The following is a 103,751-nucleotide window of genomic DNA, read 5'->3' as shown; positions in this document are numbered from 1 at the left end:
GCGCACCGGAGTCGAGCGCCTCCGCGCAGTCGAGTACTTCGTCGCCTCCCTTCGAGCCGTACGTCAGCGCCACGACCGCCTCGGACACGGACTCCGCCGGCTCGCCGTCGACGCCTTCGCCTCCCCGACATGCAGCCTCATCTGCCGACGACGCCTCAAGAAGACCCACCCACGATCCCGTGACGAGCTGCACGGGACCGTGGAATCGATCCGATACCGGGTGATCCCGTGGTGCCAGCTGCGTTCCCGACTAACGCAGGTGCCGCCCCGCACCACAGACGACGCGACCAAGGTGGACATCCACAAGGTGGTTCCCCGACATCGCCCTCAGCCGGCAGCCCAGCGCGACGACCAGGCCCGCAGGGGCCCCGCCGAACAGAGCACGGCCGAACACGACGAACCATCGCCCGCCGACACTCCCGACCTCAGGAACCCGGCCTCAAGGGCCCGGCACCGATGTCACTCCGACCGCCGGACGCGGTCGAGGGCGTCGCGGAGTTGGGCGCGGCCGGTGATGCCGAGCTTGGGGAAGATCTTGTGCAGGTGGAAGCCGATGGTGCGGTGGGAGAGGTAGAGCCGAGTACCGATGTCCCGGTTCGTCAGGCCTTCCGCTGCCAGTTCGGCGATCTGCACCTCCTGCGGCGTCAGGTCGGCCAGGGCGTCGTGAACGGCGGGAGGTGCCACGGCCACGCCCGCCGCGCGGAGTTCCGCGGCGGTGCGCTCGGCCCAGGGGCATGCGTCCAGCCGTTCGAAGATGTCGAGGGCGGTGTCGAGGAGGGGGCGTGCTTCGGCGGTGCGTCGGCGGCGCCGTAGCCACTCGGCGAAGTCGAGGTGGGCGAGGGCGCGTTCGAAGGGCCAACGCGTGCCGGCCTGGTCGCCGATCGCCGCACGGAAACGGGGCTCCGCGTCGTCGGATTCGCTCAGCAGTGCCGAGGCGCGGTGCACGATCGCAGCCAGACGGGCGGAGCGATGCTGCTCCAGGTTCCTCTCGGCGGCGTGGAGCACGGCGCGGGCGTCGTCCGCTTGTCCGGCCCGGACGGCCGCGGCCGCGAGATCGCCGAGGCAGTAGAGGGAGGCGTGGTAGTGGACGGGTGCCGGGCGGGTGTCCTGGGTGAAGGCGCGGCGGAGTTGGGCGTACGCCGTCTCGTGGTCGCCCTCCGCGAGGGCGGCCAGGGCGAGCGCGTGACGGTGACGCACGTAGAGACTGCGGGACTTGCGCAGGTCCCTGCCGCGGACGGCGTCGTCCGCCTGCGCCCGCGCGCCCGCGCTGTCCCCGCGAGCGGCGCGCAGGGTGGCCTGGAGGAGGGGCGATCCCACCATGACGTTGTCCGCGCCCGCCTCCGTCGCCATCCAGAGGGCCTCTTCGGCGGCGGCCTGCGCCGCGCTCCAGGCTCCGCTCTCGAAGTGCGCCAGGGCCAGGGCCTGCGCGACGGTGCAGTTGGCGCCGGCCGTGGCGGCCCGGCGCAGTTGGTTCATGGCCTGGTCGAGCAGGCGTACGGCCTCGTCGGTCTCGTCCAGGATCCAGGCCGCACCGCCGAGTGAGACCAAGCCGGTCAGGGAGCCGTCCGGCAGGGTGTCGACGGCGTGGTGCAGGCTTTTCAGGGTCTGCTGCCGGTCCGTGAACGGTCGGCCGGCCGCCTGCGGCCAGACGCGGTCGGTCTCGTCCGGCTGCCGCGCGATGAGTCCGTTGATCCGCTGGATGTCGTGCCGGTAGCGGGGGTCGCCCGAGTTGTACGCCGGGGTGGCCGCGGTGCTCAGGGCGCTCAGGGCCAGGGCCGGCGCAGGGGCCGCCATGGATTCGGCGACGGGGAGCAGGAAGGCCAGGGAGTCGTCGTGCCGCAGGGTGACAGCCAGGGACCAGCCGGCCCGCAGGGAGGCTTCGGCGAGGAGCTGGGGGGTCGTCCGTGAGGCCGTCGACGCGACCCGCGATCTCCCCCACCCATTGCGGGTGCCCCGCGTACATGGCCGACGTGGCCGCGGCGAGGAGGCGGCGGGCGCGCTCCTGCGGATCGGGGGTGAGGTCGGCGGCGCGTTCGAGGGCGGTTGCCGCGGCCGCGTGGCCGCCGCGGTGCTGGAGGCGTTCCGCGCTCTCGGCCAGGGCGCGGGCGACGTCTTCGTCCGGGCCGAGCGCTGCCGCGGCGAGGTGCCAGGCACGGCGTTCGGGTTCGTGCGCGAGGGCGGTGGCGAGGGCGAGATGGGCCTCGCGGCGTTCGGCGAAGGAGGCGGCCTGATACACGGCGGAGCGGACCAGGGGGTGGCGGAGTCTTGCCCCGCCGGCGTCGACGCGCACCAGGCCCGCCTGCTCGGCGGGTTCCCAGACTTCTGGTCCGCCCGCGTCCGGGACGTCCGAGAGCTGTGCGGTGCCCGCGGCCGCCACCAGGAGCAGGGCGCGTCGGGTCGCGGGTGGCAGCGTGGGCAGGTCGGCGGCGAACAGGTGCTCAAGGCGGGCGGTGAGCGGGAGCGAACCGAACGGGTCGAGGTCGCCGGCGTCCGGATTCCTGGTGAAGGCCCGCGCGAGTTCGATGAGGGCGAGTGGGTTCCCGGACGCCTGATCGAGGATCTGTGCCCGGACCCGGCCCCGTGGCGGCTGCGGCTGCCGGTCCAGCAGGAGCCCGGCCGATGCCCGGTCCAGCGGACCGGCCGTCAGATGCGGGAAGTCACGGTCGAAGCGCACGGGCACCGCTTCGTCGCGTGCCGCGAGCAGGAGGACGGCGGGTTCCCCGTCGAGCCGCCGGGCGACGAAGGCGAGTACGTCCAGCGAGCCGACGTCCAGCCACTGTGCGTCGTCGACGGCGATCAGCAGCGGACGCTCCGCCGCCGTGTCCGAGAGCAGCGTCAGCACCGCGGTTCTGATCAACAGAGGTTCGGGGGCCGGTGACGCGTCGGCCTGGTCGATGCCGAACGCGTGGCGCAGGGCGTCGCGCTGGCGCACGGGAAGCCGGTCGACGCCGCTGAGCACGGGACGCAGCAGCTGATGCACCCCGGCGAAGCCGAGGTCCTGCTCGCCCTCGCAGCCCCGTACCCGCAGCACGCGTCGGCCGCGGTCGGCGGCCTGCGTGGCGGCCCGGTCGACCAGGGTGCTCTTTCCCGCCCCCGGCTCGCCGGTCAGCACCAGCACCTTGGGGCCGTCGCCGTCGACCGCTTCGACCAGCCGCGTGATCCGTGACATCTCACGATCCCTGCCGAGGATCGCCGGGCCGTGTTCCCGCTCGGCACCGAAGTCACCGACGTCCATCAAGTTCTGTATCTCCCCACCGCTCACGTCCCATCCTGCCAGGCCGGCCGCGCATGACTGGTCACATGACAGAAGCGCTGCTCGTCGCACCCCTGACAGCATCCGGTCTCCGGGGGTGCACAGTGATCGGGAGTACGGCAGTGGGTGGAGAAGCGGACGTCGACCGGATCCTGTGGGGCGTGGACGGTCCGCGGTCCCTGCTGGTGCTGGGGGACGCCGGCACCGGCAAGACCCGGCTGCTCCGGATCGCCGGCGAGCAGGCCCAGAAGCGGAGGGCCCGCGTCCTGTCGGCGCGTGCCTGCTCGTCGGAGGCGCAGCAGCCGTACGCCTGTCTGCACCAGCTTCTCCTGCCCGTGCGGGACGAGCTTGACGCTCTGCCGGCTCGCCAGCAGCGGGCACTGCGCGCTCTCTTCGCGCCGGTGGACAACGTGCCGCCGGAGGGCATGGCCCTGCCCACCGCGGTCCTGACCCTGTTGGCCCAGCTCGCGCGGACGGGTCCGGTCCTGCTGAGCGTCGACGACCTCCAGGACTGCGACCGCGCCTCCCTGGCCGTCCTGTCCTTCGTGGCACGACGACTCACCGACGCGTCCGTCATCGTGCTCTTCTCGGCACACGGCGCGGCTCCCCCTCCAGGCGTCCCCTCGGACCTCGCCGTACTGTGTCTCGGTCCCCTGTCCCCGCGGGCGGCGGCCCGGCTGCTGGACGCGCAGCCCGGTGCGCCCACCGGCCGGGCCAGGCTGGAGCTGCTGCGGCAGGCGGAGGGCAATCCGCTGGCGATCATCGAGCTCAGTCGTGCCGAGGCGGGGACCCTGGGTATCCAGCAGATGTTCGCGGCGCGGCTGGACGTGCTTCCGGAAGAGACACGGCACGCCCTGCTGTACGCGGCGGCCGGCGGGCCGCGGGAGGAACTGGGCACCGTCATGGCCGCGTTGGGCTCCGACGACTTGAGGGTGTGGGCTCCGGCGGAGGCGGCCGGACTGATCACCGTCGCCGAGGGGCGAGTGACCTTCGGCAACCCGCTGACGCGCGTGGCCGCCTACCACCGGCAGCCCGCGCAGCTGCGCCGGCGGGCCCACCGGGATCTGGCGGCCGTATCCGCCCATGGCCCCTCGCACCTGGCCACGGCCGCCGTGGGTCCGGACGAGTCCGTGGCCGCGGCCCTGGAAGGCGCTTCCGAGCGGGGTGACCGCTTCAGTGCGGCCCACGCGCTGGAGCAGGCCGCGCTCCTCAGCCCCCGCGACCACGACCGCGCCCGCCATCTCGCTGCTGCGCTCACCGCCGCGAGCGCTCTCGGAGATCCGGTCTGGGTGCGCGACCTGTACGCGGCACTGGGCCGGGTGAACGGGGACCGGGAACCGACGGCCGCCGCCACCTGCGCCATGGCGGGGGCGTTGTCGTTGCTGTCGTTCCAGCGAGAGGCGTTCGATCTCCTGCTGGAGGCGGCGCGGCGCACGCCTGAGAACGATGCCGAAGAGGCCCTCGCCCTGGCGACCGTCGCGACGGGCATCGCCCGCCAGTCCGGACTCCCCCAGCACTGGTGGCAGTTGGGTTCCTTTCTCGGCCCGCCGTCCGCGGACGGCGGGCCGCACACCGACGTGCTCACCTCCCTGACGGTCCTCGCCTCGGCCACGACCGGTCTGAGCCCGTCGGCCCGACTGCTCACGACGGCCTCGCTCGCCCATCACACCGACGAGTCGGACCTGTGCGCGGAGCAGTTCCGCCAGGCGGGCGAGCTCTTGCGCGCGCAAGGTGCCCTGGGCCCGCTCGCCTGGACCGTCGCGGCCCAGGTGGACACGCTCCTGGGTCTCGGACGCTGGGACGAGGCCGAGTCCCTGATCGAGGAGGGGCTCTCGTACGCCGCCGTCCATCGGTGGACCCGCGTCGAGATGGATCTCGAAGCCCTGGGTACGACCCTGCGCGCGCTGCGCGGCGAGAGCGTGCCGGGCGCTCGGTTCACCGGCCCGGACCGGCTCTCCGTCAGCCTGGACGAGAACCGTGCCACGCACGCGCGGATGCTCCGGGCCCGCGGTCTGACGGCCATGGTCCTCGGGGACGGGGACGGCGCCTTCCGGCACCTGCGGACGCTGTTCGCCGACGACGGCGATCCTCTCGACCCCTTCCTCTCGCCCCGCTGCATCGCCGAACTGTCCGCAGCCGCCCATCGCACGGGCCGGCGGCGGGAGGCGGCGCACGTCCTCACGCGGGTCCGGCGGAGCCAGGGTGCCCGGCCGACGACCCGGATGACACTGCTCATGCACCACGCGGCGGCCCTGGTCGACGAGAACGCGGACCCCGAGCACCACTTCCAGCTGGCCGTGGTCAATCCGGAGGCTGCCCGCTGGCCCCTGGAGCGGGGCCGGGCCCGCCTGGACTACGCGATCTGGCTGCGTAGACGCAGGAGGCCGCTGGAGGCCCGCGCCCAGCTGACCGTCGTACTGGAAGCGGCCACCCGGCTCGGCGCCCGGCACCTCGCCGAGTCGGCCCGCGGCGAGCTGCGCGCGAGCGGGGTGGCCGAGGCTCCCACCTCAACGGAACCGCTGGTCGAACTGACCGCCCAGCAACGGCAGATCGTACGGCTGGCCGCGGACGGCCTGTCCAACCGCGAGATCGGCGAACAACTGTTCCTGTCGCCGCGTACCGTGGGCTCGCACCTCTACAACGTCTATCCCAAACTCGGCATCAGCAGCCGCCACCAGCTGCGCGATCTCCTCGCGTGCAAGAAGTGACGGGGCGAGAGACGGCTATCGTATGAAACCGGACAGGCGGCCCCCCTCTTCCCTGACGCTCGATCCGTTGGTGCAGCGCCTGGTCGAGGCGTCCTCGGCGCCGCCCTTTCTGCACGAGCTGTCGCCGGCCGCCGGCCGGCAGGCCCTGGCGGAGTCCCAGATCCACCGGGTCGAGGACTTCGCGGTGGACGCGTCCTTCCAGGTATCACCCGTTGGCCCGTCCGGGCTGACGGGCTTCTGGATCTTCCGGCCGCGCGGAGTACGGGAGCCGCTTCCCGTCCTGTTCTACGTTCACGGCGGCCGCTGGATGCTGGGAGACGCGCAGACCCACGCCCGGCTCATCAGCGAGCTCGTGCTCGGCGCGGGAGTGGTCGCCCTGGTACCCGAGTACAGCCGCGCCCCCGAGGCCCGCTATCCCGTGGCCGTCGAGGAGTGCTACGCCCTCATGGTCTGGGCCCTCGGCCACGCGGCCGAACTGGAGGCGGACACCAGTCGGCTGGCGGTGGCCGGGGACTGCGCCGGCGCCACCCTGGCCATCGCGCTCACCATGCTGGCGAAGTCGCGCGGCGGCCCGAGGATCCATGCCCAGCTGCTGTACTACCCGATCACCGACGCACGCTGCGCCAGCGCCTCCCAGCGGCAGTTCGCCGAGGGTTATCTGCTCACCCGGGAGGCTCTGCGCGGCTACTGGCGGCACTACAGCGACGATCCCCGGGACCTGGCCGAGCCGACCGCGTCCCCGTTGCGGGCCGGCCCGGCGGAGCTGGCGGAGCTGCCGACAGCCCTGCTGATCACGGCGGAGGCCGATGTGACACGGGACGAGGGCGAGCAGTACGCGGACCGGCTGCGCCTGGCCGGGGTCGCGGTGACGTCGACCCGGTTCCTGGGCACGGTCCACGACTTCGTCTCGCTGGCCGCCTTGCGTGACAGTCCGCCGACGCGGGCGGCCGTGCGGCAGGGCGTCGCCTTTCTGCGCGGCCTGCTGCATGGCGAGGACCAGTCGAGCGACTGATGCGTCCGCCCCCTGGCCGACGGCACGCTGGCGGGTATGTCAGCCCTCTGCGATTCCTTCACAGGAAACGACGCCACTCCGAGGCGACCAGGCCGGGTGTTCTCCACGAGTTCCGTACCGATCGGCGAAAGTCTGGAGTTCTGGCATGACGCCGTGCTCGCCACGCTGGTGGGGATGGACATCGCCACGGAGAGCGGGACGTACGACGCCACGATGCGTACGGACCGGCTCGGCGAACTCCAGATCACCACGGTCGACTGCGATCCCGGAGAGGTCCACCGGACCCCGCGCTTCGTCGCCCGCGGCGACGGCGGGCAGGTGCTCGTCGCCGTACAGGGCACCGGCACGGCCCAGGTCGAACAGGACGGCCGGTACACGGAACTCCACCCCGGTGACGTCGCGTTCTTCGAGACCGTCCGCCCGTTCCGCACGCGGTTTCCACGGCGGTTCCAGCTGAAGATCTTCGCCGTACCGCGGTGTCTCCTCGGCCAGCCGGATGCTGCCCTGGGACGGATCACGGCGCGGGCCCTGTGTCCGGTGGGCGGGCTCGCCGCCCTGCTCTCACCCTTCATGTCGCGTCTCGCGGACACGTCCGAGTCCTACTCCGGGCCGGTCGCCGAGCGGCTGGCCGAGAGCGCCGTGGGCCTGCTGGCGGCAACCGCGGCGCACCAACTGGGCGAGGAGCCGGCCGACCTGCCCGGCGCCGACCGGGTCCTCCTGCTGCGCATCCAGAGGTTCATCCGCTGGCACCTGGCGGAACCGGGCCTCACACCCGCGGTCATCGCCCGATCCCATGGCATCTCGGCGCGGTATCTGCACCGGCTGTTCGAGCAGGAGGGCACGACGGTCGGCCGCTGGATTCAACGGCTCCGGCTCCAGGAATGCCGCAGGGAACTGACCGGCGCCACAAGCGTGGGCAGCGTCGCCCGGCGCTGGGGATTCAGCGGCACCGCGCACTTCGGACGGGCTTTCCGCCGGGAGCACGGCGCCTCCCCGACCGACTGGCTGCGGGACAAACGGGCCCGGCGCATCGTGGAGGAGGACAGGTGCCGGGCCACCTGACCGCCCTGGACGAGCCGGCGTCGTACCAGCAGGCTCTGTCGATGGCCTACGGCGATCTCGACGTGGTCGCTCGTTCGGACCCGGAGTCCTGGCGGGGCTCCCTCCAGGTGCTGCGACTGGGCACGCTCCGGGTCGCGACCGAGCACTCCGACGCCGTGAGGGTCGTCCGGACTGTGCGGAGCGCGGCGGCCGACGGCCACGACCACGTGTTCGCCCGCATGCAACTCGACGGCCCGGCCCGGCTGTTCCAGGACGGCCGCTCCGCGGACCTTCACCCTGGCGTCCTGGCCTTCCACGACGCGAGCCGACCGTTCAGCCTCGTCCTGCCGGAGCACCAGCGGGCGCGGGTCCTGATGGTTCCGCGCCCGCTGCTGAGGCTGGACGAGGCGGAGATACGCCGGGTCACCGCGAAGGTCATCGGCGATACGCCCGAGGGACCGGCCGCGTTCCTGCTCCCGCTCGTGTCCGGCCTGGCCCAGGAGATCGGCGCGTGCGCACCTGCCGCCCGCGAGGAGCTCGCCCGCGCCGTCGCCGACCTCCTCTCCACCTTGGCCGCGGACCGGCTGGCCACCACGGCCCCGGCCGGTGCGCAGGGGGCCACACTGTTCGACCGCGTCAAGGCCACCATCGAGACCCGCCTCGGCGAGCCCGAACTCTCCCCCCAAGCCCTCGCCGACACTCACGGCGTCTCCTTGCGCTACCTGCACAAGCTCTTCCACGAACACGACACCACGGTCGGCGGATGGATACGCCGGCGCCGGCTCGAATCGTGCAGAGCCGAACTCGCCCGTCCCACAGCGGCCGACCGGACCATCGCCGCTGTGGCCGCCCGGTGGGGTTTCGTCAGCCCCGCCCACTTCAGCCATGCCTTCCGCACGGCGTACGGCATGTCCCCGGCTCAGTACCGCGGGCAGCGGCCGGACGGCTGACGAGCCTTCGACAGCCTCCTGTGGAGGGAACAGCCGTGAATTCCGCGGCAGTTCGCGTCCGACAGCGCACGGCGTCCCCCTCCAGGCGCACTGCCGGGTCAGTTCCTGTGCACTGCCGGGCCGGCTCCGGTGCGCTGACGCGCAATGTCCACCGGTCCCGCGGCTCTAACGTCCTGACCGAGGTCCCCGCAGATCTCATCCGAAACCGAGGAGGAGCACATGTCCGACGCCGTCGAACCGGTCCAGCCGGTGCTGGAACCGGCGGCAGCCGCCTTCGCGGAGGCGACCGCCAACCCGCCCTACCTGTTCGACCTGACGCCCGCGGAGGGCCGCAAGGCCGTCGACGAGGTGCAGTCCGGGGAGATCGCCAAGCCCGCCGTCGACGAGGAATGGATCACCGTCTCCGGCGGCCCGACCGGCAGCGTCCGGGCCCGGATCGTGAAGCCCACGGGTGCCTCCGGACCCCTGCCGGTGATCATCTACATCCACGGCGCGGGCTGGGTGTTCGGCAACGCCCACACCCACGACCGGCTCGTGCGCGAACTCGCCGCGGGCGCGAACGCCGCCGTGGTCTTCCCCGAGTACGACCTCTCCCCCGAGGCCCGCTACCCGGTCGCCATCGAACAGAACTACGCCGTCGCCCAGTGGGTCGTCCAGGAGGGCGCTACCAAGGACCTCGACCCCACCCGCATCGCCGTGGCCGGCGACTCCGTGGGCGGCAACATGACCGCCGCGCTGACCCTGATGGCCAAGGAGCGCGGCGACGTCCCGCTCCTCCAGCAGGTGCTGTTCTACCCGGTCACCGACGCCGCCTTCGACACCGGCTCCTACCACCAGTTCGCCACCGGCTACTTCCTGCGCCGCGACGGCATGCAGTGGTTCTGGGACCAGTACACGACCGACGAGGCCGAGCGCGCCCAGATCACCGCGTCCCCACTGCGCGCCACGACCGAGCAGCTCACCGGCCTGCCCCCGGCCCTCGTCATCACCGGCGAGGCCGACGTGCTGCGCGACGAGGGCGAGGCCTACGCCAACAAGCTCCGCCAGGCCCAAGTCCCCGTCACCGCCGTCCGCTTCCAGGGGATCATCCACGACTTCGTGATGCTCAACGCCCTGCGCGAGACCCACGCCGCCGAGGCCGCCATCACACTGGCCCTCGACACCCTCCGCACCGCGCTCCACAGTCGCTGAGACACCCAGAAAGAGAGCCCCCCGTGCCCACTACCCCCACCGTCCTCCTCGTGCACGGCGCCTTCGCGGACGCCGGCAGCTGGTCCGGTGTCATCGCGGAGCTGCAGAGCCACGGCATCGCCACGCTCGCGCCGTCCAACCCGCTGCGTGGCCTGGCGTCGGACGCCGCGTACATCGCGTCAGTGGCGTCCCAGATCGACGGCCCGGTCGTCCTCGTCGGCCACTCCTACGGCGGTGCGCTGATCACCGTCGCCGGCACCACGGAGAACGTGGTCGGTCTGGTCTACGTGGCGGCCTACGCCCTCGAAGAAGGCGAGAGCCTCGGCGAGTTGCAGGGTCGCTTCCCGCTCTCGTCGCTCGTCAGCAACCTCAAGCAGTGGACGTACCCGGTACCGGGCGGCGAGCCGGGCGTCGAGGTCACCATCGCGGAGGACGCCTTCCCGTCGGTGTTCGCCGCCGACGTGCCCGCGGACGTCACCAAGGTCCTCGCGGCGGCCCAACGCCCCCTGGCCGCCGCGGCGTTCGAGGAGACCGCCGCCGCGGCCGCGTGGAAGACGAAGCCGGCCTGGGCGCTCGTCGCCGGGGCGGACGAGGCGATCAACCCCGAGGTCGAACGCTTCGGCGCGAAGCGGGCCGGGGCCACCGTCGTCGAACTCGAAGGCGCCTCGCACGCCGTGGCGGTCTCCCGGCCCAAGGAGGTCGCCGACCTGATCCGTGCCGCGGTGCACGCGACGAGCTGACCCGGCGCGGGGCGGCGCGGCCGGACATCCGTATGGTGTCCGGCCGCGCCGTTCCTCACTCCCGGGTAACTCGTGACCGTCTTCGAACGCATCTTGCCCAGAGCAGGAATGACGCGAGTGTGACCGCCGCTGCGTGGCAGGGCGCGGTCTTGTCGTATCGGGCCGCGATGCCGCGGAACCCCTTGAGCCGGTTGAAGCAGCGCTCAACAATGTTGCGTTGGCGGTAGACCCAGCAGTCGAACGCCGGTAGTCACGCTCCGCGGCGGCCGCGGTTGTGCCGGTGTCGCTGCTGAACGGTCTTTTCGGGATGGTGTGCCCGATGCCGCGTCGGCGCAGGCAGGCGCGGAAGCCTCGGAGCTGTAAGTCAGGGGCCGGGCGAGACGTCCGGACTGTATGCAGCACCTGGGAGTGCTTCGGCAAGAGGGACGCGTGCACGGCCTCGGCCGGATCCCGAACAGCCGTCCGGCCGCGGCCGGACGGCACTGGCGCTCGCCTTGCTCACCGCCTCACTCGGGGCTCATTGGAGAGCCGCCATCTTGAAGCCGCTGGTCACAGGGCTGGCGTGACAACACCATCGGAGCCCGCCACCAGATCACCACCGACCCAGCGCCTCTGCGGATGATCCGCAGCAACCGCCTGCCCGGCACCGGTGTGATCCGTCAGAAATCCTGAAGGTTGGTTCTGCTCGGTTTTCTGGCTGTCGGTTCCGACTTTGGTGAGTTGGTCGGCGAGGGTGCTGAGGATCCCGTCGGCGGTCTTGGTCCAGGTGAAGGTCCAGCGCCTGGATCCGGGATTTCTCGTCCACGCGGAGCACGACCGCTTTCTCGGGCGGGTGGTGGCACAGGCCCACCACGTCGACGCCCTTGGCGACGAACTGCAGATCGGTGGACAGCTTGAAGGAGTCCGGCAGGTGCGGCTTGAGGTCGAACCGCTTCCAGATCCGGCCGATGGCCGACTGCGACAGGCCGGTACGCTGGGCCATCGAAGCCCGTGACCAGTGCGTGTCCCGCCCCGGCCCGAGCGGGGCTCGTCGTGCGGGCCGTCAAGGCGTTTGGCGATGAACCGGGCCCGCCACCGGTCCACGGTCGACCTGTCGATACCGACGTCGGCCGCGGCCTGCTGGTTCGTCCCACCCTCCGCGCAGCGCAGCACGATCTTCGCCCGTAACGCGAGGAACTGGGCGGTCTTCGCCTGCCGCGCCCACTGCGTCAGCTGCCTGCGCTCGGCATCGTCCAGGACCGGGTCGGCCTTCGGCCGGCCGAGCCAGCCGGCGTCCTCAAGCCCGGCCATCCGCTCCTCGGCGAACGCCCGCCGCCACTTGCCCACCGTCCTGGCCTGAACACCAACGACCCGCGCCCCAGCAGCGTTTGACATACCGTCAGCACGCTCGGCCTCGGACAGTGTGATCTCCACAGCAGAAGGCCCCGGATGCGAGATGCCAAAAGGGCAGTAACCAACCTTCAGGACTTCTGGCGCATCTCACCAGGAACGCGTCGGCGCCCGTACGGCACGCCACCGTCGCGACCACTACGGACGGCGACTGCGGGAGGAGATCCTCGTAAGAACCCATGACGGGTAGTTCGCGGCATCAGACGACACCCTGGCCAAATCCGTCTGAAATTTCGGCCTCACAGATGGATGCGGTTGTCGAAACGTCCTGACAAACCGATTGACATCATCCACGGCCGGTTCCATAGTTACGAGCTACTAGAGCGCGCTAATGACGCGCTCTAGTAGCTCGCATCACGAGCAGTCGCAAGCAGTCGCACCCATGACCGCTGCCCCTGCATGCAGCCTCACCCACGCAAGACAACTTGTCGGCCACCAGCCCGACTCGCCTGGCGCGAAAGCGTCTTCACCACCTTCAGGAGCCCCCCTACGCCGCTCCTCCGATCACCCCCTGAATCACCCCCCTCCCATTCGCGCTCCAGCGCGCACGAACCCCAACAAGCACAGTGAGGTGCAAGGGACATGCACGGACACCGCAGAGCCGCCACCCTGACCGCCACCGTCCTGGTCGGCGCCCTGTTCGCCGCGGGCTGCTCCAGCAGCTCCGGCGGCAAGAAGTCCACGGAAGAAGGGGGCGCCGCGTCCGCGGGCAAGGCCACCACCACCCCTCGGATGACCGTGGCGATGGTCACCCACGCCGCCCCCGGCGACACGTTCTGGGACCTGGTCCGCAAGGGCGCCCAGGCCGCCGCCGCCAAGGACAACGTCAGGCTCGTCTACTCCAGCGACCCCAGCGCCGCCAACCAGGCCAACCTCGTGCAGAACGCGATCGACCAGAAGGTCGACGGCATCGCGCTCACCGCGGCCAAGCCGGACGCCATGAAGGACGTGGTGGCCAAGGCGAAGTCGGCCGGCATCCCCGTGGTCGGCTTCAACTCCGGTGTGAGCGACTGGAAGAAGCTCGGCATGCTGGAGTACTTCGGCCAGGACGAGAACATCGCCGGCCAGGCCTTCGGCCGGCGCCTGAACCAACTCGGCGCCAAGCACGCCCTCTGCGTCGTCCAGGAACAGGGCCAGGTCGCCCTGGAAGCCCGCTGCGCCGGCTTGAAGAAGGGCTTCAGCGGCAAGACCGACATCCTCTACGTCAACGGCACCGACATGCCGTCCGTGAAGTCGACGATCACCGCGAAACTCAGCCAGGACACCTCGATCGACCAGGTCGTCACCCTGGGCGCCCCGATCGCGCTGACGGCGATCCAGTCGCTGTCCGACTCCGGCAGCAAGGCCAAGGTCGCGACCTTCGACCTCAACCAGCAGCTGGTGAAGGCCGTCCAGAACGGGTCCGTGGAGTTCGCGGTCGACCAACAGCCGTATCTCCAGGGCTACTTGGCGGTCGACTCACTGTGGCTCTACAAGACCAACGGCAACTTCAGCGGCGGGGGCACCGCGCCGGTGCTGACCGGGCCGGCCTTCATCACCAAGGACAACGTGGAGGCCGTAGCCAAGTTCGCCGCGGACGGGACGCGGTAACCCCTTCCCCCCGCTCGCCCCGGAACCGTACACCCCTCTCTCAGGCCGGCGATTCCGGGGCCGGCCCGCTACTCCCCCGGACCACCAGCTTCGGGTCCAACACCGCCTCCCGGGGCTCCAGTTCGGGCTTCTCCAGCCGCTCCACCGCGAAGCGCACCGCGTACTCCGCCATGAGCCCCGCGTCCTGACGCACGGTCGTCAGGCCGATCGGCATCAGGTGGGAGAGATGGCTGTCGTCGTAGCCGACGACGGACAGATCGCGCGGCACCTCGACGCCCGCCCTGGTCAGGGTCATCAACAGGCCCATCGCACAACGGTCGTTGCCCGCGAGGACCGCGGTCGGCAGGGCCTGTCCTCGGTCCCGTTCCGCGAGGAGGGTGCGGCCGGTCTCGATGCCCGACCGCTCGGTGTGATCACCGGGGACGACCCGCACCTCGGACTCCAGCCCGTGGCGGCGCATCGCCGCCCGATAGGCCCGGCGCCGCTCGACCGAGCCGGGGCCGCTGCCACCGTCGATGTGCACGATCCGGCGGTGCCCCGACTCGACGAGGTGGTCCATGGCCTGCCGAACACCCTTGCCCTCGGCCGTGTGCACGAAGTCGACATGGGCGTGCGGAACCCGGCGGCTGACCGAGACGGCGACCGTACGGCGCCCGAGTTCGTCGAGGAAGGAGGGTTCCGCGAACGAGCCGAGCAGGATCAACGCCTCGCAGCGGTGACTGAGCAGCGCCTCCACGGCCTTCTCCTCGCTGCGGCTCTGCGTGGCGCCGGACAGCAGAACCTCGTAGCCGAGGCGTTCGGCCTCGGGGTAGATGCCCTCGATGAGATCCGTGTGGAAGGGCTGCTGCACGGCGAACATCACGCCGAGCGTGCGGCTGTGACCACGGGCGAGCAGCCTGGCCGCACTGTCGGGGCGGTAGCCGATCTCGTCGGCGACCCGCAGGACCCGTTGCCGGGTCTCCTCGCTGGCCCCCGGCTGGTTGCGGAAGATGATCGAGACGAGCGCCCTGGAGACACCGGCCTTCTCGGCGACATCCGCCATCGTGGGCCGCTGCTTGCCCGATGCATCCACCTGTGAACCCACCCTTCGACGTGGCCCACCTTAGCCAGCGATCTCGAAATCTCCCGGCGACAGGCTATTGACATGACATTTGGACCAGGGTCATCGTACTCGTACTAGAGCGCGCTAGTAGAGCGCGACAGCACACACCGCGAAACTCCCGATCTCGGGTGAAGGGACATGTCATGGCAACGGCGCCAGGCCCGCTCCGCACCATCGCCGGCAACCTCTGCCTGGGCTCCGCCCCCGACTCCTGGGGCATCTGGTTCCCCGAGGACGAGCACCAGGTGCCGTACACCCGCTTCCTCGATGAGCTGGCCACGGCCGGCTACCAGTGGCTTGAGCTCGGCCCGTACGGCTACCTCCCCACCGCCCCGCAGCGGCTGAAGGAGGAGCTGGACGCCCGTGGGCTCCAGGTCTCCGGCGGCACCGCCTTCGGCGCCCTGCACCGCCCGGAGGCGTGGGACGAGATGCTCGCCCATGTCCGGCAGGTCGCCGCGCTGACCGCGGCCGCCGGCGCGCACCACCTCGTCCTCATCCCGCCCATGTACCGGGACGAGAAGACCGGCGCGTTCACCGAGTCGCCCGAGCTGACCGCCGAGCAATGGGCGGGCTTCGGCCGATCCGCGGACCGGCTCGGCAGGCTGCTGCTCGACGAGTACGACGTACGGCTCGTCCTCCATCCACACGCGGACAGCCACATCCAGACCCAGCCGGAGATCGAACGGCTGCTCAACGAGTCGGACTCCCGCTACACCAACCTCTGCCTGGACACCGGGCACGTGGCCTACGGCGGCGGCGACAACCTCGACCTGATCCGCCGCTTCGGCGAGCGCGTGGGCTACGTCCACATCAAGCAGATGGATCCCGAGGTGCTGGCCCAAGTCGCCGCGGAGGACCTCTCGTTCGGCGAAGCGGTCAAGCGCGGGGTGTGCGTGTCGCCGCCGGCCGGTGTGCCGAACCCGGCCGACGTGGTGGCCGAACTCGCCCGCCTGGACGCCGAGTTGTTCGTCATCGTCGAGCAGGACCTGTACCCGTGCGCTCCCGAGGTGCCGCTGCCCATCGCGGTCGACACCCGTGAGCACCTGGCCGGTTGCGGACTGACGGGCACCCGGCGCCCGAACCTCGACCGGTAGGGGGGCCGCCATGGACGTCAGGGACGACGCGACACAGGTCACCACCACCGCACCCGCCGAAGCCACCCCGCGCACGGTCTCCCGCCGGCTGCGGCTCATCACCGTCATCGCCACCTTCGGCGGACTCCTCTTCGGCTACGACACCGGCGTCATCAACGGCGCCCTGCCCTACATGACCGACGACCTGGGCCTGACCCCCTTCACCGAGGGCATGGTCACCAGCTCGCTGCTGCTCGGCGCGGCGGTAGGCGCGGTCTCCGGCGGACGGTTCTCGGACGCGCGCGGACGGCGCCGCACGATCCTCGTCCTCGCGGTGGTGTTCTTCGTCGGCGCACTCGGCTGTACGCTCGCGCCGAACACCGCCGTCATGGTGGTGGCCCGCTTCGTGCTCGGCCTCGCGGTCGGCGGCGCCTCGGTGACCGTGCCGGTCTATCTGGCCGAGATCTCGCCCGCAGAGCGGCGCGGCGCACTGGTCACCCGCAATGAACTCATGATTGTCAGCGGTCAGTTGCTGGCCTTCACCTCCAACGCGGTCATCGCGCGGGTGGGCGGTGAGTCCGGCGGGGTGTGGCGCTACATGCTCGTGCTCGCCACGATCCCGGCCGTCGTGCTCTGGTTCGGCATGCTGGTCATGCCGGAGAGCCCACGCTGGCTGGCCTCCAAGACCCGCTTCGGCGAAGCCCTCGAAGTGCTCAAGCAGGTCCGGTCCCAACAGCGGGCCGAGGCCGAACTCGCCGAGGTCTCCGCGCTCGCCGTCAAGGAGGACCAGGCGAAGCTCGGCGGCTGGCAGGACATGAAGTCCACGCCGTGGCTGCGCAAGCTCATGTTCGTCGGCTTCGGCATCGCGATCGTGCAGCAGATCACCGGCGTCAACACGATCATGTACTACGGCACCCAGATCCTCACCGCCGCCGGCTTCACCGCCGACAGCGCCCTGACCGCGAACATCGCCAACGGTGTCATCTCGGTATTGGCCACCTTCGTCGGCATCTGGCTGCTCGGCCGCGTCAACCGCCGCCCGATGCTGATGACCGGTCAGATCGGCACGACAGCAGCCCTGTTGCTGATCGGAGTCTTCTCCCTCCTGCTGCCCTCGGGTGACGGCCGGGCCTTCGCCGTGCTCGCCATGACGGTCACCTTCCTCGCCTTCCAGCAGGGGGCGATCTCGCCGGTGACCTGGCTGATGCTGTCGGAGATCTTCCCGATGCGGATGCGCGGATTCGGGATGGGTGTCGCGGCCGTGGTGCTGTGGCTGACCAACTTCGCGATCGGGCTGGTCTTCCCGTCCCTGGTCTCCGCCATCGGGGTCTCCAACACCTTCTTCCTCTTCGTGGTGGCGGGCGTCTTCTCGTTCACCTTCGTCAAGCTCTACGTCCCCGAGACCAAGGGCCGCACCCTCGAAACCCTCGAAGCCGAACTCCGGGCGCGCTTCTCCTGACCTCGTCTGCATAAGGAATGACCATGACCGTACGTGTAGGAGTCATCGGCGCCGGCTGGATCGGCAAGGAACACATCCAGCGCCTCACCCACACCGTCACCGGCGCCCGCGTCACCGCGGTCACCGACATCGACGCCGCCCGTGCCGAGGAGGCGGCGGCGCCGGTCGGTGCGCGGGTGCTGCCCGACGGCGCCGCCGTAATCGCGGCGGACGACGTGGACGCCGTGCTCGTGACGTCCTGGGGTCCGACCCACGCCGAGCACGTGCTGACCGCGATAGCCGCCGGGAAGCCGGTGTTCTGCGAGAAGCCGCTGGCCACGACCGCCGAGGACTGCCTGCGGATCATCGAGGCCGAGACGGCGCACGGCCGCCGCCTGGTCCAGGTCGGCTTCATGCGCCGCTACGACGCCGGCTACCGGCAGATGAGGCAGGTCATCGACTCCGGCCGCATCGGCGAGCCGCTGATCGTGCACTGCGCGCACCGCAACCCGACCGTCCCGGAGTCGTACACGTCCGACATGGCCGCCCTGGACACGGCGGTGCACGAGGTGGACGTACTGCGCTGGCTGCTCGACGACGAGATCGTCTCCACCCAGGTGCTCACCCCGCGCGCCACGAGCAGGCGGTTCGCCCACCTCAAGGACCCGCAGATCATGCTCTTCGAGACCGCCAAGGGCGTCCGCATCGACCTGGAGGTCTTCGTCAACTGCCAGTACGGCTACGACATCCAGTGCGAGGCGGTGGGCGAGGAAGGGCTCGTCCGGTTGCCCGATCCGGCCGCCGTCGGCGTGCGCACCGCGGGACAGCACAGCACGGAGGTGCTCACCGACTGGGTGGGCCGCTTCGCGGACGCCTTCAACATGGAGTTCCGCGAGTGGATCGCCGGGATCGCCACCGGCAACGAGCCCACCGGGCCCTCGTCCTGGGACGGCTACGCGGCCACCGTCATCACCAGCGCGACCGTCGAGGCCCTGGAGTCGGGCCACGTCGTCGCCACCGACCTCAAGCCCCGACCCGCCTTCTACGGAGGTGCCGCGTGAAGATCGCCCTCGACCCGTACATGTTCCGCGCCCTGCCCATCGACGACATGGTGCGCACGGTCGCCGAACTCGGCTACGAGTACATCGAGTTGTCGCCCCGCGACGACTTCATGCCATTCTTCCTGCACCCGCGTGCGGACGACGAGCGCGTGGCGGAGCTGAAGAACTCCCTGCGCACGCACGGGGTGAAGCTGTCCTCCGTACTCCCGCTGTACAAGTGGTCCTCGCCCGACGAGACCGAGCGACAGACCGCCGTACGGTACTGGAAGCGGATGATCGAGATCACCGCCGAGCTCGAATGTCCGCTGATGAACTCGGAGTTCAACGGCCGCCCCGAGCGCGCCGCCGAGAGCGAGGCCGCCTTCTGGCGCTCGCTGGAGGAACTGCTGCCGGTCTTCGAGCGGGAGGGCATCGCCCTCAACCTGGAGGCACACCCGGACGACTTCTGCGAGGAGAACACCCCCGCCGTCGACCTCGTCCGCGCCATCAACAAGCCCTGGGTGAACTACCTCTACTGCGCCCCGCACTCCTTCCACCTCTCGGGCTCCGACCCGACGGCGGACATCGCCGCGATGATGCGCTACGCCGGCGACAAGCTCCAGCACGTCCACATCGCCGACTCCTTCAACCACAAGGGGTCCAGCGGTCTGCGCTACATCCTCAACCCGCCCGGCACCCCCGCCCGCATCCACCAGCACCTCGACATCGACCAGGGCGAGGTCGACTGGGACGCCTTCTTCGGCACCCTGCGCGAGCTGAACTTCGACGGCGTGGCCACCGCCTGCGTCTTCGCCTGGGAGGAACGGGCGCGCGACTCCTCGGCGTTCATGCTCGACCGCATCAGCAAGGAACTGGCCGGGTGAACGACCGCCTCTTCGGGACGACATGACCGCACGGGAAGGCGGGTGACCATCAGCTTGCGGACGCCGTAGTTGGTGCCGGCGAAGTCCATCGGGACCTCTTCCAGCGGGGTGGCGAGCCGCAGGTTCGGGAAGCGCGCGAGTTCAGTGATGAGGGAGATCCTGCGCGCGGGTGGGGCGGCTTCTCGACGAGTGGGGCGGCGTGGAGAAGCTCACCATGCGAGCCATGGCACGCGAGGTGGGCGTGGCAGCCCCCAGCATCTGTCTGCACTTCTCCGACAAGGCGGAACTCGTCTGGCCAGCATTGGCCGACAAGTACGAGGACCTCGCGGCACGCATGCGCGCAGCCGACGCGGAAACGGCCGCCGACGGAGCCGACGCCCGGGAGCGACTGCGCGCCCAGGGGCACGCCTGCTGCCTCTTCGCCCGCGAATACCCCGGTCACTGCCGGCTGATGTACGAGGTGCGTCAGCCGCCCGTCCCGACGGCCCGCCTCCACCTGCACCCGTCCCGGCACGTCTCGCTCTCCCTGCGCGAGGCGTTCGCCCGGTGCCGGGAGGCCGGCTACCAGCTGTCGAGTGCCGAGCAGGCACGAGAACCCGTGGAGCCCCTGGCCGACGGCCTCGTCGACACGCTGATCCCGGCGGAGCCCGCAGACGAACCGCAACCGCCGGCGGCCGACACCGAAGCGGCACCACGGATCCGGACGATCCTCTCGGGCCAAGGCGATACGGCATCGGCGGAAGCCAGTTGACGAACCATCAACGACAGATGGCACGGGAGTCCGGGCGGCGCGCCCCGTCGGCCGAGCCGATGGCATCGTCCTTGACGCCGAAGGCGTCCTTCGAAGTCCGCCCACCAAGTCGAGGCATCGGCACGGCCGTTGACGCCCACCGCATCATGCGGACGTACGGCGGTCAGTCCTCCGCGGAGCCGGTGGCGAGTCCGCCCCGCCAGTGACACTGGAGCAGGAGGAATGCCGCGACCAGGGGAGGATCGAGAAGAGGGCGTGGGCGCCGCCCAACCCGCCTGCCTGCGCCTGCCATGGGGCGAGTCCGCTGGTCACGGGGTATACAGCTTCGGGTTGTTGAGCATGATGAGCGGTTCGGCGCGGACTCACCGCAACGAGCGGCGCTCGTGGGGGCGAGTCGCTGAGGATCTGGTGGTGCCGGATGCGGATACGGCGTACGCCGCTGCGCTCCTCGGCCTTGGTGCGGGCGCCGAGCCGGTTGGGCTCGGTGACGGGGTGACCCGTTGGGCCTCCCGCTTGGCGAGGAGCGCGGCCCGCTTGACCTCCAGGTACGCGCGAAGCCCCGGCCGGGGGTCGGGGGCCGTGTCGAGCAACGGCTCCTGTTCTTCCGGGCTTTTACCGTTCTTGCGGGCTGCGGTCGTCGTGGCGGTGGTCATCCCGGAGACTTCCTGCGGTCGGAGGGGCTGGTGTTGAAGATCGGGGTGTGGTGGCGGTCCGACGCAGCCGCGACAGCACGAGGGCCACGGCGAGCAGGCCCGCGCAGACGCAGGAGGCTAGCGCGTACGCGGTCCTCGGTGAGCCGGTGGCCGAGTGCAGATAGACGGCCGAGACTGCGCTGAGGCAGACGGCCGCCGCGATCCGCTGGGCCATCTGCAGAATGCCGCCGCCCACTCCGGCGGCCTCCGCCGGGGCGTGCTGGAGGACCTGGGTCTGGTTGGGTGAGACCGCGAGCCCACCGGCCACGCCGGACAGCAACTGCGTGGCGGCGAACGCGACCGGCAGCCCCGCGGCCGGTACGAAGAGCGCGGCCACCGCCCCGGCCAGGGCGGCGGCGATGCCCAGGCTCAGACCGACGGTCACCGTGCGAAGCCCGACGCGTCTCATCAGCCGCCAGGCGAGGGCCGAGGAGACGCCCATCGCGATGGCGGAGGGGAGCGAGATCGCCGCCGTGAGAAGGGCGGAGAGCCCCAGTCCGTCCTGGAGGAAGACGGTGAGGACGAGGGACGCCGCGAGCGAGGACCCGAACTGGGCCATGGCGACGGCCGTACCCAGCATGTACGGCTTCGACGTGGCGAGCGCCGGATGGACCAGTGGCGCGCGTCCCGTCCGTGCCCGTACCCGCTGGTGCACGATGAAGGCGCAGGCCAGGGCGCACACACCAGCCACCCACGCACCTGCCTCTCCCCCGCTGTCCGGTGTGCGAATGAACGGCACCATCAGCGTCAGCGTGCAGCCGCAGGCCAGAGCGAGGCCCAGGACGTCCAGCCGGGAGTCACGGGCGGTGCGCCGGGGCGGTGGCAGCCAGCGGGCCGCGAGGGTCAGGGTCACCACCGCGCAGGGTGCGCTCAGCAGAAGGCAGTACCGCCAGCCGATCTCGGGGCCGAGCCCGGCGACCAGCACACCGCCGAGCGGCGGGCCGAGTGCCGCGGCGACGCCACCCGTCACCGCGTACATCCCGAGCGCCCGGCCGCGGTCGAGCCCCTGGAAGACGTCCTGAAGGGTGCCGATCACCTGGGAGTTGACGAGTCCCGCCGCGGCGCCCTGCACCAGCCGCGCGCCGATCACGGTGCCCGGACCGCCGCCGGTCGCGGCCGTCACCCCCGCCAGGAGGAAGACGGCCATGCCGGCGATGAAGAGCCGCTTGCGGCCGTGCAGGTCGCCGAGACTGCCGCCGGGTACGAGGGCCAGTCCGAAGGCCAGTGAGTAACCGGCCACGATCCACTGGATGTCCGCCGCGCCGGCCCCGAGCGAGTGCCGCATGCTCGGGACGGCGATGTTCAGAACTGCCTGGTCCAGCAAGGTGGTTGCCCCTGCGGCCATGCACACCAGCAGGACGCGCCGGGCGGCGCGGTCTTCTCCCGGGAGCATTCAGGCGCGCCGCTCCGTGACACCGGCGTCCGGCTCCACGGCGAGGACCTTGCGGTAGACGCGCTCGCCGTCGCCGTAGTCGTCGACGGCGTAGTGCCAGGTCGCCCGGTTGTCCCAGAGGACGAAGTCGCCGGGCTTCCAGCCGAAGCGGATCGTGTAGTTCGGTGAGGAGGCGTGCCGGAGCAGATGGTCGAGAAGCACCTTGCTCTCCGCCGGGGTGACTCCGGTGAGCTGCTTCGCCGAGCTGCTGATGAAGAGGCCCTTGCGGCCGGTGACGGGGTGAGTGAGGACGACCGGGTGCTCGACGGGTTCGCCGGGAGCGTTCTTCCTGCTGCCCTGCGCGTAGTTCTCCGCGTTGCCGTCGTAGAGGGCGCCGACCGACTCCAGCAGCGCTTTGAACGGCTGTGACAGGTCGTCGTACGCGGCTTGGAGGTCCGCCCACAGGGTGTGGCCGCCCAACTCCGGCACCACCTCGTAGGTCAGGGACTCGATCGCGAACACCGGGTCGCGCCACAACCCGCCGATGTGCCAGGTACTGGCCTTGCCGGTCTGCTTCACGTTGTACGGGTAGACCAGCGGGTTGTCCGGGTGCTTCACGGCGGTCGGGTGGTCGAAGGGCCGCGCGAAGATGCCGACGGCGGTCACCTGCTGATCGGGCGTCAGGTGCTGGCCGCGGAACACGAGGACCTTGTGCTCCCGGAAGGCCTGGCGCAGCTCCTCAGCGGTGGTCTCGTCGACGGGCACGGTCAGATCGACGCCGACGACTTCGGCGCCGAAGCGGGGCCCTGCCCTGAGGATGTCGATGGGGGCGACGGTGGTCATGACGTTCTCCTTCTTCTACGGCGGGTGCGGGTGCGGGGTCAGGAGCGCCGCCCTGCGGCCGGGGCAGTCCGAGGTGGTCGCGGAGCGTGGTGCCGACGTACTCGGTGCGCGGCGGCGGCAGACCCGGACACGGCGGTGCGCGCGCCAACGGCCGTACGGGGACGGTCGGTTGACGACAGAGCGGTGGGATACGCCGAGAGCGGACGGGGTGGAGAAAAGGCGAGATCGCGGTCGTTACACGAAGGTCAACGACAGATCTGGTCGAACTGGTCGGCGCGGCGGCTCACCCAGAACGGGTCGAGCAGCACCGTGTGTGCCTGGCCAGTGGTCTCCATGAGCGGATCAAAGCACACGCTCCCAGGTGCGTCCATCAGGCATCCCGACGGGTGAGACGGCGGCCGGGACAACGGAACGGCCGGGCACCGCTGCGGGGCCATCATGGCCGCCCTCACACCACACTCACCGGGTGCCGCACCACCGCGTCGAACAGATAGCCCTGGGTGTTGGGCACGGCGACGTCCGGCTGGGTACGGCCGGCCGTGTCGGTGGCACGGGCCAACAGGTGGGTGGCACCGGGCGCTTCGGGCTGCCAGTTCAGGGACCACCGGGTCCAGGTGTCGGCGCGGGGCCGGTCGTGCAGACGGGCGGGCCGCCAGTTCGTGCCGCCGTCGGTGCTGACGTCGACCCGGGCGACGGCGCCCGCGCCCGACCACGACCGACCGTGCAGCACGTGCCCCTCGCCCGCCGTGAAAATGGCCCCGCTCGCCAGCTCGAAGGCGCTCTTCGTGACCTGCCGGGTGATCGGCGCGCTGCCGCCCTCCGGGTAGGCGGAGCCGAACAGCCGGTAGAAGGTGGTGTTCCAGGGCGAGTAGAGCGGCTGCGCGGACACCTCGATGTCGCCGACCCACTTGACCGACGCGATCCCCACCCAGGACGGCACCAGCACGCGCACCGGATATCCGTGGTCGTACGGAAGGGGTTCGCCGTTCATCTCGTAGGCGAGGATCACGTCGTCCAGCGCCTTGCCCAGAGGCAGTGGGCGGCGTACATGGCCCAGGCTCTCGCCGCCGCTGACGTACTCGGCGTCGAGACCACGCGGCTGCACGTCCACGGCGTTCCGGGACAGCCCGGCTCTGCGCAGTACGTCGGCGAGGCGCACCCCGCGCCAGCGTGCGACGCCGACCGCCCCCAGGGTCCATGCGGTGCCGGTGACCGTCTCGCCCTGCTGTGTCGTGTAGTAGGAGCGGCCGTTCCCGGCGCATTCCACGAAGGCGGTTCGGGTGACGGCCGGCAGCGCTCGCAGATCGTCGTACCCGAACTCGACCGGACGGTCCTCGCCGGGGCTGCCGCGCAGTCCGCTCCCCCACAGCCGCAGCCGCCAGTCGTCGGCCTCCAGGACGGGGGTGGCGGTGTGGTTGCGCACGAAGAACAGCTCGTTGGGGGTGTGGTGGCCGATTCCGCGCAGCGCCTCCCAGCGAGTCTCGGCGTTGGTGCCGCGCTCGACGAACCACTCGGGCGGCAGCGGCTTGACGATCCCGGCGACGGCGGCGCGGGCGGGCCGGGTGCCACCCAGTGCGGTCCCGGCGGCGGTGGCGGCGAGCAGGGTGAGCAACCGCCGACGGGTGACCCCGTCGGCCCTGGCCTCACCGGCCAGCCACTGGCGCAGCCTGCGGCGGTCGTAGTCGGTTTCGTGGCGGTGACCGGGAGGAGTTTCGGGTGCAGGCATAGCGTGTCCTCGTCATCTCTGAGCGAAGAGTTCGGGGCGGCACGGAAGTTCGCGAGAAGTGCCGACGGGCGCCCAACCGGCTTTTCCGGCACGGTTGTTGGCACAGGGGCAAAAAAGGTGCGCGATCAGCCGGTCGTCCGACACAGCGCGGCGGCCACCCGGACGAGGTCCACGGCGCGGCGGCGGGTCAGCGGCTGCGACAACGGCATGGCGAGATGCAAGCAGGCCGAATGGACGGTGTCAACGAGGCCTTGGAGTCAGCGCGGCAGGGCACCCCGGCGGTCGAACGTCCGCCGCGTGTCGGGGAGTTGCCGCTCCGGCCTCCAGAGGGGCAAGCCCTCGTGCCGTTGACGTGCGCGAATCACCCACGCTTGCATCACCGCATGCCGCGCCAGCCCTTGATCCGCCGCCGCAGCGTCGCCCCGGTACGCGTCGCAGCCGCGCCCTGTTGCGCCGCCGCCCACTGACCAACCGTCAGGCCAGGCGCCCAACGCCTCGCGTCTCAGGCCGAGTTCCTCACCCCACCACCACGGGTGCGTGCGACCGGATTCGACGAGAACGGCGGACCCGAGGTCCTGCGCACCATCGAGGTGCCGACCCCGCAGGCCGGCCCCGGAGAGGTCCTGCTCCGGGTGACCTACGCGGGGGTGCACTTGGAGGCCTCCGGCCATGTTGCCGCGCTCGGCGAGGACGTCGGCGCACTCGCCGTCGGGGACCCGGTCGCCGTGACCTGCCCGACGGCGGTGGCTACGCCGAGTACGTGGTCGCCCCGGCCCGCTTCACGTTCCCGCTGCGCACCCCGTCGGGCGAGATCGATCTGCCGACCGCCGGCGGGTCCGCACTCGTCCTGCCCACGGCCTACGGCGTCCTTGTCGGAGCGGCCCGGCTGTTGCCCGGCGACAGCGTGCTGATCCAGGCGGCGGCAGGCGGCGTGGGCTGCGTCGACAAGGCCGAGTACGCCAAGCGTTTTGGATACGGCGCGGCCGGCGGGCGAGGCGTGGACGTGGTTCTCGACCCCGTGGGCGGCCACACCCGCCTCACCGGTCTGGACCTACCGGCCACAGCGTCGGTGACGTCTCCCGGCGCACCCCCGACCTCCTGCGGGCCCACGCTCTGGCGGCCCCAGAACTCGTCGCCTTCGGAAGCGTGCACGGGGAAGACCCTGCCGGCCGTACGAGGGGAGGAGTGATCGGCCGCTGACGCTACAGACGCCCGGCCAGGAACGGCAGCACCACCTCGGCCACCTCCTCCGGCACCTCTTCGGCCAGGTCGTGGCCGGCGCTGAAGACATGACCGGTGACGTCGTGGGCGAAGAGCCGCATCTGAGTCTCGTTCCGGTCGCCGATGAACGCGTCGCCGCCGAGCGCCAGGACCGGGATGTCCAGCCTCTTCCGTGCTGCCTGCCGGTTCTGTTCGGCGTCGACGAGCATCGCGCGGTAGATCGCCAGCATCGCGCGGATACCACCGGGCATCGAGTAGCAGCGCACGTATTCGTCGACGGCTTCGGGGGCGGCCGTGTCGGGGTGGCTGCGTTCGAACTTCAGCATGTAGGTGATGAGTTCACGTTCGTGCCCGGCGATCAGCATCTCGGGTACGTCAGGCTGGAAGTAGAACCCCAGATGCCACAGATGCATGCCGCCGGAGACGTTCTCCGGTGTGAGCGCCGTGTGGTCCTCGAAGCCGAATCCCGGGAACAACGCCTCGGCGAACACCAGGGCGTTGACGTGATCGCGGTGCCGGGCGGCGAGCTGGTAGCCGATCACCGCTCCCCAGTCCTCCCCCATCACGCCGTAGGACTCGTGCCCGAGGTGGCTCATCAGCGCGGCGATGTCGTCGCTCATCGTCGCGGAGTCGTATCCGTCCGCGGGACGGGCGGAGTCGCCGAGGCCGCGGAGGTCGGGCGCGACGACCGTGTACCGGGCCGTCAGCCTGGGGACGAGGTGCCGCCAGTGATAGCTCGTCTTGGGTACGCCGTGCAGGAGTACCACTGCCGGGCCGGACCCGGCGGTGCGGTAGTGCAGGCTCGTTCCGTTGACGGTGGCACGCCCTGTACGGACCGGGTCTCCGTGATGGTCGAACATCAATTCCTCGCGGTCTCGGGGTCGGGCAGGTCGACGACGATGAGGCCCGGTCGGTCGCTGTCGGCGGCTGCCGGAGGGGCGTGTCGGCCGGCGGTTCGCAGGGCGACGTTCTCCGGGTAGAGGCGACCGAGCAGTGCCAGCGCCACCAGGCCGTCCTGAGCGGTGGCGTCCACGGTGACCTCGCCGGCCTCCGTCCACACCAGCCCGGGTGCGCGCAACACGTCCCACAGGTCGGCGGTCCGGGCTTCGCCGGCCGGTGCGGCCTCTGGGGCAGGGGCTTGTCGGGCGAAGCGGTGACCGCGCAGGGCCTGGCCGAGGTCGACGCGGGCGACGGTGCCGTCGTGGGTCACTTCGATGTGAGCGGTGCGTGTCCCGTCGACTGCCGGCCCGGTGACGATACGGCCCGTAGCCGGCCGTGATGTTCCGGTGGCGGGCGGGAGTTGATCGACGAGCGTGCGGGGTGCGGCGTAGTAGTCCGCCACTTCGGCGACGTACGTGGTCGTGTCACCAGCCGCAGGACCGGAAGCGGGGCGCCAGGTCAGCAGGTACCGGGGGGCGGTGAGGGGCGATCCGTCGACGACCGCGGGCAGGACGGTGCCGCCGCCGTGGTCGAACCCGTAGCCATCCGGACCCGAGGTGCCGGTGACGACGTGCCGGGCGAAGTCCACGATGCCGGTGTGCCGGATCCGGCGGACCAGGAGTTCGGTGAGGAAGGCGTCGCGGGCCGGCTCGGTGTGCCGTAGCCCGGTCGGGGTGACCAGGAGCGGGACGTCCCGCCAGTTGGTGAAGGGCAGCAGGGCGTCGCGCAACAGGACCATCTGATGCAGCCACTCGTTGTAGAGCTGCATCGCGACGGGCCCGCCGCGACGGCCCATGAGCAGGTCGGCCGCGGGGTGGGTGAGCACGTGGCCGTAGCAGTGGCTGCGCACGACCAGGGGGCCGGCGGGCAACGGCATCCGGTGGGTGAGCAGGCGGCACAGCGCTTCGGCCGCCCATGCGGCGATCTCCCGGCCCACCGCCTCGGCCTGCGCCGCCAGTTCGCGGATCGCCGGGGCGGGGTCCGCGCCGAGGGGCAGCGGCAGGGAGGTCTCGCGGGTGCCGAGGCCGAGTGTCGCGTGGATCTGGGCCTCCAGCACCTCGCTGTCGACGCTCTCCAGGGCGTCGACGACCCCTTGTAGCAACGGCTCGGTACCGGCGAGGAATTGACGGGCCGTCATGGTGCCGGCCTCGGGGAAGGTGTTCCATCGGGCGCCGCCGAGGGCGGGCGTGGTCGGGGTCTGTGAGGGAGGCATGGAATCTCCGGCCTGGTCGAGGACAATGGCTTTTCTGGATCGTTCGTTACGGATTGCGGGCATGCGGAAAGCAGCCGCGAGCACGCGGAATCAGTCGAGGACCGACAGGGCAACCTCCACGAGGGGTTCGAGGGCACGGACGTCCTGCGTGAGCTTGGCGGAGACGAGCAGCCCGTTGAGGAAGGTGACGAGGAAGGCGGCCAGGGCCTGCGGGTCACGCCCTGTCGAGATCTCGCCCCGTTCCACCGCCGCGCTCAGCACCTGCACGAGCGCCTCCCGGCCGGCCTCCTGCATGTCGCGGACCGTGCGCCGGGTCGCCGGGTCCTCCGGCAGGCGCTCGCAGACGGCGTTGACCGCCAGGCAGCCCCGGCCGCCGTGCTCGACCGCGATGCGGACCCGCTCCACGAGCATCCCGCGGATCGCGGAGCGGGCGTCCGCTCCCTCGTCGAGGCTCCGCAGGGCGTCCGCAGCGAGCGTGGTGCGGTAGTGCTCCAGCGCGGCCCGGTACAGGCCGTCCTTGTCGCCGAACGCCGCGTACAGGGACCCCTGGCCGATGCCGAGGTGGCCGGTCAGGTCGCGTACCGAGGTGGCCTCGTAGCCGCGCGTCCAGAAGAGGTCCATCGCGCGGCTCACCGCTGCCTCGGTGTCGAATTCCCGGGTCCTTGCCATGAGCCGACACTAACCTATCCGGATCGATCGCTCAAGAAAGCGTCGCGAACCGGGGTTCTGCTCCGCTCACGGTTCAGGACCGTACGGTCGAGGCGTCGCGGGCGGGCAGTTCGAGGCCGAGGTTCTCGCGCAGCGTGAGGACGCGTTCTGCTCCGCTCACGGTTCACGACCGGACGGTCGAGGCGTCGCGGGCGGGCAGTTCGCGGCCGAGGTTCTCGCGCAGCGTGAGGACGGTGTAGTCGGCGGCCTGCGGCCACCTAGCCCCCGGGCAAGGCGAGTTGGGACCAGCTCTTCACGTCCCGAAGGCGTAGCCTCAGGACGTCTTCTCGTTCCTCTGGCGGACACCTGTATGGCTGTCACTGAGCCCCCGATCTCCCTCATGGAGATCGGGGGCTCTTTCGTGCGTTCAGCTTCCGGGCTCACCGGAGGTCCTCATCCCGTGCAAGTTTGCGCAAGGCGGTGTGCTGGACGGGTGACTTGGAGCAAGCTCGTAGAGACAGTTCGCACACGAACTCCGTGGAGGGGATCATGACGCTGCACAAGCTGGGCAAGGACCCGGACAGCCCAGAGGGCAAGTCCCCCACCGTCTATTACGACGACGCGACAGACAACTACCTGTTGCAGGGATGGAAGGTGCTGGACGACGACCGCCTCGGACAGATGGACATCCCCGAGCATGAGACCGTGATCGAATTCCCGAAGCGCATGATGCAGTTCTTCCCGGAGGTCAACGGCAGTGGCGGAACCGGCACCGACTCTTGAGGATCGTCTCCGCGCCTGCACCCGCACCGCCGTGCACCTGGAGATGCGGGACGGGTACATGCGATCCGATCCCCGCTTCGTGGCCTGGCAGGCCGGAGTCCGGGACGACTTGGCCGTGGCCGGTTCGTGGCTGACCCTGATCTCGGACGTCACCTCGCGAGGCGTTCTCGTACGACGGGCACGCATCGTGTCAGAGCCCGTGAGCGACTACGTCAGGTTTGAGCACCACCTAACCGGTGCCAACGTCGCTGCGGGCGAGGAGGTCCGCTGGCTGCCCCGGCGGAGGGCATCGGATCTGGCGTTGCCGGGGAACGACTTCTGGCTCTTCGACGACGAAGTTGCCGTCTTCCACCACTTCGACGGGGACGGAGAACTGGCCCCCGACGACGAGGAAGTACGTACGGACGGCGCGGCCGTGAAGCTGTGTGCAGAAGCGTTCGCCGCTGTGTGGGCGCGCGCAATCGCCCACGGCGATTACAAGGTCGCCTGAGGGCGAGCACAAGGACAGTGGCGTCCCCGTCCTCCAGCATCCAGGAAGCACGTCGTGCGCTTGGCCAGCGTCTCCGTGAGATCCGGAAGGACTCGGGGCTCACCGGCAGAGAGCTGGCCAAGCGCGCCGGCTGGCACGAGTCGAAGACCTCGCGCCTGGAGCACGGCAGAACGCCTCCCTCCGATGGGGACATCCGCGCGTGGACGCTGATCTGCGGGGCGACCGATCAGGCGCCGGACCTCATCTCCACCGCGCGGGGCATCGACGGGCAGTACGTCGAATGGCGCCGCATGGAACAGGCCGGGCTCAAGCGCGCGCAGGAGTCGGTGCGTCCCCTGTTCGATCGCACGCGCCGCTTTCGTACCTACCAGTCGTGGGTGATTCCCGGCCTGCTCCAGACAAGCGCCTACACACGTGCGGTGCTCAGCACAGTCAGCGAACTCCGGGACGTGCCGGACGACATCGACGAGGCCGTGGCGGTGCGGATGGACCGTCAGCGGATCCTTCATTCAGGCAACCACCGCTTCGCCATGCTGATCGAGGAGTGGGTACTCCGTACGGTCATCGGTGACGCGGAGACCACGGCTGGGCAACTGGGGCACCTCATTGCCGTCGCCTCACTGCCGTCGGTAAGTCTGGGGATCATCCCGCTGGGTCTGCCTCGCGGCGTCGGGTGGCCTGTCGAGTCCTTCACCATGTACGACGAAGCACAGGTGAATGTGGAGCTTGTGTCGGCCCATCTGACCGTGACGCAGCCACGGGAGATCGAGGAGTACGCACGGGCCTTCAGCGAACTGGCCGCAATCGCGGTGTGCGGCGCTCCCGCGAGGTCCCTCATCACCGCTGCCATCAACGCGCTCGGGTGAATCCGTGCAAGTCCGCGCAAGCTCGTTGAGCCGTTCACTGACGCCTCCCTACGGTCAACAGGCATCGCCATGCGTTGGCGCGCAAGCACTAACAGCGACAGCGCGGAGGTGACGCCCAGCTCGACCTACACCGACCGAGGTCCTGATGCCTGTGAGCAGCGTCGTACGCCCTATGGGGCACCCCGGATACTCCGAGACCCTCCCTGCCCTGGAGGAGAGCGCCGATGCAGCCCGCAACCTCGTCAGGATCGCGCTGGCCACCTGGCATCTCGATGAGCTGACGGACTCCGGGATCCTCCTGGTCACCGAGCTGGTGGCCAACGCGGTCAAGCACACGAACACGCGGAGCATCCGAGTCATCGTCTCCAGACCGAGTGAGCGCTTCGTACGGATCGGCGTGACCGACAAGGCCCGCGTGATGCCAGAAATGACCAAGCCCGGTGACGACCTCCTCACCAGCGGCCGGGGGCTCCTCCTGATCGACGCCCTGGCCGACCGCTGGGGGACGGACATGTACCGCTGGGGCAAGCAGGTCTGGGCCGAGCTGCACTGTGAGCCGGTCGCATGACCGAGGAGAGGCCTCGGGTGGGAATCGGTGATCAGGTGTGGGACGACGACGCGGGCAGAGAGGGCATCGTCACCGACATGCAGGGCGGGACGTACGTCATCGGCCCCGTCTACATGTGGGCGGCCACCTGGACGGCCGCCAGTGACGAGAAGCTGAAGGTCGTCCTCTCCCGCGAGGAAAGCCTCAAGCGGAAGCGGGAGCAGGGTTGGTGACCCACTCCCTGGAGACCCTCATGGGGTAGAGGCCGACTGATCCAGACGGCTCCCCCTACCCGTGAGGAGAAAGGCCCCGGTCGCCTCGCAGCGGCCGGGGCCTCTTCGCCGTCTCAGCCCTCCTCGTCCCGCGTGAAGAGGACCTCAGGCTCCCCAATCCAGCGGTACGACCAGTCCAGCTCGGCCGTGATCTTCTTGATGCTTCCCTCGGGGAGCTGCCCTGTGGCCGCCGCCAGGGCCGCTTCGACGGCTACCCTGTAGGCCGCCCTGACCTGAGCCTCACCCACCGTGGAGTTGGCGGTCTGGAGGTCAAAGTCGAGCGTGATCGTCAAGTGCTTCGGCACGGGATCCTGCGCCATGGTCCCTCCCCTTGATGACGTACAGGATCGTCAGTATCGGTTCGGCACGCGATCAACGCCATCGAACGGCCAGAAACCCCCAAGTAGATGTCCTCTAAGAAAAGTGTGGTGCGGACCGGGAGCAGAGCCGCGATGCGGACCGGCCTGAAGGGCGATGTCCTCAGCGTGACTCCCCTGGGTCCTGGCGTCGGCACCGGACGGTGCCGCGGCGTGCGGCGCGCAGGCGCTCGTCTCGTGTCCGGCGCCTGTCGGGGTAAACGCCCGGTCCCCCGACGCCGCACGGCGCTGCAAGCCCTCCGTGTGCGGACCTTCGGCGCCGACGGTGTCAGGAACCGGCGGGGGCATCGCTCATGGGGACGTCGAGGCCGATGAGTTCGCCGACCAGGACGCCGAACCGTAGGTCGAGCCCGTCGGCGAGGCGGTCGCGCACCTCCGTCAACCCGCGGATACGGGCGTCGAGTTCGGCCAGCCGCCGGATGGCCACCTGCGGGACGACGCATGTGTCCGCGTAGGGCCCCGTGCGTACCTGTGCCGCCTTCGGGCGGTCGGGCAGCGCGTCGAGGATGTCGATCAGGCGACGCACATCACCGATGGTGAGGCCGGAGTCCAACAGCTCGCGGACGGCGTGGAGTCGGCGTACGTCCTCCTCGCCGTACTCCCGCTGTCCCGACGCCGTACGCCGTGCCGTGACCAGGCCACGCTGTTCGTAGTAGCGCAGGGTGCGGGTGGTGACGCCCAGGGCTGCCGCCGCGTCGCCGATGCGCATTCCGTCCTCCAGGAGTCGGGTGGCCGGCGACTACAACTCCACGACCACCGTGCCGATGTGGTGTCCTTCGAGCAGTTCGATCAGGGCGCGGGGTGCCTGGTCGATTCCGGACAGGCGAGTGTGCGGGACGGTGACCGAGCCCTCTCGCAGCCAACGGCCGAACGTCTCCGGGTATTCCGCCAGCGCGTCCCGGTGGCGCGCGCCGCTGATGCCACGGAGCTGGATCCCCCGCACGATCAGGGAGTAGGTGTCGATCTCGACGGGCGCCGTGGCCTGGCCCGACACCTGTGCGGAGAGCGCTCCGATCAGCCCCACCCGCGCACCGGGGCGGGCCAGGGCCAGCGCTGCCTGCAACTGCTCCCCGCCGACGTTGTCCACGACCGCGTCGATGCCGTCCGGGGCGGCTTTGCGCAGCTGTTCCTCGATCGGTTCGGCTCCCCGCAGCACGACCGCGTCGTAACCCAGTGTCTCGACCAGATAGTCGGCCTTGGGCTGTGAGCTGGTGCTGCCGATGACCCGCCCGGCCCCGCGCAGCCGGGCGAACTGCCCGGCCAGGGTGCCGAGTCCGCCCGCCGCGCCGGAGACGAACACCGTGTCTCCGTCGCGTACTTCGGCTCCCCGGACGACGCCGATCCAGGCGGCCGGCCCCTGCGAGAGGTACGCCACCGGGTCCGGCAGAACCGTCAGGTCGACGAGTTGTACCGCGTCGGCCTCCACCACGGCGTACTCGCGGAACCCCGCCCGGTGCGACACCAGATCACCGGGGCGCAGGCCCCCTCCCCCGGGAGCCGTCACCACCTCGCCGACGGCCGGAGCCGACAACGGCCCGCCGACCTGGAACGACGGCATCGGCAGCCCGGCCTGTTCGCCCATCAGGGTGCGCAGTGACGCCGCGACGCTCATCAGGCGGTTGCGGACCAGCACTTGTCCGGGTCCGGGTTCCGGGACGGGGACCTCCGCCACGGTGAAGTGGGCGGTTTCCAGGGCGCCTTGGGGACGGGAGGCGAGACGGACCTCGCGATGCGTGGCAGGGATGTTCGACGGTGACATCTGCGGGCTCCTGACGGGTTGCCGGAGCGCCGCACGGTTTGTACGGCGCCCACCGACGTTAAAAGGTGACGCGCACGTCAAGGTCAAGCCGGAGCGGAGCGTCCGGACGATGCCGCCTGCCTGCCGGCACCTGCCATTGACGTAGGACGAAGTCGCTCCGTACGATCACGACCGGCATCGAGTGTCAGCGTCAAGCCCTGGCTTGCTGACCGGCAACCCTCCGACGCGGTGGGGTGCTCCAGGTGAAAGCCCGGCAGGATCACCGAGGATCTCTGCAAGCGCGAGGCCCTGTGGCCGGGGCCGGAAATGTGGAGGACCGTCGTGCGACACAGCAGTGAACCGCGTGTCTCCATCGTTTCCCTGACTGCCGCGACAGTGTTCTCCCGGTTCTCGCGCCGACGCCACATCGACCTGCAGCGCTTCACCAGCTGTCTGTGTCCCGCCTGACCGCCTTGACCACGTCCGTCTGACGTCCGTCGCGGCCCGTAGGCGTTCTCCCGCAGCCTCTCGCGGACCTGCTCGTGTTCACGGACATGTTCCGCAACCGCCGCGTCCCTTCCCCTGACCCCCGAACTGCACTGCCCGTCATCGGCGTTGCGCCGACCGGAGCGGCACGCCCGCGCGCAGCCGTGATCCGCCGGGCACCACCTGCGTAGTGACACGAGTAGGAGCACCCTCCGTGAGAGCACATCCGCACATCCGACCCACTCGATGGGCGGCGCTGGCCGCCCTCCTGACCACCAGCGTCCTGTTGACCGCATGCGGGTCCGGTGACAGCGGCTCGGACGGCGGCAGCGGCCCGGCCAAGTCCGGTGGCACCCTGACCTTCGCGGTGGGCTCCGACGCCGGCTGCGTGGATCCGCAGCAGGTGGCCAGCAACGACACCATCTACTCGGTACGTCAGGTCGTGGACTCCCTCACCGACCAGGACCCCGCGACCGGCAAGATCGTGCCCTGGCTGGCCAAGAGCTGGGACATCAGCGCCGACGCGACGACGTTCACCTTCCACCTGCGATCAGGTGTCACGTTCAGCGACGGGTCCAAGCTGACCGCCCAGGTGGTCAAGGACAACTTCGACGCGGTGCCGAACCTCGGCGCGCTGGGCACCCTCACCGAGGGCTATCTGAGCGGCGTCAAGAGCACCACTGTGGTGGACCCGCTCACCGTCAAGGTGACCTTCCAACAGCCCAACGCCCAGTTCCTGCAGGCGACTTCGACGCACTCACTGGGCATCGAGTCCTCGGCCAGCGCGAAGAAGACCCCGCAGCAGAAGTGCAGCCAGGGAGTGGTCGGCTCCGGGCCCTTCGTGCTCAAGCAGTACGTGCAGAACCAGTCGATCACGCTCACCAGGCGCACCGGGTACGCCTGGGGTTCCTCGCTGTGGCACAAGCGCGGCGAGGCCTACCTGGACAAGGTGGTCTTCAAGATCGTGCCCGAGGCGGGGGTACGGACCGGCAGCCTCCAGTCCGGGCAGGTGGACGCGATCAGCAGCGTCGGCAAGGCCAACGAGGCAGCCCTCAAGGGCGGCCAGGTCACCCTTCAGCGACGGGCCAACCCCGGCGTGGTGTTCGGCCTGGCACTCAACAACTCACGGCCGGCCCTGAAGGACGCGCGGGTGCGCCAGGCCATCGGGTTCGCCATCGACCGGGGGCAGATCGCCGACACCGTGTTCCCGACCGGGACCCAGCCCGCGACCAGCGTCCTCGCGCACACCACACCCGATTACACGAACCTCTCCTCGGACCTGACGACCGACGCGGCCAAGGCGAAGTCCCTTCTGGACGCGGCCGGCTGGAAGACCGGAAGCGACGGCATCCGTACCAAGGACGGCAAGAAGCTGAGCCTGACCGTCGACTGGATCCCCAACTCGGCCACCAACCAGCCCGCGCTGGAGCTCGTCCAGCAGCAACTCAAGGCCGTCGGCGTCGGCCTGACGCTCAAGCAGCTCCAGGTCACTCAGCTCGCCCCGACACTCCAGTCGGGTGACTTCGACGCGGCGTGGAGCAACGTGACCCGGGCCGACCCGGACATCCTGCGCAGCTCCTTCTCCACCAAGCTGGCGAACTTCTACCGCCTCCCTGCGGGCTCGCTGGACACCCCGCTGTCCCAGCAGGCGGCCACCACGGACGCCACGAAGCGCAAGCAACTGGTCGAGCAGGCCCAGCAGTTGCTCGTGCAGAACGCCTACTACGTACCGGTGGTGGAACTCCAGACCCAGATCGGCGTGGCGAAGAAGGTGCACGGCCTGAACTTCGACGCCTCCAGCCGGATCCAGCTCCACGACACCTGGATCGGCTGACGCATGCGCCGCTACGCGATCAAGCGGCTCGCCCAGGCCGTCGGGGTGCTGTGGGCGGCCTACACCGTGTCCTTCCTGGTCCTCGACTTCCTGCCCGGCGATCCGGTCACGGCCATGGCCGGTGCCGGAATGGATTCCGGGCAGGTCGACCCGGCCCAACTCGCCGCGCTGCGGCACGAGTACGGCTTCGACAAGCCGATCCTGGTGCAGTACGCCGACTACCTCGGCAAGGCGGTCCGCGGAGACTTCGGCGACGCGGTCTCCACCGGCCGGCCGGTGACCTCGACACTGGCCGACGCGCTGCCCCAGACACTCCAGTTGACCGGTGCCGCGCTGCTCCTCGCGGTGGTCGTCGGCGGCGGTCTGGCGGTGCTGGCGACGTACACCTCGCTGCGGTGGCTGCGCCAACTGCTGCTGTCCTTGCCGCCCTTGGGGGTGTCGGTACCGACGTTCTGGACCGGTCTGCTGCTCGTCGAGATGTTCTCCTTCCGGTTGCACTGGTTCCCGGCCTTCGGCAACGACGGGCTGCGGGGGCTGGTCCTGCCGGCCGTGACACTGGCGATTCCGACCGGTGCGCAGGTCGCCCAAGTGCTGGCCAAGAGCCTCCTCACGGCACTGGACCAGGCCTATGTGGAGACCGCGCGCGCCAAGGGCGCCGGCCGATGGCGGGTGCATCTGCGGCACGCGCTGCGCAATGCGTCGCTGCCCGCGCTCACGGTCGTGGGCCTGCTGGTCGGGCAGTTGATCGCCGGTTCGGTGGTCGTCGAGACCGTGTTCTCGCGCGACGGCCTCGGCCGGGTGACGGCCGCCGCGGTCACGGCCCAGGACATCCCGCTCGTCCAGGGGGTGGTCGTGTTCGGGGCGCTGATCTTCGTGGTGACGAACCTGGTCGTCGACCTCGTCTATCCGCTGCTGGACCCGCGGATCGTGGTGGCTTCGGGCCGGAAGGCGGGACTCGCATGAGCCAGGAACTGATCGCCGACGCCACCGGCGCCGCGCTCGGCCTCCCGGCGAGGCCGGTCGAGCCGGGAGGCGGTCCCGGACCGGGGCGCCGTGTCGACCTGCGGCGCGTCGGAAGGTTCCTGGTGCGCCGCCCGGGCCTGCTGCTGTCGGTCCTGATCGTCGTCCTGGTGGTGCTGGCCTCCTTCTGGCCGGACCTGTTCACCTCGAAGGACCCGCTGCAGGGGGTGCCGTCGGAGAACTTCCGCGGCCCCAGCGGCGCGCACTGGTTCGGCACCGATGAACTGGGACGCGATGTGTTCTCCCGTGTGGTCCACGGCGCGCAGCTCTCCCTGAAGGCAACACTGATCGCGGTCGCGGTCGCCTTCGTGGTGGGCAGTCTGATCGGTCTGATCGCCGGGTTCGTCGGACGCTGGGCCGACGACGTGCTGATGCGCTTCGTCGACGTACTGCTGTCGATCCCGGCATTGTTCCTGTCCCTCGCACTGGTCACCGCGCTGGGCTACGGCACCGTGAAGGTGGCGGTCGCGGTCGGGACCGCCAGCGTCGCGAGCTTCGCGCGGGTGACCCGGGCGGAGGTGCTGCGGGTACGGCAGGCGGTCTTCGTCGAGGCATCGCGCTCGTGCGGATCCCGCTGGTACTCGGTCCTGGGCCGCCATGTCCTGCCCAACGCGGCGGGCCCGGTGATCGTCCTGGCCACCCTCGACTTCGGCTCCTCGATCCTCGCCGTGTCGGCCCTGAGCTTCCTCGGCTACGGCGCCCCGCCGCCGGCTCCGGAGTGGGGCACGCTGATCTCCGACGGCCGCAACTACCTCGCCAACGCCTGGTGGTTGACCGCGCTGCCCGGACTGGCCATCGCCGCGACGGTGCTGGCCACCAACCGCATCGCACGGGCGCTGGACGGCGAATGGTCCAGGCAGCGATGAGCGGCGAACCGACGAACACACCAGGAACGGATGGGGACTTGAGCACGACACCGAGCACCGAACCGGCCCACCCCGAGCAAGGGGCCGCGCTGGAGATACGCGGCCTGTCGGTGTCGTACCGCACCCGTGGCGGCATCGTGCGGGCGGTGCGGGACGTCGACCTCGATGTGCGGCCGGGCGAAGTGACCGCGGTGGTGGGCGAGTCCGGGTCCGGCAAGAGCACCACGGCTCATGCCATCACCCGGCTCCTGGCGCCGAACGCCGCCATCGACGGCGGCACGATCCGCTTCGGCCGGCACGACCTCATCGCGCTGTCCGAGGCGGAGCTGCGCACCGTGCGCGGCGCACAGATCGGCCTGGTCCCGCAGGACCCTTCGGTGTCGCTCAACCCCGTCAAGCGCATCGGCGAGCAGGTCGCCGAGGTCCTGCGCATCCACGGTCTCGCGACCCGCCGCTCCGCGCCGTCGGAGGCGATCGGCATCCTGGACCGGGCGGGCCTGCCCGACGCGGCCACCCGAGCCCGGCAGTACCCGCACGAACTCTCCGGCGGAATGCGGCAACGCGCCCTGATCGCCATCGCCATCGCGGCGAACCCGAAGCTGATCATCGCGGACGAGCCGACCAGCGCCCTCGACGTCACCGTGCAACGCGTCATCCTCGACCATCTGCAGGGCCTCACCGAGGAGTCGGGCACGGCGATCCTGTTGGTGACCCACGATCTCGGAGTCGCCTCCGACCGGGCACAGCGCCTGGTCGTGATGTCGCAGGGGCGGGTCGTGGAGGCCGGTCCGACCCGTGACGTCCTCGCCGATCCCCAACACGCGTACACCCGAGAGCTGTTGGCGAGCGCGCCGAGCCTGGCCACCGCCCGCGCGAGTTTCCCGGCCACAGCGCCCGCGGCCACCGGGGGGACCCCACTGGTCGAACTCCGCAACGCGGTCAAGGAGTTCAGACTCCCCCGCGCGGACGGCGGGTCCCGCACCCTGCGCGCGGTGGACGACGTCAGCCTCACCCTGCACCGCGGCCGGACCCTGGCCCTGGTCGGCGAGTCCGGTTCGGGGAAGTCCACCACGGCCCGGCTGGTACTCCGCCTGACCGACGCGACCGACGGAGACATCCTGTTCGACGGCACCGACGTCACGACCGCCCGGGGCGCGCGGGCCCGCCAACTGCGCCGCCGGGCCCAGCTCGTCTACCAGAACCCGTACGCCTCGCTCGACCCCCGCTTCTCCATCCGCGAGGTGATCACCGAACCGCTGCGCGCGTTCAAGGTCGGCGACCGCGCCTCCCGACTCGATCGCGCCCGCGACCTGCTCGACCGGGTCGCGCTGCCCGCCGCGACGCTGGAGCGCCGTCCGGCGGAGCTGTCCGGCGGTCAGCGCCAGCGCGTGGCGATCGCCCGCGCTCTCGCGCTCTCGCCGGACCTGGTCGTCTGCGACGAGCCGGTGTCCGCGCTCGACGTCTCCGTCCAGGCCCAGGTCCTGGACCTGCTGGCCGAGTTGCAGGCCGACACAGGCGTGGCGTACCTGTTCATCTCGCACGACCTGGCCGTCGTACGCCAGATCGCGCATCAGGTGGCCGTCATGCGGTCGGGCCGCATCGTCGAGACGGGCGCCCCCGAGGAACTCTTCACACACCCCCGCCACGACTACACCCGCGAGCTGCTCGCGGCGATCCCCGGCGGCCGGGACGACCACGACCTGAGGACGCGGACCGCATGACCATCACCTCCCTGGCCTTCCTCACCCCGGGCAACTTCTCCGACGACGACCCTTACACCGGCCTGGAGGAGACCCTCCAACTCTTCGAGTGCGGCGAGCGGTCGGGCTACGACGGCGCCTGGATCCGGCAACGCCACCTCGAACACGGCGTCGGTTCGGCCGCGGTGTTCCTCGCCGCGGCCGGACAGCGCACCGAGCGCGTCGAGTTGGGCACCGCGGTCATCCCGATCGGCTACGAGAGCCCGTTCCGCCTGGCCGAGGACCTGGCGCTGGCCGACGTGCTCTCCCGCGGCCGGCTCCAGATCGGCTTCTCCACCGGCATGCCGCACGCCGAACTCCTGGGCGACCTGGTGTACGACGGCGACTGGCGCGCCTTCGACCTGTCCTACGGCCGGGTCGCCCGCGTCGTCGACAACCTGCGCGGCGACTACCTCGGCGGCCCGGACACGGTGATCCAGTCACCGGGCAACACCCAGCGGCCACGTCTGCAACCGCACAACCCCGGTCTGGTGGACCGCATGTGGTACGGCGGCGGGAGCCTGCGTTCGGCCCGCTGGGCCGGTGAGAACGGCCTCAACCTGCTGTCCGGCAACATCGTCACCGGTGAGGACACCGACGACTTCACCACGGCCCAGTCCAACCTCCTCGCCGCATACCGGCGGATCCAGTCGACCGCCCGCGTCGCGGTGGGCCGTGTGATCGTGCCCTTCGACAGCGCGCACCGGGCCACCCGCACCCGCTACCGGGAGTACGCCGCGAGCCGCCATGCCCGCACCCTGGCCCCCCAGGGCCCGAGACGGACCCTTTTCGCTCCGGACGTGGTCGGCACGGCGGAGCAGATCCTGGAGCAACTGGCGGCGGACCCGGTGGTGTCGGCGGTGTCGGAACTGCGTCTTGAGCTGCCGTACGAGTTCAGGCGGGAGGAGTACGAGCAGATCCTGCACGACGTACGCCATCTGGTCGCACCCGAACTGGGCTGGCGTCCCGCACAGGTGGAGGCCGCGCGGTGAGCCCGGTACGGCTGGAGGTGCGTGCCCGGGTGCCGTTGGCGGACGGTCATCGCTTCGCCGAGGGCGGGGCGTACGAAGTACTCACCGCCACGGCTCACTACACCGTGGACCCCGAGGCACCCGCCCACCGCTCGATCGCCGACGTGGACCTCGCACCGCGCGACAGCGACGGCGCGGTCCGGTTCAGCGGGGACGTCGAGATCCTGCGGCCGGTCGACGGCGGACGCCGACGGCTGTTCTTCGACTGGGGCAACCGGGGCAACAAACGGGCCGTCCAGTACTTCTGCGACGCCCCGCACACGAACCGTCCCCGGACGCTCGCCGACGTCGGCAACGGCTATCTGCTGCGTCGCGGCTACACGATCGTCTTCGGTGCCTGGCAAGGTGATCTGCTGCCCGGTGACGGACGGCTGCTGCTCGACCTGCCCGTGGCGACACGGGGCTCGGAACCCGTACGGGGCCTGACCGCGGCCGAGTTCATCGTGGACGAGCCCGTCCGGTCGCTGCCGCTCTCCCGCTGGGCGAACACCAGATCCTCCCCCGTCAGCGCGCGCGGAGTGCACACCGCACGGCTCACCCGGCGACGGTACCCGCACAGCGAGCCGGAGGAACTGCCCCGCGAGACCTGGCAGTTCGCCCGCCTCCAGGGCGGCGGGAGCGATCTGAGAGGGAGCTCCGTCGCCGTCGTCCCGAGCCGGCACGACCTCCTCCTCGACGACGGGTTCCGGCCCGGCTGGATCTACGAACTCACCTACGAGGCCGAGGAACCACTCGTCCTCGGCCTGGGCCTCGCCGCGGTCCGCGATCTGGTCGGCCATCTCCGCCACGACCCGGCACAGCCGGTCGGCGCGATCGACTACGCCTACGGCTGGGGCCGCTCACAGACCGGTCGGGCCATCCGTGACTTCATCCACCTGGGTTTCAACGAGGACACCGAAGGACGGCCGGTGTTCGACGGTCTGCTGCCGCATGTCTCCGGCGCCGGCCGGCTGGTCGCCGAGCGGTTCACCAACCTGACGGTGCCGGGCGGCCAGCAGTACGAGGACCACCTCAGCGCGGCCGACGCCTTTCCGTTCGCCTATGCCGAGACCGTGGACCATCTCACCGGCAGGCGTGACGCGATCATGAAACGCGCGAGCGACCCCAAGGTGCTGCACACACAGACCTCGACGGAGTACTGGCAGCGCCGGGGCTCCCTGACGCACACCACGACGGACGGCCGGGACCTGGGATTCCCGCCGAACGTGCGCGGCTACCTCTGGTCGTCCAGCCAGCACGTGGCCGATCCGACGGCCGGGGCGCCCACGAAGGGGATCTGCAACCACCTGGGGAACGTGGTCGCCACCTCCGCGCTGTTCCGTGCCGTCCTGGACACGCTGGACGCGTGGGTGAGCGAGGGCGTGGAGCCGCCTCCGAGCGCGGTGCCCACCGTCGCCGACGGCACTCTGGTGACGATGGAGGAGTGGTCCCGGCAGTTCCCATCGGTGCCCTCGGCGCTACGGCCGTACCGGCCCAACGAGCTGTACGCGGTGGACCGTTCGACCGTCCCGCCGGTCGCCGACCGCTCGCGCCGCTACACGGTGCTGGTCCCGGCCGTGGATGCCGACGGCAACGAGATCGCGGGTGTACGGGCGCCGATGGTGTCCGTTCCGCTCGGTAGCCACACCGGCTGGAACACCCGTGCCCCCGGCCAAGGACACGGCGCTCTGCACGAGTTCAGCGGCTCCACGTTCCCGTTCGCCGCCACCGAGGACGAGCGCCTGATCACCGGCGATCCGCGCCCCAGCGTGGCGAAACGCTACGGCGACGCGGCCGGCTACATAGCCCGGATCAGAGCCGCTGCCGAGGAACTCGCGGCACGGCGGCTGCTGCTCGACGAGGACGTGGAACGCGCGGTGCGCGCGGCCACGGACTGGTCGGCGCCCCGCCACCACGTCGAGTTGCCCTGACACCGCGGTCAGGGCGACTCCGAGGCGGGGCTACGACGTCGCGACGGGACCGACGGGGGTGTCTCCGCGCAGCGTGATGCGGTGCATGACGCTGCGCTGGTCGCCGTAGTCGCGGTTGGCGTAGGGCGAGGTGCCGCGGTTGTCCCACAGGGCGACGTCGCCCGGCTGCCAGCGGTGGCGAGAGCGAAGGACACGTCCGCCGGACGTGGAACGGCACGGAGCTGACGGAAGGCGTCGGCTCCGCGCCGGCACGATTCGACGAACAAGCGGGAAACCAGGCGGAAGAACGCCGAATGCCTCGGGGACGGACGCGCAGGACACGGTCCGAGACGATCTCGGACGGGTGGGGCGTCTCAGAGGCAGCGGGTCAGAGACAACAACACCAAGCCGTGCGACGGCACAGGTCGACCACCAGACGGCGCGACAGGGCTTCGTGAATCATGGGGGTGGTTCTACAGCAGTTCGAGGGCTGCGCACCAGGTGTGTCCACGCTGTGGAACGACCGTGCCGGCCACACCGTTGGATGTTCACGAAGGTGCAATGAAAGCGCGTTTCCGGCCCGGTACAGCCGGGAACGCGCCTCCGACGGGCCGGTGACCGGTGTGGGCAACCGCTCGGCGCGAGTGCCGGGGCGCGGGGACGCACCTGTCCAGACTGGGTGAGCCGAGCGAGCCGGTCGCGTTCTACGAGCGGATCCCGTCGTACGTCCGGGTCGTCACACCCTCCCGTGAGCAACATGCGCGGAATGGCCTCGTCGATCAGGGCCGAGGTGGAGCGCGCGCTGTCGTGGTGGGAGCTGCCGTCGAAGGGCCGTGCCTCGTCCCACGCGCCGGTCAGGGTGCGCCGTAGCGCCGTGACCACGGACTGCTCGCGCACCCGCACGTCGAACCTGGCCGCCTCCGGCAACAGCACCCGGAGGAGTTCGGAGCGCGTGCCGGCGCACCGCAGCCATCTTCCGCGGTCCAGGTCCGCGGGTTCTTCCCAGGGGTCCTGGGTGGGAAGGGGGAACAGGATCTCCCGCTTCGCCTCGACCGTGATCGTGGTGAGGATCCCCCGGGCGGCCCTCGGGTCCTCGATGCGTTGCACGTGCGGATGCTGGGGCTCACCCGCGAAGTTCTCCTGGTACAGCGGCAGCAGACTGTGCATCTGCTGCCGCAGCCGCTCCAGTTCGTGCTGCCGCTGGCGCAGCGCCTGGTCCTGCTCGACCAGCAGTTTGAGGGAGGTAGACATCGGATGCAGGAGTCGCAGCCGTACAGGCGCGAGCGGACCGCAGGACCCTGCTCAAACCGTCTGGCCGAGGTCTGACCACAGCTCCCGCTCCGCATCCGTCAGCGGGATGTGGGCGGCGAGGCACTCCGGGTGGCCGTACGGCGGTCCGCCGTGCGGCTCCGGTGTCTTTTCGCGGGCCGGGAGCTCGGGCAGCGGGAGTCCCCCCAGGCAGCAGCCGACCGCAAGCAGACCCGGTGTCCACCGGGCGAACGCGTCGGCCCATCGGCGTCGGCGGCTCACCGCAGCGGAGCCGTCGGCCACAGCGGTTCGGTCGCTCGGTGCTCGGCCTCGCGCAGGACGCGCAGCACGTTGCGGCCGGTCAGTGCCTCCAGGTCGGACCGGGACCAGCCGCGGTCGGCGAGTTCGCGCAGCAGCACTGGGTAGCCGGAGACGTCGGCGAGCCCGGTGGGCTGGTGGTCGACGCCGTCGTAGTCGCCACCGAGGCCGATGTGGTCCCGGCCCGCCACCTCACGGGCGTGCTCGACATGGTCGGCGACCTGGGCCACCGTCACCTCGGGCCGGGGGTGTTCCTCGGTCCAGCGCCGCAGCCGGTCGTCGGCGGATGCTGCGAAACCGGCCGCGAGTTCCTTGGCGACCTGGGCCGGGTCCTCGCCCGGCCGTGGTGCGCGCGGCCAGGTCCAGGGGTGCGAGGGCAGCCCGAGGCGTTCCCGCTCGGCCTGCAACTCCTGTGCCCACTCCGCGACTTCGGCCGAGATGAAGTACGGGACGAAGGTGAGCTGGATGACACCGCCGTTGTCCCGCAGCAACTCCAGGACGGGGTCGGCGACATTGCGCGGGTGGTCGTTGAGGGCGCGTGCGGAGGAGTGGCTGAACAGCACCGGGGAGGTCGATGCGGCGAGCGCCGCGCGCTGGGTGGAGTCGGCGACATGGGAGAGGTCCACGAGCACGCCGGTGCGGTTGAGTTCGGCGACGATCGCGCGGCCCGTGTCGTTCAGGCCGCCGACGCCGGGCTCGTCGGTGGCCGAGTCCGCCCAGGTGGTGTTGTCGTTGTGGGTGAGGGTCACATACCGGACGCCGAGCCGGGCGTAGGACCGCAGGACGCCCGGGGACTCGGCGAGGCTGTGGCCGCCCTCGATGCCGAGCAGGGAGGCGATCCGTCCGTCGGCGAGCGAACGCTCGACGTCGGCCGCGGTGTAGGCGATCCGCAGGGTGTCCGGGTAGCGGGCGACGAGCCGGTACACGGCGTCGATCTGCTCCAGCGTGGCCACCACGGCCTCGGGTTCGGGGAGTTGGGACGAGACGTACACCGACCAGAACTGCGCGCCGACCCCTCCGGCGCGCAGCCGGGGCAGGTCGGTGTGGAGGTCGGGGCGCCCGTCGTCCAGCCCGTCGACGCTGTAGCCGGATCGGGCTCGCAGCGCCAGCGGGAGGTCGTTGTGGCCGTCGATGACGGGGGTGCTGCTCAGTACCTCGTCGACGAGGTCCGCCACGGTGTCGCTCATGCGCGTGCCACTCCTTCGTCCAGCGCCTCGGAGGCATCGACGGTCCGGCCCCTGCGGCGGCTCTGCCGTACCGGGTCGGCGACGGGCAGGGAGGCGACCAGCCGCCGTGTGTAGTCGTCCTGTGGACTGCCCAGCACCGCGGCCGTGGAACCGGACGCGGCGATCCGGCCGCGGTGCAGCACGACGACACGGTCGGCGACCTGCTCGACCACCGCGAGGTCGTGGCTGATGAACAGGGCCGCGAAGCCCAACTCCCGTTGCAGTTCGGTGAAGAGGTCGAGCACCTTCGCCTGGACGGAGACGTCGAGGGCGGAGGTCGGCTCGTCCGCGACGATCAGTGGGGGCCGCAGGGCGAGCGCCCGGGCCAGCGCCGCGCGCTGCCGTTGGCCGCCGCTGAGTTCGTGCGGATAGCGGTCGCCGTAACTGCTGGGCAGATGAACGGAGTTCAGGAGCGCCTCGACCTCGGCGCGGATCGCGGCGGCCCCGAGTTCGCGCCGGTGGACGGTCAGTGGTTCCGCGACGCTGTCGGCGATGGTGAGGAGCGGGTTGAAACTGGACGCGGGGTCCTGGAAGACGTAGCCGATGTGGCCGGCCCGGCCGCGGGTGCGGCGGCGGGCCGTCAACGGCTCGCCGAACACAGTGAGTTCACCGCCGGTGACGGCCGTCAGACCGGCGACCGCGCGGCCGATGGTGGTCTTGCCGCTGCCGCTCTCCCCCACCAGCCCGAGCACCTCGCCCGGGCGGATCTCGAAGCTCACGCCGTCGACCGCGCGGAAGCCCTTCCTTCCCAGTCGTCCGGTGTAGTCCACGACCAGCCCGGCGGCCCGTACGACGGGTTGCTCGTCGCCCGTCGCGGAGGTCTGCGTCCGGCTCCGCTCCCCGAAGACCGGTACGGCGGCGAGCAGTTCGCGGGTGTACGGGTGGACGGGCGCGGCGAACAGGTCGCGGACCGGGGCCTGTTCGACGATCTCGCCCTCGCTCATCACGGCCACCCGGTCCGCGAGGTCGGCGACGACGCCCATGTTGTGGGTGATGAGGAGGACGGCGGTGCCGAAGTCGGTGCGGCAGCGGTGCAGGAGTTCGAGGATCTCCGCCTGCACGGTGACGTCGAGGGCCGTGGTGGGCTCGTCGGCCACGATGAGCCGGGTGCCGAGGGCGAGGGCCATGGCGATGACGGCGCGTTGCTTCTGGCCGCCGGACAGTTGGTGGGGGTAGTGGTTCACGCGGGTGGCGGGGTCGGGGATGCCGACCTTGTCGAGCCATTCGACGGCCAGGGCCCGGCGTTCGGCCTTGCTGCCGCCGTGGCCGTGGGCGCGCAGGCCTTCGGTGAGCTGCCAGCCGATGGTGAAGACCGGGTTGAGTGCGGTGGACGGTTCCTGGAAGACCATCGCGGCGTGCGTGCCGCGCAGGGCGCGCAGCCGGGCAGGAGACGCGGTGAGGACGTCCTCGGCGGGGTCGGCGGTGCCGTCGCCCAGGAGGACCCGGCCGCGGGCGGTCGCGGTGGCGGGGAGCAGACCCAGGACCGACTTGGCCGTGACGGTCTTGCCGCTGCCGCTCTCTCCGACGAGGGCCAGTACCTCGCCCGGTGCGACGGACAGGCTCACGCCGTTCACCGCGGGGGCGGCGCCGGCGTCCGTGGCGAAGGTGACGTGCAGGTCCTCGATGCGCAGGAGGTCAGTCATCGTCCGCGCCTCCGTCCGTTCCGGTGGCGGTCGCCTTCGCGGCCGTGCCGCCGCGTCGCCGCAGTCGCGGGTCCGCGAGGTCGGTGAGGCTCTCGCCGAGCAGAGTCGTGCCGAGCACGGTGAGCACGATGGCCAGGCCGGGCGGGATCGCGGTCCACCACAGCCCCGAAGTGACGTCCGCCACCGAGCGGTTGAGGTCGTAACCCCACTCGGACGCCGAGTTGGGTTCGATGCCGAAGCCGAGGAAACCGAGCCCGGCGAGGGTGAGGATGGCCTCGGAGGCGTTGATGGTGAAGATCAGGGGGAGCGTGCGGACGGAGTTGCGCAGCACGTGCCGGAACATGATCCGCCAGGTGCCGGTGCCGATCACCCGGGCCGCGTCGACGAAGGGCTCGGCCTTCACGCGGGTCACTTCGGCCCGTACGACACGGAAGTACTGCGGTACGAACGCCACGGCGACCGAACAGGCCGCCGCGCCGAGACCGCCGACGAGGCTCGACTGTCCGCCGCTGATCACGATCGACATGACGATGGCGAGCAGCAGCGGCGGAAACGCGTAGAGCGCGTCGGCCAGCCCCACCAGCAGCCGGTCGAGGCGCCCGCCGAGATAGCCGGAGGCCAGCCCCAGTACGGTGCCGGGGATCACCGAGAGCAGCAGCGCGGCGAGGATGATCTCCAGCGCGGTCCTGGCGCCCCACACCGTACGGGAGAGCACGTCGTACCCGGCGATGGTGGTGCCCAGCGGATGGGCGCCGCTGGGGTGTTGCTGCGAGCCGAACAGCCTTCCCCCGTCCTGGAGTTGTGCGTATCCGTAGGGGGCGAGCAGCGGTCCGAGGAGGGCGGTGAGGACGAACAGCACCGTGAGTACGGCGCCGGTGAGCAGCATGGCGCGCTGTATCGAACCGCCGGTGTGAAGTCGTGCGCGCATGCGGTCGGACAGCAAGGTGGGCCGCCGCACGAGGAGTTGGGCCACGGCTCAGTACCTCACTCGGGGATCGATGAGGGCCGCGACCACGTCGACGAGGAAGTTCGTCACCGCCACGACGACGGCGAACAGGGCCACGATGCCCTGCACCGCCGGGAAGTCACGGACCGTCAGATAGTGGGCGAGTTCGTAGCCGAGGCCCTTCCACTCGAAGGTGGTCTCCGTCAGCACCGCTCCGCCGAGCAGTCCGGCGACCTGGAGTCCCAGGACGGTGACGACGGGGATCAGGGCGGGCCGGGTGGCGTGCCGGGTGACCAGGCGGAAGGGCGCGACGCCTCGGGAGCGGGCGGCCTCGACGTAGTCGGCGCCGAGGGTGCCGATCAGGTTCGTGCGGACCAGCCGCAGGAGGATGCCGGCGACGAGCAGCCCCAGTGCCACGCCGGGCAGTACGGCGTGTTTCAGCACGTCGGTGACGGCTGCTCCGTCGCCGCTGCGGAGGGCGTCGACGAGGTAGAAGCCGGTGGTGCTGGTCTGGTTCTGGAGGAAGAGCTGGACGTCGGTGCTCGCCCGTCCGGAGGCGGGCAGCCAGCCGAGTTGGATGGCGAACACCAGCTTCAGCAGTAGCCCCACGAAGAACACGGGGGTGGCGTAGGTGAGGACGGCGAAGAGCCGCAGTGCCGCGTCGGGCGCGCGGTCGCGGTACGAGGCCGCCACCATGCCCAGCGGTACACCGACGGCGAGGGCCACGAGGAGGGCGTAGCAGGCGAGTTCGACGGTGGCGGCGCCGTAGGTGCCCAGGACATGGGTGACCGGTTCGTTGTCGGTGACGGTGCGGCCGAAGTCGCCGGTCGCCAGGGATTTCAGATAGTCGAGGTACTGGGTGAGCAACGGCCGGTCGTAGCCCGCCTGATGGAGTTTCGCCTGGAGCTGGTCCGGGGTGAGCCGGTCGCCGAACGCGGCGCTGATCGGGTCGCCGGTGGCACGCATCAGGAAGAACACCAGGCTGACCAGGATGAACACGGTGGGGATGATGAGGAGGAAGCGGACCACCAGGTAGCGGGCGAGTCCGTACCCGGCGGCGCCGTCGGCGGGGGTGCCGACGACGCCCGGGGTCGTCTCCTGGGTCAGGGCGCTCACTTCTTCGACAGTCCCGCCCAGCGGAAGGTGTACGCGCTGGTCAGCGCGTCCGGCACACCGCTGACATCGGTACGGGTGACGATCGCGGTGGACCCCTGGAGCAGGGGCAGCAGCGGCACCTGCGCGGCGGCCTTGTCCTGCGCCTGCTTGAGGAGTTCGGCGCGCTTGGCCGCGTCGGTCTCGGTCTCCTCCTTCTGGATCAGCGCCCGTACGGCGGGGTCGTCGTAGCCGTTGGCGACCCAGCTGTTGGCGGAGTAGAAGGGCGAGAGGTAGTTGTCGGCGTCCAAGTAGTCGGCGTACCAACCGAGTTGGTAGAGCGGGTAGAGGTGCTTGACGCGGTCCTTGCCGTACTGGGTCCACTCGGTGGACTGGAGGTTCACCTTGAACAGGCCGGTGGCTTCGAGCTGGGTCTTGACGAGCGCGTACTCGTCGGCCGAGGACGAGCCGTAATGGTCGCTGTTGTACTGCAGGTTGAGGGTGACGGGGGTGGTCACCTTCGCCGCCTTCAGCCGTGCGGCGGCCGCTGCCTTGTCGGGGCCGCCTTTCTTGTCGCCGTAGAGCGACTTGAAGGAGTCGGTGGCGCCGGTGAGTCCGTCGGGCACCGAGCTGTACAACGGCTGGTAGCTGTTCTTGTAGACCTGCTGGGCGAGTTGGGCCCGGTCGACGGAGTCGGCCACGGCCTGACGGACGGCGAGCGCCTTGGTCTTGTCGGCGTCCTTGGTCTTGGTGCCGTAGGGCTGGGTCTGGAAGTCGAAGACGATGTAGCGGATGCCGTTGCCGGAACCGGTGTGGACCTTGATGTCCTTCTTCTTGGCCAGGTCGTCGAGGTCGGCGGTGGTGAGTGTGCGGTAGACGGCGTCGACGGTGCCCTGCTGGACGTCGAGCTTCAGGTTGCTGGCGTCGGTGTAGTACTTGAGCTGGATGTTCTTGGTCTTCGGGGTGCCCAACTGGCCGCCGTAGGCGCTGTTTTCGGTGAAGGAGACCAGCGAGTTCTTGTCGTAGCCCGTGACGCCGTACGGGCCGTTCCAGGGCTTGGCCGTGACGATGGCCTTGTCGTCGAGGATCTTGTCCGCGGGGAAGGTCTGTTCGTCGACGATGTAGCCGGCCGCCGTGGACAACACCTGCGGAAACAGGGTGTCGTCGGCGGACTTGAGGGTGAAGACGACCGTGGTCGGTGACGGGGCGGCGACCGAGGCGAGGTTGTACAGGAGGGACGAGGGGCCGTTCTCGTCGGCGATCTTCAGTGTGCGGTCGAAGCTGAACTTGACGTCGGAGGAGGTGAGTCGGTGGCCGTTCGCGAACTTCAGGCCCTTCCTCAGCGTCACCGTGTATTGCTTGGGACCCGTCAGCTCGATGCCGGTGGCGAGGTCCGGGGAGACCTCCGTGGCGCCGTTCTTCACGCTGAGGAGGGTCGCGTAGACCTCGCTCTCGATGGTGCCGGAGCCCGCGTCCCAGGCGCCCGCCGGGTCGAGGCTGGTCACCTGGTCGGTGGTGCCGACGGTGATCGTCGGACCGTCGGAGCCGGTGGACGTCTTGCTGCTGGTGCAGCCGGTGAGGGCGACCAAGAACGCCGTGCCGAGGGACAGGGCGCCGAGGGGTCGAAGCGGTCTGACGGTGCTGGAGTGTGCCATGGCTGGTCTCTGTCTCCGCATGGTGGGTGCGCGAAAGGGGTGCGGCAGGCAGGACATGCCGGGCGCGCGCTGTCGCGTGAAGGGGGAGGGTGAAGGTGAGAGTGCTGCGCGAGGAGCGGGTCAGCTGTGACAGAGACAGCTGGAGACCAGCAGCAGATCCACATGACGCCGGGAGCACAGCACGAGGCCGGTTGCCACGTCGTCCTCCTAGGGGTGTCGCCGGCAACTGAGGCCGGTGGGAACGCACTTGCAGAACAGGAACATCCGCCGAGCCGTCACCTGGGGCACCCCACTGCGTCGAGGGTTGCCGTCCGGCCAGCCAGGGCTTGATCACCGGAACTCGTAGCTCGCGCTCACCGTAGATCGACTGCTCTGCCTGCGTCAAGACGTCCCCGGGCCTCGCACCGGTGCGAGGGGAAAGCGCTCACCGCCGCGGCAGGAGCCGGAGTCGATCGAGGTGGTGGAGAAGGGAGTTGAGCGATTCCCGCGGTCCCTGTCCGGCGGTGTCGAGGGTGATGTGGTCACGGTTCCAGGGTTCGTAGTCGCGGCGGCGGACCTGCTGCCAGTCCGGAAGCGGCAGATCGGGAATGTCGACCGACCGGGAGGTCACCCGGTGCCGATGCTCGGCCGGATCCGAGCAGATCACTTCAACCTCCACGACCGGGATGCCCGCCCGGGCTCCCGCGTCGCGCCAGCTGTCGCGGGTGACGGCCAGCGGGTTGACCGACTCCGCGATCACGGTGAGACCCTGCCGGAGGTGTTCCTCGGCCAGGGCGTACCCGACGACGTATCCGGCCGGCCCGACAGGGTGCTGGGCCTGGCCGGAGCGGACGAGTGCCTGCTCGATGGTGTCGACGCGCAGGTGCACCGCCCCGACGTGTGCGGCCAGGAGCCGGGACAGCGTGGTCTTCCCAGTGCCGGGGAGCCCGCCGATGACGATGAGGACGGCGTTCGGCAGCACGCGGATCAGCGCAGCCGGGGCAGGAGTTGGTCGCCGACGCGGATGATTTCCTGTTTGTAGGGGGTGTCGGAGAGGACGAAGTGAGTGATGCCGAGCTTGCGGTAGTTGTCGAGCGCCGTGGCCAGGTCGGCGGCGGAGCCGACCAGCCAGGTCGTCGCCGCTCCCCCGCCGCCGAACCTGCCCGGCGTGGTGTACAGGCAGGTGTCGAGCACCTCACCGCCGGCAGCGAGGTCGTAGAGCCGCTGTTGTCCGACGGCCGTCTTCCGGTTGCCCGTCCAGGTCAGCTCGTCGGCCGAGCCCGCCGCCATGCGGGCGACCCTTTCCTCCGCCGCCCGCCACGCCTCCTCCGTGGTGTCGCGCACCACGGTGGTGATCCGCAGGCCGAATTCGAGCGGCCGGTGCCGGCGGCCGACCTGGTCGCTCAACGTCCTGAGCCGGTCGATGCGTTCGGCGAGCCCGGCAAGGGGTTCGCCCCAGAAGAGCTGCACGTCCGCCTCGGCCGCCGACACCCGCTCGGCGGCCTCGGACGCGCCGCCGAAGTAGAGCGTCGGATGTGCTCTGCCGGCCGTCGTCCAGGGGCGGGGCGCGACCGTGGAGCCGCTCACCTGGAAGTGCTCACCGGCGAACGTCACGTCCTCCTCGGTCCACAGCCGCCGTACGAGACGCAGGAACTCCTGGGTGCGCGCGTAGCGTTGGGCCGGATCGCTGCGGGTGTCGCCGTAGGCGGCCAGGTGGTCGAGGCCGCCGACGATGTTGACGAGGACCCGGCCGCGGCTGAGCTGGTCCAAGGTCGCTGCTGCGGCGGCGAAGTGGGCCGGCTGCCAGTAGCCGGGACGGATCGCGATCAGGGGCTTGAAGGTGGTGGTCCGGGCGGCCAGCGCGGTGGCGACGGTGAAGGTGTCGGGGCGGCCCCACCCGGTACCGAGGAGCGCGCCGCCCCACCCGTGTCGCTCGGCGGTGCGGGCGAGGTCGGTGGAGTACTCGATGGAGCCCCAGCCGTCCGTCGTGTCGTCGCCGCGGTGGCCCGGCTCGACGGTGTTGGGGATGTACCAGAGAAATTCCGGGCTCATCGTGCTTCCGATCGCAGCGTGACCGACGACGAACCTAGGGGTGTCCGGGTCGGTGAGTGCAGGGGCGTCCCTCGAACCGCGGCTGAGGTCAGCCGGGCGGAGGGGAACGCGGCGTGGATCTGTGGATCTGCGAGCCGTGGATCAGGGGATCAACACAGGGCGCTGGACACGCGGACAAGGTCGACGCAGCGCTCCTTGGTGAGCAGCAGGACCTTGGTCATGTGATCGAGTTTCTGAGGCATCGACCCGAATGTCAATGCGCCCCAAGTCAGCGGGGTCATCACGCCGAGAGCCGCGCCATGGTCTCCGCGATCAACGCCACCCGATCGGCGATTTCGCCGGCCGGCACCTCCACGAGGTCGTAGCCGAACCGCCGATAGCTCTGTTCGTGGATCCGCTCGAACTCCAGCGACTCCTCGTAGCTGATCCGGCGTGCGGCGGTGGGCCGGCAGAAACCGATCGTGCGGACGAAGAAGACCTGCTGCTCGTAGACCCGCTCGCGGGTGATCCTGTCGATCTCGGCGGAGAGCGTCTCGGGGACGGGGCGTCCGAGGTAGACGCCGAGAGCGTGCGTGCAGATCGGAGACCTGTCGTAGACCTGCACGGTCGCGTCTCCCGTCGTGGGCGACATCTGCCGTCGACGCTGGAGGGCGGCGACTTCCTCGACGAAGTCGGCCCGGGCCCAGGGCTCGGGGTGCCCTGCGGCCTGCCCGTCCGCGATGATCGCGGTCGCCGCCTCCTCGACGACGTCGAATCCGCGTTCTTGGAGTTGACGGAGGATCGATGTCTTCCCCGCGCCGGGCGCACCGGTGAGGACGTACCGCTTCATCGTGAACCCCCGGAGTTTTTCGGGCCGTTGGTGTGGACGTATGCCGGTTCAACGGCCCCGCGACGGCGCCGAAGGGCCTGGCACATGGAAACAGGCACTGACCGACTTGCCGTGGGGGCAGGAGTGCGACTCCCAGGTGTCGGCCATCGCATCCACGAGGAGCATTCCGCGTCCGCCTAGGCGTTCCGTGCTCGCCTCGCGCGGAGTGGGCAGGTCGCTGGACTTGTCGTGGACGGAGACGTGCAGGCAGTGGTCGTCGCACGTCATCACCAACTGGGCGCTGCTGTGGGCGTGCCGGTGCGCGTTGGTGACCAGTTCGGAGACGGTGAGCAGTACGGCATCCACCGTTTCCGGGGCGGTGGCGGTCCAGTCGAGCGCCTCCAGATGCTTGCGCGCCCAGTCCCGGGCCGACTTCACCTCGCTGTCCAACGGCAGGGTGCGGGCCCAGCCCACTGCCCGGAGCGACGAACCTTCCACAGCGATCAATCCTCCCTCGGTAGCGTGTGCCGCCCGACTGGCTCGCCCGTGAAGTCCGTCGGCGTGGAGCGGGTGGGCTCAGCCGCGGCCGCGAAGTCTGGCCAGCAGGCGCTGGGCCTGGGCCCGGCGGCGCGGGTCGGCGGCGGCTCGGCGTACTTGGTCCGCCGTGCGTCGCCCCTGGGGGCTCCTGGCGAACCGCTTGATACGCTCCATTACGCGCGGCATGACGCTCCTCTCCTCCGGTCCGACGAGCATCGAACCGTTCACTGTCCCGGCTACCCCGGCCGGGTCGGATCAGCCATGTCACCTGGTACGGGGCGCGCTACTGCCCAGCGACGAAGCGGCACCACAGGCCGTCCACCGGGGCCCGGGGGGTGTCAGGAGATGGCCCGGAGCCGACCGTGCGACCGGCGGCGGAGTTCGTCGAGGGCCTGTGCCGTGCTGTCGTCCGCGGGCAGCAGGACGACCAACTGCTGGGCGTCCGCGGGGAGTTCGAGCGTCTCGCGGAGCAGGTGGAGTGCGCACCCGGACGGGTGGGCGAGGCGGAGGGTCCCGCGTCGCGGAACCACATGCCGGTTCAGGCGGCGCGTGAAGTCGGGGCCGGCGACGGACGCGAGTTCCGTGGTGAACCATTCGGAGTTCCCCACGGTCGGTCCGAGCCACAGGTCGAAAGCCTGCTCGTCCGCGACGTCGTCCCAGTCCGTGAAGAACGTCCGTGCGCGGGGGTCGGTGAAGACGTAGCGCGTGACGTTCGGCGTGTCGGTGTCGAGCAGTCCGGTCCCGCGTACCAGCGACTCGTAGCCGCTGGTGTGGGCGAGGACGTCCCCAAGTCGGTTGGTGACCAGGGCGATTCCGGGTTCGAGGAGGCGGAGCGTCCGCAGGATGGACGGACGGATCTCGCGGGGCGGCGGCCCCGGTCGCGTGTGGGCTGAGCATTCGCCGCCGGTGATCTTCGTGAGGTAGCGCAGATGGTCGCGCTCCGACGCGTTGAGGCCGAGCGCGTCGGCGAGCGAGCGCACCACGGCCACCGAGGGATTGCGGTCGCGGCCCTGCTCGATGCGCGTCAGGTACTCGACGCTGATGCCGGCCAGCGCGGCGAGATCCGAGCGCCGCAGGCCGGGTGACCGGCGGCGGCCGCGATCGGGCAACCCCAGCGACTGGGGCTGAATGCTGTCTCGCTTGGTCCGGATGAAATCCCCCAACGGCGAACCCATGGCGTGAGTTTACGGCGCTGCCCGCTCGTCGCGGAGTGCTCGGAGTGGCCCTGCGGGGGCCAGCCTGAGCACGGTCTGGCTGGGAGCGCGGCGCCGTCCGATCGTGGCGGGCATGGAGAACAGACCTCAGCTCGTGATCATCGTCGGAAGTGTGCGTGAAGGACGGTTCGGCCCGGTCGTTGCCTCGTGGGTGGCCCAACAGGCCGGTCTGCACGGTGTCTTCGAGGTGGAAGTCGTCGATCTGGCCGAGTTCGACGTCCCGTTGGCGCTGCCCGCGGCATCACCGAAGCACGCCGGCACCAACTACCCTCGCCCGGCCGGGATGACGGCGCTGACGGCGGCACTGACGGACGCCGACGCGTTCGTCGTGGTCACGCCGGAGTACAACCACAGCTATCCCGCGTCGCTGAAGGCGGCCATCGACTGGCACTTCACGCAGTGGGCGGCCAAGCCGGTCGCCTTCGTCAGCTACGGCGGTGCCGCGGGTGGCCGGCACGCGGTACTGCACCTGGAGAACGTGCTGACCGAACTGCACGCGGTGACGGTTCGCGACGGTCTCGCCTTCCCGAACTACTTCACCTCGTGGCAGGACGGCCGTCCGCTCGATCCCGGGTCCGCCACCTACGCCCGGACTGTGCTCGACCAGCTGGCCTGGTGGGCGATGGCACTCCGGTCGGCGCGCGAGGCCGTTCCCTACCCGGGGTGAGGTGGATCGATCCTCGCCTCACGTGCCGGATCGCTCGGCTTCGCCGCGGCCGCCAGGCTGGGCTGGAGGCGGCGGGCCGCGTTGAGGTGGTCGGCGGTCCAGATGATGCGGACCGCTGTCGCCGTGGCGTGTCCGTCGTCGCCGCGCAGATCGCGGCGCAGGGAGTGGACCAGGCGTGCCTCCTCGTCTGGGTCGCGGGACAGCGGAGCGGGCACGGCGGTGTGCCGGCCGAGTCCCGCGGCCAGGTCCCGGTACCAGCCGGACAGCCGGCCGACCGTGTCGAGCAGCGTGAGCCGGGCCTCGGAGCGATCGGGTTCGATCCGTTCCTCACCGCCGTTGCGCTGCCACAGTTCCAGTACCGCGTCCGAGGCGAGGCGCAGTCCTACGACCCCGGTGACCAGGGTGGTCATGTCGGACAGGCGTACCGGCTTGGCGCCGCGTTCGGCGAGGTAGCCGCGGAAGGCGTCGTCGAGCCGGCGGGCCGCGGCGGCCGCCTGCCGGCCCGCCTCCACCGGGGCGTCGGTCGGAATGCAGCCGATGCTGCACCGGCTCGCCGCGTACTCCACCGTGTCGGCCAGGTAGCGGGCGCTTTCGGTGTACGCCGCCGACAGCGCACGGTCGACGGCGGCCGCGGCGCCCCGCGGCCAGAAGAACAGGCCCACCAGGACGCTCACCCCGCAGCCGAGGGCGATGTCCTCGATCCTCAGCAGCACGATGTGCCAGTCGGGGTCCTGGCCGATGTTGAACAGGATGACGAGGGTGACGGTGAAGGCCGCCTGACCGGCCGCGAACGAGATGGCGGCGGGGGCGATGCCGGCGACGAGTACGGCGACGGGGAGCAGGAACCAGAGCACGGTGCTGTGGTGCCCGATGAGCTGGAGCAGTCCGGTCCCGATGAGCGAACCGACCAGCGTGCCGCCCAGGGCACGGAGCGCGTTCTGCCCGGTGTTGAGCGCGTTGGAACGCAGCACCGACAGGGTTCCCAGCAGCACCCAGAACGAGTGCTGGACACTCGTCGCGTTCGCCAGGGCCACGGCGATGCCGAGGCCGAGCGCGCCCCGGAGGCTGTTGTGCAGCCAGACCGAGCGCGGTTCCAGGTGTGCGGCGGCGCGCTCGGCGGCGGAGGCCAGCGGCTGGGTCAGTGCGCCGGGTTCCGTGCCCAGCAGCCGCTCGGGCCAGCTGCGGCGCTCGGCGGCCGCGGCCAGGTCCACGTTGCCGGCGATCTGGAGGGTGGCGAACCCCAGTTCCTGGGCGCGGAAGGACAGGTCGAGGGTGGCGATGAAGGCGCGGACCTCCGGCTCCGTGCCGGGTTTCGGCCGGTGCACGGGCAGTCGGTGGGTGGCGCGGGCCTCCATGCCGTCCATGGCCGTGCGCAGGTTCGCCAGGGCGGCGCGGAGGGCGTCGGGCGCGTTGCGTGGGGCGTCGAGAATGTCGGCGGCCTCGTCCAGGGCCGTGGCCGCCGCACGCCGTACGGCGTGGGCGTCGGCGTCGCAGGCCCGGGGGTCCTCCGATGGGGGGCCGCTGTCGGCCACGATGGCGCTCAGCCAGGTCAGTTCGTCGACCAGCCGGACCAGTGCGCGGGAACCGGCGGACAGGCCTGTGGGCCGGTAGAGCGTGGCGTCGAAGGCGGTGCGCAGGTCCGCCGCCGCCGCTGCGGCCTGGCCGGCGGTGGCCTCGCACTGCCGGACGGTGGGCGCGTCCGGGCCGCCGGCCAGCCAGGAGGCGTCGGTACGCAGTTGCGCCGCGGCCGCGCGGCAGACCCGGGCGGCGGGTGCGCTGAGCGGGTCCGCCGCGGGCCGGGGCCACAGCAAGGAGATCGCGAGCATGGCGGCCGCCGCCGCGAGGCCCGCTCCGGCGAGCCGGTCGGGGAGCTGTGACAGCGGGGCGGGCGAGGTCACCGGGAGGATGAAGGCCAGCAGCAGCGCGGTCGTCGCCCCCGCGAGGACGGAACTGACCACGCCGGAGAAGAGGATGAGGAAGCCCACCACGACCATGGCGGCGATCGCGAGCCAGGTCGTGCGGGCCACCAGTGTGCCGAGGCAGATGAGGACCGCCCAGGCCACGGCCAGCCCCACGTGGGCGCGCAGGCGCTGCACCATGGGGCCGGTGAACTCCACCAGCAGAAGCATCGAGAACGACCCGAACGCCGCGTAGGTCGCCATCGTCGCGGAGTCCAGCACCTGACTGCACAGGGCGAACAGGGCGGGCATCACCAGCGCGGTGCGCGCGGCCCGCCGGGTCGCCACGAGCCCCGGATCGTGGTCGCGCAACCAGGTGGGGATCCGCCCGCCCAGGACGCGCCAAGGTTTCTCCATGCGCCCGCGCACCTCCTGTCGGCACGACACCCACGTGCCCCGCCGATCACGAGTATCCGGCATGCACGGCGGATGGGTCACGGTTCGATGACGAAGGTCCGCGCGGTGTCCCCCGCGTGACGGCCTGAGGCGTGGGGGTGGTGGGACGGCGGTCGGGCCCGCCCCGACGGGTCAGCCTCTCGGGCCTTCCCTCCACGACGAACGTGAGGTGCGAAGCTGAGTCCCTTGGCGGAACCTCGGCTTCGTCCCGCCGGCTCACCCAGTACGTGTCGATCGTCGTCCGCAACCCCAACCAGCGCCTATCGGCTCCCACTTGCGCCCGCTGCGGTGAGGAGGGCGACTGTCGCGGGATGGGAACCGTGGCGCGCCCACTCCAGGGGCGACCAGCCTGTGCCGTGGTCTTCCCGTGCGTTCGGATCGGCGCCGTGGGCCAGCAGCTCGCGCACCGTGTCGGCGTGCCCCCAACACGCCGCCGCGCACAGGGGCGCTCCCTCCGCACCGATTCCGCCGCTCTCGGTGTCGGGAGAGGCACCGGCCGACAGGAGCAGCCCGACGATCAGGGCTTGTCCGTTCACCGAGGCGGCGTAGAGCGGTGTGGTGCCTTCGCTGTCGGCCCGCTCCGGGTCGGCTCCGGCGCGCAGTACCGCGGTCACAACGGCGGTGTCCCCGGCCTGAATTGCTCCGAAGAGACGTCCGGAGAGCTTCTTCTGCCGCCGCTGGTTCATGGCCCGAGACTACGGTCGAGCCGTGCGGCGGAGCCACAGATATCCTCGGCGCTTCACCTCGTACGGCGGCACGGGTGATGATGGCGGCCATGACACTGTCGACGGCGTTCACGAAGTTGTTCGGTGTGCACCACCCGATCGCGTCGGCGCCGATGGGTGGATCGGCCGGTGGCGCTCTGACCGCGGCGGTCTCCCGCGGTGGCGGGCTGGGGCTGCTGGGCAGCGCCAACGGTGAACGCGACTGGCTGGCCCGCGAGTTGGCCATTATCGGCGAGCACACCGCGAAGCCGTGGGGCATCGGCTTCCTCACCTGGCAGATCGATGTCGGCGCCGTCGAGCACGCGTTGGAACACAACCCCGCCGCGGTGATGCTGTCGTTCGGGGACCCGAGTCCGTTCGCCGAGCGCGTCCGCCGGGCCGGTACCGCATTGATCATCCAGGTCACCGATCTGGAAGAAGCGAGGCGCGCGGTCGACCTGGGCGCCGACGTCGTCGTGGCGCAGGGATCCGAGAGCGGCGGGCACGGAGCCCGGCACGGCCGTTCCACGCTGCCAGCACCGCGTCGAAGGCGGCGCGCGGAGAGGGCCACGCCGGGGGTGCGTCGAGGGTGGCGAAGTGGAGGGCGGGGTGCAGGTGCCGGGCTCGTTCGATCATGGCCGGTGAGGTGTCGGCGCCCGTCAGGTTGTCGAAGCCGTGCTGTTCGAGTTCCTCCATGGTGCGGCCGTAGCCGCATCCGTAGTCGAGAATCGCGGCGCGTCTGCTGAGCCCGTCCAGCCAGGGCGGATGGAGGGGGTGAGTGAAGGTCTTCGTTGCCGCGGCCGCGTCCCAGTAGGGAATCTGACGGTCCGGGTCGGACACGACGTATGCCTTCCTAGGCGGGCGCCACAGCGGCGGTGAGCAGGGCGGCGAGCGGTGCCGGGACGCGTTCGGGGTCGAGGGCCTCGGTGAGGACGCGGCCGTAGTGGATTTTGCGGCCCTTCTTCGTGCCCAGGAAGCGTCTGAACTGCTGCTGCGGGTCACGGCCTCGCTGGGCGGGCTGGCGCAGGAAGGTGTTCAGGGCACGCTGGTCGCCCTCGGCCCGGACGAGTTCTTCGACCCGGGTCACGCCCAGTACGCGGATCAGCTCGTCCTCCAGGTCCGCCGCGCAGACGAAGAAGCCCTGCTCCGCCGCGCCGGCGCGGGAGAAGCCGCGGGCGTAGTAGGGGCGTTCCGCCTCGTCGCACAGTCCCGTGAGGCGGAGGCCCAGTCCGGGTGGACCGAGGAGTCGGGCGTAGTGCCCGACGCTCATCGCGCCGCCGATCGACAGGACGCAGACCCCTTCGGCCGCCAGGTTGCGGCCGCGGCTTTCCGCCAGCGCCTCGACCGCCGCGACGTCGCTGGGCCCTTCGAGCAGGACGGCCGTCCGGACGGGCAACCGTGCGGACAGTTCGCGCGCGGGGTCGCCGGAGCCACCTGTCGCCCACGCGGTGACCGCGTCCCGGAACGCCTCCATGTCAGTCATGACACGAGTCTCGGCCCATCCCGACCGCATCGCGAGGGAATTAATGGCGGGACGTCGATCGGGGGAGGGAGTGATCAACCGCCCAACTGGTGTACACATCGCAGCCGTTGGGCGAGCAGCGCGCCCCGCATCAGTCGATCGTCGATCTCAGTCCTCCCCCGCTCCCAGCACGTACAGCCCCGGAAGGTTCACGACGATCGCCTCCTGCGTGCTGCGGGCGATCACCACCACGGCCTCGTCCGCGGGGTCCGGGTTCTCCTCCCGGTGCGGTACGAACGGCGGGACGAAGATGTAGTCCCCGGGGGAGGTGCGCAGACATACCTCCTCGGGTTCCGGGCCGCTGTCGTCGAGGAAGACGAACTCGGGGTGTCCGCTCACCACATAGATGGCGGTCTCGGATTCGCCGTGGTGGTGGTCGGAGGAGGCGGTGGAGGGCGCCACGTGGGTCTGGCCCATCCACAGTTTTTCGGAGCCGACCGTCTTCCCGCTCACCGCGGCGAACCTGCGCATGCCGCCGCTCTGGGCCGTGTCGCCGTCGAGGGCGTCGGCGCGGATGTGGTGCAGGCGGCTGCGCAGGGGGGCGGTGGACTGCCCTGGGGCGTCGTGGAGATGGGGGTGGAAACCTTCGCCGGGGGTTGTCAGCGGCTCGCTCATGGTGGGGGACGCTAGAGCCGCCCGGAAAAGGATGTCAAGAGGTGTCCATTGTCCTTCACCTGCGGCAATGTTCCCGCAATGTAGGGGGAGAGGTGGGAGGGGAAGCGGCGGAACCTCTCGTTGCGGGGGCCGCGTCGGGCATTATGTGCGCATGCATATCTCCGCGAAGGCGGACTACGCCACGCGGGCTCTGTTGGAGCTCGCCTGCGAACCTGCCCGTCCGCTCACGTGCGAGGCGATCGCCTCCTCGCAGCAGATCCCGTTCCGGTTCCTGAAGTCCGTGGTGGGCGAGTTGCGCAGAGCCGGCCTGGTCCGCAGCCAGCGCGGTTGCGAAGGCGGGTACTGGCTCGGCCGGCCCGCCGACGAGATCACGCTCCTCGACGTCGCCCGTGCCGTGGACGGTGAGTTGATCACCCTCCGCAGCGAACCCCTCGCCGGACTCGACTACCCCGGCCCCGCCTCCGGTCTGCCGGGAGTGTGGCGCCGGATCGAGGCCGAGGCCGCCGCCGTCCTGAGCGGCACGACCCTGGCCACCCTGCTGCCCGCCACCGCCGGCGAACAGCACGCGGCGGAGGAGCAGTTGGCCCGCCGGGGAGCCGCATGACGGCCCCGGACCAACACGCCGCGAAGGCCTCCGAAGTGCTCGAAGTCATCGAGTACACCGACCCCTTGTGTCCCTGGGCCTGGGGATCCGAACCCGTCTTCCGCCGGCTGCGCGCGGCTTTCGCCGGACAGGTTCGCTGGCGTCGCGCGTACTGCATCCTCTTCGACCACGACGACGACCCCGCGCCCGACCCCGCCGCGGAAACCGCCTGGTACACGCGCTACGTCGAGGACATCAGCGCCCACACCCACGCCCCGCGGGCACATCGTCTGAGCCGCGTGGCCGCGAGTTCCTGGCCGGCCTCCCTGGTCGCCAAGGCGGCCGAAGCACAGGGTGCCGACGTGTCGGACCGGGTGCTGCGGCGGCTGCGGGAGAGCGTGTTCGTGCTCGGCGAGCCCGCCGACACCCCCGCGTCGGCGCTGTCCGTGGTGTCCGGCGTGCCCGGTCTCGATGTCGGGCGGCTCGCGACCGACGCGGCGTCGGCCGAGGTGCTGGAGGGAGTGCGAGCCGACCGTGCCGAAGCCCGCAGGCCGGTCGACGACGTGCTGTCGGTGCGTGCCGGGGGCTCGCCCCATCCCGGTGCCGCCAAGGAGACTCCGGACGGCCAACACCGGTACGCGCTGCCGACATTGCTCCTGCGCACCGCCATCGGGCATCGCGTCGTACCCGGCTGGCGGCCGTACGAGGAGTACGTCTCGGCCGTCGCCGAACTCAGCCCCGGACTGCTGCCCGCGCCCACGGCGCTGGAGCCGTCGGACGCGCTCGCGCGGTACCGGACGCTGACCGAACCCGAGCGCACGTCGTTGACCGACGACAGCCCATGGCCTCCGGCCGGTGCCGTCCGGGTCGACACCGGCAACGGGCCGCTGTGGCTGCACGCGGAGGAGGCCGCGGCCCATCCCGCCGTGGCCCCCGCCCCTTCCTCCGGACCCTGACAGGGCTCTGATCAGGGGCCAGAGACCGTCCCGCCCAATGAGACACCAATTGGTGTCCATTGACAGCCTCGGACGACCGGCCCCAGGATGTGCAGCATGCTCACGACGCACCCCGGTGTGGTGTGCCGCTACGTGGACCTGCGGCGCACCTGCAGCGCTCTCTGTCGCTGACCCGCCGACCCCGGCCCACAGGCGCCTGACCCCGCTCCCGTAAGCACCGGCACTCCGCCGGCTCGCCGCCCGGCGCCGTCTCCACGCGCCCCTCGCGTTTCGTCGCCTCCTCTGCCTCCCTCCGTGTCCCGGGCCCTCCCCCGCGATCCGCCGACGCCTCCTGCCCTGGGCGCGGCATGCCTCCGTGCGCAGCGAAGCCGCACCCGCATGTCCGTCGTCCCGGTCTCCGTGGTGTCCGCCTCCCGGGTGTGCCGCCCTCGCTTCCTTTCCGCTGCCCCGGCGCGGCCGGGAGCCCTCGAAGAAAGAAACGAAGATGTCCGGACGACTCACGCCCCGCAGCCGCCGGGCGGCCTTCCGCCCCGGCCGGCTGCGCGCCGCCGCCCTGGGTACCGCCCTCGCCACCGTGCTCGTCCCCGCCCTCGGCGCCTGCGGCGGCGACGCCTCGACGGCCGGCGGCGGCGCCACGCTGAAGTGGGCCTCCTCCTACTTCCCCACCCACTGGGACCCGGTCGTCAGCGGCAGTGGCGCCCAGTTCCGTGAACTCGCCCTGGTCTACGCCTCGTTGACCCGTACGGACGCGACCGGCAAGGCCGTGCCCGACCTGGCCAAGAGCTGGGAGTACAACGCCAAGGGCGATCAGATCACGTTCCATCTGCGCCCGGGCCTGAAGTTCAGCGACGGTACGCCGGTCGACGCGGCCGCCGTGAAGGCCGCCGTCGTGCGCGCCCAGAAGCAGAAGAACTCGGCGCTCTTCGGCGACCTCACCTCCATCAAGTCGGTGGACGCCAACGGGCTGGACGCGGTGCTCCACCTCAGCCAGGTCGACTACCAGATCCCCCAGCTCCTCGGGGAGCGTGTCCTCCAGATCGCCAGTCCGAAGGCGGCCGCGTCGCCCACCAAGCTGGACCAGAACCCGGTCGGCGCGGGCCCGTTCACCGTCACTCAGCTCGTCCCGGGCACCAAGGTGCTGCTGAAGAAGAACCCCGACTACTGGGACGCCAAGGACATCCACATCGACAACGTCGAACTGACCTCGGCCCCCGACGCGGCGACCGTCGTCTCCGGACTCCAGACCGGCGTCTACAACTTCGCCGACATCGCCCCCAGTCAGGCCGAGGCCGCCAAGAAGGCCGGACTCGACGTCTTCGTCCAGCCCGGCTTCAACGCCAACAACATCAGCCTCAACGTCAACAAGGCGCCGTTCAACAATGCCAAGGTCGTCGACGCGGTCCGCTACGCGATCAACCGTCAGGAGTTCGTCGACAAGCTGACCTTCGGCTACGGCTCGGCGACCAACCAGCCGTTCCCCAAGGGCTATGTGGCCTACGACCCGCAGTCCGCGAACGACTACGCCTACGACCCGGCCAAGTCGAAGCAGCTGCTCTCCCAGGCCGGTTACAAGGCGGGCCAGATCAAGCTCGACCTCGTCATCCCGGCCGAGGATCCCCAAGCGGAGATCGTCCAGGCGCAGTTGGCGAAGGTCGGCATCACGGTCAATATCAAGGTCGACAAGAACTGGGCCACCCCGTTCTTCGCGAAGAACCTGACGCTCTCCCTCTACGGGACGACGGGGCGCGACTCCGCCGCGCAGACCCTCACCGCGCACTTCGGTCCGAACGGCCCGCTCAACCTCAGCTCGCCGTACGAGCCTTCGGGCTTCGAGGCGGCCATCGCCAAGGTGCGGCAGACCCCGCTGGACTCGCCCGACTACGCGAAGGTCCTCCAGGCAGCGACCCGGGCCGGCCTGCAGAGCAAGGCGCTGGTCTTCACGTACTCCTCGCCCAACCTCATCGCGAAGAGCAAGTCCATCTCCGCTCTGCCCAAGAACCCGGCCCACATCGACTGGACCGGCGTGACCATCGGCTCCAACTGACGCTCCGTCACATCCCTTACGGCCACTACCCGTACAGCCACTACAGAGAGGGGGCAAGCCATGACGACGACGGAGGCACCGGCCACACCACCCGACGTCCGTCACCGGACCGCCACGACCGGGACGCGGCACACCGTGGGCCGCGTCCTGGTCACCCTCGCCCGGTCGATCGCGATCTTCGTGCCCGTGTTCCTGGTCGCGACGTTCGTCACGTTCGCGCTGCGGTCACTGAGCGGGCTCAGCCCGGCGCGGATCCAGCTGGGCGAGGAAGCAACTCCCGAGGCGGTAGCCAGAGTTGAAGCGCAGTGGGGCCTCAACCGGCCCTTCCTCGTCCAGTACGTGGACTGGCTGGGCGGGGTCCTGCACGGGCAGCTCGGCACCAGCTGGACCAACGGCGCCGACATCTCCACCCTGATCGGCCTCGGCCTGGGCGTGAGCCTGTCGGTGGCGTTCTTCGCGCTGATCATCGGCGTGGTCGCGGGCTTCGCCCTCGGCACGCTCGCCGCGCTGCGCCGTACGACCTGGGTCGACCGCGCGATCACGGGATTCGTCACCGTCATCTCGGTGATGCCGGCCTTCGTCGTCGGCATCGTGCTGGTCGCGGTGTTCGCGGTCGGACTGCACGTCTTCCCGTCCGCCGGATACGTCCCGGCGGCGCAGGGAGTCGGGCCCTGGCTCGCCCATATCACCCTGCCCGCCGTCGCGTTGAGCTTCGACGTCATCGCCGACGTCGCCCGCCAACTGCGGACGAGTCTCATCGCGGCCTATCGCGAGAACTACGTGACGGGCGCGGTCGTACGGGGACTCGGTCCACGCCGGATCTTCTTCGGCCATGTGCTGCGCAACGGCCTCGGCCCGACGCTCGCCACGCTCGGCCTGAAGTTCCCCACCCTCGTCGGCGCCTCCGTCGTCACCGAGTGGATCTTCGGGCTCCAGGGGTTCGGCCGGTTCGCCAACGACTCCGCCCAGGCCGGTGACGTACCGGCCGTCCAGGGGGTCCTCGTCGTGTCGATCGTCCTGGTCGTCGTCTTCAACCTCATCGTCAACCTGGTGCTGGCGCGTGTGACGCCGGCGTCCCAGCGGGGGGTGTGACCATGGTGCGCCGCGTGCTCTCCCTGACGTCCGGCCGGATCGCCCTGGTGATCCTGACCGTGATCGCCCTCCTCGCCGTCCTCGGGCCGTTCATCGCGCCCGACAACCCGCTGGCCACCAGCTCCGACACCCTCGCCGACGCCTCGGGCGCGCACTGGCTCGGCACCGACTACCTCGGCCGCGATGTGCTCAGCCGACTGCTCGACGGCTCCCGGGTCAGCGTGCTCGGCTCGCTCGAAGTCGCCCTCACGGCACTGGGGGTCGGGGCGATCCCCGGCATCCTGTCGGTCTACTTCGGCCGGGTCTTCGAGTGGGTCACCCTCCGGCTCACCGACACGCTGGTCGCCCTGCCCTTCCTGCTGTTCGCCGTCGCCGTGGTCGCACTCCTCGGCAACGGCATCACCCAGGCGATGCTGGTCACGGGGGTGCTGGTGTCCCCGTTGTTCTACCGGGTGGCCCGTGCCGCCACGCTGGCGGTGGCCCGATCGCCGTACGTGGAGGCCGCGTTGATCTCCGGGGCGTCGATCGGGTGGGTCGTCCGCCGGCACGTCTGGGTCAAGGTGCTGCCGCCGATCGCGGTCGCGCTCGCCCAGACCATCGGCGTCGGCTTCGTCATCGTCTCGACGCTGACCTTCCTCGGGATCGGCGTCCAACCGCCCGCGCCGACCTGGGGCGGCCTCCTCGCCTCGGACCTCGGCTATCTCACCCAGAAGCCGTGGGCGCCGGTGGTCCCCGCCCTGCTGATCATGGTCACCGTCTGGGCCTGCAACCTGCTCGCTGACGCGATCCGCGACGTCTCCGGGGAGGCGGGCCGCGCCCTGGTCAACAACCGCAAGGCGCGTGCCAATCGACGCGCCAACACCATCGACACCGACGCCGCTCACGTTCACGCCGGAGGTGCGTGATGGCCACTCTCTCCGAGAAGGTCCTCAGCAAGGCCGACCAGAACAGCAGGGCCCAGGTCGAGCAGACCGGCACGAGCGGCGCGACCGGGCCCGTCCGCCAGGCCTCCCCCTCGACACCCGTCCTGTCCGTACGGGACGTCCGCATCAGCGACCAGGCCGCCGACGACGAGATCGTCCACGGCGTCACCTTCACGCTCACCCCCGGCAAAGCGGTCGGCATCGTCGGCGAGTCCGGCAGCGGCAAGACCCTCACCTGCCGGGCCACGCTGGGCATCCTGCCCGCGCACTTCGAGGTCACCGGCGGCTCGATCGAGATCGACGGCCAGGACATCTCCGGACTCTCGCCGGCACAGTGGACGGCACTTCGCGGCGCCACGATCAGCGCGGTCTTCCAGGACCCGGCGTCGTATCTCAACCCCTCGATCCGCGTGGGCACCCAGATCGCCGAGGTCCTCAAGGTCAAGAAGGGACTCAAGCGACGCGAGGCGCGCCGGCAGGCGATCGAGCTGCTCCACGCGGTGCGTCTGCGCGACCCGGAACTGGTCTACAGCCAGTACACCTACGAACTCTCCGGCGGCATGCTCCAACGCGTCCTCATCGCCGCCGCGATCGCCGCCGACCCGCGCATCCTCATCGCCGACGAGGCCACGACCGCGCTCGACGTCACCGTCCAGGCCGAGATCCTCGACCTGCTGGCCGACCTGCGCGAGCGCACCGGGCTCGCCCTCGTCCTGGTCTCCCACGACCTGGCCGTCGTCGCCCAACTCTGCGACGAGGTCCTCGTCATGCGGCAGGGCGAAGTGGTCGAACAGGGCCCGACGCACGAGGTGTTGCACAACCCGGAGCACGAATACACCCGGCTGCTGATCGCGGAACACGAGCAGTACGGCCTGGACAAGTTCCTCGCCGCCGATGCCACCGTGGACGTAGTCGCCGTAGAGGAGGACGCGTGAGCACCGACCGCCCGGCGTCGCAGCCCGCCCCCCAACCCGTCCTGGACGTCACCGACTTGGAGGTGCACTACGGCCTCCGCCGGCGCCGCCGCCAGGCCCTGAACCGGGTCTCCCTGAGCATCGCCCCGGGTGAGACCGTCGGCATCATCGGTGAGACCGGCTCCGGCAAGTCGACGCTCGCACGGGCCGTGCTCGGGCTGGTGCGCGCCTCGGCCGGGTCGATCGTGATCGACGGCGAGGAAGTCGGTTCGTACGGCCATCGTCAGTGGCGCGCGCTGCGCCGGCGCGGTGTGATCCAGTACGTCTTCCAGGACCCGCTGCGCAGTCTCGACCCCGACGTGACGGTCGAGGCGTCCCTGGCCGAACCCCTCCTCATCCAGGGCGTGTCCCGGCAGGAGTCGGCGACCCGGGTGCGCGCGTTCCTCGACCGGGTACGGCTCTCCGCCGACCTGCTGGACCGGCTGCCCGGCGAGTTGTCCGGCGGTCAGCGTCAACGGGTCGCGGTGGCGCGGGCGTTGGTGACCGAACCGCGGCTCGTCATCCTCGACGAGCCGGTCAGCGCGCTCGACTCCGCCAACCGCGTGCAGATCCTCCAGATCCTCAAGGAACTCCGCGCCGACGGGGTGGCCCTCGTCTTCATCTCCCACGACCTCGGGTCCGTCGCCGGGGTCGCCGACCGGATCGCCGTGCTGTACCAGGGCGAGTTGGTCGAGGTCGGCGCCACAGCCGACGTCATCAACCAGCCCCGGCACCCTTACACGCGCCTGCTCGTCCGCTCCGCGCCCACCCTGCACAGCGCGGCAGCCGACCGGGCCGAACGCGAAGCCCTGCGCGCCCTTCTGCACGCCTGACACGCCCTCAACTCCCCCTGCCGGACGCTCCCCTGACAGAAAAGGAACAGCCATGTCCCGCACGCTCCACCTCGCCCTGCACCCTTACGGTGTGGGCGGTCCCGGCCAGCACGGGCTGTGGAAGGACCCGCGCGTCGCGAAGAACGCCAGCATCGACATCAACTACTACATCCGGCTGGCGCAGGCGGCCGAACACGCCCTGTTCGACGCCCTGTTCATCGTCGACAGCCAATTCATCAACTCCACCTACCCGGCGCACTACCTCAACCGCCTCGAACCGCTGACCCTGTTGTCGGCCGTCGCCACCCACACCAAGCACCTCGGCCTCGTGGGCACGGCGAGTTCGACGTACAACTCGCCCTTCAACCTCGCCCGCCGATTCGCCTCGCTCGACCACATCAGCGGCGGACGGGCCGGCTGGAACGTGGTGACCAGCTTCGACACCGGCACCGCGCGGAACTTCGGGCTCGACGAGCACCTCGACTACGCCACCCGTTACGGCCGCGCCCTGGAGTTCGTGCAGGTGGCCCGGGGGCTGTGGGACTCCTACGAGGACGACGCGTTCCCGGCCGACGTCGAGCGGGGCGTGTTCCTCGACCCGACCAAGCTGCACGAACTCGACCACGCGGGCGAGCACTTCAAGATCGCGGGCCCGCTGAACCTCTCCCGCTCCCCGCAGGGCCAGCCGGTGGTCTTCCAGGCCGGAGTCTCCGAGGAGGGCCGCGATCTCGCCGCGCAGGTCGCCGAGGGAATCTTCGCACCCGGGGGCACCCTGGAGTCGGCGCGGGACTACTACGCCGACGTCAAGAAGCGCGCGGCCGCCTACGGCCGCGACCCCGACCACGTCAAGATCCTCATCCACGGCGGCCCGGTCGTCGCCGCCACCGACGAGGCGGCCCGCCGTCGCGAGCGGGAGATCTTCGAGGAGGACGACGACTTCGGCCGCAACCTGGCGCTGCTGGGCCGTTCCTTCGGGGCGTACGACTTCAGCGTGCACGACCTGGACGCACCCTTCCCGGATGTCGCCCACCTCGCCGAGAAGGGCGGGCGCACAGGTGCCGCGCAGCTCATCGAGCGGGCCAGGGCGGAAGGGCTGACGCTGCGTCAAGTGGCCGAATCCGTCAACCAGTTCCGTCAGTCGCCGTTCGTCGGGGACCCGCGGACCGTGGCCGACACCATCCAGCACTGGTTCGACGCCCGCGCCCTCGACGGCATCAACCTGGCCTTCCGCACCGAGGACGAGCTGAACTACTTCGTCGACGGCGTCGTCCCGATCCTCCAGAAGCGCGGCCTGTTCCGCACCGAGTACACGTCCGACACCCTGCGCGGCAACCTCGGCCTGCCGATCCCGGCCAACCGCCACTCCCGCGAGCGCCGGCTCGTGAAAGACTGAGAGGGCCGACACCCCATGACGACCCAGAGACCACGCTTCCGGCTCGGTTTCCTCACCCACGTCCAGGGCCGCGACGACGACATCGCCCGCACCTACCGCAACGCCCAGGAACTCTTCGTCGTGGCCGACGAGTTGGGCTTCGACGTCGGCTGGGTCGCCCAGCACCACGTACCCCTCGGGGGCGGCGGACTGTCCTCGCCGTGGACCTTCCTCGCCCACGCGGCGGCGCGGACGTCCCGCATCCGGCTCGGCACCGCCATCACCATCCTCCCGTTGGAGGATCCGTTGCGGCTCGCCGAGGACATCGCCACCGTCGACACGCTCAGCGGGGGCCGCGTGGAGCTCGGCGTGGGCAGCGGATCGAGTGAGGTGGAGTACGCGGCCTTCGGCAAGGACGTGGCCCGCAAGCGCGAACTCACCAGCGAGAACCTCGACATCGTGCGCCAGGCCCTCGACCGGCGCGAGGTGGGCACACCGGGCTTCCGTATCCAGCCCCGGCCCGGCGACTTCAACGGCCGTGTCTGGCAAGGGGTGTTCAGCGAACAGGGAGCCGCGTACGCCGCGCAGGGCGGTGCGAATCTCCTGCTCAACCGTGCGGCCTACGGCTTCGACGCTCCCACCGACGAAGTCCAACGCCCCTGGGCGGACGCCTACTTGGCCGCGTGGGACCAGCCGCGCCGCCCACGCATCGGCCTCTCCCGCTTCGTCTTCCCGGCCAAGGACCGGCGAACGGCACTCGCGGCGATCGGCGACGACGTCCACCGGGCGGCACTGCGCATGGCGGAGCACGGCGCGTTCCCCAAGGGCCTTGACCGGGACGAGGCGTTGCGCCGTTTCCACTCCTTCTACGGCCATCCCGACGAGATCGTCGCGGCGCTCGGGCAGGAGCGGGTGCTGCCCGTCGCGACGGACCTGATCACCCAGTTCAACCCCGCCGTCCCCGACCACGACGCCGCCGTCCGTGCCCTCGAACTCATCGCGACCGAGGTGGCACCAGCGCTCGGCTGGAAGCCCGCGCCGACGGCCGCGACCGTATCCGCAGGAGTGTGAAGTGACCCAGTACAGCGACTACTTCGGCCCCGAGGGCCTCCGCGTCCGCGGCACGGTCCTCGTCCTCCCCGGCCGCGGCGAGACCCGTTCGGCCTACGCCCGCTTCGGCAGACGGCTCGCCGCCGACGCCTACCGGGTCCGTGTGATCGACGCTCCCGACCTCGACACCGAGGACCTGACCGCCCTCACCGCCCGGCTCACCGAGGCCGCCGAGGACACGGCCGTGGACGACGGTCTCGTACGACCGCTCGTCCTCGTCGGCGCCGATTCGGGCGCTGCCGCGATCGCCGCGATCCTCGGCCGGGCAGCCGGCGGCGGGCCCGATGCCGTGGTCCTGGCGGGCCTGCCCGGCCTGGCCCCCGGTACCGCCACGACCGCCGGCACCTGGGACGAGGAACTCGACGTCCGCACCTCCTGCCCCGCCCACCGGGGCCTCCTCACCCAGGACGCCGAGGTGCGGCGCGGTTCGCTCGGCGACGCGGTACCGGAGGCCGTGCTCACCGCCGCCTACGACACTGAGACCGCCGTACCGACCCTGCTTCTCGTCGGCGACGCCGATCCCCTCGCCGACCACGAGGCGCTCACGCGGACGGCCAAGTCCCTTGCCGGCGCCCGGTTTTCGGTCGTGCACGGCGCGCACCACGATGTCCTCAACGATCTCCAGCACCGGTCGGTGGCCGCCGAGGTCGTCACCTTCCTGGAGAACCTGCGCAACGAACTGCGGCCGCTGATCACCGTGCGGTCGAGCGCCTGGTGACCGTCCGTCCGCCCGCTCGGTACGTCGTCTGAACCCCGATCCCGGAAGGTCCCGTCATGGCCTCGATCCTGTCCGTCTCCGGCAGCCCCTCCCCCACCTCCCGCACCACCCGGCTCCTGCGTCACCTGGACGACCGGCTCCGCCTCCAGGGCCACGACGTGACCCCGCTGGAGGTGCGCACCCTGCCCGCGCAGGCGTTGCTGGGCGCCGACTTCGGGCATCCGGCGATCGCCGCCGCCGCGGCGCTCTTCGAGCAGGCGGACGGGGTGGTGATCGGTACACCGGTCTACAAGGCCGCGTACTCGGGCCTGTTGAAGTCGCTGCTCGATCTGCTCCCGCAGTACGCGCTGACCGGAAAGACGGTGCTGCCCCTGGCCACGGGCGGCAGTACGGCCCATGTCCTGGCGATCGACTACGCGTTGAGGCCGGTGCTGAGTTCCATGGGGCCCTCGCACATCGTGCCGGGCTGGTTCACGCTCGACAAGGACATCACGGTCGGCGAGGACGGCACCCTGACCGTCGCGTCCGCCGCGGCCACGGCGCTGGAGCAGGTCACCGATCACTTCTCCCGTGCGTTGGGCGGCCGTACGGCGCTGCTGGCGTCCGCGGGGTGAACGGCGCCGTGGCCGGCGTGGTTGTGGCAGTCGTGTTTCAACTCCCCACGTCACGCTGGTTCTCCGGTATCCGCTGTGGTTCTCTCAGTGCATGACCGTGCTCGTGACCCGCCGCCACGTCGACTACGTGCGTGTCACCAGCACGGGGTGTTCCGCCGTGAGCTGACGCTCCGCTCCGGCTTCCGATCCCCCTCTTCACCAGCGCGCCGCGCCGCCCGCCGTCCTGGCCGCTTCCGGTCCGGACGGCGGCCCCGCGGTCTCTTCCCGCACGCCCGCACCCCCGCACGCTCCGCACAAGGGAGAGCCATGAGCCAGCCCATCGACTCCGTCACCGCGGGTCACACCCCCGAGGACGAACCCGCAGGTCCCGACACCTCGGCCTGGTCGTTCGAGACCAAGCAGGTCCACGCCGGTGCCGTACCGGACCCGACGACCGGGGCACGGGCGACGCCGATCTACCAGACCAGCTCGTTCGTGTTCCGTGACACCCAGCACGCCGCGGACCTGTTCGCGCTGGCCGAGCCCGGCAACATCTACACCCGCATCCACAACCCCACCCAGGACGTCTTCGAGCAGCGCGTCGCCGCCCTCGAAGGCGGAGTCGCCGCGGTGGCCCTCGCCTCCGGGCAGGCTGCCGAGACCCTCGCGATCCTGACCCTGGCGTCCGCGGGCGACCACCTCGTCTCCAGTACGTCCCTGTACGGCGGCACGTACAACCTCTTCCGGCACACGCTGCCGAAGTTCGGCATCGAGGTGTCGTTCGTCGACGACCCGGACGACGCAGAGGCGTGGCGAGCGGCGATCCAGCCGAACACGAAGGCCTTGTTCGCCGAGACCCTCGGCAATCCGCGCGGCAACGTCCTCGACGTCCGGGCCGTGGCGGACGTCGCGCACGAGGCGGGGGTCCCGCTGATCGTCGACAACACGGTGCCGACCCCGTACCTCCTGCGGCCGATCGAGCACGGCGCCGACATCGTCGTCCACTCGGCGACGAAGTTCCTCGGCGGGCACGGCACCACGATCGGCGGTGTCGTGGTCGACGGCGGCACCTTCGACTTCGGCGCGCACGCCGACCGATTCCCCGACTTCAGCGAGCCGGACCCGAGTTACCACGGTCTGCGTTACTGGCCGGCGCTCGGCCCGGGCGCGTTCGCCATCAAGCTGCGTGTGCAGTTGCTGCGCGACCTCGGCCCGGCGATCGCACCGCACTCCGCGTTCCTGCTCCTCCAGGGCGTGGAGACGCTGAGCCTGCGCATCGAGCGTCATTCGTCCAACGCGCAGGCTTTGGCCGAGTGGTTGGAGCAGCGCGACGAGGTGGCCGCCGTCCACTACCCGGGACTTGAGTCCAACCGGTGGTACGAGGCCGGGCAGCGCTACCTTCCGCGCGGCGCCGGAGCGGTGCTGGCCTTCGAACTGCGGGACGGGGTCGAGGCCGGCAAGCGGTTCGTGGACGCGGTCGAGCTGTTCAGCCATCTCGCCAACATCGGAGACGTACGCAGCCTCATCATCCACCCCGCTTCCACGACCCACAGTCAGCTGGACGAGGCGCAGTTGGCGGCGACCGGCACCTCGCCGGGGCTGGTGCGACTGTCGGTCGGCATCGAGAACCTCGCCGATCTGAAGGCCGACCTGGAGGCCGGGTTCCGCGCGGCCAAGGGCGCGTCCTGAGCACCGTACCGACGCCGTCAGCAGTTCCCCTTCCGCCGGCCTCCGGGGCCTGGCGGGAGGGGGACCCGCCGGGGCGCCGCCAGTGGCACACCCGGGAGAAGCCCCTCGCGCTGGAGGCGGGCGGTGAACTGCCCGGTGTGCGGCTGGCGTTCGAGACCTGGGGACGGCTCGCGCCGGACCGCTCGAACGCCGTGCTGGTGCTGCACGCGCTCACCGGCGACAGCCATGTCGCCGGGCCCGCCGGGCCGGGTCATCCCACCGCCGGCTGGTGGGACGCGCTCGTCGGACCCGGTCAAGTCCTGGACACGGAACGGTGGTTCGTCGTCGCGCCGAACGTGCTCGGCGGCTGTCAGGGCAGCACCGGGCCGTCCTCGCTCCGGTCCGACGGGCGGGCGTGGGGTGGCGGCTTCCCGTTCGTGACCCAGCGCGACCAGGTCGCCGTGGAAGCAGGTCTTGCGGATGAACTGGGCGTCGAGCGTTGGGCGTTGGTGGTCGGCGGTTCCATGGGCGGGATGCGGGCGCTGGAGTGGGCCGTGACGTATCCGGAGCGGACGGACGCGCTGCTGCTGCTCGCCACCACCGCCGCGGCGAGCGCCGAGCAGATCGCGTGGGCCGACATCCAGCTCCACGCGATCCGTTCGGACCCGCACTGGCAAGCCGGCGATTACCACGATTCCGGCCGGGGTCCCCACGCGGGACTCGGCCTGGCCCGCCGCCTGGCCCATGTCACCTACCGCAGCGAGCCGAAGTTGGCGGTCCGCTTCGGCCGTACGGCGCAGGGTGCGGAGGACCCGTGGAACGGCGGCCGGTACCAGGTCGAGTCGTATCTCGACCATCACGCCGCCAAGTTGGTACGCCGCTTCGACGCGGGCAGCTACGTCACCCTCTCCGAGGCCATGAACAGCCACGAAATCGGCCGCGATCGCGGGGGCACACACGCGGCGCTGCGCCGGGTGACCGCACGGACCCTGGTCGCCGGAGTCGACTCCGACCGTCTCTATCCGCCGTACCAGCAGGCCGAGTTGGCGGCGGGTATACCGGCCGCGGACCGGCTCCGGGTGATCGAGTCGCCGTACGGCCACGACGGGTTCCTGATCGAGACGGAGCAGGTGGCCGCGCTCATACGCGAACTCGTCGGCTAGCCGGGCGAGTTCACGTTTGCCCGCGCCCTAGCTCTTCTACCGACGGAGGTTGGTGACGGGTCCCGGTCGACAGGCGGGCCGGTGAAACGGTGATGCCCCTCGCCGCTACCCCGGGCCGGTTGACCGTTTCACTGACTGCGCCGGGCGGGGGCGAGTGAGTTAAGTCCGGCGTCGATGAGTTGGGCTGCGCGTTGGACGTCGGTGCTGACCTCATCGTGCAGTTCCCCGGAGGTCTGGGCGCGATGCAGGTGCCTGCGCAGTGCCTGGAACTGGACGGGCCACAGTGCGAGCAGGGCGGCCGCGGCGATCTGAGGTTCGGGGTCGTCCGGGCTCATGTCGGCGCGTCGGGCCAGGACTTCGGCGGCTACGGCGACCTGCTGGTCGGCCATGTCGCGCTGATATGCCCGCAGGGACGGGGTGGATCCGATCAGCATGCCGAAGCGAAGGAGAACGGCCTTGGCCTGGGTCCAGTCGTCCTGTGCCGCCAGCCAGGACGTGAGGCCCGCCAGTTGGCCGGACAAGATCTCCAGCACCGCCTCGACCGGCGACCGGTCCGGATCGGCCAGTGTGGTCCGCAGGGAGTTCAACGTGGTTTCGCCCAGGTCCAGGACGAGGGATTCCTTGGTCGGGAAGTAGTTGAACACGGTCTTCTCCGACACCCCGCAGGCGTCCGCGATCTCAGAGACACGCACCGCGTCGAAGCCCCGGTCCATGAACATCTCGGTGGCCGTGTCGGACAGCTGCTGCCGTAGCAGCCGCTTCTTGCGCTCCCGCAGCCCCTCGACTGCAGGCTCCTCGTCGCGGCGCAAGGCCGTCCAGTCCACGGTGCGCGTACTCATCGCTCAAGCATAGTCTGCCCGGTCTGCATTTTTCTGTTACTGTAACTTTTCAGTGACTGTAAATTAACGCTGGGCTTGACGCGCCCCTACCCGAGGAGCCCTCCATGAGCGCCATCCACATCGTCCGCGTGTACCCGCACTCACCGCAGAAGGCCTGGCGTGCGGTCACCGATCCGGAGCTGATCCCGCTGTGGACGGCCACCGGCGCCGGCGCTCGGCCGGAGGGCTTCGCCACCACGGTCGGCACCACGTTCAAGTTCATCGCGAAGCCGAAGCCCGGCTGGAGCGGCGTCGTGGTGTGCGAGGTGTTGGAGGTACGCGAGCCTTCGCTGCTGCGCTATTCGTGGCAGGACGAAGGCGGCGGCGAGGTGACAGAGGTCGCCTACCGGCTCGAACCGCACGGCAGTGGAACGCGCTTCACCTACGACCACACCGGCTTCACCGGCGCCGGAGGCTTCTTCATGGCCAAAATCCTCGGCTCCGTCCGCACCAAAATGCTCACCACGGGCCTGCCTGCCGTGCTCAACGACCTCGACGGCCAAGGCGCCCTGCGCACAAAAAACCCCTGAGCCCCAAGCGGCTCTTCTCGCAAGGACAGCGCGAGAACCCGCTGAACAGCAGGCGCCGCCGAACGTCACGGTTCGCTGGCGCCACCCGCCAGCCGTGTCCCCAACCTCTCAGGTCAGTACACCTACCGCCGACGCCACGGCAGCGCCTCCTGGTCGTCCCCGGTGTCCTCCTCGCGATGGAGCGCCGCGTTGATCGCCTCGCCGATCTCCGCGAACTGGCGCACCTGCTCGGGTGTGAGCGCGTCGAAGACCGCGCGGCGTACGGCCTCGACGTGGCCGGGGGCCGCGCGCTCCAGGAACTCACGTCCCTGTGCGGTGAGTACGGCGAGTTGGCTGCGCCGGTTCTCGGGGTCCTCGTGGCGGTCGAGGTAACCGGCTTCCTGGAGGCGGGTCACGGCGTGGGTCAGCCGGCTGCGGGTGATCTTGAGGCGCTCGGCCAGCTCCGACATGGTCAGCCTGCCCTGCGGAATCGAGGAGAGGTGGGCGAGCAGGATGTAGTCGGAGTGCGTCATCCCCGCGTCGCGCCGCAGCTGACGGTTCAGGTGGTCGGAGAGGAGGGTGGAGAACTCGACGTAGGCGAGCCAGGCCCGCATCTCCTCGGCGTCCAGCCAGCGTGGCGTCGTCGTCATGGTCGCACTGTAGCCGCTGCCGTTTGAACCTTCACACCGTCCGGTCGGGCGTGCTCGCGCTGATCCAGTCGGTGACCTGCCGCACGTACTCCCGGTATCCGGACCGCGCGGCGGAGACGACCGCGCCGACCCCCTCCGGTTCCGCGTCCAGACACAGCTGCACCAGGACGTGGTGCGGTCCGTCCGCCGGCGCGAGGGCGGCCGCGGTGTCGGCGTCGATCAGCCCGGCCCGCTCGGCCGCGCCGAACGAGGCGGTGGGTGTCTGCGGCGGCGCCTCGCCCAACACCCCTTCGGAGACATGCCCGTTGATGGCGGAGGCGAGGTCGTTCAGAAGGGCCAGGACGCGCTCGACCGCCAGCCCGGTGCCCGGGTCGTTCGCCAGGCGCGCGCTGTCCAGCCGTCCGAGCGAGTCGAGTTGTACGACCGACTTGCGCATCGTGATCAGCCGGTGCTCGATCGCTGCCCGGTCCACGGTCACCGGCGCCGTCCCCGCACTCGATGTGGTCATCGCCGCATCGTGCCACTCCGGAGCCGCGTGCACGCGGCAGATTCCGTCTGGTGGGACACGCGATGGACGACCACGGAGGGCGGCGGGACAGTCGTTCCCCGTGGCCGATCGGACCGATCAGAACAAGGGGTGCCGAGTGCGATCGTTGAGTGACCTCTTCCGCAACTTCATGCAGCTCGGATACGTGACCGACGACATCGACGCCACGGCCGCGTTCCTGGAGTCGAGGCTGGGGACGGTCGAGTGCGTCAAGCACTTCAAGTCGTCGCTCGGCGGCGGTCTGCCGCCCGCCGGTGCCGACGGCCCGCGCGGCACGTTCGTCGTGGTGGACGGGGTGCCCGCCGACGAGTGGGTCATCGATGTCGCCCTGGTCAACGCCGGCCCGACCAACCTGGAGATCATCCGCCCGGTCGGCGGCAAGGTCGACCTCTATCGCGAGGCCGTCAGGCCCGGGGAGCCGGCGACACTGCATCATCTGGGCTTCCGCGTCGACGACTTCGACGAGGCGTCCGCGATCGTCGCCGCGAGCGGCAGGTCGTGGAAGCAGTACGGGGACAGCGGCGCCATCCGGTTCGGGTACCTCGACATGACGGCCGAGTTGGGGCACTTCGTCGAGGTCATGGAGCTCGACGAGGAGGCCGCCCAGGGCTTCGCGCACCTTGAGGCGGCGTCGAACGCGATCCGTGACTGAGTGCACTGTTCTCTTTCGGCACGGCTCGCTTCCGCGGGAGCAGGCCGTGTCCGTCCGATGCTCGACACTTCACGAGAGGGACCGTCATGAGCGGCGAAGGCACAGCTGATTCCTACGATGTCATCGTCGTCGGCTCGGGCGCGGGGCTGGTCGGCGCGTACGCCGCGGCCTCCCGTGGGCTGCGCACGCTGGTGATCGAGAAGACGGAGTACGTCGGCGGGACCACGGCCTATTCGGGCGCCGGGATCTGGCTGCCCGGCAATGCGGCCGAGCAGCGGGCCGGCGTCGAGGACGGCCCCGACGTCGCCCGCCCCTACCTCGACGCGATCGTCGGCGACGACTCGCCGGCCGCACTGCGGGAGGCCTTCCTCCAGGCCGGTCCCACCCTGATCGACGAGCTGGAGAAGAACCCGCGGTTCGGCCGGTTCTTCTGGCAGGGCGTGCCCGACTACTTCGCCGGCCGCCCCGGGAGCCTGCCCCAGGGCCGCACGATCTTCCCCGAGAACCTCGACCGGTCCGAACTCGGCGACCTGGAGCCGCTGGTGCGCAGGCCGCTGTGGACGGAGCGCTGGGGGGTGGAGGTCCCGCGGGAGATGATCGGCGGGCAGGCCCTCATCGGCCGTGCGCTGCTCGCGTTCATGGAGACCGGCAACGGGACCATGCGCACGAACACCGCGCTGGAGCGCCTGATCGTCGAGGACGGCGCGGTCGTCGGGGTCGAGGCACTGAGCGAGGGCGAGCCGGTGGCCTTCCGTGCCGGGCGGGGCGTCCTGCTCGCCGCCGGCGGCTACGAGCGGAACGGCGCGCTGCGTGAACGCTTCCAGCCCGGGATCACCGACGAGTGGACCCAGGGCTGCGAGGGCAACACCGGCGACGCCCTGACCGCGGGCATCGACATCGGTGCCGCGACCGGCCTGCTCGACGAGTCGTGGTTCGCGCCGGGCCTCGTCGTACCCGGCACCCGCCCGGTGTTCTACACGTCGGTGTGGAGCGGCATCTGGGTCAACGCCGCCGGACAGCGCTACCTCAACGAACGCCTCCCCTACGACCGTGCCGGTCACGAGATGCTCAAGGCGCACCGGTCCTCGCACGTGTCGCACCTGCCCACGCACTGGGTGTTCGACCAGCGCCAGCTCGACAACAAGCGGGCGTTCGCCGGGCTGCCGGTCGCACCGCAGGTGCCCGGCTGGTTCGACGTCGAGAAGTTCCTCGCCGCCGGTGTGCTGAAGCGGGCGGACACGCTGGAGGAGCTGGCGGCGCTGATCGGCCTGCCCGCGGGTGCGCTCACCGAGAGCGTCGAGCAGTTCAACGGGTACGCCCGAGGCGGCAAGGACGAGCAGTTCGGCCGCGGTGAGGATCCCTGGGACCTGATGATCACGCACATGGCGGGGGCCCACACCGACGGGCCCAACCCCTGCCTGGGCGTGATCGACGAACCGCCGTTCTACGCGGCCACGATCGTGCTGTCCGACCTGGGGACCAAGGGGGGTCTGAAGACGGACGAGCACGCGCGCGTGCTGCGGCCCGACGGTTCGGTGATCTCCGGTCTGTACGCGTCGGGGAACACGATGGCGCCGATGTCCGGCCGGATCTACCCGGGCGCGGGCGGTCCCGTGGGTTCGTCGATGGCGTTCTCCTACATCGCCGCCGTCGACATGGCCGACGTGAGCCGCTAGGCCCGGTCCTCCTCGACTCCCTCTCGGAGAACGGCTCTTCGAGAAGGAGTCGGGTGTTCAGGCGGACTCGGTCGAGTGACCGGGGAACAGGGACAGCGCGGGGTCCAGGGCGACGGCCGCGTTGTTGACCGCGGTCGCCACCTCCCCGAAGCCGACGGACATCAGACGCACCTTGCCGGCGTAGGCGGTGACGTCGCCGGCGGCGTAGACCCGGTCGACCGTGGTGCGCATTCTGGTGTCGACGACGATCGTGCGCCGCTCCAGTTCGACGCCCCAGTCGGCGAGTGGTCCGAGGTTGCTGATGAAGCCGAGGGCGGCCACGACGGCATCCACTTTCAGCACCCGGGCCTCCTCCTCCCCGTCGACCCGCAGGTGCGCGTGGCGCAGCAGGTCGTCGCCGGCGAGGGTCTCCACCTGGGCGTTGGTGACGATGTCGACTCCGCAGGCGTGCAGTTCACGCACACTGGCCGCGTGGGCCCGGAACGCGCCGCGCCGGTGCACGAGGGTCACGGAGCGGGCGATCGGGTGCAGGGCGAGGGCCCAGTCGACGGCGCTGTCGCCGCCGCCGACGACGAGGACGTCACGGTCGGCGTGCTCGGCCGGGTCCGGGACGAAGTAGCTCAGCCCGCGCCCGAGGAACTCCTCCCCGGCGGGGAGGGTGCGCGGGGTGAACGTGCCGATCCCGGCGGTCAGTACGACCGCTCCGGCGTCGATGGTGGTGCCGTCGGAAAGGGTGACCTGGGGGCGTCCGTCGGGGGTGTGGGTGAGGTCGACGGCCTGACGGCCGAGGAGGTAGGCCGGGTCGAACGCGTCGGCCTGGTCCTTGAGGGCGGTGACGACGTCGCGGCCCCGGGTGCCGGGGACGGCGGCGATGTCGCGGATCTCCTTCTCCGGGTAGAGCGCGGTGATCTGGCCCCCGCACTGCGGCAACGCGTCGACCAGGACGGTCCGCAGCCCGCGGAAACCCGCGCAGTAGGCGCCGTAGAGCCCGATCGGGCCGGCGCCGACGATGAGGATGTCTGTGGTCACGGTCTCGGCCACGGGCCGGCCTCCTGGGGAGAGTGGACGGGGCGCACTGCGGCGCCGTGGCGTGCGGACGGCGGTACGGCGACGGGCACGACGGACGGGAACCCGGCTCGGCGGGACGGTCGGCCGGCTGAGTGTAGGACGGCTCCGAGCAGGGACGTCCGCGCTGGTCCCGGCTGATGGGACGGCCGGTGGACGGCCCGGGACGCCGCGTGGAGAGTCGTTTTCACCGCCACCGCGACGACGCGACGACGGACGGACGGCGATGACGCACGACTTTCCGTGGACGAGGAGGGCGAGGCTCGTGAGCGATGAGGTACGGGTGTGGATCGATCAGAAACTGTGCACGGGTGACGGTCTGTGCACCCAGTACGCCCCCGATGTCTTCGAGTTCGGCGGCGACGGACTGGCCTACGTCAAGAACGCCGCCGACGGGGAGCTGCTGACGCCCGAGGGCGCACAGGCCGATGTGGCGGAGCGGCTGCGTCTCGATGTGATCGACGCCGCCGACGAGTGCCCGGGCAACTGCATCCACGTGGTGCGGCGCGCCGACGGGACCGAGGTCGCCGGCCCCGACGCCGGCTGACGTCACCTTGCGGCCGCCTGGAGCCGTACACGCATGTCGAGTGGAGGAGTGGTGATCGGTGTCTGCAGTGGTTGAGCCCCGGGTGGACCGTCGGGTTCCCTGGTTCGAGGGCGATGTGCCCGCCGAGAAGGTCCCGGAGAAGTACCGGCTGTCCCGTGCGTTCGTGCCCAAGGGCCGTTATCTGGATGCCGAGTTCCTCAAGCTGGAACTGGAGAAGGTGTTCACGCGGGCGTGGTTGCTGGCCTGCCGCCTTGAGGAACTGCCGGGCGTGGGGTGTTTCGTCGAGTACGAGATCGGTGGTCATTCGATCCTGATCGTGCGGGAGGGCAGGGACTCGATCCGCGCCTACTTCAACGCGTGCCGGCATCGTGGTACGCGGCTGGCGCGGGGCCGGGGGCGGGTCGGTTCGCTCATCTGCCCCTTCCACGGCTGGCGTTGGAACCTGGACGGTTCGATCAGGCTGGTGCTCGACCGTGAGGAGTTCGTGCCGCGTTCCGACGACGACCTGGGCCTGGTCCGGGTACGGGCGGAGCAGTGGGGCGGGTTCGTGTTCATCAACATGGACCCCGACGCGAAACCGCTCCTCGAATACCTCGACCCGATCCCGCGGATCTTCGCACCGTTCCAGTTCGAGAACATGCGCTACCGGTGGCACAAGAGCGTGCTGCTGCCGTGCAACTGGAAGACCGCGCTGGACGGATTCCTTGAGGCCTATCACGTGGCGGGGACGCATCCGCAGCTCTACCGCTTCGACAAGTCGAACACGAACATCGCCTCGATGAAGGAACTTGAGAACAGGATGTGGGCGCCCACGACCGTGTACGAGCGGCACGCCCACTATTCGAGCGTCGGCCCGAAGAAGAAGGACACCGCCAAGGACCCGGCCAACCGGGGCACGGGGGGCGTGACCGACGAACGGCTCAGCGTGGCGCTGAGCGTGCAGTACATCGCCGACGACATGCGCGGCCTGGAGAACGAGCGGAGCTGGCGGGCCGCCGAGGCGCTGAAGACGGCGGAGGTGCCGGAGGGGATGACCGCCGGCCAGTACTACCTCCAGCTGTACAAGGAGTTGTCGCTCGCCGAGGGCTACGACTGGCCGGACATCACGCCCCAGCAGTGGGCGGAGGCCGGTACGGCGTGGAACGTGTTCCCGAACACGATCCTGCTGCCCAACCAGGGTTCGGTCTTCGGCTACCGGGCGCGGCCGAACGGCCTGGACCCGGACAGCTGCCTGTTCGAGATCTTCAGCCTGGACCAGATCCCCGTCGCCGACTACGACAAGAAGCGGGACTTCCAGCCCCAGTTCTTCGAGGACTTCCGCGATGCCGACCTCGGCGAGATCTTCACGCAGGACCTGACGAACGCCAAGGAGGTGACCGTGGGCATGCACTCCCCCAGCTTCGACGGGCACCGGCTGAGCGAGGAGCAGGAGATGACCGTCTACAACCACCACCGGGTCGCCGACCGGTTCCTCTGGACCGACTGACCCGTCCGATCCGTGGTCCCGGCCTCCGGGGGCCGGGACACGATCGTGTCGAGGGCTTACCGCCGGACCCAGCCGACGTCGTGCCAGTACGTCTCCAGCTCCCGCACCGGCTTGGGCCAGGTCTCGATGTAGGTGACTCCCTCGGGTCCCGCCGTCATCGTGTACGGCGTGCCGGCCCGGCTGAGGAAGACGTCCCCCGGCCCCACCCGCACGGTCTGCGGCTCGCCCGCCTCGTAGTGCTCGATGCTGTACTCGCCGGCGAGGACGAACAGCATCTCGTCGACGTTGTGATGGTGCCGGGGCACCGTGAAGTCCGGGCGTACGCGCAGCGGGTTGCGGTTGAAGTGCGGTACGTCGATGGGTTTGGTGGTCACCCACATCGCCCCGTCGAAGGTCGCCGCGAAGTCCACGGGTGCGTCCCGCAGCAGGCCGCCGTCGTTCCAGAAGTACTGGGGATGGCCCTGCTGCTCCAGGCCCATCGGAACCCAGTCCGCGTCTTCCACCAGATCACCGAATGTAAGAGTCACGCGGCGACGGTATGCACGGCCGGACACCGTGTCGTCGGAAGGTTCCGCTCATCGGGACCCACCCGGCGGGGGCGCCGGGGCCGGACTCCGGTCCCGGCCAACGGGATTCACGCATGACACGTCCCACCCCGGTCCCCAGTATCGGGGCATGGGAATCGAGTTCTTCAATCTGCTGTCGGACGAGGGCTGGATCGAGCTGCCGGTCGACCAGTCCGCTCCCACGTACCTGTGGCACGAGGGCGGCCTCCTGGCCGATGCGCCGGTCGACATGGAGCAGACCTTCAAAGGGAACATGTGGTGGTCGACGAAGGTGGACCCGTCGTTCAACCTGAACGGCCTGCGGTGCGCGCCGGACTTCGCGGTCCCCCGCCACCATCACAACCTCGATGAGCTGATCATCGTCTTCGGCGGCGCGTTCCATGTCGCCTGGGGCAAGGACGGGGAAGAGGGCAGCCGGACCATCGGTCCGGGCGAGTTCTGGATCAGCGAGGCCGGAACTCCCTATCTCATGACGGCCGGGCCGGAGGGCGTCACCTACATCGAGACCTGGCCCGAGCCGATGGAGAACCTTGAGACGTACTGGCACGACGCGGGCTGGGTCCATCGCGGCCCCTGACCGCACGCCCACAGATTTCGGCCCCTCATTCCAGGCGTGACGCCGCATGAGGGGCCGACTGCTTGGACAAGTCCCGTACGAGCCATTCCTGCAGCACTCAATTACGTATACTCTTCTTGCTTGCGGCCGCTACTCGCGAGGATCGGCCGCCCCTCTCCCTTTCACCGGAGCAGGGTCCCTCTCGTCGCCGGTCATGAAGTCCTCGGCACGCCGACCGGCATGGTCTGCCGCGGCGCGCCCGGCCTTCGTGCCGTTCGACCTCCGCTCGCGGCTCTCTCTTCACTTTCTCGGACGGCGGCGTCGCCGCGGCTTCGGCCCACGGCGCGACCGGTCGCTGATCGCAGCGAGTGCCGGGCACTCGCCGACACGTTGGGACGCAGACATGATCGAGTCGGTCGGACGAGTCCTCTTCTCACCCCGGTCGCGCGCTTCGGTCGCACTGGTGTCGGCCACGGTCCTGCTCGCGGGATGCGGCGGCAGCGGCGGGGGCGCGACCGCCGCCGCGGGCAGCACGAAGATACCGGCCGCGCTGGCGAGCGCCTTCCCCGGAAAGAAGGCCACCGGCGCCCCGGTCAGGATCGGCCTCGTCACCAATGAGGGCGGCTCCGCGATCAGCCAGCCCGAAACCAGGGAAGCCGCCCAGGCCGCCATGAAGTACGCCAACGCCGACCTCGGAGGAATCGCCGGCCGGCCGATCGAGTTCGTGATCTGCAAGACGAAGGAGGAACCGGCGACGGCGCGGGACTGCGCGAACCGGATGGTCGAGCAGAAGGTCGACGCGGTCGTCCTGACCAGCAGTGGTCTGGGTGACTCCATGGTGCCGATCGTGACCGGGGCCGGAATTCCCTGGACGACGTCCATCGCCGCCAGCACCTCCGAGGGCACCACCGCCAACGCCTTCTCCTGGACGGGCGGTTTCCCGACGACCATGACGTCGATGGCCGCGTACGCGAAGGAGAAGGGCTACAAGAAGGTCGCCGCGTTCGTGATCGACGCGCCCGCCGCGGTCAGCGGTGTCGAGGCCATCGGCAAGCCGGTCTTCGCCAAGGCCGGTGTCGGCCTGCAGATCGTGACCATAGCGGCGGGCACACCGGACGCGTCTCCCCAGGTGAGTGCCGCGCTGCGGAACAAGCCCGACGCCGTGGCCGTCGTCGGGGAGTCGACCGTGTGCACCTCCGTCCTCCAGGCGATGGGCACGCTCGGCGCCGGCATCGCGCGGATGTCCGTCCAGTCGTGCGTGGCCCCCGAGGTCGTCGACGCGGTGGGCCCGGGCATGGACGGACTGCAGGTGTTCAGCAGCTTCGACGTGGCGAGCGACGACATCGAGGCCCAGCTCTACCGCCAGGTGATGAAGGAATACAGCCCCGGTACACCGACCCAGGGGTACGCGGCGATCGGATACCAGGGCGTGCTCGGTCTGGTACGCGCGCTGCACGGCCTTACGGGCACCGTCTCCTCGAAGACCATCACGGCGGCGCTGCACTCGGCGAAGAACGTCGTACTCCCCGCCGGCCACGGCATCACCTTCACCTGCGACGCCAAGGCGGTACCGGGGCTGCCGTCGGCCTGCTCGGCCAAGGAGGTCACCGGCACGGTATCCGGCGGGAAGTTGGGACAGATGCGGGTCGTCGATCCCAGTCCGTTGTTCGCGCGGTAGACGCCGCAGCAGGAAGGGACGGTCTCACCGATGAGCCAGTACGTCGTGTTTCTGTTGCTGGGACTGGGAAGCGGTGCGGTGTTCGGCGCGCTCGCGCTGGCACTCGTTCTCACCTTCCGCAGTTCCGGGGTCGTCAACTTCGCCACCGGGGCGATCGCGTTGTACAGCGCGTACACCTACGCGTTCCTGCGCCAGGGCGAGTTGCTGGTGCCGCTGCCGGGTGTGCCGAAGAAGGTCGGGCTCGGGGGGCCGCTCGGCCTCTTCCCGGCGGTGGTCATCTCCCTTGTCCTCACTGCCCTGTTGGGGGTCGTGCTGTACGGGCTGGTCTTCCGGCCGCTGCGGACCGCGCCGCCGGTGGCGAAGGCTGTCGCCTCGATCGGGGTGATGCTGGTGATCCAGGCCGTGCTCGCCGCGGCGGTGGGTACGGGGGCCGTGTCGGTCAAGGCCATCCTGCCCAACGACCCGGTGTCCTGGGGCGGTTCACTCATCCCCGGCGACCGGCTGTGGTTCGCGGCGGTGATCGTCGTCCTGACCGTCGTCCTGGCGCTGGTGTTCCGGCTGACCCGGTTCGGTCTCACGGCCCGGGCTGCGGCGGAGTCGGAGAAGGGCGCGCTGGTCAGCGGGTTGTCGCCGGAGCGGATCGCGGTGGCGAACTGGGCGCTCAGCTCGGCCGTCGCCGGGCTGTCCGGCATCCTGATCGCCCCGATCGTGCCGCTGGTCCCGGTCTCCTACACGCTGTTCATCGTGCCCGCTCTCGCGGCGGCGCTGGTCGGCAACTTCACCGCGCTGATCCCGGCCGTGGGAGCGGGGCTGGTCATCGGGATGCTCCAGTCGGAACTGCAGTTCCTGCAGGGGAAGTGGTCCTGGCTGCCCCAGGCCGGTCTGGCCCAACTCGTGCCACTGGCCGTCATCCTGGCCTACCTCGTGGTCCGCGGCCGGCCGCTGCCCACCCGCGGCTCGCTGATCCAGCAGGCGTTGGGCCGGGCACCGCGGCCCGACCGCGTCCTGGTCCCGGCGGTCGTGAGTACGGCCCTGGCTGTCGTCGTCCTCCTCGCCACCACAGGGAGCATCCGCGCGGCCGTGATCACCTCGCTGACCCTGGCGGTGATCTCCCTGTCACTGGTGGTCGTCACCGGGTTCGCCGGGCAGATCTCACTGGCTCAGCTGACCCTGGCCGGGGTCGGCGCGTTCAGTCTCAGCAGGCTGAGCGTGGATTGGGGTGTCCCCTTTCCGTTCGCTCCCCTGCTGGCGGCCTTGGCGGCGACGGTGATCGGGGTGGTGATCGGGCTGCCCGCGCTGCGGATCCGTGGCCTGCCGGCGGCGGTGGTCACGGTCGCGCTGGCCGTGGCTCTGGAAGCATTCTGGTTCCGCAACACCCAGCTCAACGGCGGCCTGGGCGGCTCGAAGGTGCCCTCGCCCCGCCTGTTCGGGATCGACCTGGGCATCGGGGCGGGCGACGACTATCCACGCATCCCGTTCGCGTTGCTGTGTCTGGTGGTGCTGCTGCTCGTCGGCCTGGGCGTGGCGTGGCTGCGCCGCAGCAGGCTCGGTGCCGCGATGCTCGCCGTGCGCGCCAACGAACGGTCGGCCGCGGCGGCGGGCATCGACGTCGCCCGTACGAAGATCGTCGCCTTCGCGATCGGGGCGTTCGTCGCCGGGCTCGGGGGCGCCCTGCTGGGCTACCAGCAGACCGTCGCCGACGCCGAGATGTTCACCGCGATCGGCGGTCTCGGCCTGTTCGCGACCGCCTATCTGGCCGGCATCACCTCCCTGTCCGGCGGCCTCGTCGCCGGAGTGATGGGAGCCGGCGGTCTCCTGCCCGTTCTCCTGGACCGGGCCCTGTCCATCGGCGAGTGGTACGACGTGATCATGGGGGTCGGTCTCGTCCTCACCGTGATCACCAACCCCGAAGGCCTTGTCGGCCCGGCGCACGAACTGTCGGCCCGGCTACGGCGCAGGCGCCGCCCCTCCGCCCTCGGCCAGGACGCCGACATCCTGACCGAGTCGGCGCCGTCCTCCCGCCCACCCGTTCCCGAACCGGGCGAGGTGCTCCTCGCGGTACGCGATGCCGGGGTCCGCTACGGCGGTGTGGTGGCCGTCGACTCCGTCTCCTTCGACGTGCGCTCGGGCGAGATCGTCGGCGTGATCGGCCCGAACGGTGCCGGGAAGACCACCCTCCTCGACGCCATCAGCGGATACAACCGCAGTACGGGAACAGTCGAGTTCGACGGCCGGGTGATCTCCTCGCTGAAGCCGCACCAGCGGGGCCGGGCGGGCCTCGGACGCACCTTCCAGGGCATCGAGCTCTACGAGGACCTCAGCGTGGAGGAGAACGTGCTCGTCGGGGAGGCGGCCGCCCTCCACGGCGGCGACCACGTCGGCTCCGCGCAGGGGCTGGAGCTGCGGAACCGGCTGTTCGAGACGCTGCACCTGAGCCGGTTCCGAAGCCAGCCCGCGCGTGAACTGTCCCAGGGCAGGCGGCAGTTGGTGTCCATCGCACGGGCCCTGGCCGGCCGCCCCAGGATGCTGCTGCTCGACGAGCCCGCGGCCGGCCTGGACAGCTCCGAGAGCCGCTGGCTGGGCGACCGGCTGCGGGCCGTACGGGCCGACGGCGTGACAGTCCTGCTCATCGACCACGACATGGGGCTGGTGCTCGACGTGTGCGACCGCATCGTCGTACTGGACATCGGAAAGGTCATCGCGGACGGAACTCCCGCCGAGATCAAGGCAGATCCACGGGTCGCGACCGCCTACCTCGGTGCGACGCACGTCGATACGGACCAGGTGCGCGGGGAGGTCGTCCAGTGACCGCGCGGGAACTGCTGACGTGCGAAGGCGTGGACGCGGGCTACACCAAGGGCCGGCCGGTGGTACGCGGCTTTGACCTCACGTTGCCGCCCGGTGAGGTCACGGCCCTGCTGGGGCCCAACGGGGCGGGAAAGACAACGCTGTTGATGACGCTCGCCGGGCTGCTGCCGCGCCTGGGCGGGTCGGTCGCCCTGGACGGGCGGGAGATCCGTGGCGGACGGGCGCGTGAGGTCGCCCGGCGGGGACTGGTCCTGGTGCCCGACGACCGGTCCCTGTTCACCCAGCTCACCGTGCGGGACAACCTGACCCTGGCACGGCGACGTCGGGGCAGCGGTGTGGACCAGGTGCTCGACTTCTTTCCGGCACTGGGAAAACGGCTGAAGGTCGCGGCCGGGATGCTCTCCGGTGGGGAGCAGCAGATGCTGGCGCTGGGGCGGGCCATGATCCAGGACCCCCGGGTACTGCTCGTCGACGAGCTGAGCATGGGGCTGGCGCCGGTGATCGTCGAGGAGTTGCTGCCGGTCGTCCGGCGGATCGCCGAGGACACCGGCACGGCGGTCGTGCTGGTCGAGCAGCACGTCCGGCTGGCCCTCGACGTGGCGGACCGGGCGGTGGTCCTGGTGCACGGGGAAACGGTGTTGAGCGGGTCCGCCGCGCGGCTCGCGGCGGACCCCGGTCTGCTGGAGCGCGCCTATCTCGGCGAGCAGGCACCGGAAACCGTCTCGTGACCGTGCTCCGGATCTCCCTTGATCGGGACGACGAAGCGGCTTGTGGACTCGTCCGGCCGCCTCACGCCCCGGTGGCGGGCCCCGTAACCGGTGAGGACGGCCGTGACCTTCGGTGCGGAACCTGAGCCCGGTGCGGGTGAACAGCCGGGACAGCCGGTTGGCGACCGCGTCCTCGGTGACCCGCAGCACCGTGGCGATCTGCCGGTTGGTCAGCCCCTCGGCGATCAGGGTCGCGAGCAACCGCTCGCTCTCGACGGTGCCTTGTCTGCGGCCGGGCACGGTGATCCCGTGGCGATCTTCCCGGCCGGCAGCTTCCGCCACCGGCGCTGGAGGGTATCCGACCCGGCGTCGACGTCCTGCCCCTCCAGCCGCCGGGCCCCATTCGCCGCATCCTCCTGGTTCGCATGGCCGACCACTCGCTCACCAGGTCCCGTACTTCGGTGTTGGACGTCGGCAACCGGCGGCAGGCAACCTGGCCATACGTTGGGTTCGGCGGGGGCATGATCCGGAAGGAGCACGGGATCCGAGGTCAGCGTGGCGAGCGTCGGCTCCGGAAGTGACCGGGCCGAGGGCATGGTCGATGTCTTCCCCTCCGGGGCGGGGGTCTTGACGCCAGACAATCGCCCCCGACCAGCGCGAGGACCCAACCCACCACCCACACCAGCCCCGTGACCAGCGCATTCAAGACGGTAGATCCTCAATGAGCGACCCCGTGACCGACCTCCTCCTCGCCCTGGGCCACCGCCCCGCCGATCAGGGCGGCACCGACCATCTCCGCGAGATCAGCGCGCGCTGCAGCACGGGCCACGTGATCGTGACGGCCGTAGGACACCGTGCGCTGCTCGCCGTGGTCGCGGACGACGGCCTGGACCAGGCGGCGTTCGGTCGCGAGATCCCGGCCGTCACGGCGAAACTGCGCCGGCATCTGAACGAGGACGTCTAGGCGGACTCGCGGGCGATCACCCGAGCCGGTCGCGACGCGGTGTCCGCCGCCGACAGGCCCAGCGCGGTGCGTGCGGCGCTGCGGCCGATGGCCTCTGCGTCGATGTGCACAGTGGTGAGGGCGGGTGAGAACAGCGCTCCGTGCGGGGTGTCGTCGAACCCGACGACGGCGAGGTCCTGCGGTGCGCGCAGCCCAAGGCGCCTCATCGCGGCGAGTGTGACGAGCGCGAGGTCGTCGTTGTAGGCGAGGACGGCCGTGACGTCCGGGTGGTCGGTACGGAAGGCCCGAAGCCGTTCCTCGGCGGCGTCGAGACCGCCGGGCAGGACGAGCACCGGGCAGGCGGCCAGGCCCGCGGCGTGCGTGGCCTGCCGGATGAGCCGCCCTCGCAGACCGGCCAGAGCCTGGAGTTCCGGGGTGTCCGGCATGACGGCGGCGAGGTACCGGTGGCCTCGGCCGACCAGGTACCGGACCGGGACGTCGGCCTGCGCGGAGAACGCGTCGAGGGACGTCTCGGCGTCGGTGACGATGTCGTCGGCGCGGCCCGCGTCGCCGAGGTCGATCACCGCTCGGGCGGAGACGGCCTGCGCCACGTCGGAGAGGGCCTGCGAGGAGAGGTGGCCGTGCAGCACCAGCAACACGTGCTGGTGTGCGGCGAGTTCGGCGTCGAGGCCCCGGATGTAGCTGCCGAGGCTGCTGCCGGTGGGCATGCCCTCGATGTTGAGCAGGACGATGCGGGACGCCCCTTTGCGCAGCGCCTGCGCCGAGCCGTTCGGGACGTACCCGAGGTCGCGCGCGGCCTGCCGTACCCGTTCCCGTGTCTCCTCGGAGACGTGCCCGGCCGCCCCGTTGAGAACGAAGCTCACCGTGGTCTGTGAGACCCCGCTGGCCCGGGCGACGTCCTTGGCTGTCGCGCGCGTGGACCTGCTCACTCTCTCGCTCCTCGGAACGGGGGCCCGGCGGCCGGGTCTCCTGTGTGCGGTCTGAACTGGGGCTTGTGCGGTGCCGGATGCGCTGGATACCGTACCGCAGGCAGGTGGTAATACGTTTTACCAGCTGCGGGATGCGCGCTGGGGCCTGATGCGAGGAGAGCCGCCCATGAAGCTCGACGCGGTCGACCCGGAACTGCGGCGCGCCGTCGCGCGAATGCCGCGGCTGCCGGTCCGCCGGACGTGGGGACGGCGCGTGGTGCGCGCCCTGGTCGTCCGGCACGGGCCGGGCGAACCGGTCGAGGGCGTCAATGTCCGCGTCCTCGACGAGGGCCGGGGCATGCGCGTGTACACGCCCGCCGGTGGCGGCTCGGGCGCGGCGCTGCTGTGGGTGCACGGCGGCGGGTACGTCATCGGCGACGTCGTCCAGGACAACGTCTTCTGCGCCCTGACAGCCCGCGAGTCGGGCATCGTCGTCGTCTCGACGAACTACCGCCTCGCCCCCGAACACCCCTTCCCGGCACCGCTCGACGACGTCTTCGCCGCGTGGCGATGGGTGCGGGAATCGGCCGCGTCCCTCGGGATCGACCGAGCGCGCGTCGCCGTCGGGGGTGCCAGCGCGGGCGCGGGTCTGGCCGCCTGCCTGGCCCAGCGGCTGTACGACGCCGGCGGGGTACAGCCGGTCGGGCAGTGGCTGTTCTCCCCCATGCTCGACGACCGCACCGCCGCGCGGCGCGAACTGGACGACGTGCGGCACCGGGTGTGGCACAACTCGGCGAACCGGACCGGTTGGGCCGCCTATCTCGGTACTGAACCCGGCGCCTCCCGCGCCCCCGACCACGCGGTCGCCGCCCGGCGCACCGACCTGAGCGGACTGCCACCGGCCTGGATCAGCGTCGGCGACATCGACCTGTTCGCCGACGAGTGCAGCGCCTATGCGGACCGCCTGCGCGACGCGGGCGTGGACTGCGCGTTCGACCTCGTGCACGGTGCCCCGCACGGCTTCGAGACCTGGGCTCCCGGCACCCGTATCGCCCGGGCGTTGCTGGAGCGCGGCCGTGCCTGGCTGCGTGCGCAGATGGCCGGACCGACCGCGACGGCACCCGGCGAGGCCTGAGCCTCGCTCCCCCGGAACCGGCCACCGCCCCTCACCTCACGGAGACCCCATGATCCGCACGTCCTTCAACGACGGCTGGCAGACCCGCCCCAAGGTCAACCCCTTCGCCGAACTGTCCGGTATGAAGGTGCCGTTCAGGCCGGTGACACTGCCGCACGACGCGATGATCGGGCAGGACCGCACGGCGCCGGGCGGTGAGGCCACGATGGAGGGCGGCGCCGGGGCGTACTTCCCGGGCGGGACCTACGAGTACCGCAAGACGTTCGCCGTTCCCGAGGAGCACCGGGGCAAGCGGATCCTCTTCGAGTTCGAGGGCGTGTACCGCGATGCCGTCGTGTACATCAACGGGGACTACGCGGGCCAACGGCCCTTCGGTTACTCGCACTTCCACATCGACGCCGACCGTTTCCTGCGCTTCGGCGAGGACAACGAGATCCGCGTGGAGGCCCGCGCCCATCGTGACTCACGCTGGTACACCGGTGCGGGCATCTACCGCGACACGTGGATGCTCGTCGGCGAAGTGGTCCGGATCGCGCCCGACGGGGTCCGTGTCACCACCCCGGACATCGACGCGGAACGGGCAGTGGTCGAGGTCGCGACAAGGGTCGAGAACGACTCGACCGCGATCCGTACGGCCGATGTCGTCACCGAGATCCACGACAGCGCCGGGAGTGTCGTCGCGAGCGACGTCTCGAAGGTGACGGTACTGCCGGGCGAGCCCGCGGTCGTACGCCAACGCCTGTACGTCCAGGCCCCGTTGCTGTGGAGCACCGGCACACCCTCCCTGTACACCGCCACCGTGACCCTGAAGGACCTCGACGCCGAGACCGTCGTCTTCGGTGTCCGCTCGCTGCGCCTCGACCCCCGGCACGGGCTGCGGATCAACGGCGAGACGGTCAAGCTGCGCGGCGCGTGTGTCCACCACGACAACGGGGTTCTCGGCGCGGCGACCTACGCGCGCGCCGAGGAACGGCGGGTCCAACTCCTCAAGGACGCCGGGTTCAACGCGCTCCGCATGTCCCATCACCCCATGAGCAAGGCGATGTTGGACGCGTGCGACCGCCTCGGGATGCTCGTCGTGGACGAGACCTTCGACGTCTGGACGTCCGCCAAGAGCGACTTCGACTACAGCCTCGACTTCCCCGAGTGGTGGGAGCGCGACATCGAGGCGATGGTCGCCAAGGACTTCAACCACCCCAGCGTGATCCTCTACTCGATCGGCAACGAGATCCCCGAGACCGGTACACCCTCCGGCGCCGCGCGGGGTCGCCGACTCGCGGAGAAAGTACGGTCGTTGGACCCCACGCGCTATGTCACCAACGCCGTCAACGGCATGCTCGCCGTCATGTCCGAACTGAGGGCGATGAGAGAACAGGCACCGGAGGACGGCGCCGGCATCAACACCCTCATGGCCGACCCGGGCGACATGATGAACGCGATCAGCGCCTCCGCCCTCGTCACCGAGAAGACAGCCGAGTCCTTCGCCGTGCTCGACGTCGCCGGCATGAACTACGCCGAGGCCCGCTACGCCCTGGACCGCGACCTGTTCCCCAACCGCATCATCCTGGGCACCGAGACCTTCCCCACCCGCATCGACGGCAACTGGCGTCTGGTCGAACAACTCGGCCATGTCATCGGCGACTTCACCTGGACCGGCTGGGACTACCTCGGCGAGGTCGGCATCGGCCGTCCCCAGTACCTCACCCCTGACGATCCACACCCCGCCCACACCGCGCCGTACCCCTATCTGCTGGCGGGCTGCGGCGACCTCGACATCACCGGCCACCGCCGACCCGCCTCCTACTACCGAGAGATCGTCTTCGGCCTGCGCGCGCAGCCGTACATCGCGGTCCGCCGCCCCGAACACCACGGCAAGACCTGGGCCGGAACACCCTGGGCCTGGAGCGACTCCATCTCCAGCTGGACCTGGCCCGGCTCCGAGGGCGAGCCGGTCACGATCGAGGTCTACGGCGACGCCGACGAGGTCGAACTCCTCGTCAACGGACGCCCGTTGGGACGCCGACCGGTGGGCGAGGGCCACCGCTTCCGCACCGAGTTCGAGACGTCGTACGAACCCGGCGAACTCCTCGCGATCGCCTACCGCGACGGGGCCGAGACCGGACGCCACGCCCTGCGCACCGCGACAGGCCCGGTACGGCTGCGCGCCGAACCCGACCGTCCGCACATCACGGCACACGGCGGCGACCTCGCGTACATCACTCTCAGCCTGACCGACGCGAACGGCACCCCGCACACCGCGGCCGATCGCCCGGTGGCTGTCGCAGTGTCCGGCGCGGGGGTCCTGTCGGGCTTCGGCAGTGCGGATCCGTCCACCCCGGAGCGCTTCGACGCGACCGAGCGCCGTACCTACGAAGGCCGCGCCCTCGCCGTCCTCCGCCCGACCGGCCCCGGCAAGATCCGTCTGATCGCCTCGGCGCCCGAGTGTGCCCCGGTCGACATGGTCGTCACCGTCGAGTAGCGGGCAAGGCCTCCCCCTTCTCAGTTGGGGCGGCATGTCGAATGCGCCGGGTCCCGATCGACGTGAGGGTGGAAGCAGCAACCTCCACGACTCAGGAGCACCATCGTGACCGTGACCGCGGATCTCGCCATCTCCGTCGACGGCTACATCGCCGGCACCGGCGTGACCGTCGACAACCCGGGCGGCGACGGCGCCGAGCCGCTCTTCGAGTGGATCCACAATCTGGCGAGCTGGCGGGAGCGCCAGGGCATGACCGGTGGGGAGGAGAACCGCGACTCCGAGCTGATGCGGGAGTGGTTCGACGCGACCGGAGCGGTGGTGATGGGCCGGATGATGTACGACACCGGGGAGGAGTTCTGGGGCGACAACCCGCCCTTCCGGACCCCGGTCTTCGTCCTCACCCACCGCCCCCGGCCGACCCTCGTCAAGGAGGGGGGCACCACCTTCACGTTCGTCACGGATGGCATCCACAGCGCCCTCGACCGGGCGAGGGCCGTCGCCGGTGACCGGAACGTCGACATCGCGGGCGGTGCGAGCACGGTGCGGCAGTACCTCGGGGAGGGGCTCATCGACGAACTCCAACTGCATGTGGTGCCCGCTCTCCTCGGCGCGGGACTGCGGCTCTTCGAGGACCCGGGCGCGGGACCGCGGCGCGTCGAGCCGGTCAGGGTGATCGAGACTCCCCTTGCCACGCACCTGAAGTACCGCTTCGGCAGGACCGAGAACTGACCGTCGTGGGGGGGGTGTCACGCGGCCGTCTCCTCCAACGCGATCGGGTCACCCACCCGCACCGTCCCGGCCTCCAGCACGTCCAGGTACACGCCGAGGCACGACAGTCGGCCGAGGTCGAACACCGGGATGCGGTGCTCCCGGGCGACCGCGCGCATGAGGGCGGGGTCCGGCGGGAGTTCGTCGTGGCCGAGGGTGGGGATCACGCAGCGAGGTGTGGGGACCAGCACGCGGAACAGTGCCTCTCCCACCCGCAGGCGCGACCCGACCCAGTCGTCCTCCGGAAAGCCGGGCCCGTCAAGGGAGTTGACGACCAGGTTCGGCCGGAAGCGGCGCGCGTCGAAGTCCCCGGAGGGATACACGCTCCGCATCCGGTCCAGAGCGGCCGTGGTGACGAGGTGGACCCGGCCGAAGTCGAAGAACGTCCCCGGCGCGACACCGCCGGTCGTGATGCTCTCCCCCGTCGCGTCGACGGTCGCCGACTCCCGTACGACGTCCGGGACTCCGCCCTCGTACTCGGGCACGGCACGCTCCAGCCGACTGTGCTCCGGAACGACGCCGGAGACGGACACCTGCCGGCCCAGCAGCTTGGACAACTCCGCGTCCAGGTCAGGGTCTTGGACAGGTAGCGCGGTGCCGTCGGGCAGGACGACGCGGACCACACCGGCGTCGTCGAGTCGGCTCCGGCAGCGCAGCAACTCGCCCCACTTCCGCGGGTGTTTGGCGCTGCCCACCGCGCCCGTCCCGTCGAGGACGGCGTAGACCCGGTCCCCGGAGAGCCCGTTCTCCGTCACCGCGACAGCGATCACGGCCTCACCCAACATCGACTTCACCGGATACCGGTACAGCGCCGTCACAGTCCCCATGGATCAACTATCGCTGAACCAACTTCCGTCAGAGTGTGAGGAGTTCCTCGTAGAATCCGCCGAATCCGCGTTCACGGTCGATGAGATGGATCTCCAGGATCCAGTGGCAGGCACGGCCGGCTTTGTCGATGCGGCGCATGGGGGTGTCGTTTTCGGGGGTGACGTACGACTCGACGTGCGCGCCCTCGATCGTCTCGTGCGGGAACTCGCCGACCAGGTGCCCGGCGTGCCAACCGCCCAGCTCCCAACCCGCCTTGTCCGCAAGGCGGGCGACCTCGGTGTGCAGGCGTGCGCCGGTGATGTCCGGGGTGTTCTCGAAGAAGCGCCGGCCGGCCTCGAACACCTTGGGGAGGTCGTCGCGCAGCCGGTGCTTGACCGGATCGTCGCCCAGCACGAAGGTCCGCCCGAAGTCGGCCTCGTACTCCTCGAAGATCGGCCCGAAGTCGGCGAACACGATGTCGTCCGCACCGATCACCCGGTCCGGCGGGTTCTCCTTGTACGGCGCGAGCGTGTTCGGCCCCGAGCGTACGATCCGCTTGTGCCAGTGCCGGGTGGTACCGAACAGCTCGTTCGCGAGGTCACGAACCCGGTCGCTGACGGCCCGCTCCCCCTCGCCGGACGCCACGAGCCCGCGCTCCTCGACCTCCGAGAAGAGCAGCGCGGCCTTGGCCTGGGCATCGAGCAGGCCTGCGGCCCGCGTGGGTTCGTCATCAGCCATGGGGCGAACCTAGCCAGCTAGATCGTTCTCGGCAACGTGATTCGCCACGGCGGGCCCGCTCCACGGCGTGGGCGAGGGAAAACGTGGACCTCCCCGCAGTGGTTCACCCGGCGATGCGTGACGCGCGGGCCAGGAAGTGGTGCGGGGCGTCCTCGTAGGCAGCCATCGCCCCGCCCATCAGCGTAAGCCCAGGTCACCTCGCATATACCAGCCGATTTCCCTCGCAACCCCGGCATGCGCGAACGCCATCGACAGAGCGGCGGAATTCTCATGCTCGCCCTCGCTGTTCGCGGGTTCCTCGAATTTGCCAGGACGAAGGAAACTCGCAGGTGGTGGATGCGACGGGGTCTGTGACGGGCGCGGCGGGAGCGGCTAGCTTGTGCACGCACAGTCGGTAATAAATCCGGCAATCCACACCTTTTCTCTTCTCTGTGAGGCGTTCCGTCATGAGCTTGAGCATCCGCAACCAGATTCCCGGCACCGTCACGGCCGTCACTCCCGGCGCGGTGATGGCGACCGTGAAGGTGCGCCTCGACGGCGGCCAGGACCTCATCGCGGCGATCACGTTGGAGGCCGTGAAGGACCTGGGGCTCGCCGAGGGTACGGCCGTGCGCGCCATGATGAAGTCCACCGAGGTCGCGCTCGCCACGAGCCGGGTGGAGGGGGTGTCCATCCGCAACCAGCTGCCCGGCACGGTCAGCGATGTCGCCACCGGCGGGGCGATGGCCGTCGTCAAGGTCACGGTCGACGGGGGCGAGTTGACTGCGGCGATCACGAAGGACGCGGTCGGCGACCTGGGGCTGCGGACCGGTTCGCCGGTCGTCGCGCTGATCAAGTCGACCGAGGTGTCCCTGGCGACTGTCTGACGCGGGGCCGCCGTAGCCGAATTTCCAGGGACGGGTGACGTGTGGGCGTGCACCGGGACCCGGCGTCGGCCGGGTCGCGCGTGGGCGCCTACGCTGCTCGGGAAGGCAGCCGTAGCCAGGAGACCAGCGGAGAAGGGGCGTCACCCGTGGCAAGCGACCGACAGGGTACGGCCGAGGCCGCCGCCGACGCGTCCCGTCCCGTTCCGCCCGGCCAGCGTCATGTGCACGGCTGGCCGGTCTCGCACTACGGGCCTGTCCCCCGTTTCCGTCCCGAGCGCTGGAATCTGCGCGTCCACGGCGCCACGGCCGACGGTGCCGAGCACAGCTGGACGTTCGACGAACTGGCGCCCCTGCCGCATGTCACGGTCGTCGCCGATCTGCACTGCGCGTCCGGCCCGACCTCCACCGACCACGAGTGGTACGGCATCCCCGCCGGCACCGTCCTGGATCTGGTCCCGCCCGCGCCGGAGGTCACGCACGTCATGGCGTGGGCGGAGTACGGCTATTCGACGAACCTCCGCCTCGCCGACTTCACGGCCGCGCAGACCCTGCTGGCCACCCACCACAACGGTGAGCCCCTCACCGCCGAACACGGCTTCCCGCTGCGGCTGGTGGTGCCGCATCTGTACGGCTACAAGAGCCCCAAGTGGCTGCGCGCCATCGAGTACCTCACCGAGGACCGGCGCGGGTTCTGGGAGGAGCGCGGCTACCACAACATCGCCGACCCGTGGAAGGAGCAGCGCTACTCCTACCAGGAGCAGGGCGACAACGAGGCACGGCCTCCCGGCCGTTAGGCCGAAACCCGCCACGCGGCTCGACGGGCACGACACGTAGCCTCGTCCGCATGATTACGCATCGTTTTGTCGACGTGAACGGCATCCGCCTGCACATCGCCGAGCAGGGCGAAGGCCCCCTGGTGATACTCCTGCACGGCTTCCCGGAGTCATGGCACTCCTGGCACCGTCAGATCGGCGCACTGGCCGGCGCGGGGTTCCATGTAGTCGCCCCCGACCAGCGGGGATACGGCAGCAGTGACCACCCGGACGAGGTCGACGCGTACACCATTTTCCATCTGGTCGGCGATGTCGTCGGTCTGATCCAGGAGCTGGGCGAGGAGAAGGCCTACGTCGTCGGGCACGACTGGGGTGCGCCGGTCGCGTGGCACACCGCGCTGCTGCGGCCGGACCTGGTGCTCGGAGTGGCCGGGCTGAGCGTGCCGCCGCCGTACCGGGGGCCGCAGCGTCCGATGGCGATGATGCAGGAGATCTTCCAGGGCCGTTTCTACTGGAACTACTTCAACCAACCGGGCGTCGCCGACGCCGAGTTCGGGCGGGACACCCGCACCACGCTCCGCAAGTTCCTCTACTCCGCCTCCGGTTCGGCCTCTCCCTCCGGCGAGATCATGCAGCCGCTGGTCGACCCCGAGAAGGGCTGGCTCGCGGCCATGGAGGACCCCGAGGTGCTGCCGGAGTGGCTCACCGAGGAGGATCTCGACACGCTCACCGAGAGTTTTTCCAAGGGATTCACCGGCGCCCTGAACTGGTACCGCAACCTCGACCGCAACTGGGACCTGACCGCGCCCTGGAACAACGCCGTCATCACCCGCCCCGCCCTGTACATCTTCGGCGACCGCGACCTCGTCCCCGCCTTCCCCGGCGCGCGCGACATCATCGCCCAGCTCCCGAACTTCATGCCCAGCCTGGTACGCGCACCCATCGAGCTGCCCGGCTGTGGCCACTGGACCCAGCAGGAACGCCCCGCCGAGGTGAACGCGGCGCTCATCGACTTCCTCACGACCTGCGAGAACGCCGCCGGCGACGGCCCGGGAACGGAAGCAGACGCGTCGTGACCGACTGATCCGCATGGGCTGGTCCCAGGGCCGGGCGGGGAAACCCGCTCGACCCGGTCACCTCCACGAGGAGATCCTTCGGGCATGGAGTTCCTCTGCTACCACCGCGACCGGCCCGGCTCTCTCACCCTGCGCGACGAGTTGCTGGAACGGCACTGGTCCTACATGGACCAGTACGCCAAGGAGATGATCGCCCGGGGTCCGACGCTCGCCGACGACGGTGACACCCCCACCGGCAGCGTACACATCCTCGACCTGCCCGAGCCGGCGGCCGCCCGCGCGTTCGCCTTCGACGAGCCCAACTATCAGGCCGGCGTCTACCGGGACGTACTGCTGCACCGGTGGCGCAACACGCTGGGGCGCACCATGTGGGACTTCCCCGGCGGCCGGACCGGCGGGAACCGCTACCTGGTACTCGGCTTCGGCGCCGGACAGGCCGTGGACCTGGCGGTGCCGCCCGGCGACGAACTCATCGCGTACGGACCGCTGTTGTCCGACGACGGCGCCACCTGGCTGGGCACGGCGGCGTTGCTCCGGGCACCTGACCCGGAGACGGCGCGCGCCGTGCTGACCCGGGACCGGTACGCCGACATCGAGGTGCACGACTGGCAGTTCGGCGGCCGACCCTCCTGATCCACTGGACACCACCGCCGTCGCCGAATCCTGACAGCCCGTCAACTCCTGCCTCGATCTGGGGCGTTCACGCCTACGGCGTCCGAGGGCGGGCAAGTCCGCCGGCCGCCAGGAGTTCGTCCCACGCTTCCATCGCCGTGGCCTCGATGTCCGGAGCGCCCGGGAGTCGCGCACCCGCGGCTGCCACGGCGGTGCCGTGGGCGGCCCAGGTGTCGAGGTGGCCCTGGAGAACCGCCCGGTATCCCAGGTCCGCGCCGGTCAGGAATGTCAGCAGGACCCGGATCCAACGGGCCGCGCGGTGGGCGTCTCGCCCCAGGTCGTCGGCGATGAGGGGCGTCGAGGGGGACGCCGACGTGTCGAGGCGGCGGGCCAGGCCGTGCAGGAGTACGGCGTCGGCGACCGGTTTCACCACGAGCTGGAAGGCGGCCAGGGCCACGTCCCAGTCGTAGGCGACCAGCGCCTCCTCGACGGCCCGGCGGAACGGTTGCCAGTCCGGTCGGTGTTCCCAGGTCGTGCGTTCGGCGAGGCCGAAGGCACGGTCGGGGTGGGTGCGGGCCAGCTGGGTGGCGGCCAAGACCAAGCACGTCACGAGCACCGTCTTCAGCCGGGGCTGGGCCGCGCTGGGCACCGCCGCCGACACGCACAAGGTCCAGGCGCAGTCGATGCGGACATGGGGCGGGGGTGATCTGACAGATGCCGAGTGTGGAACGGCTGCGGCCGTTCCTGCCGGTTGGCAACACCCGTTGTGGCCGGTGACGGGATCACCGGCAGGTGATCAACGGGATTCCGCATCGGGTACGGACCGGGTCAGGTGACGGGGCGGGCAGTGAAGGTGGTCCCGGAGCGTGGGGCCGGAAGTTTTGGAGTCTGCGTTGCCGGCGGAGTATCAGCGCATCCTGGCTGCCGTGCGGGCGGCCGGCAGTCCGGTCGCTGCCCCGCAGTTCGGCGAGCGCTGGGCATGGACACCGAGGTGCGGGGCAAGCCGGGGCCGCTGCGCGGGAAGCCGGCGAAGCCGGCCGACCGCGGCCGGCTGCACAAACGGGTTTTCCGGAAAGTTAGATGCGGTGCGGTACGGCCCCGTCCTGCCAGCGGTAGAGGTCGCGCAGCAGGGAAATCTCGGCGCCGTGATGGATCAGCTCCCTGTTGACATGCAGGACCCTGTTCTCCATGGGAAACCGCTCGGGACCCACCGTGGGCGGATTCTCCAGGTCGGCGTCCGAGAGCGCGCGGACCCCCGCGTTCCATCTCCCATACATCTCATCGAGCTGTTTCAGCGCCTCGTCAGCGGTCCCCGCGTAGGCGAATGTCTCGGAGTCGACATCCTGGCCGCCGAAGTACCATCCGACCCGATAGCCAAGGCAGTTGACGATGATGTGCGCCAGCCGCCAGGCAATTGTGGTCACGGGCGCCGGCACCGGAGCAGGGGACGCGAAGTCCATCGTCCATTCCCCCGAAGCTTCCGGCATCGGCGCGGCCGAAGTGCCACGTGGGCGGATGCTCCAGCAGCCGCGCACCGGCTCCCAGAAGTACTCCTCATCGGTAAGACCGTGCAGCCGCGGCCTCAGGTTCTTGTGCCAGTACCAGTCCAGCTGGTCCGCGAGCCCCTCACTCCTTGTCATGTCCGCACACTACATACATCGGGAGATGACGCCGGGGGCTGATATGCCCTTCGGGCCGCGCCGCCGCGATCGGTTGTCCGACCTTGACAACCCGGCCCGCTGGGCTGGGTTCATGGTCGATCAGGTCCTTGCACTCGCGCCGTGTGACACTGCTGATCCTGCGTTCATGTGTGATCGGCCGGCCAGGTCCTGGCCCGGCTGCGTAAGGGAGTTGCTCAGTTCCCGCGTCGCCGACCGCGCAGTCCTGGTGACGGTGACGTGGCGCAGGGAGCCGCCGGCCACCGCGATCCACGCCAGGACGAGCAGCGCGTAGAACGCCATGGCCGGCCAGACGAACAACACCGAACCGGTGCGCGCCGCAAGGGCGTTGGTGACGGTCACGAGCGCGCCGAACGGGAAGATGAACGACCACCAGGTGGGCGCGAACGGCAGCCCGGCGCGGATCGTCCGTGCGGTCAGGGCGGTGGCGAGCGCCAGCCACAGCAGGGCGAAGCCCCACACCAGGATTCCGCCCAGCAGCGCGAGGGCCTCGGCGCCACGGGCATAGAGCGCGGGCAGTGTGCCCGGTGCCGCCGTGGCGAGCGCGCCGAACGCCGTCACGGCCTGACCCAGGGCCCCGAGGCCGATCCACACCGTGGGCACCATGGCGCCGTGCGTGCGTCGTGGTGCACGAGGCGGCCGTAGAGGATGGCCAGGACCAGTAGGGCGGCGATGAGGCCGAGGCCGAGCATCGCGTAGCAGGCGAGGAGCAGGGCGAGTCGGAGTTGGCCGGCCGGGTGTGGGGGACGAGCAGGGCGCCGGTCGCGGCGGAGACCATCGGGGCACGATCGGCATCAGCCGGCCGCCGAACGCCGCGTCCGGCGCGAAGCGGTGCCGGGTGATCATCAGATACGGCACGGTGCAGGCGGTGGCGAGACCGAGTGCGGTACCGGGCGACCACAGCACCCGGTCAACGTCCAGCGCGGCGTCGGGCCCGATCACCCGCCGGCCGAACAGCAGCGCTCCGGCGCCGACCGTGAGCAGGGCCATCGGCGGTGCGCCGAAGAACTGCGCCACGACCGGATCCCGCGTGTGCGCCCGCAGCACCCTGCCCCGGAGGTACCCGACGGCCACCAGGACCAGCAGCAGTACGGCGCCCACCCAGACGACCGTGGCGGCGGTCCGCAGCCCGGGGAGGCTCCACGGGAGGGTGACCGCCGCGTTGGCGACGATGCCGGTGCCCATCACGGCCGCGAACCAGCTGGGGGTGAGGCGTGGACGTGTTGCGCTGAGGACCGTGGGCGACGGGGAACGGGAGGATGTGGAGCGGATCATGACC

Annotated in this window: 98 protein-coding genes, 4 pseudogenes and 2 riboswitches; of the genes and pseudogenes, 58 read left to right on the top strand and 44 right to left on the bottom strand. The window is 70.5% G+C overall.

The features are described from left to right. From AC31A1_RS00510 to AC31A1_RS00500, 3 genes and pseudogenes are all read right to left on the bottom strand, one after another. Positions 1-193: hypothetical protein (locus AC31A1_RS00510; protein ID WP_489651233.1), on the bottom strand; the 193-nt coding region annotated here is incomplete at its 3' end. Between the two features lie 266 nt (positions 194-459). Then, a complete protein-coding gene (locus AC31A1_RS00505) occupies positions 460-1,794 on the bottom strand; it encodes a helix-turn-helix transcriptional regulator (protein WP_489651232.1) in 1,335 nt (444 codons plus the stop codon). Positions 1,795-2,746: 952 nt separating this feature from the next. Then, positions 2,747-3,169 (bottom strand): annotated as a pseudogene (locus tag AC31A1_RS00500) (ATP-binding protein); the annotation flags it as partial. Between the two features lie 206 nt (positions 3,170-3,375). Between AC31A1_RS00500 and AC31A1_RS00495 the strand changes: the two are divergent. From AC31A1_RS00495 to AC31A1_RS00470, 6 genes are all read left to right on the top strand, one after another. Beyond that, the gene (locus tag AC31A1_RS00495; protein ID WP_489651231.1) at positions 3,376-5,961 is read left to right on the top strand and encodes a helix-turn-helix transcriptional regulator; all 2,586 of its coding nucleotides are present in this window, start codon (positions 3,376-3,378) and stop codon (positions 5,959-5,961) included. 70 nt (positions 5,962-6,031) lie between these two features. Further along, on the top strand, positions 6,032-6,973 hold the full coding sequence (locus AC31A1_RS00490) for an alpha/beta hydrolase (RefSeq protein WP_489651239.1): 942 nt from the start codon (positions 6,032-6,034) through the stop codon (positions 6,971-6,973). A gap of 96 nt (positions 6,974-7,069) precedes the next feature. Further along, on the top strand, positions 7,070-8,035 hold the full coding sequence (locus AC31A1_RS00485) for a helix-turn-helix domain-containing protein (RefSeq protein WP_489651230.1): 966 nt from the start codon (positions 7,070-7,072) through the stop codon (positions 8,033-8,035). Next, positions 8,020-8,964, top strand: a complete 945-nt coding sequence (locus tag AC31A1_RS00480) for a helix-turn-helix domain-containing protein (protein ID WP_489651229.1) — start codon at positions 8,020-8,022, stop codon at positions 8,962-8,964. Before AC31A1_RS00485 ends, AC31A1_RS00480 begins: the two co-directional genes overlap by 16 nt. A 219-nt stretch (positions 8,965-9,183) precedes the next feature. Beyond that, positions 9,184-10,155 (top strand): alpha/beta hydrolase, encoded by a 972-nt coding sequence (locus tag AC31A1_RS00475; protein ID WP_489651228.1) that lies wholly within the window; start codon positions 9,184-9,186, stop codon positions 10,153-10,155. Positions 10,156-10,178: 23 nt separating this feature from the next. Beyond that, on the top strand, positions 10,179-10,895 hold the full coding sequence (locus AC31A1_RS00470; RefSeq protein WP_489651227.1) for an alpha/beta fold hydrolase: 717 nt from the start codon (positions 10,179-10,181) through the stop codon (positions 10,893-10,895). A gap of 1,065 nt (positions 10,896-11,960) precedes the next feature. Here the strand turns inward: AC31A1_RS00470 and AC31A1_RS00465 are convergent. After that, positions 11,961-12,185: pseudogene (locus tag AC31A1_RS00465) on the bottom strand (helix-turn-helix domain-containing protein); the annotation flags it as partial. A gap of 681 nt (positions 12,186-12,866) precedes the next feature. On the opposite strand from AC31A1_RS00465, the gene AC31A1_RS00460 reads away from it, so the two are divergent. Then, positions 12,867-13,874, top strand: a complete 1,008-nt coding sequence (locus AC31A1_RS00460; protein ID WP_489651226.1) for a sugar ABC transporter substrate-binding protein — start codon at positions 12,867-12,869, stop codon at positions 13,872-13,874. A gap of 40 nt (positions 13,875-13,914) precedes the next feature. Here the strand turns inward: AC31A1_RS00460 and AC31A1_RS00455 are convergent, their stop codons facing one another. Beyond that, positions 13,915-14,916 carry a LacI family DNA-binding transcriptional regulator gene (locus AC31A1_RS00455; RefSeq protein WP_489651238.1) on the bottom strand — a complete coding sequence of 334 codons (1,002 nt, stop codon included), beginning with the start codon at positions 14,914-14,916 and terminating at the stop codon, positions 13,915-13,917. A gap of 203 nt (positions 14,917-15,119) precedes the next feature. Between AC31A1_RS00455 and AC31A1_RS00450 the strand changes: the two genes are divergently transcribed. The 6 genes from AC31A1_RS00450 (at position 15,120) to AC31A1_RS00425 (ending at position 20,368) form a co-directional block, all read left to right on the top strand. Next, a complete protein-coding gene (locus tag AC31A1_RS00450) occupies positions 15,120-16,070 on the top strand; it encodes a TIM barrel protein (RefSeq protein WP_489651225.1) in 951 nt (316 codons plus the stop codon). A gap of 10 nt (positions 16,071-16,080) precedes the next feature. After that, entirely contained in the window at positions 16,081-17,508 is a 1,428-nt protein-coding gene (locus AC31A1_RS00445) for a sugar porter family MFS transporter (RefSeq protein ID WP_489651224.1), read from the top strand. Positions 17,509-17,531: 23 nt separating this feature from the next. Further along, positions 17,532-18,548, top strand: a complete 1,017-nt coding sequence (locus AC31A1_RS00440; RefSeq protein WP_489651223.1) for a Gfo/Idh/MocA family oxidoreductase — start codon at positions 17,532-17,534, stop codon at positions 18,546-18,548. Continuing rightward, positions 18,545-19,411 carry a sugar phosphate isomerase/epimerase family protein gene (locus AC31A1_RS00435; RefSeq protein ID WP_489651222.1) on the top strand — a complete coding sequence of 289 codons (867 nt, stop codon included), beginning with the start codon at positions 18,545-18,547 and terminating at the stop codon, positions 19,409-19,411. Before AC31A1_RS00440 ends, AC31A1_RS00435 begins: the two co-directional genes overlap by 4 nt. Before the next feature lie 169 nt (positions 19,412-19,580). Continuing rightward, complete coding sequence (locus AC31A1_RS00430) at positions 19,581-20,162, top strand: TetR/AcrR family transcriptional regulator (RefSeq protein WP_489651221.1); 582 nt, start codon at positions 19,581-19,583, stop codon at positions 20,160-20,162. A 17-nt stretch (positions 20,163-20,179) separates the two neighbouring features. Continuing rightward, complete coding sequence (locus AC31A1_RS00425; RefSeq protein ID WP_489651220.1) at positions 20,180-20,368, top strand: hypothetical protein; 189 nt, start codon at positions 20,180-20,182, stop codon at positions 20,366-20,368. A gap of 406 nt (positions 20,369-20,774) precedes the next feature. Here the strand turns inward: AC31A1_RS00425 and AC31A1_RS00420 are convergent, their stop codons facing one another. The 4 genes from AC31A1_RS00420 to AC31A1_RS00405 form a co-directional block, all read right to left on the bottom strand. After that, the gene (locus tag AC31A1_RS00420) at positions 20,775-22,247 is read right to left on the bottom strand and encodes an MFS transporter (RefSeq protein WP_489651219.1); all 1,473 of its coding nucleotides are present in this window, start codon (positions 22,245-22,247) and stop codon (positions 20,775-20,777) included. After that, entirely contained in the window at positions 22,248-23,069 is an 822-nt protein-coding gene (locus tag AC31A1_RS00415; protein ID WP_489651218.1) for a TauD/TfdA dioxygenase family protein, read from the bottom strand. 448 nt (positions 23,070-23,517) lie between these two features. Further along, positions 23,518-24,795 (bottom strand): sulfite oxidase, encoded by a 1,278-nt coding sequence (locus tag AC31A1_RS00410; RefSeq protein ID WP_489651217.1) that lies wholly within the window; start codon positions 24,793-24,795, stop codon positions 23,518-23,520. Between the two features lie 125 nt (positions 24,796-24,920). After that, positions 24,921-25,004: a putative leader peptide gene (locus AC31A1_RS00405; RefSeq protein WP_389348440.1), complete on the bottom strand. Its 84-nt coding sequence runs from the start codon at positions 25,002-25,004 to the stop codon at positions 24,921-24,923. Between the two features lie 551 nt (positions 25,005-25,555). Between AC31A1_RS00405 and AC31A1_RS00400 the strand changes: the two genes are divergently transcribed. After that, the gene (locus AC31A1_RS00400; RefSeq protein ID WP_489651216.1) at positions 25,556-25,984 is read left to right on the top strand and encodes a hypothetical protein; all 429 of its coding nucleotides are present in this window, start codon (positions 25,556-25,558) and stop codon (positions 25,982-25,984) included. Between the two features lie 13 nt (positions 25,985-25,997). Here the strand turns inward: AC31A1_RS00400 and AC31A1_RS00395 are convergent, their stop codons facing one another. From AC31A1_RS00395 to AC31A1_RS00385, 3 genes are all read right to left on the bottom strand, one after another. After that, positions 25,998-26,879 (bottom strand): alpha/beta hydrolase, encoded by an 882-nt coding sequence (locus tag AC31A1_RS00395; RefSeq protein WP_489651215.1) that lies wholly within the window; start codon positions 26,877-26,879, stop codon positions 25,998-26,000. Continuing rightward, on the bottom strand, positions 26,876-28,168 hold the full coding sequence (locus tag AC31A1_RS00390) for a hypothetical protein (protein WP_489651214.1): 1,293 nt from the start codon (positions 28,166-28,168) through the stop codon (positions 26,876-26,878). Before AC31A1_RS00390 ends, AC31A1_RS00395 begins: the two co-directional genes overlap by 4 nt. Positions 28,169-28,258: 90 nt before the next feature. Then, positions 28,259-28,837, bottom strand: a complete 579-nt coding sequence (locus tag AC31A1_RS00385) for a TetR/AcrR family transcriptional regulator (protein ID WP_489651213.1) — start codon at positions 28,835-28,837, stop codon at positions 28,259-28,261. A 528-nt stretch (positions 28,838-29,365) separates the two neighbouring features. Between AC31A1_RS00385 and AC31A1_RS00380 the strand changes: the two genes are divergently transcribed. The 5 genes from AC31A1_RS00380 to AC31A1_RS00360 all read left to right on the top strand — a co-directional run bounded on the left by AC31A1_RS00380 (position 29,366) and on the right by AC31A1_RS00360 (position 31,735). Further along, positions 29,366-29,599, top strand: coding sequence for a BAR domain-containing protein (locus AC31A1_RS00380; protein WP_200677416.1), 234 nt, complete (start codon positions 29,366-29,368; stop codon positions 29,597-29,599). Between the two features lie 43 nt (positions 29,600-29,642). Next, entirely contained in the window at positions 29,643-30,089 is a 447-nt protein-coding gene (locus tag AC31A1_RS00375) for a DUF6879 family protein (RefSeq protein ID WP_489651237.1), read from the top strand. Between the two features lie 17 nt (positions 30,090-30,106). Beyond that, positions 30,107-30,955: a helix-turn-helix domain-containing protein gene (locus AC31A1_RS00370; protein WP_489651212.1), complete on the top strand. Its 849-nt coding sequence runs from the start codon at positions 30,107-30,109 to the stop codon at positions 30,953-30,955. Positions 30,956-31,100: 145 nt separating this feature from the next. Next, on the top strand, positions 31,101-31,523 hold the full coding sequence (locus tag AC31A1_RS00365; protein WP_489651211.1) for an ATP-binding protein: 423 nt from the start codon (positions 31,101-31,103) through the stop codon (positions 31,521-31,523). A gap of 17 nt (positions 31,524-31,540) precedes the next feature. Further along, entirely contained in the window at positions 31,541-31,735 is a 195-nt protein-coding gene (locus tag AC31A1_RS00360) for a hypothetical protein (RefSeq protein WP_489651210.1), read from the top strand. 113 nt (positions 31,736-31,848) lie between these two features. On the opposite strand, the gene AC31A1_RS00355 is transcribed toward AC31A1_RS00360, so the two are convergent. The 3 genes from AC31A1_RS00355 to AC31A1_RS00345 all read right to left on the bottom strand — a co-directional run bounded on the left by AC31A1_RS00355 (position 31,849) and on the right by AC31A1_RS00345 (position 33,910). After that, the gene (locus tag AC31A1_RS00355) at positions 31,849-32,094 is read right to left on the bottom strand and encodes a hypothetical protein (RefSeq protein ID WP_489651209.1); all 246 of its coding nucleotides are present in this window, start codon (positions 32,092-32,094) and stop codon (positions 31,849-31,851) included. A gap of 325 nt (positions 32,095-32,419) precedes the next feature. Next, the gene (locus AC31A1_RS00350; RefSeq protein WP_489651208.1) at positions 32,420-32,860 is read right to left on the bottom strand and encodes a MerR family transcriptional regulator; all 441 of its coding nucleotides are present in this window, start codon (positions 32,858-32,860) and stop codon (positions 32,420-32,422) included. Between the two features lie 30 nt (positions 32,861-32,890). Further along, the gene (locus AC31A1_RS00345) at positions 32,891-33,910 is read right to left on the bottom strand and encodes an MDR family NADP-dependent oxidoreductase (protein ID WP_489651207.1); all 1,020 of its coding nucleotides are present in this window, start codon (positions 33,908-33,910) and stop codon (positions 32,891-32,893) included. Between the two features lie 173 nt (positions 33,911-34,083). Beyond that, positions 34,084-34,197: riboswitch (SAM riboswitch) on the top strand. 19 nt (positions 34,198-34,216) lie between these two features. Here AC31A1_RS00345 and AC31A1_RS00340 point away from each other — a divergent pair. From AC31A1_RS00340 to AC31A1_RS00310, 7 genes are all read left to right on the top strand, one after another. Then, positions 34,217-34,357: a putative leader peptide gene (locus tag AC31A1_RS00340; protein WP_489651206.1), complete on the top strand. Its 141-nt coding sequence runs from the start codon at positions 34,217-34,219 to the stop codon at positions 34,355-34,357. A 232-nt stretch (positions 34,358-34,589) separates the two neighbouring features. Beyond that, positions 34,590-36,209 (top strand): ABC transporter substrate-binding protein, encoded by a 1,620-nt coding sequence (locus AC31A1_RS00335; RefSeq protein ID WP_489651205.1) that lies wholly within the window; start codon positions 34,590-34,592, stop codon positions 36,207-36,209. 3 nt (positions 36,210-36,212) lie between these two features. Then, positions 36,213-37,172 (top strand): ABC transporter permease, encoded by a 960-nt coding sequence (locus AC31A1_RS00330; protein ID WP_489651204.1) that lies wholly within the window; start codon positions 36,213-36,215, stop codon positions 37,170-37,172. Then, a complete protein-coding gene (locus AC31A1_RS00325) occupies positions 37,169-38,095 on the top strand; it encodes an ABC transporter permease (protein WP_489651203.1) in 927 nt (308 codons plus the stop codon). Before AC31A1_RS00330 ends, AC31A1_RS00325 begins: the two co-directional genes overlap by 4 nt. After that, positions 38,077-39,816: a dipeptide ABC transporter ATP-binding protein gene (locus tag AC31A1_RS00320; RefSeq protein ID WP_489651202.1), complete on the top strand. Its 1,740-nt coding sequence runs from the start codon at positions 38,077-38,079 to the stop codon at positions 39,814-39,816. Before AC31A1_RS00325 ends, AC31A1_RS00320 begins: the two co-directional genes overlap by 19 nt. Beyond that, on the top strand, positions 39,813-40,826 hold the full coding sequence (locus AC31A1_RS00315; RefSeq protein ID WP_489651201.1) for an LLM class flavin-dependent oxidoreductase: 1,014 nt from the start codon (positions 39,813-39,815) through the stop codon (positions 40,824-40,826). Before AC31A1_RS00320 ends, AC31A1_RS00315 begins: the two co-directional genes overlap by 4 nt. Further along, positions 40,823-42,775, top strand: coding sequence for an alpha/beta hydrolase domain-containing protein (locus tag AC31A1_RS00310; RefSeq protein WP_489651200.1), 1,953 nt, complete (start codon positions 40,823-40,825; stop codon positions 42,773-42,775). Before AC31A1_RS00315 ends, AC31A1_RS00310 begins: the two co-directional genes overlap by 4 nt. A gap of 30 nt (positions 42,776-42,805) precedes the next feature. Here the strand turns inward: AC31A1_RS00310 and AC31A1_RS00305 are convergent. The 13 genes and pseudogenes from AC31A1_RS00305 to AC31A1_RS00245 all read right to left on the bottom strand — a co-directional run. Then, positions 42,806-42,955 (bottom strand): annotated as a pseudogene (locus AC31A1_RS00305) (TauD/TfdA family dioxygenase); the annotation flags it as partial. 258 nt (positions 42,956-43,213) lie between these two features. After that, positions 43,214-44,005, bottom strand: a complete 792-nt coding sequence (locus tag AC31A1_RS00300; protein ID WP_489651199.1) for a hypothetical protein — start codon at positions 44,003-44,005, stop codon at positions 43,214-43,216. Between the two features lie 51 nt (positions 44,006-44,056). After that, a complete protein-coding gene (locus tag AC31A1_RS00295; protein WP_489651198.1) occupies positions 44,057-44,305 on the bottom strand; it encodes a DUF6059 family protein in 249 nt (82 codons plus the stop codon). Next, on the bottom strand, positions 44,281-45,507 hold the full coding sequence (locus tag AC31A1_RS00290; RefSeq protein WP_489651197.1) for a dipeptidase: 1,227 nt from the start codon (positions 45,505-45,507) through the stop codon (positions 44,281-44,283). The genes AC31A1_RS00295 and AC31A1_RS00290 overlap by 25 nt, the downstream gene beginning before the upstream one ends. After that, positions 45,504-47,189, bottom strand: a complete 1,686-nt coding sequence (locus tag AC31A1_RS00285) for a dipeptide ABC transporter ATP-binding protein (RefSeq protein ID WP_489651196.1) — start codon at positions 47,187-47,189, stop codon at positions 45,504-45,506. Before AC31A1_RS00285 ends, AC31A1_RS00290 begins: the two co-directional genes overlap by 4 nt. Next, positions 47,182-48,162, bottom strand: a complete 981-nt coding sequence (locus AC31A1_RS00280) for an ABC transporter permease (RefSeq protein ID WP_489651195.1) — start codon at positions 48,160-48,162, stop codon at positions 47,182-47,184. Before AC31A1_RS00280 ends, AC31A1_RS00285 begins: the two co-directional genes overlap by 8 nt. A 3-nt stretch (positions 48,163-48,165) precedes the next feature. Next, complete coding sequence (locus AC31A1_RS00275) at positions 48,166-49,251, bottom strand: ABC transporter permease (protein WP_489651194.1); 1,086 nt, start codon at positions 49,249-49,251, stop codon at positions 48,166-48,168. Further along, positions 49,248-50,882 carry an ABC transporter substrate-binding protein gene (locus tag AC31A1_RS00270; protein WP_489651193.1) on the bottom strand — a complete coding sequence of 545 codons (1,635 nt, stop codon included), beginning with the start codon at positions 50,880-50,882 and terminating at the stop codon, positions 49,248-49,250. The genes AC31A1_RS00275 and AC31A1_RS00270 overlap by 4 nt, the downstream gene beginning before the upstream one ends. A 238-nt stretch (positions 50,883-51,120) precedes the next feature. After that, positions 51,121-51,230, bottom strand: a riboswitch (SAM riboswitch). 76 nt (positions 51,231-51,306) lie between these two features. After that, positions 51,307-51,843, bottom strand: a complete 537-nt coding sequence (locus AC31A1_RS00265) for a P-loop nucleotide/nucleoside kinase family protein (protein WP_489651192.1) — start codon at positions 51,841-51,843, stop codon at positions 51,307-51,309. Between the two features lie 5 nt (positions 51,844-51,848). Beyond that, complete coding sequence (locus AC31A1_RS00260) at positions 51,849-52,913, bottom strand: LLM class flavin-dependent oxidoreductase (RefSeq protein WP_489651191.1); 1,065 nt, start codon at positions 52,911-52,913, stop codon at positions 51,849-51,851. Positions 52,914-53,193: 280 nt separating this feature from the next. Then, complete coding sequence (locus tag AC31A1_RS00255) at positions 53,194-53,742, bottom strand: AAA family ATPase (protein ID WP_489651190.1); 549 nt, start codon at positions 53,740-53,742, stop codon at positions 53,194-53,196. A gap of 48 nt (positions 53,743-53,790) precedes the next feature. Further along, positions 53,791-54,219 (bottom strand): ATP-binding protein, encoded by a 429-nt coding sequence (locus AC31A1_RS00250; RefSeq protein WP_489651236.1) that lies wholly within the window; start codon positions 54,217-54,219, stop codon positions 53,791-53,793. A 377-nt stretch (positions 54,220-54,596) separates the two neighbouring features. Next, positions 54,597-55,433, bottom strand: coding sequence for a helix-turn-helix domain-containing protein (locus tag AC31A1_RS00245; RefSeq protein WP_489651189.1), 837 nt, complete (start codon positions 55,431-55,433; stop codon positions 54,597-54,599). Positions 55,434-55,545: 112 nt separating this feature from the next. Here AC31A1_RS00245 and AC31A1_RS00240 point away from each other — a divergent pair, with 112 nt between their 5' ends. After that, complete coding sequence (locus tag AC31A1_RS00240) at positions 55,546-56,139, top strand: NADPH-dependent FMN reductase (protein ID WP_489651188.1); 594 nt, start codon at positions 55,546-55,548, stop codon at positions 56,137-56,139. On the opposite strand, the gene AC31A1_RS00235 is transcribed toward AC31A1_RS00240, so the two are convergent. Then, positions 56,127-58,454 carry an FUSC family protein gene (locus tag AC31A1_RS00235; protein ID WP_489651187.1) on the bottom strand — a complete coding sequence of 776 codons (2,328 nt, stop codon included), beginning with the start codon at positions 58,452-58,454 and terminating at the stop codon, positions 56,127-56,129. The two genes, AC31A1_RS00240 and AC31A1_RS00235, sit on opposite strands and share 13 nt — an antisense overlap. A 299-nt stretch (positions 58,455-58,753) precedes the next feature. Further along, a complete protein-coding gene (locus AC31A1_RS00230) occupies positions 58,754-59,179 on the bottom strand; it encodes an ankyrin repeat domain-containing protein (protein ID WP_489651186.1) in 426 nt (141 codons plus the stop codon). A 77-nt stretch (positions 59,180-59,256) separates the two neighbouring features. Between AC31A1_RS00230 and AC31A1_RS00225 the strand changes: the two are divergent. Next, positions 59,257-59,649: pseudogene (locus AC31A1_RS00225) on the top strand (nitronate monooxygenase); the annotation flags it as partial. On the opposite strand, the gene AC31A1_RS00220 reads toward AC31A1_RS00225, so the two are convergent. The 3 genes from AC31A1_RS00220 to AC31A1_RS00210 form a co-directional block, all read right to left on the bottom strand. After that, a complete protein-coding gene (locus AC31A1_RS00220) occupies positions 59,621-59,893 on the bottom strand; it encodes a class I SAM-dependent methyltransferase (protein WP_489651235.1) in 273 nt (90 codons plus the stop codon). The pseudogene AC31A1_RS00225 and the gene AC31A1_RS00220 overlap by 29 nt on opposite strands. 157 nt (positions 59,894-60,050) lie before the next feature. Then, positions 60,051-60,680, bottom strand: a complete 630-nt coding sequence (locus AC31A1_RS00215; RefSeq protein WP_489651185.1) for a TOPRIM nucleotidyl transferase/hydrolase domain-containing protein — start codon at positions 60,678-60,680, stop codon at positions 60,051-60,053. Positions 60,681-60,827: 147 nt separating this feature from the next. Continuing rightward, positions 60,828-61,334 carry a cupin domain-containing protein gene (locus AC31A1_RS00210; RefSeq protein WP_489651184.1) on the bottom strand — a complete coding sequence of 169 codons (507 nt, stop codon included), beginning with the start codon at positions 61,332-61,334 and terminating at the stop codon, positions 60,828-60,830. 151 nt (positions 61,335-61,485) lie between these two features. Between AC31A1_RS00210 and AC31A1_RS00205 the strand changes: the two genes are divergently transcribed. From AC31A1_RS00205 to metX, 13 genes are all read left to right on the top strand, one after another. Further along, on the top strand, positions 61,486-61,938 hold the full coding sequence (locus AC31A1_RS00205) for an RrF2 family transcriptional regulator (RefSeq protein ID WP_489651183.1): 453 nt from the start codon (positions 61,486-61,488) through the stop codon (positions 61,936-61,938). After that, a complete protein-coding gene (locus AC31A1_RS00200; protein ID WP_489651182.1) occupies positions 61,935-62,873 on the top strand; it encodes a DsbA family oxidoreductase in 939 nt (312 codons plus the stop codon). Before AC31A1_RS00205 ends, AC31A1_RS00200 begins: the two co-directional genes overlap by 4 nt. A gap of 484 nt (positions 62,874-63,357) precedes the next feature. Continuing rightward, positions 63,358-64,917 (top strand): ABC transporter substrate-binding protein, encoded by a 1,560-nt coding sequence (locus AC31A1_RS00195; protein ID WP_489651181.1) that lies wholly within the window; start codon positions 63,358-63,360, stop codon positions 64,915-64,917. Between the two features lie 60 nt (positions 64,918-64,977). Continuing rightward, a complete protein-coding gene (locus AC31A1_RS00190; protein ID WP_489651180.1) occupies positions 64,978-66,009 on the top strand; it encodes an ABC transporter permease in 1,032 nt (343 codons plus the stop codon). A gap of 2 nt (positions 66,010-66,011) precedes the next feature. Beyond that, positions 66,012-66,914 (top strand): ABC transporter permease, encoded by a 903-nt coding sequence (locus AC31A1_RS00185; RefSeq protein ID WP_489651179.1) that lies wholly within the window; start codon positions 66,012-66,014, stop codon positions 66,912-66,914. Beyond that, entirely contained in the window at positions 66,914-67,867 is a 954-nt protein-coding gene (locus AC31A1_RS00180; protein WP_489651178.1) for an ABC transporter ATP-binding protein, read from the top strand. Before AC31A1_RS00185 ends, AC31A1_RS00180 begins: the two co-directional genes overlap by 1 nt. Then, positions 67,864-68,718, top strand: coding sequence for an ABC transporter ATP-binding protein (locus AC31A1_RS00175; RefSeq protein ID WP_489651177.1), 855 nt, complete (start codon positions 67,864-67,866; stop codon positions 68,716-68,718). The genes AC31A1_RS00180 and AC31A1_RS00175 overlap by 4 nt, the downstream gene beginning before the upstream one ends. A 52-nt stretch (positions 68,719-68,770) precedes the next feature. Next, complete coding sequence (locus AC31A1_RS00170) at positions 68,771-70,111, top strand: LLM class flavin-dependent oxidoreductase (RefSeq protein ID WP_489651176.1); 1,341 nt, start codon at positions 68,771-68,773, stop codon at positions 70,109-70,111. Positions 70,112-70,126: 15 nt separating this feature from the next. Further along, the gene (locus tag AC31A1_RS00165) at positions 70,127-71,161 is read left to right on the top strand and encodes an LLM class flavin-dependent oxidoreductase (protein ID WP_489651175.1); all 1,035 of its coding nucleotides are present in this window, start codon (positions 70,127-70,129) and stop codon (positions 71,159-71,161) included. Between the two features lies 1 nt (position 71,162). Then, on the top strand, positions 71,163-71,918 hold the full coding sequence (locus tag AC31A1_RS00160; RefSeq protein ID WP_489651174.1) for an alpha/beta hydrolase: 756 nt from the start codon (positions 71,163-71,165) through the stop codon (positions 71,916-71,918). A 56-nt stretch (positions 71,919-71,974) separates the two neighbouring features. Continuing rightward, entirely contained in the window at positions 71,975-72,532 is a 558-nt protein-coding gene (gene ssuE / locus AC31A1_RS00155) for an NADPH-dependent FMN reductase (RefSeq protein ID WP_489651173.1), read from the top strand. A 306-nt stretch (positions 72,533-72,838) separates the two neighbouring features. After that, a complete protein-coding gene (locus AC31A1_RS00150; protein ID WP_489651172.1) occupies positions 72,839-74,200 on the top strand; it encodes a bifunctional o-acetylhomoserine/o-acetylserine sulfhydrylase in 1,362 nt (453 codons plus the stop codon). Continuing rightward, positions 74,197-75,342: a homoserine O-acetyltransferase MetX gene (gene metX, locus AC31A1_RS00145; RefSeq protein ID WP_489651234.1), complete on the top strand. Its 1,146-nt coding sequence runs from the start codon at positions 74,197-74,199 to the stop codon at positions 75,340-75,342. Before AC31A1_RS00150 ends, metX begins: the two co-directional genes overlap by 4 nt. Before the next feature lie 128 nt (positions 75,343-75,470). Here metX and AC31A1_RS00140 read toward each other — a convergent pair whose 3' ends face one another. Continuing rightward, positions 75,471-76,181, bottom strand: a complete 711-nt coding sequence (locus AC31A1_RS00140) for a TetR family transcriptional regulator (RefSeq protein WP_489651171.1) — start codon at positions 76,179-76,181, stop codon at positions 75,471-75,473. Between the two features lie 104 nt (positions 76,182-76,285). Here AC31A1_RS00140 and AC31A1_RS00135 point away from each other — a divergent pair, with 104 nt between their 5' ends. Then, the gene (locus AC31A1_RS00135; protein ID WP_489651170.1) at positions 76,286-76,750 is read left to right on the top strand and encodes an SRPBCC family protein; all 465 of its coding nucleotides are present in this window, start codon (positions 76,286-76,288) and stop codon (positions 76,748-76,750) included. A 122-nt stretch (positions 76,751-76,872) separates the two neighbouring features. Here the strand turns inward: AC31A1_RS00135 and AC31A1_RS00130 are convergent, their stop codons facing one another. Further along, positions 76,873-77,379: a MarR family winged helix-turn-helix transcriptional regulator gene (locus AC31A1_RS00130; protein WP_489651169.1), complete on the bottom strand. Its 507-nt coding sequence runs from the start codon at positions 77,377-77,379 to the stop codon at positions 76,873-76,875. A 31-nt stretch (positions 77,380-77,410) separates the two neighbouring features. Further along, a complete protein-coding gene (locus AC31A1_RS00125) occupies positions 77,411-77,887 on the bottom strand; it encodes a hypothetical protein (protein WP_489651168.1) in 477 nt (158 codons plus the stop codon). A 136-nt stretch (positions 77,888-78,023) separates the two neighbouring features. Between AC31A1_RS00125 and AC31A1_RS00120 the strand changes: the two genes are divergently transcribed. Both AC31A1_RS00120 and AC31A1_RS00115 read left to right on the top strand, forming a co-directional pair. Then, on the top strand, positions 78,024-78,578 hold the full coding sequence (locus tag AC31A1_RS00120; protein ID WP_489651167.1) for a VOC family protein: 555 nt from the start codon (positions 78,024-78,026) through the stop codon (positions 78,576-78,578). An 86-nt stretch (positions 78,579-78,664) separates the two neighbouring features. Next, positions 78,665-80,254, top strand: coding sequence for an FAD-dependent oxidoreductase (locus AC31A1_RS00115; protein WP_489651166.1), 1,590 nt, complete (start codon positions 78,665-78,667; stop codon positions 80,252-80,254). A gap of 57 nt (positions 80,255-80,311) precedes the next feature. Here AC31A1_RS00115 and AC31A1_RS00110 read toward each other — a convergent pair whose 3' ends face one another. Further along, a complete protein-coding gene (locus tag AC31A1_RS00110) occupies positions 80,312-81,295 on the bottom strand; it encodes an NAD(P)/FAD-dependent oxidoreductase (protein WP_489651165.1) in 984 nt (327 codons plus the stop codon). 250 nt (positions 81,296-81,545) lie between these two features. On the opposite strand from AC31A1_RS00110, the gene AC31A1_RS00105 reads away from it, so the two are divergent. After that, complete coding sequence (locus AC31A1_RS00105) at positions 81,546-81,866, top strand: ferredoxin (RefSeq protein WP_489651164.1); 321 nt, start codon at positions 81,546-81,548, stop codon at positions 81,864-81,866. Positions 81,867-81,924: 58 nt separating this feature from the next. After that, on the top strand, positions 81,925-83,352 hold the full coding sequence (locus tag AC31A1_RS00100; protein ID WP_489651163.1) for an aromatic ring-hydroxylating oxygenase subunit alpha: 1,428 nt from the start codon (positions 81,925-81,927) through the stop codon (positions 83,350-83,352). 56 nt (positions 83,353-83,408) lie between these two features. On the opposite strand, the gene AC31A1_RS00095 is transcribed toward AC31A1_RS00100, so the two are convergent. Further along, the gene (locus tag AC31A1_RS00095) at positions 83,409-83,879 is read right to left on the bottom strand and encodes a cupin domain-containing protein (RefSeq protein WP_489651162.1); all 471 of its coding nucleotides are present in this window, start codon (positions 83,877-83,879) and stop codon (positions 83,409-83,411) included. A gap of 148 nt (positions 83,880-84,027) precedes the next feature. Between AC31A1_RS00095 and AC31A1_RS00090 the strand changes: the two genes are divergently transcribed. From AC31A1_RS00090 to AC31A1_RS00070, 5 genes are all read left to right on the top strand, one after another. After that, positions 84,028-84,495, top strand: coding sequence for a cupin domain-containing protein (locus AC31A1_RS00090; RefSeq protein ID WP_489651161.1), 468 nt, complete (start codon positions 84,028-84,030; stop codon positions 84,493-84,495). Between the two features lie 442 nt (positions 84,496-84,937). Next, positions 84,938-86,152, top strand: coding sequence for an ABC transporter substrate-binding protein (locus AC31A1_RS00085; protein WP_489651160.1), 1,215 nt, complete (start codon positions 84,938-84,940; stop codon positions 86,150-86,152). A gap of 30 nt (positions 86,153-86,182) precedes the next feature. Continuing rightward, a complete protein-coding gene (locus AC31A1_RS00080) occupies positions 86,183-88,960 on the top strand; it encodes an ABC transporter permease subunit (protein ID WP_489651159.1) in 2,778 nt (925 codons plus the stop codon). Continuing rightward, positions 88,957-89,688, top strand: a complete 732-nt coding sequence (locus AC31A1_RS00075) for an ABC transporter ATP-binding protein (protein WP_489651158.1) — start codon at positions 88,957-88,959, stop codon at positions 89,686-89,688. The genes AC31A1_RS00080 and AC31A1_RS00075 overlap by 4 nt, the downstream gene beginning before the upstream one ends. A 700-nt stretch (positions 89,689-90,388) precedes the next feature. Further along, positions 90,389-90,631, top strand: coding sequence for a roadblock/LC7 domain-containing protein (locus AC31A1_RS00070; protein WP_489651157.1), 243 nt, complete (start codon positions 90,389-90,391; stop codon positions 90,629-90,631). On the opposite strand, the gene AC31A1_RS00065 is transcribed toward AC31A1_RS00070, so the two are convergent. Beyond that, entirely contained in the window at positions 90,628-91,560 is a 933-nt protein-coding gene (locus AC31A1_RS00065) for a LacI family DNA-binding transcriptional regulator (protein ID WP_489651156.1), read from the bottom strand. The genes AC31A1_RS00070 and AC31A1_RS00065 overlap by 4 nt on opposite strands. 166 nt (positions 91,561-91,726) lie before the next feature. On the opposite strand from AC31A1_RS00065, the gene AC31A1_RS00060 reads away from it, so the two are divergent. The 3 genes from AC31A1_RS00060 to AC31A1_RS00050 all read left to right on the top strand — a co-directional run bounded on the left by AC31A1_RS00060 (position 91,727) and on the right by AC31A1_RS00050 (position 95,882). Next, entirely contained in the window at positions 91,727-92,674 is a 948-nt protein-coding gene (locus AC31A1_RS00060) for an alpha/beta hydrolase (RefSeq protein WP_489651155.1), read from the top strand. Positions 92,675-92,723: 49 nt separating this feature from the next. Further along, the gene (locus AC31A1_RS00055) at positions 92,724-95,153 is read left to right on the top strand and encodes a glycoside hydrolase family 2 TIM barrel-domain containing protein (protein WP_489651154.1); all 2,430 of its coding nucleotides are present in this window, start codon (positions 92,724-92,726) and stop codon (positions 95,151-95,153) included. Positions 95,154-95,258: 105 nt separating this feature from the next. Then, the gene (locus AC31A1_RS00050) at positions 95,259-95,882 is read left to right on the top strand and encodes a dihydrofolate reductase family protein (RefSeq protein WP_489651153.1); all 624 of its coding nucleotides are present in this window, start codon (positions 95,259-95,261) and stop codon (positions 95,880-95,882) included. Between the two features lie 17 nt (positions 95,883-95,899). Here AC31A1_RS00050 and AC31A1_RS00045 read toward each other — a convergent pair whose 3' ends face one another. Both AC31A1_RS00045 and AC31A1_RS00040 read right to left on the bottom strand, forming a co-directional pair. After that, positions 95,900-96,748 (bottom strand): MOSC domain-containing protein, encoded by an 849-nt coding sequence (locus tag AC31A1_RS00045; protein ID WP_489651152.1) that lies wholly within the window; start codon positions 96,746-96,748, stop codon positions 95,900-95,902. A 28-nt stretch (positions 96,749-96,776) separates the two neighbouring features. Beyond that, positions 96,777-97,466: a M24 family metallopeptidase gene (locus tag AC31A1_RS00040; protein WP_489651151.1), complete on the bottom strand. Its 690-nt coding sequence runs from the start codon at positions 97,464-97,466 to the stop codon at positions 96,777-96,779. A gap of 446 nt (positions 97,467-97,912) precedes the next feature. On the opposite strand from AC31A1_RS00040, the gene AC31A1_RS00035 reads away from it, so the two are divergent. The 4 genes from AC31A1_RS00035 (at position 97,913) to AC31A1_RS00020 (ending at position 100,814) form a co-directional block, all read left to right on the top strand. Further along, entirely contained in the window at positions 97,913-98,332 is a 420-nt protein-coding gene (locus AC31A1_RS00035; RefSeq protein WP_489651150.1) for a TOBE domain-containing protein, read from the top strand. 146 nt (positions 98,333-98,478) lie between these two features. Beyond that, positions 98,479-99,126: a molybdopterin-dependent oxidoreductase gene (locus AC31A1_RS00030; RefSeq protein ID WP_489651149.1), complete on the top strand. Its 648-nt coding sequence runs from the start codon at positions 98,479-98,481 to the stop codon at positions 99,124-99,126. Positions 99,127-99,176: 50 nt separating this feature from the next. Further along, on the top strand, positions 99,177-100,181 hold the full coding sequence (locus AC31A1_RS00025; protein WP_489651148.1) for an alpha/beta fold hydrolase: 1,005 nt from the start codon (positions 99,177-99,179) through the stop codon (positions 100,179-100,181). An 84-nt stretch (positions 100,182-100,265) separates the two neighbouring features. Further along, the gene (locus AC31A1_RS00020) at positions 100,266-100,814 is read left to right on the top strand and encodes a YciI family protein (RefSeq protein WP_489651147.1); all 549 of its coding nucleotides are present in this window, start codon (positions 100,266-100,268) and stop codon (positions 100,812-100,814) included. A 73-nt stretch (positions 100,815-100,887) separates the two neighbouring features. Here the strand turns inward: AC31A1_RS00020 and AC31A1_RS00015 are convergent, their stop codons facing one another. The 3 genes from AC31A1_RS00015 to AC31A1_RS00005 form a co-directional block, all read right to left on the bottom strand. Then, complete coding sequence (locus AC31A1_RS00015) at positions 100,888-101,388, bottom strand: ferritin family protein (protein WP_489651146.1); 501 nt, start codon at positions 101,386-101,388, stop codon at positions 100,888-100,890. A gap of 481 nt (positions 101,389-101,869) precedes the next feature. Beyond that, positions 101,870-102,433 (bottom strand): DinB family protein, encoded by a 564-nt coding sequence (locus AC31A1_RS00010; protein WP_489651145.1) that lies wholly within the window; start codon positions 102,431-102,433, stop codon positions 101,870-101,872. 120 nt (positions 102,434-102,553) lie between these two features. Next, on the bottom strand, positions 102,554-103,751 hold a 1,198-nt coding region (locus AC31A1_RS00005; protein ID WP_489651144.1), incomplete at its 5' end, for an SLAC1 family transporter.

The organism is Streptomyces sp. P5F9 (assembly GCF_057961495.1).
The sequence above is the reverse complement of the archived record's forward strand: the minus strand, read 5'-3'. Positions and strand labels throughout refer to the sequence as shown.

Excerpts from the sequence above, each read along its gene's own strand:
- AC31A1_RS00505 (WP_489651232.1), bottom strand. The coding sequence starts at position 1,794 with ATGGCGGCCCCTGCGCCGGCCCTGGCCCTGAGCGCCCTGAGCACCGCG.
- AC31A1_RS00475 (WP_489651228.1), top strand. The coding sequence starts at position 9,184 with ATGTCCGACGCCGTCGAACCGGTCCAGCCGGTGCTGGAACCGGCGGCA.
- AC31A1_RS00460 (WP_489651226.1), top strand. The coding sequence starts at position 12,867 with ATGCACGGACACCGCAGAGCCGCCACCCTGACCGCCACCGTCCTGGTC.
- AC31A1_RS00455 (WP_489651238.1), bottom strand. The coding sequence starts at position 14,916 with ATGGCGGATGTCGCCGAGAAGGCCGGTGTCTCCAGGGCGCTCGTCTCG.
- AC31A1_RS00450 (WP_489651225.1), top strand. The coding sequence starts at position 15,120 with ATGGCAACGGCGCCAGGCCCGCTCCGCACCATCGCCGGCAACCTCTGC.
- AC31A1_RS00445 (WP_489651224.1), top strand. The coding sequence starts at position 16,081 with ATGGACGTCAGGGACGACGCGACACAGGTCACCACCACCGCACCCGCC.
- AC31A1_RS00440 (WP_489651223.1), top strand. The coding sequence starts at position 17,532 with ATGACCGTACGTGTAGGAGTCATCGGCGCCGGCTGGATCGGCAAGGAA.
- AC31A1_RS00425 (WP_489651220.1), top strand. The coding sequence starts at position 20,180 with ATGGCACGGGAGTCCGGGCGGCGCGCCCCGTCGGCCGAGCCGATGGCA.
- AC31A1_RS00420 (WP_489651219.1), bottom strand. The coding sequence starts at position 22,247 with ATGCTCCCGGGAGAAGACCGCGCCGCCCGGCGCGTCCTGCTGGTGTGC.
- AC31A1_RS00415 (WP_489651218.1), bottom strand. The coding sequence starts at position 23,069 with ATGACCACCGTCGCCCCCATCGACATCCTCAGGGCAGGGCCCCGCTTC.
- AC31A1_RS00410 (WP_489651217.1), bottom strand. The coding sequence starts at position 24,795 with ATGCCTGCACCCGAAACTCCTCCCGGTCACCGCCACGAAACCGACTAC.
- AC31A1_RS00405 (WP_389348440.1), bottom strand. The coding sequence starts at position 25,004 with ATGCCGTTGTCGCAGCCGCTGACCCGCCGCCGCGCCGTGGACCTCGTC.
- AC31A1_RS00390 (WP_489651214.1), bottom strand. The coding sequence starts at position 28,168 with ATGCCTCCCTCACAGACCCCGACCACGCCCGCCCTCGGCGGCGCCCGA.
- AC31A1_RS00385 (WP_489651213.1), bottom strand. The coding sequence starts at position 28,837 with ATGGCAAGGACCCGGGAATTCGACACCGAGGCAGCGGTGAGCCGCGCG.
- AC31A1_RS00380 (WP_200677416.1), top strand. The coding sequence starts at position 29,366 with ATGACGCTGCACAAGCTGGGCAAGGACCCGGACAGCCCAGAGGGCAAG.
- AC31A1_RS00375 (WP_489651237.1), top strand. The coding sequence starts at position 29,643 with ATGCGGGACGGGTACATGCGATCCGATCCCCGCTTCGTGGCCTGGCAG.
- AC31A1_RS00365 (WP_489651211.1), top strand. The coding sequence starts at position 31,101 with ATGCCTGTGAGCAGCGTCGTACGCCCTATGGGGCACCCCGGATACTCC.
- AC31A1_RS00355 (WP_489651209.1), bottom strand. The coding sequence starts at position 32,094 with ATGGCGCAGGATCCCGTGCCGAAGCACTTGACGATCACGCTCGACTTT.
- AC31A1_RS00350 (WP_489651208.1), bottom strand. The coding sequence starts at position 32,860 with ATGCGCATCGGCGACGCGGCGGCAGCCCTGGGCGTCACCACCCGCACC.
- AC31A1_RS00345 (WP_489651207.1), bottom strand. The coding sequence starts at position 33,910 with ATGTCACCGTCGAACATCCCTGCCACGCATCGCGAGGTCCGTCTCGCC.
- AC31A1_RS00340 (WP_489651206.1), top strand. The coding sequence starts at position 34,217 with ATGTGGAGGACCGTCGTGCGACACAGCAGTGAACCGCGTGTCTCCATC.
- AC31A1_RS00330 (WP_489651204.1), top strand. The coding sequence starts at position 36,213 with ATGCGCCGCTACGCGATCAAGCGGCTCGCCCAGGCCGTCGGGGTGCTG.
- AC31A1_RS00325 (WP_489651203.1), top strand. The coding sequence starts at position 37,169 with ATGAGCCAGGAACTGATCGCCGACGCCACCGGCGCCGCGCTCGGCCTC.
- AC31A1_RS00320 (WP_489651202.1), top strand. The coding sequence starts at position 38,077 with ATGGTCCAGGCAGCGATGAGCGGCGAACCGACGAACACACCAGGAACG.
- AC31A1_RS00315 (WP_489651201.1), top strand. The coding sequence starts at position 39,813 with ATGACCATCACCTCCCTGGCCTTCCTCACCCCGGGCAACTTCTCCGAC.
- AC31A1_RS00300 (WP_489651199.1), bottom strand. The coding sequence starts at position 44,005 with ATGTCTACCTCCCTCAAACTGCTGGTCGAGCAGGACCAGGCGCTGCGC.
- AC31A1_RS00290 (WP_489651197.1), bottom strand. The coding sequence starts at position 45,507 with ATGAGCGACACCGTGGCGGACCTCGTCGACGAGGTACTGAGCAGCACC.
- AC31A1_RS00285 (WP_489651196.1), bottom strand. The coding sequence starts at position 47,189 with ATGACTGACCTCCTGCGCATCGAGGACCTGCACGTCACCTTCGCCACG.
- AC31A1_RS00270 (WP_489651193.1), bottom strand. The coding sequence starts at position 50,882 with ATGGCACACTCCAGCACCGTCAGACCGCTTCGACCCCTCGGCGCCCTG.
- AC31A1_RS00260 (WP_489651191.1), bottom strand. The coding sequence starts at position 52,913 with ATGAGCCCGGAATTTCTCTGGTACATCCCCAACACCGTCGAGCCGGGC.
- AC31A1_RS00255 (WP_489651190.1), bottom strand. The coding sequence starts at position 53,742 with ATGAAGCGGTACGTCCTCACCGGTGCGCCCGGCGCGGGGAAGACATCG.
- AC31A1_RS00245 (WP_489651189.1), bottom strand. The coding sequence starts at position 55,433 with ATGGGTTCGCCGTTGGGGGATTTCATCCGGACCAAGCGAGACAGCATT.
- AC31A1_RS00240 (WP_489651188.1), top strand. The coding sequence starts at position 55,546 with ATGGAGAACAGACCTCAGCTCGTGATCATCGTCGGAAGTGTGCGTGAA.
- AC31A1_RS00235 (WP_489651187.1), bottom strand. The coding sequence starts at position 58,454 with ATGGAGAAACCTTGGCGCGTCCTGGGCGGGCGGATCCCCACCTGGTTG.
- AC31A1_RS00230 (WP_489651186.1), bottom strand. The coding sequence starts at position 59,179 with ATGAACCAGCGGCGGCAGAAGAAGCTCTCCGGACGTCTCTTCGGAGCA.
- AC31A1_RS00220 (WP_489651235.1), bottom strand. The coding sequence starts at position 59,893 with ATGGAGGAACTCGAACAGCACGGCTTCGACAACCTGACGGGCGCCGAC.
- AC31A1_RS00215 (WP_489651185.1), bottom strand. The coding sequence starts at position 60,680 with ATGACTGACATGGAGGCGTTCCGGGACGCGGTCACCGCGTGGGCGACA.
- AC31A1_RS00210 (WP_489651184.1), bottom strand. The coding sequence starts at position 61,334 with ATGAGCGAGCCGCTGACAACCCCCGGCGAAGGTTTCCACCCCCATCTC.
- AC31A1_RS00205 (WP_489651183.1), top strand. The coding sequence starts at position 61,486 with ATGCATATCTCCGCGAAGGCGGACTACGCCACGCGGGCTCTGTTGGAG.
- AC31A1_RS00200 (WP_489651182.1), top strand. The coding sequence starts at position 61,935 with ATGACGGCCCCGGACCAACACGCCGCGAAGGCCTCCGAAGTGCTCGAA.
- AC31A1_RS00195 (WP_489651181.1), top strand. The coding sequence starts at position 63,358 with ATGTCCGGACGACTCACGCCCCGCAGCCGCCGGGCGGCCTTCCGCCCC.
- AC31A1_RS00190 (WP_489651180.1), top strand. The coding sequence starts at position 64,978 with ATGACGACGACGGAGGCACCGGCCACACCACCCGACGTCCGTCACCGG.
- AC31A1_RS00185 (WP_489651179.1), top strand. The coding sequence starts at position 66,012 with ATGGTGCGCCGCGTGCTCTCCCTGACGTCCGGCCGGATCGCCCTGGTG.
- AC31A1_RS00180 (WP_489651178.1), top strand. The coding sequence starts at position 66,914 with ATGGCCACTCTCTCCGAGAAGGTCCTCAGCAAGGCCGACCAGAACAGC.
- AC31A1_RS00170 (WP_489651176.1), top strand. The coding sequence starts at position 68,771 with ATGTCCCGCACGCTCCACCTCGCCCTGCACCCTTACGGTGTGGGCGGT.
- AC31A1_RS00165 (WP_489651175.1), top strand. The coding sequence starts at position 70,127 with ATGACGACCCAGAGACCACGCTTCCGGCTCGGTTTCCTCACCCACGTC.
- ssuE (WP_489651173.1), top strand. The coding sequence starts at position 71,975 with ATGGCCTCGATCCTGTCCGTCTCCGGCAGCCCCTCCCCCACCTCCCGC.
- AC31A1_RS00150 (WP_489651172.1), top strand. The coding sequence starts at position 72,839 with ATGAGCCAGCCCATCGACTCCGTCACCGCGGGTCACACCCCCGAGGAC.
- AC31A1_RS00140 (WP_489651171.1), bottom strand. The coding sequence starts at position 76,181 with ATGAGTACGCGCACCGTGGACTGGACGGCCTTGCGCCGCGACGAGGAG.
- AC31A1_RS00135 (WP_489651170.1), top strand. The coding sequence starts at position 76,286 with ATGAGCGCCATCCACATCGTCCGCGTGTACCCGCACTCACCGCAGAAG.
- AC31A1_RS00130 (WP_489651169.1), bottom strand. The coding sequence starts at position 77,379 with ATGACGACGACGCCACGCTGGCTGGACGCCGAGGAGATGCGGGCCTGG.
- AC31A1_RS00125 (WP_489651168.1), bottom strand. The coding sequence starts at position 77,887 with ATGACCACATCGAGTGCGGGGACGGCGCCGGTGACCGTGGACCGGGCA.
- AC31A1_RS00115 (WP_489651166.1), top strand. The coding sequence starts at position 78,665 with ATGAGCGGCGAAGGCACAGCTGATTCCTACGATGTCATCGTCGTCGGC.
- AC31A1_RS00105 (WP_489651164.1), top strand. The coding sequence starts at position 81,546 with ATGACGCACGACTTTCCGTGGACGAGGAGGGCGAGGCTCGTGAGCGAT.
- AC31A1_RS00090 (WP_489651161.1), top strand. The coding sequence starts at position 84,028 with ATGGGAATCGAGTTCTTCAATCTGCTGTCGGACGAGGGCTGGATCGAG.
- AC31A1_RS00080 (WP_489651159.1), top strand. The coding sequence starts at position 86,183 with ATGAGCCAGTACGTCGTGTTTCTGTTGCTGGGACTGGGAAGCGGTGCG.
- AC31A1_RS00070 (WP_489651157.1), top strand. The coding sequence starts at position 90,389 with ATGAGCGACCCCGTGACCGACCTCCTCCTCGCCCTGGGCCACCGCCCC.
- AC31A1_RS00060 (WP_489651155.1), top strand. The coding sequence starts at position 91,727 with ATGAAGCTCGACGCGGTCGACCCGGAACTGCGGCGCGCCGTCGCGCGA.
- AC31A1_RS00055 (WP_489651154.1), top strand. The coding sequence starts at position 92,724 with ATGATCCGCACGTCCTTCAACGACGGCTGGCAGACCCGCCCCAAGGTC.
- AC31A1_RS00045 (WP_489651152.1), bottom strand. The coding sequence starts at position 96,748 with ATGGGGACTGTGACGGCGCTGTACCGGTATCCGGTGAAGTCGATGTTG.
- AC31A1_RS00040 (WP_489651151.1), bottom strand. The coding sequence starts at position 97,466 with ATGGCTGATGACGAACCCACGCGGGCCGCAGGCCTGCTCGATGCCCAG.
- AC31A1_RS00035 (WP_489651150.1), top strand. The coding sequence starts at position 97,913 with ATGAGCTTGAGCATCCGCAACCAGATTCCCGGCACCGTCACGGCCGTC.
- AC31A1_RS00025 (WP_489651148.1), top strand. The coding sequence starts at position 99,177 with ATGATTACGCATCGTTTTGTCGACGTGAACGGCATCCGCCTGCACATC.
- AC31A1_RS00020 (WP_489651147.1), top strand. The coding sequence starts at position 100,266 with ATGGAGTTCCTCTGCTACCACCGCGACCGGCCCGGCTCTCTCACCCTG.
- AC31A1_RS00010 (WP_489651145.1), bottom strand. The coding sequence starts at position 102,433 with ATGACAAGGAGTGAGGGGCTCGCGGACCAGCTGGACTGGTACTGGCAC.